This is a genomic window from Paractinoplanes toevensis (assembly GCF_018332695.1).
GTDB lineage: Bacteria > Actinomycetota > Actinomycetes > Mycobacteriales > Micromonosporaceae > Actinoplanes > Actinoplanes toevensis.
The window spans coordinates 1-113,593 of record NZ_BOQN01000088.1 but is presented as its reverse complement, the minus strand read 5'-3'; the positions used below and the strand labels follow the sequence as shown (position 1 = coordinate 113,593).

Annotated in this window: 103 protein-coding genes, 3 tRNA genes and 1 other RNA gene (1 of these 107 cut by a window edge); 57 read left to right on the top strand and 50 right to left on the bottom strand. The window is 69.3% G+C overall.

All coding sequences use genetic code 11. The features are described from left to right. The 3 genes in view from Ato02nite_RS34510 to Ato02nite_RS34500 are tightly spaced (each overlapping or abutting the next) and all read right to left on the bottom strand, a layout consistent with a single transcriptional unit that may run on beyond the window. Window positions 1-2,877, bottom strand: the 5' portion of a protein-coding gene (locus Ato02nite_RS34510) for a DNA repair ATPase (protein WP_213010864.1). Its footprint begins 1,932 nt before the window's first position; 2,877 of the gene's 4,809 nt are visible here — the first part of the coding sequence; it begins with the start codon at window positions 2,875-2,877; its stop codon lies off the left edge, out of view. After that, window positions 2,874-4,802 carry a flotillin family protein gene (locus tag Ato02nite_RS34505; RefSeq protein WP_213010863.1) on the bottom strand — a complete coding sequence of 643 codons (1,929 nt, stop codon included), beginning with the start codon at window positions 4,800-4,802 and terminating at the stop codon, window positions 2,874-2,876. Before Ato02nite_RS34505 ends, Ato02nite_RS34510 begins: the two co-directional genes overlap by 4 nt. Beyond that, a complete protein-coding gene (locus Ato02nite_RS34500) occupies window positions 4,802-5,368 on the bottom strand; it encodes a hypothetical protein (protein WP_213010862.1) in 567 nt (188 codons plus the stop codon). The genes Ato02nite_RS34505 and Ato02nite_RS34500 overlap by 1 nt, the downstream gene beginning before the upstream one ends. Before the next feature lie 172 nt (window positions 5,369-5,540). On the opposite strand from Ato02nite_RS34500, the gene Ato02nite_RS34495 reads away from it, so the two are divergent. After that, the gene (locus tag Ato02nite_RS34495; RefSeq protein WP_213010861.1) at window positions 5,541-6,734 is read left to right on the top strand and encodes an acyltransferase family protein; all 1,194 of its coding nucleotides are present in this window, start codon (window positions 5,541-5,543) and stop codon (window positions 6,732-6,734) included. After that, window positions 6,721-7,671 carry an SGNH hydrolase domain-containing protein gene (locus Ato02nite_RS34490; RefSeq protein WP_213010860.1) on the top strand — a complete coding sequence of 317 codons (951 nt, stop codon included), beginning with the start codon at window positions 6,721-6,723 and terminating at the stop codon, window positions 7,669-7,671. Before Ato02nite_RS34495 ends, Ato02nite_RS34490 begins: the two co-directional genes overlap by 14 nt. A 27-nt stretch (window positions 7,672-7,698) precedes the next feature. Here the strand turns inward: Ato02nite_RS34490 and Ato02nite_RS34485 are convergent, their stop codons facing one another. From Ato02nite_RS34485 to Ato02nite_RS34475, 3 genes are all read right to left on the bottom strand, one after another. Then, entirely contained in the window at window positions 7,699-8,181 is a 483-nt protein-coding gene (locus Ato02nite_RS34485; RefSeq protein ID WP_213010859.1) for a DUF3618 domain-containing protein, read from the bottom strand. Between the two features lie 76 nt (window positions 8,182-8,257). Continuing rightward, window positions 8,258-8,668: a phage holin family protein gene (locus Ato02nite_RS34480; protein ID WP_213010858.1), complete on the bottom strand. Its 411-nt coding sequence runs from the start codon at window positions 8,666-8,668 to the stop codon at window positions 8,258-8,260. A gap of 61 nt (window positions 8,669-8,729) precedes the next feature. Then, window positions 8,730-9,317: a DNA mismatch repair protein MutL gene (locus Ato02nite_RS34475; RefSeq protein ID WP_213010857.1), complete on the bottom strand. Its 588-nt coding sequence runs from the start codon at window positions 9,315-9,317 to the stop codon at window positions 8,730-8,732. A 36-nt stretch (window positions 9,318-9,353) separates the two neighbouring features. Here Ato02nite_RS34475 and Ato02nite_RS34470 point away from each other — a divergent pair, with 36 nt between their 5' ends. The 6 genes from Ato02nite_RS34470 (at window position 9,354) to Ato02nite_RS34445 (ending at window position 14,511) form a co-directional block, all read left to right on the top strand. Beyond that, entirely contained in the window at window positions 9,354-10,040 is a 687-nt protein-coding gene (locus Ato02nite_RS34470) for a response regulator transcription factor (RefSeq protein ID WP_203812968.1), read from the top strand. Continuing rightward, the gene (locus tag Ato02nite_RS34465) at window positions 10,037-11,305 is read left to right on the top strand and encodes a sensor histidine kinase (protein WP_213010856.1); all 1,269 of its coding nucleotides are present in this window, start codon (window positions 10,037-10,039) and stop codon (window positions 11,303-11,305) included. The genes Ato02nite_RS34470 and Ato02nite_RS34465 overlap by 4 nt, the downstream gene beginning before the upstream one ends. A gap of 44 nt (window positions 11,306-11,349) precedes the next feature. Continuing rightward, window positions 11,350-12,126 carry a lytic polysaccharide monooxygenase gene (locus Ato02nite_RS34460; protein ID WP_213010855.1) on the top strand — a complete coding sequence of 259 codons (777 nt, stop codon included), beginning with the start codon at window positions 11,350-11,352 and terminating at the stop codon, window positions 12,124-12,126. Beyond that, a complete protein-coding gene (locus tag Ato02nite_RS34455) occupies window positions 12,111-12,710 on the top strand; it encodes a DUF305 domain-containing protein (RefSeq protein WP_246607804.1) in 600 nt (199 codons plus the stop codon). Before Ato02nite_RS34460 ends, Ato02nite_RS34455 begins: the two co-directional genes overlap by 16 nt. A gap of 120 nt (window positions 12,711-12,830) precedes the next feature. After that, window positions 12,831-13,958, top strand: a complete 1,128-nt coding sequence (locus Ato02nite_RS34450) for an outer membrane protein assembly factor BamB family protein (protein WP_213010854.1) — start codon at window positions 12,831-12,833, stop codon at window positions 13,956-13,958. A 100-nt stretch (window positions 13,959-14,058) separates the two neighbouring features. Beyond that, a complete protein-coding gene (locus tag Ato02nite_RS34445) occupies window positions 14,059-14,511 on the top strand; it encodes a helix-turn-helix domain-containing protein (protein WP_213010853.1) in 453 nt (150 codons plus the stop codon). 76 nt (window positions 14,512-14,587) lie between these two features. On the opposite strand, the gene Ato02nite_RS34440 is transcribed toward Ato02nite_RS34445, so the two are convergent. Both Ato02nite_RS34440 and Ato02nite_RS34435 read right to left on the bottom strand, forming a co-directional pair. After that, window positions 14,588-15,415, bottom strand: coding sequence for a NaeI family type II restriction endonuclease (locus Ato02nite_RS34440; protein ID WP_213010852.1), 828 nt, complete (start codon window positions 15,413-15,415; stop codon window positions 14,588-14,590). 62 nt (window positions 15,416-15,477) lie between these two features. Then, on the bottom strand, window positions 15,478-16,227 hold the full coding sequence (locus tag Ato02nite_RS34435) for a helix-turn-helix domain-containing protein (RefSeq protein WP_213010851.1): 750 nt from the start codon (window positions 16,225-16,227) through the stop codon (window positions 15,478-15,480). Between the two features lie 335 nt (window positions 16,228-16,562). On the opposite strand from Ato02nite_RS34435, the gene Ato02nite_RS34430 reads away from it, so the two are divergent. The 3 genes from Ato02nite_RS34430 (at window position 16,563) to Ato02nite_RS34420 (ending at window position 20,497) form a co-directional block, all read left to right on the top strand. Next, the gene (locus Ato02nite_RS34430) at window positions 16,563-17,201 is read left to right on the top strand and encodes a KpnI family restriction enzyme N-terminal domain-containing protein (protein WP_213010850.1); all 639 of its coding nucleotides are present in this window, start codon (window positions 16,563-16,565) and stop codon (window positions 17,199-17,201) included. A 66-nt stretch (window positions 17,202-17,267) separates the two neighbouring features. Next, window positions 17,268-18,668 carry a ParB N-terminal domain-containing protein gene (locus Ato02nite_RS34425; RefSeq protein ID WP_246607802.1) on the top strand — a complete coding sequence of 467 codons (1,401 nt, stop codon included), beginning with the start codon at window positions 17,268-17,270 and terminating at the stop codon, window positions 18,666-18,668. Further along, the gene (locus Ato02nite_RS34420) at window positions 18,668-20,497 is read left to right on the top strand and encodes a DEAD/DEAH box helicase (RefSeq protein ID WP_213010849.1); all 1,830 of its coding nucleotides are present in this window, start codon (window positions 18,668-18,670) and stop codon (window positions 20,495-20,497) included. Before Ato02nite_RS34425 ends, Ato02nite_RS34420 begins: the two co-directional genes overlap by 1 nt. A 463-nt stretch (window positions 20,498-20,960) precedes the next feature. Here the strand turns inward: Ato02nite_RS34420 and Ato02nite_RS34415 are convergent, their stop codons facing one another. Then, window positions 20,961-22,199, bottom strand: coding sequence for a DNA cytosine methyltransferase (locus Ato02nite_RS34415; protein ID WP_213010848.1), 1,239 nt, complete (start codon window positions 22,197-22,199; stop codon window positions 20,961-20,963). Between the two features lie 97 nt (window positions 22,200-22,296). Here Ato02nite_RS34415 and Ato02nite_RS34410 point away from each other — a divergent pair, with 97 nt between their 5' ends. Further along, complete coding sequence (locus Ato02nite_RS34410) at window positions 22,297-22,785, top strand: very short patch repair endonuclease (RefSeq protein WP_213010847.1); 489 nt, start codon at window positions 22,297-22,299, stop codon at window positions 22,783-22,785. A gap of 123 nt (window positions 22,786-22,908) precedes the next feature. Continuing rightward, on the top strand, window positions 22,909-23,748 hold the full coding sequence (locus tag Ato02nite_RS34405) for a phosphoribosylaminoimidazolesuccinocarboxamide synthase (RefSeq protein ID WP_213010846.1): 840 nt from the start codon (window positions 22,909-22,911) through the stop codon (window positions 23,746-23,748). Window positions 23,749-23,754: 6 nt separating this feature from the next. Here Ato02nite_RS34405 and Ato02nite_RS34400 read toward each other — a convergent pair whose 3' ends face one another. Continuing rightward, window positions 23,755-24,054, bottom strand: coding sequence for a DUF3040 domain-containing protein (locus Ato02nite_RS34400; RefSeq protein ID WP_213010845.1), 300 nt, complete (start codon window positions 24,052-24,054; stop codon window positions 23,755-23,757). A 35-nt stretch (window positions 24,055-24,089) separates the two neighbouring features. On the opposite strand from Ato02nite_RS34400, the gene Ato02nite_RS34395 reads away from it, so the two are divergent. Together Ato02nite_RS34395 and Ato02nite_RS34390 are read left to right on the top strand one after the other, a co-directional pair. After that, window positions 24,090-24,869, top strand: a complete 780-nt coding sequence (locus Ato02nite_RS34395; RefSeq protein ID WP_246607799.1) for a potassium channel family protein — start codon at window positions 24,090-24,092, stop codon at window positions 24,867-24,869. A 75-nt stretch (window positions 24,870-24,944) separates the two neighbouring features. Beyond that, window positions 24,945-27,173, top strand: coding sequence for an LLM class flavin-dependent oxidoreductase (locus Ato02nite_RS34390; RefSeq protein WP_246607796.1), 2,229 nt, complete (start codon window positions 24,945-24,947; stop codon window positions 27,171-27,173). Window positions 27,174-27,350: 177 nt separating this feature from the next. On the opposite strand, the gene Ato02nite_RS34385 is transcribed toward Ato02nite_RS34390, so the two are convergent. Further along, window positions 27,351-27,539 (bottom strand): hypothetical protein, encoded by a 189-nt coding sequence (locus tag Ato02nite_RS34385; protein ID WP_213010844.1) that lies wholly within the window; start codon window positions 27,537-27,539, stop codon window positions 27,351-27,353. After that, window positions 27,536-27,700: a hypothetical protein gene (locus Ato02nite_RS51995; RefSeq protein WP_246607794.1), complete on the bottom strand. Its 165-nt coding sequence runs from the start codon at window positions 27,698-27,700 to the stop codon at window positions 27,536-27,538. The genes Ato02nite_RS34385 and Ato02nite_RS51995 overlap by 4 nt, the downstream gene beginning before the upstream one ends. Before the next feature lie 421 nt (window positions 27,701-28,121). On the opposite strand from Ato02nite_RS51995, the gene Ato02nite_RS34375 reads away from it, so the two are divergent. Further along, on the top strand, window positions 28,122-29,012 hold the full coding sequence (locus tag Ato02nite_RS34375) for a Sco1979 family transcriptional regulator (RefSeq protein ID WP_246607792.1): 891 nt from the start codon (window positions 28,122-28,124) through the stop codon (window positions 29,010-29,012). A 68-nt stretch (window positions 29,013-29,080) separates the two neighbouring features. Here Ato02nite_RS34375 and Ato02nite_RS34370 read toward each other — a convergent pair whose 3' ends face one another. Further along, complete coding sequence (locus Ato02nite_RS34370) at window positions 29,081-29,314, bottom strand: DUF397 domain-containing protein (RefSeq protein ID WP_213010842.1); 234 nt, start codon at window positions 29,312-29,314, stop codon at window positions 29,081-29,083. Between the two features lie 263 nt (window positions 29,315-29,577). On the opposite strand from Ato02nite_RS34370, the gene Ato02nite_RS34365 reads away from it, so the two are divergent. Both Ato02nite_RS34365 and Ato02nite_RS34360 read left to right on the top strand, forming a co-directional pair. Then, complete coding sequence (locus Ato02nite_RS34365; RefSeq protein WP_213010841.1) at window positions 29,578-29,832, top strand: hypothetical protein; 255 nt, start codon at window positions 29,578-29,580, stop codon at window positions 29,830-29,832. 58 nt (window positions 29,833-29,890) lie between these two features. Beyond that, a complete protein-coding gene (locus Ato02nite_RS34360) occupies window positions 29,891-30,181 on the top strand; it encodes a hypothetical protein (RefSeq protein WP_213010840.1) in 291 nt (96 codons plus the stop codon). Between the two features lie 216 nt (window positions 30,182-30,397). Here Ato02nite_RS34360 and Ato02nite_RS34355 read toward each other — a convergent pair whose 3' ends face one another. The 3 genes from Ato02nite_RS34355 to Ato02nite_RS34345 form a co-directional block, all read right to left on the bottom strand. After that, entirely contained in the window at window positions 30,398-31,207 is an 810-nt protein-coding gene (locus Ato02nite_RS34355; protein WP_213010839.1) for an SAM-dependent methyltransferase, read from the bottom strand. A 146-nt stretch (window positions 31,208-31,353) separates the two neighbouring features. Next, entirely contained in the window at window positions 31,354-32,928 is a 1,575-nt protein-coding gene (locus Ato02nite_RS34350) for a GGDEF domain-containing protein (RefSeq protein WP_213010838.1), read from the bottom strand. Between the two features lie 131 nt (window positions 32,929-33,059). Then, window positions 33,060-34,622 carry an MDR family MFS transporter gene (locus Ato02nite_RS34345; protein ID WP_213010837.1) on the bottom strand — a complete coding sequence of 521 codons (1,563 nt, stop codon included), beginning with the start codon at window positions 34,620-34,622 and terminating at the stop codon, window positions 33,060-33,062. Window positions 34,623-34,732: 110 nt separating this feature from the next. On the opposite strand from Ato02nite_RS34345, the gene Ato02nite_RS34340 reads away from it, so the two are divergent. Further along, the gene (locus Ato02nite_RS34340; protein ID WP_213010836.1) at window positions 34,733-35,332 is read left to right on the top strand and encodes a TetR/AcrR family transcriptional regulator; all 600 of its coding nucleotides are present in this window, start codon (window positions 34,733-34,735) and stop codon (window positions 35,330-35,332) included. A gap of 76 nt (window positions 35,333-35,408) precedes the next feature. Here the strand turns inward: Ato02nite_RS34340 and Ato02nite_RS34335 are convergent, their stop codons facing one another. Beyond that, window positions 35,409-36,842, bottom strand: a complete 1,434-nt coding sequence (locus Ato02nite_RS34335; protein ID WP_213010835.1) for a cellulose binding domain-containing protein — start codon at window positions 36,840-36,842, stop codon at window positions 35,409-35,411. Between the two features lie 95 nt (window positions 36,843-36,937). Then, window positions 36,938-37,495, bottom strand: a complete 558-nt coding sequence (locus Ato02nite_RS34330; protein ID WP_213010834.1) for a TetR/AcrR family transcriptional regulator — start codon at window positions 37,493-37,495, stop codon at window positions 36,938-36,940. Window positions 37,496-37,573: 78 nt separating this feature from the next. On the opposite strand from Ato02nite_RS34330, the gene Ato02nite_RS34325 reads away from it, so the two are divergent. Then, a complete protein-coding gene (locus tag Ato02nite_RS34325; RefSeq protein WP_213010833.1) occupies window positions 37,574-38,317 on the top strand; it encodes a dienelactone hydrolase family protein in 744 nt (247 codons plus the stop codon). Here the strand turns inward: Ato02nite_RS34325 and Ato02nite_RS34320 are convergent. The 10 genes from Ato02nite_RS34320 to Ato02nite_RS34275 all read right to left on the bottom strand — a co-directional run bounded on the left by Ato02nite_RS34320 (window position 38,314) and on the right by Ato02nite_RS34275 (window position 49,463). After that, a complete protein-coding gene (locus Ato02nite_RS34320) occupies window positions 38,314-38,664 on the bottom strand; it encodes a hypothetical protein (protein WP_213010832.1) in 351 nt (116 codons plus the stop codon). The genes Ato02nite_RS34325 and Ato02nite_RS34320 overlap by 4 nt on opposite strands. Then, complete coding sequence (locus Ato02nite_RS34315; RefSeq protein WP_213010831.1) at window positions 38,652-39,680, bottom strand: UDP-N-acetylglucosamine 2-epimerase; 1,029 nt, start codon at window positions 39,678-39,680, stop codon at window positions 38,652-38,654. The genes Ato02nite_RS34320 and Ato02nite_RS34315 overlap by 13 nt, the downstream gene beginning before the upstream one ends. A 202-nt stretch (window positions 39,681-39,882) precedes the next feature. Further along, entirely contained in the window at window positions 39,883-40,683 is an 801-nt protein-coding gene (locus Ato02nite_RS34310) for a hypothetical protein (protein ID WP_213010830.1), read from the bottom strand. Between the two features lie 92 nt (window positions 40,684-40,775). Beyond that, complete coding sequence (locus tag Ato02nite_RS34305; RefSeq protein WP_213010829.1) at window positions 40,776-41,402, bottom strand: GTP-binding protein; 627 nt, start codon at window positions 41,400-41,402, stop codon at window positions 40,776-40,778. After that, on the bottom strand, window positions 41,380-41,838 hold the full coding sequence (locus tag Ato02nite_RS34300; protein WP_213010828.1) for a DUF742 domain-containing protein: 459 nt from the start codon (window positions 41,836-41,838) through the stop codon (window positions 41,380-41,382). The genes Ato02nite_RS34305 and Ato02nite_RS34300 overlap by 23 nt, the downstream gene beginning before the upstream one ends. After that, window positions 41,835-42,302: a roadblock/LC7 domain-containing protein gene (locus Ato02nite_RS34295; RefSeq protein ID WP_213010827.1), complete on the bottom strand. Its 468-nt coding sequence runs from the start codon at window positions 42,300-42,302 to the stop codon at window positions 41,835-41,837. The genes Ato02nite_RS34300 and Ato02nite_RS34295 overlap by 4 nt, the downstream gene beginning before the upstream one ends. Continuing rightward, a complete protein-coding gene (locus Ato02nite_RS34290; RefSeq protein ID WP_246607790.1) occupies window positions 42,299-45,076 on the bottom strand; it encodes a sensor histidine kinase in 2,778 nt (925 codons plus the stop codon). Before Ato02nite_RS34290 ends, Ato02nite_RS34295 begins: the two co-directional genes overlap by 4 nt. A gap of 37 nt (window positions 45,077-45,113) precedes the next feature. Continuing rightward, a complete protein-coding gene (locus Ato02nite_RS34285) occupies window positions 45,114-46,214 on the bottom strand; it encodes a hypothetical protein (protein ID WP_246607788.1) in 1,101 nt (366 codons plus the stop codon). A gap of 493 nt (window positions 46,215-46,707) precedes the next feature. Next, window positions 46,708-48,378 (bottom strand): DUF885 domain-containing protein, encoded by a 1,671-nt coding sequence (locus Ato02nite_RS34280; protein ID WP_213010825.1) that lies wholly within the window; start codon window positions 48,376-48,378, stop codon window positions 46,708-46,710. 26 nt (window positions 48,379-48,404) lie between these two features. Beyond that, window positions 48,405-49,463, bottom strand: a complete 1,059-nt coding sequence (locus Ato02nite_RS34275; protein WP_213010824.1) for a PHP domain-containing protein — start codon at window positions 49,461-49,463, stop codon at window positions 48,405-48,407. Between the two features lie 30 nt (window positions 49,464-49,493). Here Ato02nite_RS34275 and mtnA point away from each other — a divergent pair, with 30 nt between their 5' ends. After that, complete coding sequence (mtnA, locus tag Ato02nite_RS34270) at window positions 49,494-50,456, top strand: S-methyl-5-thioribose-1-phosphate isomerase (protein WP_213010823.1); 963 nt, start codon at window positions 49,494-49,496, stop codon at window positions 50,454-50,456. Here mtnA and Ato02nite_RS34265 read toward each other — a convergent pair. Next, window positions 50,453-51,022 (bottom strand): DinB family protein, encoded by a 570-nt coding sequence (locus Ato02nite_RS34265; RefSeq protein WP_213010822.1) that lies wholly within the window; start codon window positions 51,020-51,022, stop codon window positions 50,453-50,455. The genes mtnA and Ato02nite_RS34265 overlap by 4 nt on opposite strands. 35 nt (window positions 51,023-51,057) lie before the next feature. Continuing rightward, a complete protein-coding gene (locus tag Ato02nite_RS34260; protein ID WP_213010821.1) occupies window positions 51,058-52,005 on the bottom strand; it encodes a prephenate dehydrogenase in 948 nt (315 codons plus the stop codon). A gap of 123 nt (window positions 52,006-52,128) precedes the next feature. Here Ato02nite_RS34260 and Ato02nite_RS34255 point away from each other — a divergent pair, with 123 nt between their 5' ends. Continuing rightward, window positions 52,129-53,265 carry an outer membrane protein assembly factor BamB family protein gene (locus Ato02nite_RS34255; protein WP_246607786.1) on the top strand — a complete coding sequence of 379 codons (1,137 nt, stop codon included), beginning with the start codon at window positions 52,129-52,131 and terminating at the stop codon, window positions 53,263-53,265. Window positions 53,266-53,334: 69 nt separating this feature from the next. On the opposite strand, the gene Ato02nite_RS34250 is transcribed toward Ato02nite_RS34255, so the two are convergent. After that, entirely contained in the window at window positions 53,335-54,081 is a 747-nt protein-coding gene (locus Ato02nite_RS34250) for a M23 family metallopeptidase (protein WP_213010820.1), read from the bottom strand. Window positions 54,082-54,245: 164 nt separating this feature from the next. Here Ato02nite_RS34250 and Ato02nite_RS34245 point away from each other — a divergent pair, with 164 nt between their 5' ends. The 3 genes from Ato02nite_RS34245 to Ato02nite_RS34235 all read left to right on the top strand — a co-directional run bounded on the left by Ato02nite_RS34245 (window position 54,246) and on the right by Ato02nite_RS34235 (window position 55,923). Continuing rightward, window positions 54,246-54,581 (top strand): hypothetical protein, encoded by a 336-nt coding sequence (locus tag Ato02nite_RS34245; protein WP_213010877.1) that lies wholly within the window; start codon window positions 54,246-54,248, stop codon window positions 54,579-54,581. A gap of 350 nt (window positions 54,582-54,931) precedes the next feature. Beyond that, window positions 54,932-55,468, top strand: a complete 537-nt coding sequence (locus Ato02nite_RS34240) for a tRNA adenosine deaminase-associated protein (RefSeq protein WP_213010819.1) — start codon at window positions 54,932-54,934, stop codon at window positions 55,466-55,468. Further along, window positions 55,465-55,923: a nucleoside deaminase gene (locus Ato02nite_RS34235; protein ID WP_369076930.1), complete on the top strand. Its 459-nt coding sequence runs from the start codon at window positions 55,465-55,467 to the stop codon at window positions 55,921-55,923. The genes Ato02nite_RS34240 and Ato02nite_RS34235 overlap by 4 nt, the downstream gene beginning before the upstream one ends. A 105-nt stretch (window positions 55,924-56,028) precedes the next feature. Here Ato02nite_RS34235 and deoD read toward each other — a convergent pair whose 3' ends face one another. Continuing rightward, window positions 56,029-56,745 (bottom strand): purine-nucleoside phosphorylase, encoded by a 717-nt coding sequence (gene deoD, locus Ato02nite_RS34230; RefSeq protein ID WP_213010818.1) that lies wholly within the window; start codon window positions 56,743-56,745, stop codon window positions 56,029-56,031. 119 nt (window positions 56,746-56,864) lie between these two features. Here deoD and Ato02nite_RS34225 point away from each other — a divergent pair. From Ato02nite_RS34225 to Ato02nite_RS34215, 3 genes are all read left to right on the top strand, one after another. Continuing rightward, window positions 56,865-56,954: transfer RNA gene (locus tag Ato02nite_RS34225), tRNA-Ser, on the top strand. Window positions 56,955-57,310: 356 nt separating this feature from the next. Next, window positions 57,311-57,520: a hypothetical protein gene (locus Ato02nite_RS34220; protein ID WP_203813008.1), complete on the top strand. Its 210-nt coding sequence runs from the start codon at window positions 57,311-57,313 to the stop codon at window positions 57,518-57,520. Window positions 57,521-57,688: 168 nt separating this feature from the next. After that, window positions 57,689-58,030: an STAS domain-containing protein gene (locus Ato02nite_RS34215; protein WP_213010817.1), complete on the top strand. Its 342-nt coding sequence runs from the start codon at window positions 57,689-57,691 to the stop codon at window positions 58,028-58,030. Window positions 58,031-58,233: 203 nt separating this feature from the next. On the opposite strand, the gene Ato02nite_RS34210 is transcribed toward Ato02nite_RS34215, so the two are convergent. Continuing rightward, window positions 58,234-58,318 (bottom strand) — tRNA-Ser (locus tag Ato02nite_RS34210). 81 nt (window positions 58,319-58,399) lie between these two features. Between Ato02nite_RS34210 and ffs the strand changes: the two genes are divergently transcribed. From ffs to Ato02nite_RS34165, 9 genes are all read left to right on the top strand, one after another. Beyond that, window positions 58,400-58,496: signal recognition particle sRNA small type (ffs, locus tag Ato02nite_RS34205), an RNA gene on the top strand. Between the two features lie 67 nt (window positions 58,497-58,563). Then, a complete protein-coding gene (locus Ato02nite_RS34200; RefSeq protein WP_213010816.1) occupies window positions 58,564-62,196 on the top strand; it encodes a DNA polymerase III subunit gamma and tau in 3,633 nt (1,210 codons plus the stop codon). 170 nt (window positions 62,197-62,366) lie between these two features. After that, window positions 62,367-62,678 (top strand): YbaB/EbfC family nucleoid-associated protein, encoded by a 312-nt coding sequence (locus Ato02nite_RS34195; protein ID WP_246607813.1) that lies wholly within the window; start codon window positions 62,367-62,369, stop codon window positions 62,676-62,678. Window positions 62,679-62,682: 4 nt separating this feature from the next. After that, window positions 62,683-63,276: a recombination mediator RecR gene (recR, locus tag Ato02nite_RS34190; RefSeq protein ID WP_213010814.1), complete on the top strand. Its 594-nt coding sequence runs from the start codon at window positions 62,683-62,685 to the stop codon at window positions 63,274-63,276. A 400-nt stretch (window positions 63,277-63,676) separates the two neighbouring features. Continuing rightward, window positions 63,677-64,681: an ABC transporter permease gene (locus Ato02nite_RS34185; protein WP_213010813.1), complete on the top strand. Its 1,005-nt coding sequence runs from the start codon at window positions 63,677-63,679 to the stop codon at window positions 64,679-64,681. A gap of 71 nt (window positions 64,682-64,752) precedes the next feature. Next, complete coding sequence (locus Ato02nite_RS34180; RefSeq protein WP_246607784.1) at window positions 64,753-66,528, top strand: ABC transporter substrate-binding protein; 1,776 nt, start codon at window positions 64,753-64,755, stop codon at window positions 66,526-66,528. A 117-nt stretch (window positions 66,529-66,645) separates the two neighbouring features. After that, window positions 66,646-67,647, top strand: a complete 1,002-nt coding sequence (locus tag Ato02nite_RS34175; protein WP_213010812.1) for an ABC transporter permease — start codon at window positions 66,646-66,648, stop codon at window positions 67,645-67,647. Window positions 67,648-67,660: 13 nt separating this feature from the next. Next, window positions 67,661-68,728, top strand: a complete 1,068-nt coding sequence (locus Ato02nite_RS34170) for an ABC transporter ATP-binding protein (RefSeq protein ID WP_213010811.1) — start codon at window positions 67,661-67,663, stop codon at window positions 68,726-68,728. 10 nt (window positions 68,729-68,738) lie between these two features. Continuing rightward, window positions 68,739-69,776, top strand: coding sequence for an ABC transporter ATP-binding protein (locus tag Ato02nite_RS34165; RefSeq protein WP_213010810.1), 1,038 nt, complete (start codon window positions 68,739-68,741; stop codon window positions 69,774-69,776). A gap of 197 nt (window positions 69,777-69,973) precedes the next feature. On the opposite strand, the gene Ato02nite_RS51990 is transcribed toward Ato02nite_RS34165, so the two are convergent. The 4 genes from Ato02nite_RS51990 to Ato02nite_RS34145 all read right to left on the bottom strand — a co-directional run bounded on the left by Ato02nite_RS51990 (window position 69,974) and on the right by Ato02nite_RS34145 (window position 74,012). Continuing rightward, entirely contained in the window at window positions 69,974-70,546 is a 573-nt protein-coding gene (locus tag Ato02nite_RS51990) for a hypothetical protein (RefSeq protein WP_438873092.1), read from the bottom strand. Then, the gene (locus Ato02nite_RS34155) at window positions 70,546-71,223 is read right to left on the bottom strand and encodes an HNH endonuclease family protein (protein ID WP_246607782.1); all 678 of its coding nucleotides are present in this window, start codon (window positions 71,221-71,223) and stop codon (window positions 70,546-70,548) included. The genes Ato02nite_RS51990 and Ato02nite_RS34155 overlap by 1 nt, the downstream gene beginning before the upstream one ends. Before the next feature lie 100 nt (window positions 71,224-71,323). Beyond that, on the bottom strand, window positions 71,324-73,048 hold the full coding sequence (gene leuA / locus Ato02nite_RS34150; protein WP_213010809.1) for a 2-isopropylmalate synthase: 1,725 nt from the start codon (window positions 73,046-73,048) through the stop codon (window positions 71,324-71,326). Between the two features lie 184 nt (window positions 73,049-73,232). Then, window positions 73,233-74,012 carry a hypothetical protein gene (locus tag Ato02nite_RS34145; RefSeq protein WP_213010808.1) on the bottom strand — a complete coding sequence of 260 codons (780 nt, stop codon included), beginning with the start codon at window positions 74,010-74,012 and terminating at the stop codon, window positions 73,233-73,235. A gap of 194 nt (window positions 74,013-74,206) precedes the next feature. On the opposite strand from Ato02nite_RS34145, the gene Ato02nite_RS34140 reads away from it, so the two are divergent. Beyond that, entirely contained in the window at window positions 74,207-75,472 is a 1,266-nt protein-coding gene (locus tag Ato02nite_RS34140; protein WP_203813018.1) for an aspartate kinase, read from the top strand. Between the two features lie 8 nt (window positions 75,473-75,480). After that, entirely contained in the window at window positions 75,481-76,533 is a 1,053-nt protein-coding gene (locus Ato02nite_RS34135) for an aspartate-semialdehyde dehydrogenase (protein WP_213010807.1), read from the top strand. Window positions 76,534-76,537: 4 nt separating this feature from the next. On the opposite strand, the gene pyrE is transcribed toward Ato02nite_RS34135, so the two are convergent. Beyond that, a complete protein-coding gene (gene pyrE, locus Ato02nite_RS34130; RefSeq protein ID WP_213010806.1) occupies window positions 76,538-77,056 on the bottom strand; it encodes an orotate phosphoribosyltransferase in 519 nt (172 codons plus the stop codon). A 92-nt stretch (window positions 77,057-77,148) separates the two neighbouring features. Here pyrE and Ato02nite_RS34125 point away from each other — a divergent pair, with 92 nt between their 5' ends. The 3 genes from Ato02nite_RS34125 to Ato02nite_RS34115 all read left to right on the top strand — a co-directional run bounded on the left by Ato02nite_RS34125 (window position 77,149) and on the right by Ato02nite_RS34115 (window position 80,896). Then, entirely contained in the window at window positions 77,149-78,309 is a 1,161-nt protein-coding gene (locus Ato02nite_RS34125; RefSeq protein ID WP_213010805.1) for an FIST signal transduction protein, read from the top strand. Between the two features lie 4 nt (window positions 78,310-78,313). Beyond that, window positions 78,314-80,497: a putative bifunctional diguanylate cyclase/phosphodiesterase gene (locus Ato02nite_RS34120; RefSeq protein ID WP_213010804.1), complete on the top strand. Its 2,184-nt coding sequence runs from the start codon at window positions 78,314-78,316 to the stop codon at window positions 80,495-80,497. A gap of 99 nt (window positions 80,498-80,596) precedes the next feature. Further along, the gene (locus Ato02nite_RS34115; RefSeq protein WP_203813024.1) at window positions 80,597-80,896 is read left to right on the top strand and encodes a hypothetical protein; all 300 of its coding nucleotides are present in this window, start codon (window positions 80,597-80,599) and stop codon (window positions 80,894-80,896) included. 68 nt (window positions 80,897-80,964) lie between these two features. Here the strand turns inward: Ato02nite_RS34115 and Ato02nite_RS34110 are convergent, their stop codons facing one another. Continuing rightward, on the bottom strand, window positions 80,965-81,687 hold the full coding sequence (locus tag Ato02nite_RS34110; RefSeq protein ID WP_213010803.1) for a DUF4190 domain-containing protein: 723 nt from the start codon (window positions 81,685-81,687) through the stop codon (window positions 80,965-80,967). A 108-nt stretch (window positions 81,688-81,795) separates the two neighbouring features. Continuing rightward, on the bottom strand, window positions 81,796-82,251 hold the full coding sequence (locus Ato02nite_RS34105; RefSeq protein ID WP_213010802.1) for a GatB/YqeY domain-containing protein: 456 nt from the start codon (window positions 82,249-82,251) through the stop codon (window positions 81,796-81,798). A 25-nt stretch (window positions 82,252-82,276) separates the two neighbouring features. Between Ato02nite_RS34105 and Ato02nite_RS34100 the strand changes: the two genes are divergently transcribed. The 3 genes from Ato02nite_RS34100 (at window position 82,277) to Ato02nite_RS34090 (ending at window position 84,760) form a co-directional block, all read left to right on the top strand. After that, the gene (locus Ato02nite_RS34100; RefSeq protein ID WP_213010801.1) at window positions 82,277-83,173 is read left to right on the top strand and encodes a metallophosphoesterase; all 897 of its coding nucleotides are present in this window, start codon (window positions 82,277-82,279) and stop codon (window positions 83,171-83,173) included. A 73-nt stretch (window positions 83,174-83,246) separates the two neighbouring features. Further along, window positions 83,247-83,323 (top strand) — tRNA-Pro (locus Ato02nite_RS34095). Window positions 83,324-83,440: 117 nt separating this feature from the next. Then, window positions 83,441-84,760, top strand: a complete 1,320-nt coding sequence (locus tag Ato02nite_RS34090; RefSeq protein ID WP_213010800.1) for a delta-60 repeat domain-containing protein — start codon at window positions 83,441-83,443, stop codon at window positions 84,758-84,760. Here Ato02nite_RS34090 and Ato02nite_RS34085 read toward each other — a convergent pair. Then, complete coding sequence (locus Ato02nite_RS34085; protein ID WP_213010799.1) at window positions 84,724-85,215, bottom strand: hypothetical protein; 492 nt, start codon at window positions 85,213-85,215, stop codon at window positions 84,724-84,726. The two genes, Ato02nite_RS34090 and Ato02nite_RS34085, sit on opposite strands and share 37 nt — an antisense overlap. A gap of 110 nt (window positions 85,216-85,325) precedes the next feature. Beyond that, window positions 85,326-87,743, bottom strand: coding sequence for a transglycosylase domain-containing protein (locus Ato02nite_RS34080; protein WP_213010872.1), 2,418 nt, complete (start codon window positions 87,741-87,743; stop codon window positions 85,326-85,328). 306 nt (window positions 87,744-88,049) lie between these two features. Between Ato02nite_RS34080 and Ato02nite_RS34075 the strand changes: the two genes are divergently transcribed. Continuing rightward, window positions 88,050-88,352, top strand: coding sequence for a WhiB family transcriptional regulator (locus Ato02nite_RS34075; RefSeq protein ID WP_203733764.1), 303 nt, complete (start codon window positions 88,050-88,052; stop codon window positions 88,350-88,352). Window positions 88,353-88,354: 2 nt separating this feature from the next. Here the strand turns inward: Ato02nite_RS34075 and bagB are convergent, their stop codons facing one another. From bagB to Ato02nite_RS34060, 3 genes are read right to left on the bottom strand one after another with little or no spacing between them, the layout of a single operon-like run. Then, window positions 88,355-89,506 carry an ArsA family ATPase gene (bagB, locus tag Ato02nite_RS34070; RefSeq protein ID WP_213010798.1) on the bottom strand — a complete coding sequence of 384 codons (1,152 nt, stop codon included), beginning with the start codon at window positions 89,504-89,506 and terminating at the stop codon, window positions 88,355-88,357. A gap of 24 nt (window positions 89,507-89,530) precedes the next feature. Beyond that, on the bottom strand, window positions 89,531-90,487 hold the full coding sequence (gene bagA / locus Ato02nite_RS34065) for an ATPase BagA (protein WP_213010797.1): 957 nt from the start codon (window positions 90,485-90,487) through the stop codon (window positions 89,531-89,533). A gap of 23 nt (window positions 90,488-90,510) precedes the next feature. Beyond that, entirely contained in the window at window positions 90,511-91,404 is an 894-nt protein-coding gene (locus Ato02nite_RS34060; RefSeq protein ID WP_213010796.1) for an Rv0361 family membrane protein, read from the bottom strand. A 93-nt stretch (window positions 91,405-91,497) separates the two neighbouring features. Here Ato02nite_RS34060 and sp36 point away from each other — a divergent pair, with 93 nt between their 5' ends. The 5 genes from sp36 to Ato02nite_RS34035 all read left to right on the top strand — a co-directional run bounded on the left by sp36 (window position 91,498) and on the right by Ato02nite_RS34035 (window position 97,631). Continuing rightward, window positions 91,498-91,653: a Sp36 family protein gene (gene sp36 / locus Ato02nite_RS34055; RefSeq protein WP_157437327.1), complete on the top strand. Its 156-nt coding sequence runs from the start codon at window positions 91,498-91,500 to the stop codon at window positions 91,651-91,653. Next, window positions 91,650-92,135, top strand: a complete 486-nt coding sequence (locus Ato02nite_RS34050; protein ID WP_213010795.1) for a RidA family protein — start codon at window positions 91,650-91,652, stop codon at window positions 92,133-92,135. Before sp36 ends, Ato02nite_RS34050 begins: the two co-directional genes overlap by 4 nt. A gap of 88 nt (window positions 92,136-92,223) precedes the next feature. After that, window positions 92,224-93,024 (top strand): MBL fold metallo-hydrolase, encoded by an 801-nt coding sequence (locus Ato02nite_RS34045; protein WP_246607780.1) that lies wholly within the window; start codon window positions 92,224-92,226, stop codon window positions 93,022-93,024. Next, window positions 93,021-96,653 (top strand): adenylate/guanylate cyclase domain-containing protein, encoded by a 3,633-nt coding sequence (locus Ato02nite_RS34040; RefSeq protein ID WP_213010794.1) that lies wholly within the window; start codon window positions 93,021-93,023, stop codon window positions 96,651-96,653. Before Ato02nite_RS34045 ends, Ato02nite_RS34040 begins: the two co-directional genes overlap by 4 nt. A gap of 21 nt (window positions 96,654-96,674) precedes the next feature. Continuing rightward, entirely contained in the window at window positions 96,675-97,631 is a 957-nt protein-coding gene (locus Ato02nite_RS34035) for a serine/threonine-protein kinase (protein ID WP_213010793.1), read from the top strand. On the opposite strand, the gene Ato02nite_RS34030 is transcribed toward Ato02nite_RS34035, so the two are convergent. From Ato02nite_RS34030 to Ato02nite_RS34020, 3 genes are all read right to left on the bottom strand, one after another. Beyond that, complete coding sequence (locus Ato02nite_RS34030) at window positions 97,608-99,614, bottom strand: ATP-binding protein (RefSeq protein WP_213010792.1); 2,007 nt, start codon at window positions 99,612-99,614, stop codon at window positions 97,608-97,610. The two genes, Ato02nite_RS34035 and Ato02nite_RS34030, sit on opposite strands and share 24 nt — an antisense overlap. Beyond that, a complete protein-coding gene (locus Ato02nite_RS34025; protein ID WP_213010791.1) occupies window positions 99,611-100,930 on the bottom strand; it encodes a carboxyl transferase domain-containing protein in 1,320 nt (439 codons plus the stop codon). The genes Ato02nite_RS34030 and Ato02nite_RS34025 overlap by 4 nt, the downstream gene beginning before the upstream one ends. Window positions 100,931-101,122: 192 nt before the next feature. Further along, a complete protein-coding gene (locus Ato02nite_RS34020; protein WP_020515203.1) occupies window positions 101,123-101,800 on the bottom strand; it encodes a Crp/Fnr family transcriptional regulator in 678 nt (225 codons plus the stop codon). A gap of 206 nt (window positions 101,801-102,006) precedes the next feature. Between Ato02nite_RS34020 and Ato02nite_RS34015 the strand changes: the two genes are divergently transcribed. Genes Ato02nite_RS34015 through Ato02nite_RS33995 form a run of 5 tightly spaced genes read left to right on the top strand, consistent with a single transcriptional unit; the run spans window position 102,007 to window position 106,543 of the window. After that, the gene (locus Ato02nite_RS34015; RefSeq protein ID WP_213010790.1) at window positions 102,007-103,191 is read left to right on the top strand and encodes a CapA family protein; all 1,185 of its coding nucleotides are present in this window, start codon (window positions 102,007-102,009) and stop codon (window positions 103,189-103,191) included. Window positions 103,192-103,233: 42 nt separating this feature from the next. Beyond that, a complete protein-coding gene (gene nth, locus Ato02nite_RS34010) occupies window positions 103,234-104,031 on the top strand; it encodes an endonuclease III (protein ID WP_213010870.1) in 798 nt (265 codons plus the stop codon). Between the two features lie 55 nt (window positions 104,032-104,086). Then, window positions 104,087-104,626, top strand: a complete 540-nt coding sequence (locus Ato02nite_RS34005) for a TlpA family protein disulfide reductase (RefSeq protein ID WP_213010789.1) — start codon at window positions 104,087-104,089, stop codon at window positions 104,624-104,626. After that, the gene (locus Ato02nite_RS34000) at window positions 104,623-105,330 is read left to right on the top strand and encodes an NUDIX hydrolase (RefSeq protein ID WP_213010788.1); all 708 of its coding nucleotides are present in this window, start codon (window positions 104,623-104,625) and stop codon (window positions 105,328-105,330) included. The genes Ato02nite_RS34005 and Ato02nite_RS34000 overlap by 4 nt, the downstream gene beginning before the upstream one ends. Window positions 105,331-105,364: 34 nt before the next feature. Further along, a complete protein-coding gene (locus tag Ato02nite_RS33995) occupies window positions 105,365-106,543 on the top strand; it encodes a MarP family serine protease (RefSeq protein ID WP_213010787.1) in 1,179 nt (392 codons plus the stop codon). 7 nt (window positions 106,544-106,550) lie between these two features. On the opposite strand, the gene mycP is transcribed toward Ato02nite_RS33995, so the two are convergent. Both mycP and eccCa read right to left on the bottom strand, forming a co-directional pair. After that, entirely contained in the window at window positions 106,551-107,804 is a 1,254-nt protein-coding gene (gene mycP / locus Ato02nite_RS33990; protein WP_213010786.1) for a type VII secretion-associated serine protease mycosin, read from the bottom strand. Between the two features lie 157 nt (window positions 107,805-107,961). Then, the gene (gene eccCa, locus Ato02nite_RS33985; protein WP_213010785.1) at window positions 107,962-111,939 is read right to left on the bottom strand and encodes a type VII secretion protein EccCa; all 3,978 of its coding nucleotides are present in this window, start codon (window positions 111,937-111,939) and stop codon (window positions 107,962-107,964) included. 127 nt (window positions 111,940-112,066) lie between these two features. Between eccCa and eccD the strand changes: the two genes are divergently transcribed. Then, window positions 112,067-113,494 carry a type VII secretion integral membrane protein EccD gene (eccD, locus tag Ato02nite_RS33980; protein WP_213010784.1) on the top strand — a complete coding sequence of 476 codons (1,428 nt, stop codon included), beginning with the start codon at window positions 112,067-112,069 and terminating at the stop codon, window positions 113,492-113,494. Window positions 113,495-113,593 lie beyond the last annotated feature (99 nt).

Sequence of the window (113,593 nt, the reverse complement as noted above, 5' to 3'; positions counted from 1 at the left end):
CGCATCGGCGTCGTGCACGCCACGCTCGTACCCCTCGTCGATGCGGGACTCGGCTTCCCGCCGTACGAAATCGGGCAGGGACCCGTCGGCGAGCGCGGTCGCCGCACCGGCCGGATCGGCCGCGAAGATCGCGGCCGCCAGGTGTTCGGCCCGATAGACCGACGAGTTTTCCGAGGGCAGCGACTGCGGCCAGAACGGCCGGGTGTCGGCGACGAAGGAGGCGTCGCGGATCGGCGCGCGATAGTCGGTGCCGGTGATCGTGAAGGCCAGGTCGGGGCCGTCCGGCACCAGCGTCAGGTCGATGGCCTGGGTGTTCACCGCGAAGGTGTGCCGGCCGAGGCGGATCGTGGTGCCGCCCTCGCCGTACAGGTCGAGGCGGTCGCGCAGGGCGCGCCCGGCCTCCTGCCGGGCCGCCTTGACGCGTCCGTCCAGCTCTTCGGCGCGTACGGCGTCGCCGAGCTCGCGCAGGTCGGCCGCGACCGAGCGCAGCTTGGCGACCATCGGATCGGTGGCGAAATAGGTGTTGACCTCGTCCAGCGTGGACAGCCCGGCGACCCGCCGTTGCACGCTGGCCAGGGTGCGCTGGGCTGACGCCGCGAGCCGGTCGGCCCGCCGCTGCCGTTCGTCGATCAGTCCCTGCCGGCGCCCCGCGAAGGCCTCGTAGACCTCGGTGCGCTTGGCGGCCAGCTGGTCGACGAAGTCGTCGAACTCGCCGAACCGGGTTTCCAGCGCCTCGACCTGCAGCATCAGCTTCGCCGACTGCTCGTCGCAGCGTTCCGGTGTGTCGGCCGCCGCCAGCCCGGCCGTGACGGCCTGACCGAGCAGCGCGAACTCGGCGGCGAAGGCGGCCCGGCCCTCGACCGCGGCCAGGTCGCGGCGGCGCCCGTCGAGGGTGGCCCGAGCCCGGTTGATCCCGCCGAGCACCTCGCCGATGCGTTCCAGGATGGCGACCCGCACGGTGGCGTCGGCGATCTCCAGCCCGCCCACCACGTCGATCACCACCTGCAGGCCGTCGGCCTGCTCGGCGAGCCTGTCGGCGACCGGCTGGGCGGCCGCCACGGTGGCGATCGCGGACGCCTCGGTGACCAGCGCTTCGACCGCCTGTTGGTAGCCGGCGAACGCCTGCTCCTGACGGAGGAACTCGACGGCCCGGCGGGCCGTCTCGTCGATCTCGGTGGCCAGGGTCGCCTCGAGGGCGTCGAGCCGGCCGAGGTCGGCGTAGCGCATCTCGCGCAGCGTGACGGTGTGGCCCTGCTGCTGGCGCAGCGAGGCGAGCAGCCCGATCCAGCCGTCGGTGCCGGCCGGCACCTCCCCGCGGGCCCGCCGGATCAGGGCGGTCGCGGCCGCCTCGGCCTGGTCGACCGCGGTGGTGGCCTGGGCGGTGAGCTGCTGGACCGCCTCGAACTCGTCCAGCACCTGCTCGGCGGTGGCCCGCACCTCGCGCAGCGGCGTGGCCAGGTCGTCCAGCTCGGTCTCGGCCAGCCAGAAGTAGTTGTCGAACAGGCGCGAGCAGGCCGCGATGATCGCCTCGAAGACCGGTCCGGACGGCGACATCTCGTCGACCATCCGGGCCACCGACAGCGCGTCGGCGATGCCCCGCACCAGGTCGGCGTTGCCGATCCGGTCGAGCGGGCCGCTGCCGATCGGCTGGGCCGCCGCGAACGTGTCGGAGACGAACGGCGTCTGCCAGATCTGCATCGGGTGCACCCGGGTGGGCTCGTCCGAGTCGTGCCGGAACGCGATCAGCGTGCCGTCGTCGAACAGCGACCAGCCGTGGCAGGTGATCGGGGTGGCCACCTCTTTGCGGATGACGTTGTAGGGCAGCAGCAGGTAGCGGCCGGTGCCCCGGGCGTGGAAGACGTAGAGCACGTCCTCGCCGTTGACCGACCGCAGCACCCGCTCGAACTCCAGGTCGGCGGTGTCCGCGTCGAACGTCCGGGCCAGGCCGGTGGCCAGGTAATACCCGCCCGGGAAGATGATCCCCTGGTCCTCCGGCAGTCGCTGGCAGGCCTGCCCGATCCCGTCGAGCCGCTGCACATCCTTGGTCCGGGTGTTGAAGACCAGGTAGCGGTGCTGGGTCTCCTTGTAGGGAAGGACCCGGATCAAGATCAACGGACCGATTCGGGCGTACGCGATGGAAGCGTCGGCCAGGCTCTGCAGCGGCTCGTCCACCGGCTCGGAGAAGATGCCCTCGCCGTCCTCGGTGTTGTTCTCCACCTTCACCGTGAGCGTGCCGCCGACCGTCTCGACGAAGACCGCGTCCTCGATCGAGATGTGCGGGTGCCGCCCGAGAACGTGCTGGTCACGGGTGGTCGGCGTCCACTCGAAGTCCCAGGCCGGCGGGAAGACGTGGTCGCGTTCGCCCCGGTTGTCGAGATAGGACACCGTGCCGTCGGTGGCCACCCGCCAGCGCAGCACCTTGAGGTCGTCGCCGCGCGCCCCGGTTTGGAACACCGCGAGCAGCAGCCCTTCGAGCCGCCGCAACTGGAGCAGCCGGGTGTCCTTGTAGTAGCGGTACAGCTCGGCGAAGTCCCGCTGGAAGCCCGGGTCGTCGAGGATGTTGCCCTGCTCGGCCGGCGTCAGCTTGCCGTCGGACAACCGGTGCACAGCGAAGACGTCGGCCACCGCGGTCTCGGCCCGCAGCCCGATGAAGACGTTGTAGCCGAACAGCATCGAGCCGCCGACGTGCGCGATGTCCCGGGGCACGCAGTTGTTCTCGGTGCGCACCCGCTCGGTGCCGAGCAGCGTCATCTGCCGGCCGCCGAACGTCTCGACCCGCTTGTCGTTCAGCGTCTCGGCGCGGGCGGCCAGCTCCTTGGCCTGCGCGCCCAGCCGGGCGCGCAGGACCTCGTATGTTCCGGCGTCGAGCTGGGTCACTTGGCCGCCGCGTCGTCGGCCTTGATCTGCTTGGCCAGGTACGCGGCCAGCGTGACGTTGGCGGCGTCACCGGTGGACAGCCCGTTGAGGGCCTTGCTCAGCTCGCCCACGAGGTCGCCCTCGCCGTCGAGGTAGCGGGAGCCGAGCGCCTGCGCGACCGTCGAGTTCTCCACGAAACCGTCCACGCTCTTGCCCAGCGTGATCGAGCCCAGCAGCTTGTCGAAGAAGATCGAGTCGCCGCCGACGATGTCGATGTCGGCCTTGGCCAGGCCGACCGAGAGCACCTCGGCCTGCGCCTCGGCGATCTGCTGGTGCACGTTGATGCCGGCCAGCCGGATCTCCTTCTCCATCTCCAGGCGCAGGCGGTACTCCTCGTGGCCGCGGGTGGCGTTGTCCATCGCCGCCATCGAGCCCGCCTTCTCCTGCAGGCCCTCGGCCTCGGCCAGCAGCTTCGCCTTGATCGACTCGGCCGCGATGAGTGCCTTCTCCCGGGAGACGACGTTCTCCGCCCGGCCGGTCTTCTCCACCACCTCGGCGTTGCGCTCGCGCACCTGCACGTCGGCCAGGCCGGCCGCGGCCGCCTCGGCCTGCGCGCCCTCGGCCAGCCGGATCTTGGCGCGGGTGTCCAACTCAGCGGTCTGCTGCCGGGCCTCGGCCAGCAGCAGTTCCTCGCGAGCCTTGAACTTGGCCGCGGTCTCGGCCGCCTCGGCCGCCTTGATGTCCTTGACCAGGGCTTCCTGCGCCTCGGCCTCGGCATTGATGATCACGGCCTGGCGGGTGCGCTCGGCCTCCTCGACCACCCGGAGGCGCTTGATGTTCTCCTCCTGCTCGGCGACCGTCTTCTCCACCGCGATCCGCTCCCGGATGACCTCGGCGATCGAGCGGCGCTCGCCCTCGACCTCCTTGTCCTTGGCGATGGTGCTCAGCTCGGTCTCCCGCTGGCGCGAGATGACCTCGAGCATCCGGTCCTTCTCGATGCGCTCGGTCTCGATCGCGATGACCCGCTCCCGGTTCTTCTCGGCCACCGCGATCTCCCGGGCCTTGTTCTCCTCCTGCACGCCGAGCTGCTGCTGGGTCTTGAGCTTCGCGCCCTCGGACCGCAGCATCTCCTCGGCCTGGGCGAGGGCGATCTCGGCCTCCTCGCGGGCCCGGATCGTCTCGATCTCGCGGCGCTGCCGGATCTCGGCGTCGGCCTGCCGGCGTTGCAGTTCGAGGATGGTCTCCTTGGCCTCGACGTTCTGCCGGGTGATCTCCTTCTCCTCGGTGCGCCGGAAGTCGTTGGTGCGCACCGCCTCGATCGCGGTCAACTCGGTGATCTTCCGGATGCCCTGCGCGTCGAGGATGTTCTTGGAGTCGAGCGACATCAGCGGCGTCTGCTCGAGGAAGTCGATGGCCGCGTCCTCGAGGCTGTAACCGTTGAGGTCGGTGCCGATCACCTCGATGATCTGATCGCGGAACTCGTGCCGCTTCGTGTAGAGGTCGACGAAATCGAGCTGCTTACCGACGGTCTTGAGCGCTTCCGAGAACTTCGCGCTGAACAGTTCCTGCAGCGTGGTCTCGTTGCTGGCCCGCGCGGTGCCGATCGCCTGCGCCACCTTGATGACGTCCTCGGTGGTCTTGTTGACCCGCACGAAGAACGTGATGCGAATGTCGGCCCGGATGTTGTCCCGGCAGATCAGGCCCTCTCGGCCGGTCCGGACGATCTCGATGGTCTTCACCGAGATGTCCATGATCTCGGATTTGTGCAGCACCGGCAGCACCACCGCACCGGTGAACGTGACGTCGACCCGGCGCACCTTCGAGATGATCAGCGCCTTGCCCTGCTCGACTTTCCGGAACATTCGGCTCAGGAAGAACAGCACGCCGACAGCGATGAGAACGATGACCGCGATGAGAATGCCCAGACCTGTCGAGATTACGTCCATCAAACATCCTTTGTGGCTATATCGGCGGGAACGACCCAGAAGAATTCGCCTTCCGGGTCGAAGTCGTAGAGGACGGCCACCGTGCCCGCGTGCAGGTCGTCGTCGCCGGCCTGGCGGACCTGGACGATCGCGGAGGAGCCGTCGCCGGCGTGCACCTCGGCCTGGCCGAACGTGCTGGTAACCCGGCCGGTGCGGATGACGCACGTGCGGCCGACGAAGTCGTTGCGGGAGGGATCGGTCCCCAGTGGAGCGAACCGTCGGATCAGCACGACCGCGACCCGGGTGAGCAGCCAGGCGGCCACCAGGGCACCGAGCAGGGCAATCCAGGCCGGGAGGAACTCAGCCCCGGAGAGGCTGCCGAACCAGGCGAACACGACGAGCAGCGAGACCGGTACGGAAACCGGCAAACCGCCCAGTCCCGCAAAACTCAGCAGATCGCCGCTGTCCCCCGCATCCGGGTCGGCGCCGCCGGCGATCACCACGACCCAGAACCCGATCACGAGGATCAGCAGGGGGGTGAACAGAACGGTCGGGAAGCTCAGCACGGCCCCGACGAATCCGTCCATCGCCTTGTCACGCCCCCGTTCATGTTTTTGTCAGGGCCATGGTGACAGGCCAGGTCAACGCGCTAACACAAATGTCAGACACCCGTCTCGGCTTCGGGGGAACTCCCGCCGTACGCGTGGTCTGTAATTGTTTGGGCTTTTTGTCCGTCCGACGTGGCTAACGTCGCTTTCGATGACGGAGACAACAACAGAGGTCCGCCCGGCCGAGACTCGCTCGGCCGGGCCGTCCCTGAGGTTCCGGCCCGACATCGAAGGACTGCGGGCCGTCGCGGTGACCGCGGTCGTCCTCTGCCACGCCGGGGTGCCCGGTCTGGGCGGCGGCTACATCGGCGTGGACGTCTTCTTCGTCATCTCCGGGTTTCTGATCACCTCGCTGATGATGCGCGAGGTGGCCGAGACCGGCGACCTGTCGCTGCTGCGCTTCTGGGGCCGGCGCGCCCGCCGGATCCTGCCCGCCTCCACCGTCGTGCTGGTCACCGTCGTGCTGGCCGGCTATCACTGGCTCGGGTTCCTGCGCGGCGACGAGATCGCCGACGACGGGCGGTGGGCGGCGCTGTTCGCCTCCAACTTCAACTTCGCGGCCCAGGGCGTCGACTACCTCCAGTCGCAGTCCGCGCCGTCGCCGCTGCAACATTTCTGGTCGCTCGCCGTCGAGGAGCAGTTCTACCTGGTCTGGCCGGCCCTGGTCGTGCTGCTCATCTGGCTCGGCCTGCGGCACGCCACCGCGCTGCTGCTCGGCCTGGCCGTCGCCGCGTCGCTGGCCTGCTCGATCGGTCAGACCGGCACGACGTGGTCCTACTTCTCGCCGGCCACCCGGGCCTGGGAACTCGGCGCCGGGTGCCTGCTCGCCCTGGTCGCCGACCGGCTCGACCGGATCCCGGCCGCGGTGTCCACCGCTCTGGCCGGGGCCGGACTCGGCGGCGTCGTGGTGGCCGCCCTCAGCTTCGACGACAGCACCCCGATGCCCGGGTACGCGGCGGCGCTTCCGGTGGTGGCCACCGTGCTGCTGCTGGCCGGGCGGGGCGACGCGCTGCTCGGCATCGCGCCGCTGCGCTGGCTCGGCCGGATCTCGTACTCGCTCTACCTCTGGCACTGGCCGGTGCTGATCATCGCCGAGCAGGCCTACGGCCCGCTGTCGGCCCGCACGCGACTGGCGTTGGTGCTGCTCAGCGTCGCGCTGTCGATCCTGACGTACGCCTTCGTGGAGACCCCGATCCGGCACAGTCGGCGCCTGCAGCGACCGGTGCTGACCGTGGCGATGGCCGTCCTGCTGATCGCGGCACCCCTGCTGGTCGCGGAGTGGCGGACGAGCACCTCACCCAGCGGCGTCGAGTATCAACCGCGGTTGTCGTATGCGCCGTTCTAGCCGGTTCATCCTGTTGGCGCTGCTTGCCGGCTGCACGCACGCCCCTTCCACCGCGCCGCAACCGGCCGCGCCACCGGGTTCGCGGGCCGCCGTGCTCTCCGCGGTTCGTGCCGCGGCGGACCTGCGCGAGGTGCCGGCCGACCTGACCCCGTCGGTGGCGGCGGCCGGCGACGACCTGGGCCTCGACTACCAGAAGTGCGAGGCCGCGCCGGCCGCCGACCGGATCGGGGACCCGTGCGTCTTCGGCGACCGGACCGGTACGACGCGGGTCGTGCTCTACGGCGACTCGCACGCCGGGATGTGGCTGCCGGCGATGACCACGATCGCGGCGCGACGGCACTGGCGGCTTGAGTTCTACGGCAAACCGGCCTGCCCGGCGCCCCGGCTGACCTTCTGGAACCAGCAGGAGAACCGGCCGTTCACCGCGTGCGACCGGTTCCGCGACTTCGTGCTGTCCCGCATCGGGCAGAGCCACCCGGACCTGGTGGTGGTCACCAACGAGAGCTACGCCCAGAAGGTCGGCCGGGGTGAGCTGGTCACGCCCGCGCAGTGGGAGACCGGCCTGGTCGACACGCTGACCACGATCGGCCGGTCGGCGTCCCGGGTGATCGTGCTGGGTGATACGCCGGTGCTCGACCGCAGCGCGCCGGACTGCCTGGCCGCGCACGCGTCGGACATCGCATCGTGCTTCACCACCAGCACGAAGGCGACGGCGCGGGTGTGGAACGCCGCCGACGAGGCCGCGGCGAAGGAGACCGGAGCCGGATATGTCTCGGTGCTGCCGTGGCTGTGCAGGGAGATCTGCACGCCGGTGATCGGGAACATCCTGGTCTACCGGAACCAGTTCCACCTCACCGGCACGTACGCCCGAATGCTGACCGGCGTCCTGGAGGATGCCCTGGTCAGGGCCCGGACAGCCGGAGACGGCACGCCGTAGGGCGTGCCGTCTTTCCGTCGTCCTCGATCAGCGTCGGCGGCGCAGCACCGTCGCCACGACGGCGGCCACACCGAGAGCCACGGCGGCCACCGCGGCCAGCGGAACCGGTCGGCGGGCCACGTCGGCCGGCCGGCCGTCGGTGAACTGATGACGGACCCGGTCGCCGACCTCGCCGGCCTGGCTCGCCACCCGGCCCGCCGCCTGCGCGGTGGCTTGCTGCACCTCGCCCGCCTGAGCCGTCTTCGCCGCAGCCGCTTCCTTGACCTGAGCGGTCTTCTCCGCAGCGGTCTCCCGGAGCTCGGCGGCCTTGTCCGTGGTGATGTGCTTGAGCTCCTGCGTCTTCTCCACGGTGGCCTGCTTGATCGCGGCCTTCTTCTCGGCCGCGGCCTGCTTGACCCGGCCCTTGACGTCAGCCTTGGCCGCCAGCGCGGCGGCCGTCTCGCCGAGGTCGGCGCGCGTCTCCTCGATCGATTCCCGCACCTCATCCGCGGTCCTGTTGTCGCCGCTCATGCCAGCTCCTCGCTTCGCTCCGAGCTGCCAAGAGCAAATTCCGCACTGAGCCTGCCGATTCGCTCGCTACGCTCGCTCATGCGTGCCGCCCCTCCTGGATCGCGTCCTTGACCGTCTCGACATCACGCTTGCCACTGGCCATCGCGGCCTCCGGCTCGGGCGGCAGGGCCTGGCTCACCTGGCTCTTCCCGACCAGTGCGGCCACGCCCGCCGCGGCGAACAGCGCCACGGTGACGATGAGGGCGGCCGCCCAGGCCGGCATGACCAGGGCCAGCAGGGCACCCACGGTGACGAAGAGTGCGCCGAGCCCGTAGAGCGCCAGCGCTCCGGCCGCGCCGAACAGGCCGGCGCCGACCCCGGCGCGCTTGCCCTTCTCCACCATCTCGATCCGGGCGAGCGTGAGCTCTTCCCGTACGAGGGTGGAGACCTGCTCACTCATCTGCCGGACCAGATCACCGGTCGACTGTTGCTCGGTTTGCGTCGTCATGTGTGCTTCCCTCCTCGCCACCGTCTTACCCGGCGAGAACGGAGTTATACCTGGTGAAACCCTATTGACCGATCTCGCTGACCTCGGCGAACGGGCGGTCGTCCCACCACGTCGCGTGAATGATGAAACTGTGGTTCGTCTCGTTGAAGTAGACCGCCATGTTGTCCGGCGAATCCTGGACCTTCTGCACCGCGTACCCCTCGGCCGGGGTTGCCGTGACCAGCGTGACCACGCTGTCGGAGGTCATCTTGATGACCGCCTGGCCGCCCTCCACCTGGAATGAGCGCACGTAGGTGCGCAGCCCGTCGTCGGCCGTGGTGACCGTCCAGCCGTCCTCGGTCTTCGTCTGCGGGGTCGTCGCCTTCGTGGTCGGGGCGGTCGTGGCCGGCCTGGTCGTGGTGGTCTTCGTCGGGGCCGTCGTGCGCGGGCGCTGCGTGGTCGGCGCCGTTTCCGCCGGAGCCTTCGACTCGGTCACGGCGGGCAGCGGCGCCGGGAAGCTGTCGGTCTTGCCGGCCGGGAGCTGGGCGAGGGCGCCGTCCTGCGGCGCGGTGGTGCGCAGGACCGGCAGGATGGCCACGCTCGCCAACACGATGCTGGTCGCCGTAGCGGCAGCCCAGCCCGCTATCGGAGTCCACCGGGAAGATCGCACGCGGCCATAATCTCATCTACACCTATGCTGCACCGCATGGCGTTGATCCTGCTGGTCGAGGACGACCGCATCATCACGGCCGCACTGTCCCGGGCGCTCACCGACGCCGGGCACGTGGTGCGGCCGGTGGGCCGGGCCGCCGACGCCCTGAAGATCGTCACCGAGGAGCGGCCCGACCTGGTCATCCTCGACCTCGGCCTGCCCGACATCGACGGCACCGACGCGCTGCGGATGATGCGGTCGGTCTCCGACGTGCCGGTCATCGTGGCCACCGCGCGCCGCTCCGAGGCCGACATCATCAGCCTGCTCAGCGCGGGCGCCGACGACTACGTGACCAAGCCGTTCTCCGGCGGCCACATCCTGGCCCGGATCAACGCGGTGCTGCGCCGTGCCCGCTCCGCGGTCGACCAGGCCCCGCCCGAGATCGTCGTCGGCGAGCTGGTCATCAACCCGCGGCAGCGCCGGGCCGAACTGCGCGGCCAGCCGCTGCAACTCACCCGCCGCGAGTTCGACGTGCTCGCCTACCTGGCCGAACGCGTCGGCCAGGTGATCAGCCGGCGCGAGCTGATGAACGAGGTCTGGAACCAGGCCCGGATCGGCGAGGAACAGACCATCGACGTCCACATCTCCTGGCTGCGGCGCAAGCTCGGCGAGACGGCCGCGCAACCCCGATTCCTGCACACCGTACGGGGTGTCGGCGTGATGATGGTCGATCCCCGGTGAGGTGGGCGCTCAACCGGCTGGCCCTCGCGATCACGTCGATGGTCGCGCTGGCCTTCCTCGTACCCCTGGCCGTCGCCACCCGGCAGATCGCCCACGACCGGGCCGTCAGCGACGCCCGCCAGCAGGCGACGTCCCTGGTCACGGTGCTCGGCGTGGACGCCGATCCGACCCTGCTGACCAACGCGGTGGCCAGCACCGCGGCCGGCAGCGCGGGCCGGCTCGCCGTACACCTGCCGGAGGTCGACCCGATCGGCGTCTCGCACACCGACGCCGCCCAGATCAACATCGCCGCACAGGACCGCAGGTCCGTGCTGGCGCCGGCCCCCGACGGCGTCGCCTACCTGCAGCCGACGGTCCTGACCGACGGCCGCACGGTGGTCGTCGAGGTTTATGTGCCCGATTCCGAGATGCAGCGCGGTGTCTGGACGGCCTGGCTCGTCCTGGGCGGACTGGCGGTGCTGCTGGTGGCCGGGTCGGTCGCGCTGGCCGACCGCCTCGGCGGCCAGCTGGTCAAGGCCACCCGGCAGCTGGCCGGCTCGACCCGCCGCCTGGGCGGCGGCGACCTGGCCACCCGGGTCGAGCCGATCGGCCCGCGCGAGCTGCAGGACGCCGCGAACGCTTTCAACACCATGGCCGACGACCTGCACGGCCTGCTGGAACGGGAACGCGAGCTGGCCGCGGATCTCTCACACCGATTGCGTACGCCGTTGACCGCGCTCCGCCTGGACGCCGAAGCCATGCCCCCCGGTCCCGTGGCCGACCGCATGCGGCAGGCCTGTGACCTGCTGGACTCCGAACTGGAAGAGATCATCACCGGCACCCGGCGGGGTTCGCAGGCCCGCGGCCCGGAGCGAACCGACCTGGTCGAGGTGCTGGCCGACCGGCTGGCGTTCTGGTCGGTGCTGGCCGAGGACCAGGAACGGCCGTGGGAGGTAGTCGGCGGAGACGTGCCGGTGATGCTGCCGCAGTCACACAGCGAGCTGATCCTGGTCGTGGACGCGATGCTCGGCAACGTCTTCTCACACACCCCCGAGAAGACGGCGTTCCGAGTGACCATCTCCCCGAACGGCCTGCTCGTCGACGACGCCGGCCCCGGCATCGCCGACCCGGCCCGGTCGGTGCAGCGCGGGGTCAGCGGCGCCGGCTCGACCGGCCTGGGCCTGGACATCGTCCGCCGGGCCGCCGACGAGTCCGGCGGGCAGTTGGTGATCGCGCGCTCTCCGCTGGGCGGCGCCCGGGTGGGCATTCTTTTCGCGGTTTCATGATCCGTTAAGGAGCCTTTATGGTCGGGCTCCCTACCGTGCTCCGCATGCGCAGGAAAATTGCTTACCCCCTGGTTGCCCTCGGCGTGACGGTCGGCTCGAGCCTCGCGGTGGTTTCGCCCGCGTTCGCGCACGGCTACGTCTCGACGCCGCCGTCCCGGCAGGCGCTGTGTGCCTCGGGCGCGGTCACCGATTGCGGGCAGATCCAGTTCGAGCCGCAGAGCGTCGAGGCTCCGAAGGGTCGGCAGTCCTGCGATGGTGGGGTCTCCACCTGGTCGGTCCTCTCCGACGAGTCCCGGAACTGGCCGGCCAAGTCGGTCGGCACCTCGGTGACCTTCACCTGGGTGATGACGGCCCGGCACCGGACGGCCGACTGGCAGTACTTCATCGGCGGCACCAAGGTCGCGACGGTGGACGGCGGAAACGCCCAGCCGGACGCGGTGGTGTCCCACACGATCGACCTGAGCAAGTTCCCGGGAAAGCACACCGTGCTGGCCGTCTGGAACATCGGCGATACGGCGAACGCCTTCTACAGCTGCGTAGACCTGAACGTGGGCGGGGGAGCGTCTGCTCCTACGGCCTCCCCGACCACGTCTGCACCCTCCACGGCGCCCGCCACCACCGCGCCTACCGCCACCGCCACTACTACCGCGGCCACCGCGCCACCCGCCGCCTCCGGCTCTGCCTGGGCCGCCGGTGTTTCGTATAAAACGGGCGATGTGGTGACTTACAAGGGTGTGCGCTACCAGTGCCGGCAGTCGCACACCTCGATCAACACCTGGGAGCCGACGATCTACACGCTCGCGCTGTGGCTGCCGCTGTGAAGCGCCGCTTCCTCCTGGCCTTGATCGTTCCGCTCGCCCTCGGCGCCTGCGGAACGGCCACTCCGTCGCCGGCCCCGACGGTGACCGCGAAGAGCGTCGCCGAGATCCAGGCCGGCGACGACTACAACGACACCGACGTGATGTTCCTGCAGATGCTGGCCTACCACCAGAAGCAGGGCCTGGAGATGACCACCACCGCGGCGTCGCGCTCGGCCGATCCGCAGCTGAAGACGCTCGCCCAGGCGGTGCAGGCCACCGAGAAGGACGAGCTGTCGATGATGCAGGCGTGGCTGACCCAGTGGGGCAAGGCCACCGACGTGGACACGGCGGCTTCGCTGCACGCCGACCACGGCGGCCTGCCGGCGACCGGCCCGGCGGAGATCAAGGCACTGAAGACGGTCTCGGCGGCCGGTTTCGACACCGCGTTTCTGAACCTCTTCCTGGCCCACCAGCACAACGCCATCGAGATGGCCCACCTGGAGACAACCCAGGGCCAGAACAAAGAGGCAAAGGCCTTCGCCGTACGGGTAAGAGAGTCCCGCCAGGCCGAGGTCCAACAGATGCTCAAGCTGATGAACAGCTAGTTCCTTCGTTGGAGGGGTGGCCCCGTCCGCTGGGCCACCTCTTTCGGCGTTTCGCCACCGTCCGCCCGGTCGGCGTGCATAAGTTACGTGCGCAAATCACCACATTCCGGGGGCTGCGCTGTGACCGCTTTACGCCGTACCTTGCCTTTCGCCGTTGCCGTTGCCGTTGTCTTCGGCCTTTCGGGCGGTCCGACCTCAGCCGCCCCCGCAGGCTGGGACCACCCCGGCTACGACGCCGAGGACAGCTACTACAACCCCGGCGAGTCGGTCATCAACGCAAGCACGATCGCCAAGCTGACCAAGAAGTGGTCGGTAGCCCTGCGCAAGCACGACGGCTCGTGCGGCGGCTTCGGCGCCCCGATGGTCGCCGGCGGGCGCGTGGTAGCCACCGACCAGCTGGGGATTTCGGCGTTCCAGGCACTGACGGGCGCTCCGGCGTGGCGTTTCAGCTGGGAAGACCCGGGCGACTCGGACACGGCGGTGCTGGCAGCCTCGGGCAACACGGTGATCGCCACCAACGGCGACTGCAACTCGAACAGTGACCCGGACGGCCGCCTGGTGGCCCTGGACCTGGCAACGGGCAAGGTCCGCTGGCGGGTGGAATCCGACATGCCCATCTACACGGTGGTGGTCGATAAGGGCATGATCGTCGTCTCCGGCGAGTCTCCGTCGGATGAGAAGGCCGTGGTCGCCTACCGGGTGTCAGACGGCAAGCAGGCCTGGAAGAAGGTCGACTACGAGGGCTCGAGCGTCTCGGCCAATGGCTACGTGCTGGTCAACAAGGGCAACACCACGTCGGCCCTGTCGGTCACGACGGGCGCTGCGCTCTGGACAAAGCCGGCGCTGTGGCAGGCAAAGGCAGCAACCCCGGCCGCCGACCGCTTCCTGGTCACCAACGGAGCCGCGATGTCCGCGATCAAGGCCGCCACCGGTGCCGTGATGTGGACCGCCCCGAACAAGGCTTCCGAGCTGCTGGCCACCGACGGCCGCCGCATTTACCGGATGGACGACCACACGGCAGAGGCCCTGGACATCAACAGCGGCCGTTCTCTGTGGTCCCGCGGCCTGCCCGCCGAAGGCGCCCAGCCCATCCGCGCAGGCGGTCTCCTCTACACGGGCGGCCCTGCCCTGTCGCCCACCTCGGGCGCCGTGATCACCCAGTCCAAGTTCCTGGCGGGCCACCAGATCCCTACCGGCGGCCGCCTTTACACCGTGAACCAGGGAGTCTTGTCTGGCTTCGCGCCCTAGGCGAGGGACTAGCACTGCGGCGCCTACGCGGGGTAACTTCAGGGGTAGCGAGCTCGAGTTTTCGGACCGGCTCGCTACCCCTGACCGCAAGCAGGGAGCCATGAACGAGCCGGCCTTCTTCGGCGACGCACTCCGCCGACCTCGCACCAAGCGCGGACTCTCGGTGCGCGAGCTCGCCCGGCTGTCCCACCACTCGAAGTCGGTGATCTCCGAGTGGGAGAACGGTAGGAAGATCCCCGACCAAGCCACTGCGCTGCAGCTGGATGATCTGCTCGGAGCCGCCGGCGCGCTGGCGGCGGCCGCCCGATTGTCGGGCACGAAGGGCACCGCCGACCGACTGGCGCACGTCGCTGCTGCACCGCGCAAGGTGGACGCCGCTTCGGTTGACGCGCGGGAGTTGCGCAGAGAGTCCTTCAGCAGCCGCGCGCCGCGAGTCATCGGTGACCCGCTATCCGCGAACGGTCCACTTGCTGGCTCGTTTCCACTCCGCGGCGGTCATGGAAGGTACCGTAGCTTCCAAAGCAGTGGCCGACTAACGGCCGCACGCCGCTGAGATACCAGCCCGTCACGGCTTGCTTGCCGAGGCCGATTGGCTGCGGCCTCAGCGACAAGTCATGCGATCTGCCGACCTAATCGGCTAGAGGCGCCTGATCGAATGGCACAGCGACCCAACCGCCTTTAGGGAGTTGGAAACCGAGGCGGGTTGCCCTGTCGCGGTCCTCGACCCAGGTTTCGACGAGCAGATCAAGGCCGCATGCTCGAACTCGCTCCTTCGCCTGTCGTGCACGGCGAAGCGGATCGTCACGCTGAAAGCCCACCGTCTCGATCACATGCCGAGGAAAGACGACGTTAGGCAATCGAGTAAATAATTCAGTCAAACGCGTGACGAGTCCGGCATTGGGATCGAAAACTGCTGCGAGTCCCTCGTCGTCCAACAATCGAAGTGGATTCCTCATTAGGGGCGCTTCAGGGTAGAGCGACACAGCGTACAGCCTCAGGGCCTCCGCGATGACGCCTCGCTTCTGGTCACGGTTTCCCTGGCCGCCGTGCAGCCAGGCGCGGTGCGTTCTCATAAGCCATGCACTGTGCGTGTCGCGGCGAACATCGATCTTTACAAGGATGCACAGCTCGCACTGTCCCTCGCGGGGAATGCTCCAGTTCTCGCCGACCGTGCCCTTGATGTCGACGGGGACGCCGGCGATCACAGTGTCCGGTCCTCTGAGCTTGGGAAGCCCGAGCGCATCGAGTAGGTGATACTGCAGCTTCGTTCCGACCGTCCGGCGTTCGTCAGAATCTACCCGCGGGGATGCAAGATCGAAGCGTCCCGTTCGCGCACCATCAAGCACATAGTCTACGGAGGATTGCACCGCTGCGCCGAAGAGGGCAGGCAACGTGTTCTGCCGCCGAATCACTGCAAGCACCCTTCGCAGTTCATCATCTCCGGCCGGATGCTCCAAGACATGCGTTTCTCCCTGGACGTTGGTGCACAGATCGCCAGGACCGGGAGCCGAACCCCTCACTATCTCTCCAGCCTAAGCGTGACAAGTTCTTCTGCCGCCGTGGCGTCGCCGCCGACCAGCAGAGCACGTACCATCACTATGATTTCTTCATCGACTCGTTGTGCCGCGTAAGTCATGATCGTCTTTGCTGCGTCGCCGAGCCCCTCCCGCACACATGTGGCGATGGCGATAGCAGTCTCAGTAGGCTCACAATCTTGCCCGACGTGCCGCAGGATGCCGGCGGCGTCGCCGAGTTCGTCGGCCGACAGGCGCCACTGCAGGTCTGCCAGATCCTCCCATGCGCCTTGCCGGTCCCCGTCTATCTGGTCGACCGGCAAGGCGAGATTCTCTGATGGAGCACGGCCGGGGTTGGACTCCTCAACGGTGGAGACGGACGGCCGGGTGGGTAAAGCTTTGGAATCCCAAGGTCTGCCACAGGCTTTACACGGCTGGGACTGCTGAAGTTCGTACAATACCCGGTCAAGCAGGAGCAACAGGTCGGCGAGAGTGGGCAACGGCAGTGCGCTGTTGGGTGCCCGCAGACTCACCAACTGGTGCAGGGACTCCAGGATTTTCCGGGTAGGCCGCTTGCGCTTGCCAGTGATGAGATAGGAGAGCGCTGAGCTCGACATGTGGAGGCTCTTGGCGACAGCATTTTGGGACATCCCGGCATGGGTTAACGCGCTGATGCAGATACGTAACGCATCGGTGAGTTCGCGCTGCGCATTGGTTGGATGGTCGATGTTCCCCTTGTGTCCTGTTGTGGCCAAGTTGCAGCTCCTTTGAGGTGACCGGGTTCGCCGGTGCGGCCTGTCGGCCTCCCTGTCGCGACAGTGCATTCTGCCCCGCCCTTGTTCATGTTGCCGGTCCCCCCCTGTCCCATTTTTGGAGACATCTATTCGGGACGCAGAAGGCTTCCCTTGAGAACTCAGATGGACGAGATTGGTGGCAACTGAGCCGGGCGGTTCCTGATGCGACCCGCCGGTGGCATTCGGCCGGACCTGACCGGATCTCCGTCTCGGTAGTGGCATGTTCTCCGTAAACGACTAAGGGTGAGGCTGTTCCCATGAGTATCCCTACTTGGACCGATGAAGGCCTAGGCACGATGAAGCGTGCTGCGCTCTGGCTGGTGCAGGAGGTTGGCGAAGGTAACACCTTCACCAAGGGCCAGCTGCGGGATGCTTTCCCGGATGTGGCGCAGATCGACCGGCGCATGCGTGACCTGCGCGACTTCGGCTGGAAGATCGATACCAATCGCGAGGACATCGGCTTGGATCCGAACGAACAGCGGTTCGCTCAGCGAGGTATCCCGGTCTGGGAGCCGGGCAAAGCCACCCGCAGCGGTGCAGCCACAATCACCTCCAACCAGCGCCGGGAAATTCTCGCCCGTGACGGTTATCTCTGTCGTAGTTGCGGCATCGGACCGGGTGACAAGTACCCGGGGACGGAGATGACTTCGCAGCTCGACGTTGCTCGGCGGAAGGTCCGCATGGAGGATGGCCGGCATGAGGTGAGGTTGGTCGTTGAGTGCAACCGTTGCAGGGTGGGTGGTGGTCGTAATCAGGCCGCAAATCTAGGGGACCTGCTCTCGAGGATCGGAAAACTGCCGATGATAGAGAAGCGGATGCTCGCCGGGTGGGTCGACCGGGACTCGCGGACGTTCAGCGCTGTTGAGCAGATCTGGGCTGACTACCGTACGTTGCCTCAGGAGGCGCGCGAGTCGGTCCGTGAGGCGCTGGCCTGATTATCCCCGCAGTGCTCGCTCCGCCGATGGGTTTCGTTGCCCAGGACTTGAAGACTGAGGTATGCAATGACGACTGACTTTGGTGTTCCGCCCGGCTCCGTTGCAATCCGTGAGCTGGTTGAGCAGCGGCTCGCAGAGGCAAATGGCTCAGCAGGGGTACCCGAGACAATCAAGGTTGAGTTCCGCGGTCAGCCGGTCAACGTTCAAGTGATCGACATGCCGGTCGTGCAGCTCTTCTACAATCCGGGAACCCACCGCATCCGCGCGCAGCGCAGCCACGACCTCAGCAAGGATGAGGCGCTGAGCGCCAACCCCTGGAGTGATGAGAGTCAGGAGTATCTGCACTACCTCCTGTCTACACAGCCGGCCGATCCGTCCCGGCGCGATCCGCGGTTTGATGAGCTTAAGGACAGTCTCCGCGACTACAAGCAGCTCGAGCCGGGTCTGATCACTCGCGATGGAATTCTGGTTAACGGGAACACTCGCCGAGCAGCCCTGAAAGAGCTGGGTTCGCTCACTATCCGGGTTGGCGTGCTGCCGACTTCGTGTACGTGGGACGACATTCACGCGGTCGAGCTGACTCTTCAGCTCCGCCAAGATCACCGACGTGATTATTCGTACATCAACCACCTCCTCGCCCTCGAGGAGCAGATGACGCTGGGTCGTGGGCTCCCCGACATCGCCCGTGCCTTCCACACGACCACGCCGGCTCTTGAGCGTGACGTCTGGATCCTCAATAATCTTCAGGATTTGGTACGCCGCAGCAAGAACGGTGCGTTCGCTCTGCGTTTGATGGACTTTGAGAACGCGCAGGAGAAGCTTTTCGAGCTCTACCGAACCGTCAAAGGAGAGCGGAGCAAGGAAAAAGCAGACCTGCTCAAAGAGGCTCGCCTTGCGGCCATCACGCTTGACTTTGCCAAGACGGACGTCCGCTACATCGGTTCAGACTTCCAGGCCCGCTTCCTTGACCAGCGCCTTCCCGAAGACTTTAAGTCGGCGCCGCAGGCGCCGACTACGAAGGTCATCCCTGGGCTCAACCGGCCGGCGCCGGCGGCCGCGCCGCAGGTCGCCACCGCTCGGGCGCTGACCGATGCAGTACTGAGGTTGAAAGCAGTGGAGGTCGCCGGCGAGAAAGCGGAGCCAAGTCAGCTCGCTGACGCCTCAAAAGCGAAGCAGAACCTGCTGAACGCCTTTGACGAGGCCATCGAGTTCGCCGGCAAGGACTTCCGGATGCGCAAGAAGCGGCAGGCCGCACCCGAGCGTGTAGTCGATGCCTGTAAGGATCTTGAGCAATGCGTCACAGATCTAGTTATGGCGCGCGGCAATTCCAGCCTGGACCAGGAAGCATTCGACGATGCGTTGGTCAAGCTTCGAGGCCTCCTCGGGCGAGTGGCTATTGAAGCCAGCAAATCGATCGAGCTTCCAGGTGAAGGACTCACGTGGCTTAACGCGGCGGTGGCGGAATAATGACTTCAACGCCAAATGCTCCTGAGTCGTCGCTGCAGCTCTCGTTTGATGTCACGCGTACTAGGGTCGTATTGCGCACGAAGAGTGTCTTTCGCGAGGAGTTTGCGGCGCTGATTGGACGGATCGCTCCCGGTGGTCAGACCGGGCCGCTGACCGCAGAGGTCGACCTGGACGACTTTCTTGCTGGCGTTGGCGAGCTTGTGTCCTGGACCGACGATCGGGTGGAGTGGGAGGAATCGCTCGCGGGTCTCGTGTCCGGTGTTCTCGACGACGCTGAGACGGCCCAGCAGCAACTCGCAGGCGCAGGGCAGTTGGCTGGACCGGCGCCGGTCACCGACGGCGAGGTATCTGTTCTCCTGGGACCGGGCTGGACTGGCGAGCTGACCGCCTTCCAACGCCGCGACATCGCACGGCTGCTCGCATTGCGCCACGGCGCAAACTTCAGCGTTCCCGGTGCCGGCAAAACGCGCGTTGCCCTCGCGCTGTTCAGTGCAATGCGGGAGCGTAGTGAGGCCCAGCGGCTGCTTGTGATCTGCCCGAAGTCCGCCTACGAGGCATGGAACTTTGAGAGTGCAGTCTGTTTCGCAGATCCCCTTAGAACCTTGGTCATGGGCACGACTGCTGATCCAGGGGCCGAGGTACTCATTGTTAACTACGAGCGGCTGGCACGCTCAGTAGCATCGTTGTCTGCCTGGCTTCGCGCGGCTCCCGCCATGATTGTGCTCGACGAAGCCCACCGCATGAAGCTCGGATCGAGCGGCGCCTACGGCGCCGCCTGCCTTGCCCTCGGCCCATTGGCCGACAGAAGACTCATCCTTACCGGAACGCCGGCCCCCAACGGCGCACGGGATCTTGAGAGCCTCTTGTCGTTTGTTTGGCCTGGCCATGGCAAGCGTGTTGTGGCCGATGCGGTTGGCGGAGGCAACCTTGCATACGCGAGCTCGGTGCTGCGGCCGCTGTTCACGCGGACGACCAAGGCCGAACTTGGGCTCCCACCTGTCACGACACGGATCCGCTACGTGGACTTGCCTCCGCTGCACCGTGAGATCTATGAAGCCCTCAAGGGCAACCCGACCGCGAGATCTGGAGATCTTGAGGCATTGGGTAAAGCAATGCTGAGAATGCTCATGGCAGCGACCAGTCCCGCACTGCTCGTCGAGGGAACCACGCGCTACGAGCCGCTTGCATACCAGGTGCCGCCTTTGGAAGCATCATCTAGCGACTCGCTGGGCACACTCCTAAGAAAGCTTCCCCAGTATGAGCTCTCGCCGAAGTACGAGGAAACCGTCAAGATCGTAGCCGATAATGCGGCGCAGAAGCGAAAGACTTTGGTCTGGACGACCTTCGTGCGCAGCATCACAACACTGGATCGGCTGCTTGAGCCGTTTCAGCCGGCGACCGTCCACGGCGGCACGCCGGACCGAGACGAGCAGATCAGGCGCTTTCGGGAGGATCCGAACTGTCTGGTGCTCATTTCAAACCCGGCGACCCTCGGGGAAGGGATCAGCCTGCACCATGAATGCCACGACGCGCTTTATGTCGATCGAGACTTCATGGCCGGCCGGTTCCTGCAGAGCCTCGATCGCATCCATAGGCTCGGCCTCGCCCCGGAGACGGAGACCCGCGTGACCGTCTTAGCCGCTCGCGGGACAGTGGACGAGGTCGTTGCCTACCGCTTGGAGGAAAAGTTGGAATTTATGGGCAGCATCCTCGATGACCCAGCCGTCCGCCAGCTTGGCGACCTACAGGAGGAAGACATGATCTCATCCGGCGGCATGGATGCCGCTGATGTTCGTGCGCTCCTCGCCCATCTGAAAATTGCCTCGTAAACCATCGCGGGTCGCGTGTGCGGTACTGCTATAGGCAGTGTGACCTGGAGGTGCGCCCGTGCGGAGAAGACAAAGATATGCAGAACCTTTGCCTAAGCCCCCGGCACTGATCCGGAACTGGACGAGGCTTGCACCTTCTTCGCTCCCGAGGCTGCACAGCGGATAGGAAAGTTATTCGGAAAGAAACGACGAGGTTATCGTCACCGCCAGGACGCGGCAATGGACATTCGACTCGGCGGGCAGAAGCGGAAAGACGCTAGATTTATTGAGTCGCGTATCCACCGCAGGAAGTTTTGTCCGCAGACTCCCGCCGAGCGATTGGCGAGAAGGCATGCGAGCGCGCTTGCGTGTGCCTAAGTGCAGAATGCGAGCCAAGCGGTGGCGGAGGTCGAAGGGTCAGCTGAGCCAGTCGGACACGACCGGGCCGAGGTTTGATTCGGCAATGGTGGGCGCCGGGCTGGGATCAGCTAATGCGGCTCTTGTTCTTCTGGAATAGATGATGCCTGACGTGTCCTTCTTGGCCGACGAACGCTTTGAAGCCTGAGAGCTTGTACTGATTGCCGGACGTTGTTTCCAAGGTGTCAATGTCGAAATCGCGCTTGAGCAGACTGATGCGACGCTCGAGCTCCGCAGGGTCCATTTCTCTCCCGCCCGCCCTTAGCAGCCTCGCAGTCGAGACGAAGTCGCCGGTGTCACGCAGTGTCAGGTAGATAGCGTCGTGGTCGGCTGGCACTCGCTCAGAACGGATACCCTCGCGTTTGAGTGCCTTCATAATTGATTTGCCTACGGCAGCCGCCACGGGAGGCGGAAAGGCGTTTCCAATCTGGCGATACTTGGTAGTTTTGCGGCCAGTGAATGTCCAGGGATACTCGGCTGACCAGCCTTGGATTCGCGCAACCATGTCGCACGTGAGTTTTGGGCCAACCTCGAACTTCTGCCCAGGCAAGGGTGCGTCATTGGCGACGCCTAAGGCGTCCACCCCCATGGCAGCCCAGGCACGCTTTGCTCTGGTGGGGCCAAGGTCGGCGCCACCGTGCTTTTTGGAACCGCCAACAATAGTGGGTGCGATCTTGTAAGCATTACGGGCCCACTCCCGCGCATCCCATCCGTTAGCTGACATGAGATCATATAGCGCCTCACCGACGGTGAGGGGTGTGTCCTTCGGTTCAGGCCAGGCGAAGTAGGGGGCGAACTCTTCTTTCAAAGCTACTAGGACGAACCGCGGCCGAAGCTGTGGTACTCCGAAGTCCGAGGCTTGAAGAAGCCTCCATTCTGCAATGTATCCGAAAGACGCCAACGTGTCGAGGACGTGCTGTCGGTATCCAGAGAAACGAGGCATGCTTAGCCCTCGTACGTTCTCTAGGAGAAGAGCATCTGGCCGGACTCTATCCGTCAGCCCCACAGCCCATGCGAAGAGGTCGCGCTCGTCAGTGGCGCCCAATTGCTTTCCTGCAATGGTGAATGGTGGGCACGGAACGCCACCAGCGAGCAAAGAGACACCATGATATTCGTCGGGATTCCAGGTCTCTGGATTGGCGACGTCACCGCGCTTGACTATCCATGACGGACGATTTTCTTCGAGGGTGTTAGCCGCATTGTTGTCAAGTTCCACGGCAAGGGCGTGGTCAAAGCCTGCCTTCTCTAGGCCAAGGGATTGTCCGCCGGCGCCAGCGCAGATCTCGACTACCTTGTAGCTGGTCACTGACTTCCTCCTCGCTGTGCAGAGGTGGCGCACCACCGATGCGAGTATCTTGCCTTAGGTTGATGTGTTCGCGTCTGTTAGACCGTCGGGGTGTCGGATGGCTGTGCGTGACAGTGCGAAAGCAAGGCGTGATGCTCACGCTGCAGGGCTCTATCCTGCTCCTCTTAATGAGGGTCGTTCACGGAACATGCAGGCGAACCGCCGCACGAATACTAAGCCTGAGGTGCGGCTGCGCTCCGCCCTGCACGCTCTGGGCTATCGATTTCGTAAAGACTTCGTGATGCGGCTTGACGGTAGGCGAATTCGCCCCGACATCGTGTTTACACGCCGCAAGGTGGCGGTCTTCGTGGATGGCTGCTTCTGGCATGTTTGTCCTGAGCACGGGCGCCAGCCGACCACGAATGAGTGGTATTGGGCGCCTAAGTTGCGTCGCAACATGGAGCGGGATCGGCTTGCAAACGAGGTGCTCACAGGTTCTGGATGGATCGTTGTGCGGGTCTGGGAGCACGAGTCGCTCGAGTCTGCGGTAGACCTTGTGGCGCATGGAATCACAGAATCGAACATGCGTTCTAGCCTAGTCGCCTGACACCTGGAAGTAAATACACCCCGTCATTTATACGTTCCTACAGGGTGTCTGACAGGTGGCGCAAAGTCCTTCTACGAGGTCGGATAGCTTGAACCCGGTACGCAGGCTAGCGGAGGGGATCACGTGGAGCTGTTGCACTCGGGGAAGGTTCGGGACGTCTACGCGGACGGGCAGGACCTGCTGCTTGTCACCTCGGACCGGATCTCGATCTACGACGTCATCCTTCCCACCCCGATCCCGGACAAGGGCAAGATCCTCACGCAGCTCTCCCTCTGGTGGTTCGAGCAGCTCAAAGACGTCGTCCCCAACCACGTCATCTCCAGCACCGACGTGCCGGCGGAATGGCAGGGCCGCGCCATCCGCTGCGAGCGCCTCGACATGGTCATGGTTGAGTGCATCGCTCGCGGCTACCTGGCCGGCTCCGGTCTCAAGGAGTACGAGCGCGACGGCGCGGTCTCCGGCGTCGCGCTTCCGCCGGGGCTGATCGAGGGTTCCAAGCTCCCAGAACCCATCTACACCCCGACCACCAAGGCCCCGGTCGGCGAGGGCCACGACGAGTTCATGACCTTCGCCGACGTGCAGCAGAAGGTGGGCGACGACGTCGCCGAGGAGCTGCGGAAGGTCACCCTGGAGGTCTACCGCCGCGGGCAGGAGGTGGCGGCTGAGAAGGGGATCATCATCGCCGACACCAAGATTGAGCTGGGCTTTGCCGCAGACGGCACGCTCAAGCTGGGCGACGAGCTGCTCACCCCGGACTCGTCACGGTTCTGGGCGGCCGATGAGTGGAAGCCGGGCAGCACTCAGCGGTACCTGGACAAGCAGTTCCTGAGGGACTGGTCGAGCACGCTCACCGGCTGGGACCGCACCGCGCCGGGGCCGGAAATCCCGGATGAGGTCGTCGAAGCTACCCGTAACCGCTACGTCGAGGTCTACGAGCGGCTCACCGGCGAGACCTGGAAGTAACCCCAGCTAGTTGGAAACTCCGGGGCGGCGGCGCGGTGACGGCCAGAGGGTCTCGCTGGTGATGCCGCCCCGCTTCGACATCAAATGCACGCCGTAGCTCACCCCGATGGCGGCCAGCAGCAGGCCGGTCCAACCGCCGAAGACGATGCACAGCGGCGCCGCGGTCCACAGCAGAATCGCCAGCGTTGCGTACAGCCGGCGCTTCGGGCGGGACAGGCGGTCGATTCGCCGGGTGAAGACCGGGTCGTCCGCGCGCAGGCGGGTCACCAAGGTGTCGAATATTGCCTTCTCGGTTGGCTCCAGCACGGGGACCACCTCCAGGACCCTTGGATTCCCGGCACGTGACCCGGAAAAACGCCGACGTGCGCCATCTGCCGATCCAGAATCAGGTGATGAGCTCCGAGGAACGTCTGCGGTCTTGGGAACGTGCCACCGCGTACCCGTTGACCGCTCTGTCCTTGCTGTTTATCGGGGTTTACGCATGGCCGGTGCTGGACCCGGGGCTGGACTCGGGCCGGCGGCAGGCTTGTGAAGTGGCCGACGTCGTGATCTGGGCGCTGTTCTGCGTCGAATATCTGGTTCGGCTGAGGCTGGCTCGCGGCAAGAGACGGTTCGTGCGCACCCACTGGTTCGATCTGGCGGTTCTGATTCTGCCGGTGTTGCGGCCGCTGCGGGCATTGCGCCTGCTCAACGCGTTGCGGGTGCTGAACCGGCATGCCGTGGCGTGGACTCGGGGGCGCCTGGCGATCTATGTCATCTCGGCCACGTCTCTGATTGTTCTGATGGCCGCCCTCGCGGTTCTGGACGCTGAGCAGGGCCTCCCGGACAGCCGCATCCACTCCTATCCGGAGGCGCTGTGGTGGGCGGTCTGCACGATCACCACGGTCGGCTACGGCGATCTCTATCCGATGACTGTCGAGGGCCGGCTGGTCGCGGGAACCCTGATGATCGGCGGCCTGGGCCTGATCGGGTTCACCACCGGGTCGCTGGCGAGCTGGATCGTCGACCGCATCTCCGACACCGAGCGTCCCTCCGGCACCGCGACCCGCGCCGACGTCGCGATGTTGCTGCAGGAGATCCGCGCGTTGAAGGCCGAGGTGGAAGCGTTGAAGAAGGAGTGAGCGGCGTCACCTTCCGGTGAGCATGTGGTGCGGGACGCAGGCTGCCGGCAATCAAGAACACCTAGGCTCGAAAACGTGGATTATGGCCACCCGATCGAGTTCGGGACGTTCATCACGCCCGCCAACGACCCGCCGCAGGCGGCCGTCGACCGGGCGCAGCTCAGTGAGCAGCTCGGCTTCGACCTGGTCACCTTTCAGGACCACCCTTATCAGCCTGGTTTCCTGGACACCTGGACGCTGCTGACCTGGGTGGCGGCGCAGACGTCGACCATCACGATCTCCGGCAACGTGCTCAACGTGCCGATGCGGCCGGCGCCGGTGCTCGCCCGGGCGGCCGCCTCGCTCGACCTGCTGTCCGACGGGCGGCTCGCGCTGGGGCTCGGCGCGGGGGCGTTCTGGGATGCGATGGTGGCGATGGGCTTTCCACGGCGTACACCGGCTGAGTCGGTTGAGCAGTTGGCTGAGGCCATCGATGTCATCCGGGAGATCTGGCGGGCCGACACCCGGTCGCAGCTGCGGGTCGACGGGAAGTATTACCAGCTCAAGGGGGCCAAGCGGGGGCCCGCGCCGGCGCACGAGGTGCCGATCTGGCTGGGGGCCTACAAGCCGCGGATGCTGCGCCTGGTGGGTGCGAAGGCCGACGGGTGGCTGCCGTCGCTCGGCTATCTGAAGCCGGGTGACCTGGAGCGCGGCAATGCGATCATCGATGAGGCAGCCGAAAAAGCCGGGCGGGACCCGCGGGAGATTCGGCGGCTGCTGAACATTTCCGGCGAACCGGGGAAAGAGCCGGCGCAGTGGGTGGACGAGCTGCTGCCGCTGATCCTCGATGACGGGGTCGGCACCCTCATCCTCGGCAGTGACGACCCGCTCGAGCTGCAGCGATTCGCCACCGAGGTGATCCCGGCGGTGCGCGAGGAGGTTGCCCGCGCGCGGGTTTCCCAAGGGACAAAGGCCGGGCCGGTGCGCAGCGCTGCCGCGCTGGCCGCACGCCGCGAGGGCATCGACTATGACGCGCTTCCCGGTTCGCTGACGGCTGTCGAGCCTGGCGATTTCGGGTACGCCAAGGTCCGCTCCACCTATATGCGGGGTGGATCACCCGGTCTCGTGATCAAGGCGCGGACCGTGGACGAGGTGGTGGACGCGCTGGCGTTCGCCCGGGAGCAGAAGGTGCCGCTGGCGGTGCGCAGCGGCGGCCACGGGATCAGCGGTCGGTCCACGAACGACGGCGGCATCATCATCGACCTTTCCGCAATGCGTGAGATTTCCGTCCTTTCCGAAGAGGATCGGATGGTACGGGTCGAGGCCGGCGCCCGCTGGAAGGACGTTGCCGCGGCGCTCGCACCCCACGGCTGGGCGCTGTCGAGCGGCGACTACGGCGGTGTCGGCGTGGGCGGGCTGGCCACGGCCGGCGGCATCGGCTGGCTGGCCCGCGAGCACGGGCTCACCATCGACCACCTGCGCGCCGCCGACCTGGTGCTGGCCGACGGCTCGCGGGTGCACGTCAGCGCAACCGAACACCCGGACCTGTTCTGGGCGGTGCGCGGGGCCGGCGCGAACTTCGGGATCGTCACCGCGTTCGAGTTCCAGGCGGACGCGGTGGAGAACGTCGGGTTCGGGCAGTTCGTCTACGACGCGTCGGACACCGCGGGCCTGCTGGAACGGTTCGGCGCCACGATGGAGGCGGCCCCGAGGGACCTGACGGCCAACCTCATCGTGGGAGCGCCCCGGCGGGGACAATCACTGGCCCAGGTGTACGGCGTGGTCAACTCGTCCATTCCGGACGCCATCATCGAGCGTCTCACCCCGGTCGCCGAGATCGCGCCGCTGCTCGACCAGCAGGTGCAGCTGATTCCGTACGCCGGCGTGATGAATGTGCCGGACGCGCCGCACGACGGGCAGGGTGACCCGGTGGCCCGGTCGGGGCTGGTCGATCACCTGACGCCGGAGTTCTGCGCGGCGGCAGCGGCCCTGGTCAACACGGGTACCGCCTACTTCTTCCAGATTCGGTCGGTGGGTGGCGCGGTCGCGGACGTGGCGGAGGACGCCACCGCGTATTCGCATCGAGCGGCGAACTTCTCAGTGGTGGCATTCGGTGCATCCAGGTCGAGATTGGACGCAGCCTGGGGTGCACTCGCCGACCACTTCCGCGGTTTGTACCTTTCGTTCGAGACCGACCAGAGCCCCGAGCGGATCACCGAGGCGTGGCCACCTGCGACTTTGGCCAGGTTGAGGGCCTTGAAGAAGAAATACGACCCGGCGAACGTGTTCCGCGACAACTTCAATATCGACCCTTTGGGTGATTAGCCCCCGTCCTTGTGGGCCAGCGCACCCCTAAGAACTCACGCTCCGTAACCGCGAATGTGGTTGCCGGTCGTCAACATTCACCCGATCGATGGTCCGCGGCCGAGGGCGCCGACGGTTACTCCGCGCTGATACGACGAAGAGCCGACGCGAAGGCGTCGGCTCTCAGGGATCAGAGGGTCAGTGAGGGCTGGAGGAGCTCATCGGTCGCTTGGGCCAGGCCGCGCCCGAGCCGCAGCCCTCACAGGCCAGTTGATCGCCGCAGGAGGAACACCAGTCGTTGGTGCGACGCAAATACCACCCGAGGGCGACGCCACCGAGAAGGCTGAGCAGACCGACGATGGCCGCGACGGTCACCGCTCCGGTCATGCCGCCGACCCTCGGACCGGAAGGCCCGCCGGTGTCATCCGGCGGCCGACGGCGCTGCGGTCGCGGCGGTCGAGCGGGTCATCGGACACGCGCGCGGTCACGTAGGGAGCGGTGAAGGTGTCGACCCCGGTGCCGCGGTGGGCGCCCGGTCGGTAGGTCACGGTCACTGCCCTCGGCGAGGCCGCTTCGATCACGCCGGCCCGCCAGCCATCGCGGTAGACCCACACGCGGTCGGACGGGTGATAACTGTCAGCGGGTGCCACGTCAGCCGGGTCACGCTGCGGGGGAGCAACGGTCGGCGTGGATGACGACGCGTTTGACGGAGGTGGGGATGTCGGTGTCGTGGACATCGAGTTTGCCCTCCCAGCACGCTGTGTCAGCAGATGGTGCGGTTGTGTCAGCTATCATCCTCGCGAACAAAGGCATTCGCAAGGCCGTCTGCACGTGCATTTGCATCCAGCGGATGCTCCGGGCGTCACCCTCCGGAGATAAGATGGTGCTGTTTCGTTGTGGACGATCTCCCCTTTAGGATGCGTAGGGACTGCGGCCGGCAGCCCGAAAACAGCGATGACGAGGAGTCAGGTGAGCGCGGGTTCGCAGGAGGAGGCACCGGGCAGCGGCCCCACAGTGCTGCGCATCCTGCTCGGCGCCCAGCTCCGCCGCTTGCGGGAAGCCAAGGCGATCACCCGAGAGGATGCCGGGTGGGAAATCCGCGCCTCGGGTTCGAAGATCAGCCGCATGGAGCTCGGGCGGGTCAGCTTCAAGGAGCGCGACGTCGCCGACCTGTTGACCCTTTACGGGGTCAACGACCACGACGAGCGTGAGGCACTGCTCGTGCTGGCCCGGCAGGCGAACAACCCGGGTTGGTGGCAGCAGTTCAGCGACATCCTGCCCGGCTGGTTCCAGTCCTACCTCGGCCTGGAGGCCGCGGCCTCGCTGCTGCGCACCTACGAGGTTCAGTTCGTCCCCGGTCTGCTGCAGACTCCGGACTACGCGCGGGCCGTCATCATGCTCGGCCACGCCGGCGTCACCCCGGAGGAGATGAACCGCCGGGTCGAGCTGCGCCGCCAGCGCCAGCAGATCCTCGACCGGCCCGATGCGCCCCAGCTGTGGGCGGTCATCGACGAGGCCGTGCTGCGCCGCCCGATCGGCGGCATCGACGTGATGCGGGCGCAGATCGAGTTCCTGATCGAGGCGGCCAAGAAGCCGAACGTGCGGCTCCAGATCATTCCGTTCCACGCGGGTGGCCACGCGGCCGCCGGCGGGCCGTTCGCGATCCTGCGCTTCCCCGAGCCGGAGCTCCCCGACGTGGTCTACGTCGAGCAGCTCACCAGCGCGATCTATCTGGACAAGCGCGAGGACGTCGACCAGTACGCGATGGCGATGGAGCGGGTCTGCATCGACGCCGAGCCGCCGAACCACACGCCGGAGATCCTCGGCAAGCTCTTGCACGAGGTCGGCCGCCCGGCTTAGAACCCTCCAGACAGCGCTCAGGCCCGCCGGACGGCGGGCCTGAGTCGTTTTGTGGAGCACTGCCTGGCTCAGGCGAGCAGGTTGTCGAAGTCTCCGTCGCGCACCCCGCCGAGGAAGGCCTCGATCTCGGCCGGCGTGTAGATCAGGGCCGGGCCCTCGGGGTCCCGCGAGTTGCGCATGGCGACCTCGCCGGAGGGCAGCACCGCGCACTCGACGCAGTTGCCGCTGGGGTTGCTCCGCCGGCTCTTCTGCCAGGTGACACCGTCCAACTGGCCGGCCGGGATGCCGTTAACCGCGTTCATTCGAAACTCCCTTGGTTTGCTCCGGTCGGGGATCGTCCGGAGGCGGTGGTCTCTCGTGGCGACGGCCGCATCACACGTTGTGCAAATGCACGTGCATTTGGCCTTGCGTACTCACGGGATTGTGAGCATGATAACGCACGTACACACTCGAAGGGGTGTCACTTAGGGTGACATCTTTGAGTGACGGGTCGGTCGCGGAAACGGCGTCTGCGGCCTCAGCGCGAGGCTCCTTGGCGGGGGCGTCCGAGCGAGAGGTGTCGAGCATGTCGATTCCCAATATCGGTCCTGAGCATGCTGACCACGGTGACCCCGAAGGAGTGGAAGCACCCCGGAAGGGAAACCCGCCGCTCGTCTTTCGCGACGAGCCGGTGACCGACGACATGGCGGCGGCGACAACGCGTGCCGTCGCCGTGACGCACCGTTTTGGTGGTGTCAGGTATGCCCTGACCCGCCCAGATGCCACGGTGGCCGAGCATCGGCCGCCCGCCGAGGAAGGTGATTCCGACGCGCGCGAGTGACCTCGTCCGCTGCGCGCGGGGCCGACGTGCCGGGCACCTTCCCGGTCCACCGGTTCCCGTGCCGACGGCCCTGATCTTCCGCGGCGGCCGGCTCCTGCCACGGCAGCCGCGCTGGCCCGCGCAGGAGTTCGCCGAGTCGGACTATCGTCATGGTTCCGGCAGCCTTCGGTTACGCATCGTGCACGTCGAGTGGGGAAGCTCGGTCGTGCGCGACGGCAGCACCTGGCTCGAGGCCGAGGCCGAAGAGCTCGATGCGGCCGGTCACAGTGCCGGCCGGCGCCAGATTCTCATCCGTGCGGAGCGACTACCGGCCCCGCTGGCACGCAAGCGACCGCGATTGCGGGTGTAACGCCGTGACACCCGCGAGGCGCTCCTGAAGGACGCCACCCCCGACGCCGGTCGGGCGGTCCGGTTCCCCCGTGCCAGGCCGCTCGACCGGTCCACCCCCGCATCCACACCACGCCGACGAGGGGTTGGCCGGCGAGATGTGGCGACGGGACAGCTCCACCCCACATAACAGGGGGTCAGGGGCCCGCTCGCCCCTGGCCCCCGCTTAAACGAGGGCCTAAGGCTTGCGGGCGACGCCGGCCCAGTAATAGGCCGCCTCGGGGTTCTCCACCGGCGCGTCCGGTCGCCAGCTCGACACCGGCACCAGGCCCGGCTCGAGCAGCTCCCAGTCGCCGAAGAAGCGCCGCACCGCCTCCTGTGAGCGGGCCACCAGCGTCATCCCGGCGCCGGTCGCCGCGTCGACGGCCCGGTTGACCTCGTCCGGCGCGAAATCGGCGGTCGGGTGGGTGATCGCCAGGCAGCTGCCGGACGGCATGGCGTCGCGCAGCGCGGCGACCAGCGACCACGGGTCGTCGTTGTCGGCCAGCAGCATCAGGATGGCGATCAGCGTGAGGCCGACGGGCTCGTCGAAGTTCAGCGTGCCGCGGAGGACCTTGTCCTCGAGGATCGAGGCGGCGTCGCGGAGGTCGGCCGAGATGTATTCGCTGCGGCCCTCCGGCTTGCTGACCATCAGGGCGCGGGCGTGCACCAGCACGATCGGGTCGTTGTCCACATAGACCACCCGGGCCGACGGCTCGAGCTGCTGGGCGATCTCGTGCAGGTTGGGCCGGGTGGGGATGCCGGTGCCGATGTCGAGGAACTGGCGGATGCCCTCCTTGGCGACCAGATCGCGGGCCACCCGGTGGACGAACTTACGGTTTTCCCCCGCCATGTAGCGCATGCCGGGGATCGCCTTGATCATCGCCTCGCCGACCGCCCGGTCGACCGCGAAGTTGTCCTTACCGCCCAGCCAGTAGTCGTAGATGCGGGCCGAGTGGGGCACGTTGATGTTGACCCCTGGCGGCGCAACCTCATTGCCCTGGTGCACGACCCGGCCCTCCTTGCCTTCCGACGGCGACCCTCGCCCGACCCCCGCTCCGGGTCGACGTCCGTCAGTGTCGTAAAGGGTAACGGCTCCGGGTATGTAAGGTCACCCGCGTTGCGCATCCGATAACTACGGAGAGGAATCGCAGGTCACGCTGCAGGGGCTCGGTGCTGCCGACCAGAATCGGTCACCGAGGAGACGACCCGATCGCGTCCGCCGTGCTTAGCGGCGTACAGGTGACCGTCCGCAATGGACAGCAGCGCCGCCTGCGTGGGGTCGGCCGTGTCACCCACGCCGGCGACGCCAATGCTCACCGTAACCGGAAGACCGGCGGTGAGTGGGGCCCAGGCGTGACCCCGCACCGCCTTCCGGAGGCCGTCGAGCACCCCGCTCGCCCGGTCCACCGGCGTGGCCGGCAGCGCCAGCAGGAACTCCTCGCCGCCCATCCGCACCACGAAGCCGTCGGGTGCGGTCTCGGCCAGCCACTGCTCCAGCAACCGCGCCACCCGCACCAGCACCTGGTCACCGACCTCGTGCGAGAGGCGATCGTTGATGCGCTTGTAGTGGTCGAGATCGACCATCGCCACGGTGAGCTCCGGATCGGACTCGATCAGGCCGGGCAGCTGCTCGTTGAGGAAGCGCCGATTGCGCAGACCGGTCAGCGGATCGCGGCGGGCCTGCTCACGGAACCGCTCGGCCTCCTGGCGGGCCTCGGCCGTCTCGAACATCGCCTGCCGGGTGCGGGCCTGCGCCTCCCGTTGCATGGAGTACTGCCGGGTGTGCGCGGCGAAGAACTCCTTGTGCTCCGCGAATGCCTCGGCGAACTCGCCCCGCGCCGCGTACAGCTCGGCCTGCTCCTGATGCAGTCGGACCAGGACATGGCCGAGCTCGCGCTCGGCGCAGAGGCGCCGGGAGGCGTTGAGGCTGCGCTGGGCTCGGGCGTACGCCATCAGCCCGCGCTGGGCCCGGGCCAGGGTGAGCAGATATTCGGGCAGGGCGTCGGCGTCGTCCTGATTGCCGTCGTGGTGCTGGTCGAGGCAGGTCAGCAGGGTGCGCTCGGCCTCGGCGAACTGGCCGTTCTCGATCTGGATCGCGCCGATCGTGTCGAGCAGGGCGGCGTCCAGATCGAAGCCGTGCTCGGCGGCGTGCCGCTGCAGTCGGGCCGCGACCTGCTGGGCCCGTTCGTGCTGCCCGGCGGCGAGCTCGGCGTACGCGAAGTTGTTGAGGACCGCCAGTTGCAGGTCGGGACGTTTCAGGCGGCGGGCGAGATCGGCCGCCTGCCGGTAGCGCAGGCGGGCCGCGTCCATCGAACCGGCCAGGCTGAGTGCGTCGGCGAGCTTGGCCCGGTGCCAGATGCGCATGTGATCGGTGGCGGTGTCGTCGAGCAGCTCGACGCTGAGCACCGAATGCTCCAGACACTGGGCGGCGTCACCGAGGTGCCGGTGGATGTTGGCCCAGACCAGGTGGGTGCGGGCGGTGAGCTGCCGGGCCTCGTGCTCGACGGCCCACTGGTGCACCTTCCAGATGCGGGCGGCCGCACCGGCCAGGTCGCCGGCCCGCATGTGCAGGTTGGCCTGGCTGAGCCGGGCCCGGGCGACGAGCAGCTCGTCACCGAGCTCGCGGGCCTGCCGCTCGATCTCGACGGCCCGTTCCAGCATGGCAGCGGCATCCCAGTTGATCTCGTCTTCGAGTTCGAGCAGGGCCGCAGACAACTGGCCGTCCAAGATCCCACCCTTCGATATGCGCTCCGTCCCGAAAGGCTAGCTCTCGGTAAGCGCAAGATCCCAGGAGTGGCCACGTGATCCGGAAAACAGCGGCGTCCCCCGGGGTGGGGGGACGCCGCGTAGAAACTGGGTCAGCGGGCGAGGGCCGGCTCCGGAGAGGTCTCGGGAGCGGGAGCGGCGCCGAGGTCGACGGTCGAGCGCAGGGCGGTGGGCTTCATGAAGGCGGCGGCCACGACGCCGACCACCGCGATCGCCGCCGAGATCAGGAAGATGTGGCCGGTCGCGTCGCCGTAGGCGGCCCGGACCAGGTGCTGGATCGCCTCCGGCAGGGCGGAGAGGTTCAGGCTGCTGGACGAGGCCGCGCTGCCGCTCGACGACATGCCCGCGGCGGCCAGCTCGTGGGTCAGGTTGTCGGTGACCCGGTGGGCCAGGACCGCGCCCAGCACCGACACGCCGATCGTGCCGCCCAGCGAGCGGAAGAATGCGATCGTGGAGCTGGCCGCGCCGATGTCCTTGAGCGCCACCGTGTTCTGGACCGAGAGGACCAGGTTCTGCATCGACATGCCCACGCCGATGCCGACCAGGGCCATCGAGATGCCGACGTACCAGAGCGGGGTCTCGTGGTCGAGCATCGACAGCCCGGCGAACCCGGCGACCAGCAGGATCGTGCCGGCCACGATGTAGGGCTTGATCCTGCCGGTCTTGCTGATCAGGCGGCCGGAGATGGTCGAGGAGACCAGGACGCCGGCCATCATCGGGATGGTGAGCAGGCCCGCCTGGGTGGGGCTGTAACCGCGGCCGATCTGGAAGTACTGACCGAGGAAGACCGCGCCGCCGAACATGGCCATGCCGACCGAGAGGCTCGCGATGATCGCCAGGGCGGTGCCGCGCTTGCGGACGATGTCCAGCGGGACGACCGGCTCGGCGACCCGGGACTCCACCCAGACGGCGGCGGCCAGAAGAACCAGACCAAGACCGACCATGGCGTACGTCTGCCAGGAGAGCCAAGCGAACGAGCTGTCCACGAACGACACCCAGATCAGCAGGGTGCTCACGCCGGCCGCGATGAGCGTGGCGCCGAAGTAGTCGACCTTGACGTTCTCCCGCCGGATGACCGCGAGGTTCAGTGTCTTCTGCAGGACGACCAGGGCGATGACGGCGATCGGCACGCCGATGTAGAAGCACCAGCGCCAGCCGAGCCAGGCGGTGTCGACGATGACGCCGCCGAGCAGCGGGCCACCGACCGTGGCCACGGCCATCACGCCACCCAGGTAGCCGTTGTAGCGGCCGCGCTCCCGGGGCGGGATCATTGCGGCGATCGCGACCTGGACCAGCGCCTGCACGCCACCCATGCCGAGGCCCTGGAACGCGCGGGCGGCGATGAGCTGCGGGGCGGTCTGGGCGAGGCCGGCGATCATCGAGCCGACCACGAACACGACGATGGAGATCTGGACGAGCAGCTTCTTGCTGAAAAGGTCGGCGAGCTTGCCCCAGATCGGGGTGGACGCGGTCGCGGTGAGCAGGCTGGCGGTGACCACCCAGGTGTACTGGGTCTGGCTGCCGTCGAGCGCCCCGATGATCGTGGGCAGGGCGGTGGAGACGATGGTCGAGCTGGCCATCGCGACGAAGAGCACCAGCAGGAGGCCGGAGAGTGCCTCCATGATCTGGCGGTGAGTCATGGGCTTGGCGCTCATCAAGCAGCCTCCAGCGAGCGAGTAGTTGTCAGATACAACTATCGAAGGAAGCTTCTCATTGCGCAATCTTTCTCATTGAGAAGCAAGTCACACGCCGGTACGCTCAAGACATGAGCACGACGGCGGAGCCCGGGCTCCGCGAGCGCAAAAAGGCCGCCACCCGGCAGGCCCTGCACGAGTCGGCGGTCCGGCTCGCCATGGAGCACGGCCTGGACCGGATCACCGTCGAGGCGATCGCCGACGACGCCGGGGTGTCCCGGCGCACGTTCTCGAACTACTTCGGGAGCAAAGAGGAAGCGCTGATGTACGGCGACTTCCAGCGGGTGCAGCGGCTGGTCGACGCCGTGCGCTCCCGGCCGGCCGACGAGACGCCGTGGCAGGCGCTCACCTCGGCCGCCGCCATCTTCAACCACGAGGTCGGTGACCTCGACCCGCGGATGGTGGCGCAGGGACGGCTGCTGCGCACCCATCCGACGGTGCTGGCCGCCCAGATGCAGACCTTCGCCGCGGCGGAGCGAGATCTTGCCGCGGAGGTCACGGCCCGGCTGAAAGAGGCAGACCCCCGGGGCGTACGGGCACGGATGACCGCCGCCACGTTCCTGCTGGCCCTGCGGGTCTCGTTGAACCTGTGGCTGGACGCCCCGGCCGGCACCCCGCTGTGGGACATCGCCGACGAGGCGCTCGCCACCGCGGGCCGCGGCCTGGCCTAGGACGAAATGAGCGCGGCTCCGGGTTTGGGGGACCCAGAGCCGCGCTTTCTTACCTTTTGGGGATGAGAGGAAAGCCCTAGCCGGTGAAGCCGGCGAAGATCTTGCTGAACTCGAACGGCGTCTGCGTCACGTTCGTGCACTGGAACAGCGCGCCCTGGCAGGCGTTCTTGTCGCGGTTCGCCTCCCAGTAGGAGACGAAGCCGATGTGGTTGGCGTTCGCGAAGGCGATCAGGTCCCGCGCGTCGCTCTGCAGGAACTTGCCGTTGTCGTCGTTCACGCCCAGCATCGGCGTCACGCCCACCATCCTGAAGGCGGCCGCGTCGCTGTTGCCGTACAGCTGCTTGATCTGGTCCTTGGTGGACTTGACGGCCTGGATGGCGAGGTCGCCGTAGTCCTGGCCGGAGCGGCCGTAGTCCATCGCCATGATGTTGACCAGGTCCAGGTTGACGCCGGCGTCCTTGGCCGACTTGACCACGTTGACGCCGTCGGCGGTGAGACCCTCGGGCAGCACCGGCAGGGTCAGCGAGATCTTGAGGCCCGGGTTGGCCTTCTGCAGGGCGGCCAGCGCGGTCGAGCGCCGGGCGATCGTGGTCGGGTCGGCCACCGCCGCGCCCTCGATGTCCAGGTCGATGTACTTGAGGTTGTAGGCCGTCACGACCGCCTGGTACTCGGCCTGGAGGGTGGCCACGCTGGTGCAGGCCTGGGCCAGCTCGATGCCGGTGGCACCGCCGAACGACACCTTCACGTCACCGCCGGCCGCCCGGACCGCGGCGATCTGGTCGGCGAACTGCTTCTGCCGCGGGTCGAACGCGTTGAACCAGCTCGCCTTGCAGCCGGCGCTGGTCACGAAGGCCAGGCTGAAGGACTTGACGTTGCCGCTGGTGCCCAGCTGGGCGAGGGTGGTCGAGCCGTTGGAGAGAAGACCCATGTCGACGTACGGGGCGACGAGCACGCCTCCGTCGCTGGAGGGCGGCGTGGTCGTCGGCGGAACAGTGGTGGGCGCGGTGGTCGGCGGCTTGGTCGTCGGAGCGGTCGTGGGCGCCGCGGTGGTGGGCCGCGTCGTCGGGACGGTGGTCGGAGCCGTGGTCGCACCGCCGCCGCAGGACGCTCCGTTGAGCGTGCAGGTGGTCGGGTTGCCGCTGCCGGCCACGATGAAACCGAACTCGGCGCTGCCGCCGGCCGGGATGGTGGCGGCCCAACTCGGGTTCTTGGCGGTGGCGGTGCTGCCCGAGACGGTGACCGTGGCGTCCCAGAAGCTGCCGAGCTTCGCGGTCGACGGCAGTCCGAAGGCGAGCTGCCAGCCGTTCACGGCCGTACCCGTGCCGTTCTTGATCGTGTATTTCGCCTGGTAGCCCGAACCCCAGTCGCTGTCCTTGGTGAAGGTGGCGGTGAGGACGCCCGCGGCCGTGGTGGACGGGTTGGTGGCCGCGACGGCCGCGCCGACGCCACCGCCGACGGCGAGGACGGCCGCCGAGGCATAGATGGCGAGACGCAGACGGCTGCGTTGCATGGGTGACTCCGATCGCAGGTGGTGACGACGGAGTCGATTCTTGGCCGGTGGGTCGTTAAAGGACCTTGTTCAGACCTTAAACATCCTTAAATGACTCACCGTGCGGCCAGGCCGTCGAGGAGTAGTGCCAGCTGGCGCCGCCAGGCGTCCGGCTCGGGGGAGCGCTGGACCACGCCGGCGTTGGCGCGCATCAGGATGCTGAGGTCGCGGCGGCTGAAGTCGGCGCGCAGCACCCCGGCGCCGACCGCCCGCGCGATCACCTCGGACGCGCCGCGCTGAGCCGCCGTGCGCAGGTCGGAGAGCCGCGCGTCGTCGTCGAAGCTGGTGCTGACCAGCAGCTCGGACAGGCCCCGGTCGGTGGCCTGCAGCTCGAAGAGCCGGGTGAGGTAACCGACGAACGCGGACCACGGGTCGGGTTCCTGCAAGGCCCGGTCGGACAGCTCGACGTACTCGTTCATCTGGCCGGCGAAGACCGCGGCGATCAGGTCGCGCCGGGTCGGAAAACGGCGGTAGAGGGTGGCGTTGCCGACGCCGGCCCGGCGGGCGATCTCGTCGAGCGACGCGTCCAGGCCCTGCTCGCCGAAGATCTCCCGGGCCGCGGTGAGCAGCGCCGCGCGGTTGCGTTCCGCGTCCGCGCGCAAACGATGGGGCATGTCGGACAGGGTACCGACGGGACCGGGGATCGATCCCCGGTTGGGTGTTACGTTTCCTTGATCAACCAGGAGGTGCAGATGCAGACCACTACCGTGCGGATCCCTACCGCGGACGGCACCACCGAGGCGTACTTCGTCAAGCCGGACGGCGACGGACCGTTTCCCGGCGTCCTGTTCTTCATGGACGCGTTCGGCCTGCGGCCGCGGCTGGCCGAGATGGCCGAGCGGATCGCCGAGCGCGGTTACGCCGTGCTGGTGCCGAACCTCTTCTACCGCAACGCCGAAGGCCCGCTGATCACCCCGGAGGAGCTGGCCGACCCGGAGAAGCGGGGCGCCGCGTTCGGCCGGCTCGGCCCGATGATGCAGGCGCTCACCGCCGAGCGGATCGCCGCCGACACCGGCTCGTACCTCGACTTCCTCGCCGCTCAGCCGGGCGTCTCCGCCGAACCGGTGGTGCTGGTCGGCTACTGCATGGGCGGGCGCAACGGGCTGCGGGCCATCGAGGCCCACCCGGACCGGATCAAGGCGCTGGGCAGCTTCCACGCCGGCGGCGTGGTCACCGACGGCCCGGACAGCCCGCACCTGGCGGTCGGCACCATCACCGGCGAGTTGTACTTCGGGCACGCCGACAACGACAGCTCGATGACCCCCGACCAGATCAAGGTGCTCGAGGCGGCCCTCGACGAGGCCGGCGTGACCTACCGCTCGGAGCTGTACGAGGGTGCCCCGCACGGCTACACGATGAGCGACACCGCGATGTACCACGAGCCGTCCGAGCAGCGGCACTGGACCGAGCTGTTCGCCCTCCTGGACCGGGTCTAGTTGGCGTACAGCCCGGGGAAGTAACGGTCGGTCGAGGTCACGTCGTACACCTGGCGCACCTCGGTGATCCGCCCTTCCGAGACGGCCAGGAACTCGATCATCCGGGCCGTGCCGAACGGCGCCGTCAGGTCGTAGAAGACCGCGGCGCCGTCCTCGGCGAGGGTCTGCCCGGTCACCGTGACCGAGTCGGCGAAGGCCGCGATGCGGTGCTGCACCTGGATCAGCTCCTCGTCGTCGACCGGGGCGTCCAGGTTCCACTCCACCTCGGCGTCCGGCGCGAGCAGCCGGCGCACCGCGGCGCCGTCGTCACTGATCCAGGACTTGGTCCAGAAACCTACGACATCCATGTGGGCTCCTCGGTGGGCTTCCGGGCGGGCATCGGGTCCGGGAACTGCCCCTGGCCGAGCAGGGCGGCGGTGGCCTGCGCGATGCGGCCGGCGGCGAGCCCGTCACCGTACGGGCTGCCGAGCGCCCGCATCGAGTCCCGTCGCAGCCGGCTGTCCAGCAGCGTCGCGAGCTCGCGCTCCAGGGCCTCCGCGGTCGGCTCGACCAGCCGCGCGCTGCCGGTGTGCAGGGCTTCGGACAGCTCGCGGCCCTCGCCCGGCACCAGCACCGGCACCCCGGCGGCGAGTGCCTCCTCGGCCAGGTCGAAGTCGTCGGCCAGCACCAGGTCGGCCGCCGCGACCAGCCGCGCTCGTTCGTGGGTGGACACCCGGGCGCCGATCACGTCCAGGTCGGGATAGCGGGCGGCCAGGTCGAGCATCGCCTCCCGGACCGGCCGGTCGTACGCGTCGTCCACGCCGACCAGCAGCACCCGGTTGGGTCGCGGGGTCCCGGCCGCCCGCAGCCGGGCGGTCAGCATCCGTGCCGCGTCCACCGCGGTGCCGCCGGTGAGCAGGATGTCGCCGGCCACCACCGACTCGTCGAGCAGATTCATCGCGGCCAGCGGCGCCGCGGCCAGGTGCAGGGTCGCGACCTGGGCGAGCAGCCGCCGGTCGGCGTCGACCGCGTCGGCCCCGGGTGTGCCGGATCGCCGCCCGGCGTCCAGGTGCAGCACCGGGATGCGCCGCCAGTACGCGGCGAGCGCGGCCGCGAGGTTGTCGCCCCGCACCAGCACGGCGGCCGGGGTGCGCTCGGCCCACAGCTGGTCGTAGTGGCGGATCGCGGTCGCCTGATCGGCCGGGGTGGGCAGGGTGACGTCCGAGGCCAGGCCCATCGAGATGTGCGCGCGGGACACGTCGGTGCCGGCCGCGACCAGGACCGGTTCGAGCAGGCCCTGAGCCCGGATGGCGGCAGCGACCGGGGCCAGACGGGTGGCTTCGGCACACGTGCCACTGACGAGGTGGACTTCGGGCAGCGGCATGAATTCTCTCTCCGGACCGGCGCAGCAGGGGCGGCTGGAACGCTATGCAGTCACGGAGTGTGAATCAAGGTCACATTACTTTATGTGGCCGAACGGCCCAACCCAGACATCTCAGGCCGGTCATAAGCGGCCAAAATCTGGCATCCGAGGTCTACTCAGAGTGGTGTCGACCGGCAATGGCGACACCACGGAGCGTGAGAGATCAGGCGGGTGGAGGCTGATTGAGCAGCGACGGGTCGTCGCGCAGCAGAGCGGCCAGCCGGCGGGCGGCCATCTCGGTTTCCTCCGGGCGCTCCACCTTCAGCGGGATCGGCTTGGGCAGCGGCGTCGGCATGCCGGTGGCGCGCTGCGGCTGCGGCTGGTGCGGGATGTCGGCGGCGTGGATCCGCCGGGTGGACTCCTGCGCCGCCGTCGGCACCGGTGGCGGCGGGGTGGCCGCGAACGGGTGCGGAGGGTAATCCGGCTGGGCCGGCGGCCCGCCGCGGGAAGCCATGCCCAGGTCGCGCATGCGGGCGCCCAGGTCACGCGAATCCTCGCCGACGTTGTGGGCGGCGGCATAGTAAGGCTCGGCCGGCGGCTGGTCGAACGACCCGTAACGCCGCTCGGCAGTGTCCGACTCCGGGGAGTAGCCGTAGCGATCCTGGTCGTCGTAGCTGGGCGGCGGAGCGTAGTAGGACTGCTCCTCGGCCACCGGCTCGTCCGGGTCGATCTCGAAATCGGCGTGCCGGGCGGCGGGCGGGGCCGACTCGGGCGGAGCGACCGCCGTGTCGGCGGACACCTGCACCTGGCCCTCGGCGAAGAAGAAATGCAGCAGGACGGGCTCGCCGGCACCCTCGGCGCCGACCGTTACCCCCAGCTGCGGATGACGGGCCACGACCGCGGCGATGGCCTCGACCAGCTCGGCAACCGCCGGCGACGGACCGGAAGTGTCTCCGGCCGCGCGTCGGCGCAGCTCATCACGGCGCGCGAGCTTGTCGAGCGCATCGTCCAATCCGCCTCGCACGTCACCGTCCTTCCTCTGCGGGTGGTTCACCACCACTCTGCCCGCTGGAAGGCCGATTTGAAAACCTCGATCTGTGCGACCCGGTCGATACCCTACGTGGACTTCGCTCGGATGGCCTTGTCAAGCGCCTGGTCGAGGACTACAAGCAGGGCATCCCGCACGGATGCGCGGAACCGGGCATCGAAGGAGAGCACTGGAACGTCGTCCCGGACGGCCAGCGCCCAGCGGACCTCTTCGAGGTTGTAGTTCATCTGGCCATTGAAGGTGTTCACTCCGACGACGAACGGCAGACCGGCCCGCTCGAAGTAGTCGACCGCCGGGTAGCAGTCGTCGATCCGGTTGGTGTCCACCACGACCAGCGCACCGAGCGCACCCTTGATGAGGTCGTCCCACATGAACGCGAACCGTGGCTGGCCGGGCGTGCCGAAGATGTAGAGCTTCAGCGTCTGGTCGATGGTGAGGACACCGAAGTCCATGGCGATGGTCGTCGTGGTCTTCGTGACGGCCTGGCCGGGATCGTCGATGCCGACCGAGGCAGAGGTCATCTCCGCCTCGGTGGTCAGCGGAGCGATCTCCGAGATGGCGCCGACGGTTGTCGTCTTTCCGACACCGAAACCACCGGCCACGATGATCTTGACCGGAACCGGGGCCTTTTTCGGCCGCTCGTCACCGACCCGGGCGGTGCCGCGGATGCGGTCAGGTGATTGCTCGAAGTCCACGGATCACTCGCATGATGGTCTCAGGGTCAGGGGTGTCGTTGTCCAGTACGTGGACGTCCAGTTGGCCGGCGGCGCGCAGGTCGCCGACGAGGATGCGGGTCACGCCCAGGTGCAGGCGCAGCCGGGCGGAGATCTCCGCCACGGACAGTGGTTCGCCGCAGAGCGCAACGATGGCGCGCATCTCCGGCGAAAGCCGCATAGGTACAGCGGCGTGGACGACGGTCACCTGGGTTTCCATCCCGATCTCGGGATCGGCGCCGTCGGTGCGCCCGGACGTGATGACGAACGGGCGCAGTGTCGTGGTCTGCTCGTCGGCCGGCGACTCGACCCCGGGTGAGGGGCGGTAGCCGCCGGCCGCGTGCGGGCCAGACTGCAGGAAGGGTCGGACGCTCGGTCGAGCCGGTCGCGCCGGGTCGTCGGGGTCCGGATAGGTCATTGCTGAACGGCGTTTTTCAACTCGGCGATCAGGCGCGGGCTCAGCGCGCCACCGGCGCGCGTCGCGAACAGCGTCATCTCGTACGCCAGGGTGCCGAGGTTGGCCGTGCGGTCCGCGATGACACCGAGCACCGAGCCGGCGCTGATCGCGGTGACCAGCAGGTATCCGTCCTGCATGTCGATGATGACCCGGTTCAGCGCGCCCAGCCTGTACCAGCTCGCGGCGCCGCCGGACAGGCTCGTCAAACCGGAGACGACCGCGGCCAGGCGCTCGGCGTTCGGCCGGTCCTTGATCGCCGACATCGCCATGAGCAGGCCATCGGAGGAGACGGCGATGGCTTCGATCACACCCGCAGTGCCGGAAGTGAACGAGTCCAGCAGCCAGTTGAAGGTCTTCGCCTCGGCGCTCAGCTGGGGCTGGCCGTAGTTCTGACCGTTGCCGGTTTCCGTGTAGGGGGATGTCATCGCGGTTGTCCCTCGTGTTGTGGCTGAGTTTCATTCAGTGCGAGTGCGACTCCGTACTCGAACTGCTCCATGAGTGCTCGTGCGGCATCCGGATCGAGCGGAGGTGCCGGAGCAGGCGGGGGCGGCGTGTCTCGCGCTTCCCGCGGCAAAGTGGCACCCGGGACCCGGCGGGCCAGGGGTGCATGACCGGCTGACGGCGGGGCCGTCATCTCGGTCTCGGCGACGTCCCACTGAGCCTGGTTCACACCGGCCTCGAAGGCGTCGAAAGCGGCCCGCGCGGCGACCGCGTCATCCTGGGACGGCGGTGCGGCCGGAAGCGGCGTGCCCGACTCGGTCGGCAGCTGGCTGCCGGGAACCCGGCGGCGGAGCGGCCTTTCCTCCACCGGCGGGGCCGGCGGCTGATAGGGCGGCTCGGGCTGGGCGTACGGGTGCGGCTCCGTGTACTGCGGAGCCGCGTATGCCTGCTGCTCGTACGGGAACTGCTCGCCGGTCCGCTGCTGCGGGATCAGCGGGGTGGCCTCGGCCGGTGCGCTGTTCCAGGTCGGCTGGGGCGCCTCGACCGGCGCCTGGTTCCACGCCGACGGACCGGCCGCGGGCAGCTCCGGCAGCGAGGCCGGAACCCGGCCGGCCACCGGCGCGCCCAGGTCGTACGGCGGCTGAGTGGCCACCGGCTGCTGGTAGACCTGGGTCGGCGAGTAGACCGGTTCGGCGTCGTAGACCGGCTCGGCTTCGTACACCGGAGCGGTCAGCGCCGGGCCGGCCTCCCGGGCGGGCGCCGCGAAGGCGTTCCACGAGTGGCCACTCTCGAGCGTGCGGGTGGCCCGCTCGAGCACGTTCGGGTCGAACGGCAGCTGGCTGCCGGGCACCGAGGCCCGTGCCGCCGATCCGGCGATGACCTGGGCGAACTCGGCCGTGTGGTAAGTCGGCGGCGGAGCTGTCTCGAACGGCGAGGGCATCGCGGTGCTGCTCGGGACCCGGGAGATCAGGTGACCCGGGGTCAGGTCGACCCAGACCGTGACGCCACCGTCGGGGGTGTCGGTCAGGGTGACCTCGATGCCGTGCCGGCGGGCGAGCCGGCCGACCACGAACAGGCCGAGCACCTCGGTGGGTACCAGGTCGAGGCGCTCACGGCGGGTGAGCCGGGCATTTTCCTCGGCCAGTCGCTCGGGTGTCATGCCGAGGCCGTTGTCGATGATCGCCAGGCGCGCGCCGCCGCGCATCTCGGTGGCCGAGATCAGCACCCGGGTGTGCGGCGGGGAGAACGCGGTGGCGTTCTCCATCAGCTCGGCGAGGAGCAGGGTCAGATCGGCCAGGACGGCCGGCACGACCACGATCTCCTCGGGGACCTCCACGTCGACGCGGGTGTAGTCCTCGATCTCACCGAGGGCGAGCCGGACGACGTCGGAGAGCGGCAGCGGCGCCATGTGCTCGTTCGCACCGGCCGCACCGGAGAGCACGACCAGCGAGGACGCGTTCCGGCCGAGACGGCTGGACATGTGGTCGAGACGGTAGAGCTCGCGGAGCCGGTCGCTGTCGGTCTCCTTGCGCTCCAGGTTGTCGATCAGGGCGAGCTGGCGGCCGACCAGGTTCTGCGTACGGCGGCCGACGTGGCCGAACATCTGGGCGACGTTGCGGCGGCCGAGCACCTGGCGTTCCACCAGCCGGGCGGCGGTGGTCTGCACCCGGTCGAACGCGCGGGCCAGGTCGCCGATCTCGTCCTGGGCCTCGACGTCGACCGGGTCGAGTCGGATCGGGCGGACCGATTCCGCGTCGTCGTCGGCGACCCGTTCGAGCTCGGCCTCGGCGGCGCGGGCGATCCGGTCGGCCGAGCCGGTGAGGCGGCGCAGCGGCCGGGCCACCGCGCGGGCCATGAAGATGCTCAGCGCGATCACCAGGAGCAGCAGGAACAGCGAGCCACCACCGATGAGGAGGGCGTCGCGGAGTGCCGAGTTGCGGTTGTTGGTCGCGATGTCGTTCACGTCCGCGGCGACCCGCTTCTCCACGAAGCCACCGAGGACGAGCACCGAGCGCAGCGACGGGAACAGGGTCCGGATCTGCAGCTGGTTGACCGCCGTGGCCGGGTTGGTCGCGGCCTCGGTGAGGAAGTCGGTGCCGACCCGGGCGGAGAACGCGTCCTGGGCGCCGAGGTACAGCTTGTACTGCGCGTCGGTGAAGAACGACTCGGCGCTCGCGATCACCTGCTGCAGCTGCACGAGCTTGCCGTAGAAGAGCGTGACGAAGCCGGTGTTCTTGGTGATCGTCGCGGTGGTCAGGAGGCCGGACGCCTGGCTGATCATGTCGTCGGTGCGCAGGGCCTGGTCGAGCGCGAGCAGCTGCCGGCCGACGCTGGTGGTCAGGTCGGCGCCCTGGGTCAGGGCCAGCCCGTCGATCAGCGGCGTGATCACGTTGGTGAACTCGTCGATCAGGGTGTCCGGGCGGATCGCCCGGTTGATCACGTTCAGCCGGGTGTTGTCGAGCTTGGACATGCCGCGCAGGGCACGCCGCAGTTCCTTGCTGATCGGCTGGTCGCCGCCGTCGGCGATCCGGGCCACCGCGTCGGTGGCCTTGGACTGCTGCACCGCCAGTTCGGGCTCCTGGATCAGGCCGAACAGGAAGCCGATCGAGAGCAGTCGCTCCTCCTGGAGCTCCTGCACGGCCGTACTGACCCGGGTGCCGAGCTGGACGGTGTCGGTGATGTTCTGCGCGTTCTGCGCGTCACTGATACGCGTGACGATGATCGGCACGCTCAGCGCCACGACGCCGAGCAATGGCACGAGTACGAGTAGGGCAAGCTTGCCCAGAATTCGGAACTTACCGAATAGCACCGGAACGCTCCCGCCGTGTCGGGTCGTTGTCGCCGTATGCGGGGGTCAGGTCGTACTGGCCGCCGTAGGGCGGGGCCGGCCGATTCGCCGCGATGTCGCGGGTCGACTCACCGGGGCCGGTGAAACCGGTCGATTCCGGCTCGCTCTCGCGGCGCCGGGCGATCACCGGCAGCACCAGCGCGCCGAGCACCAGCAGAATCGCCACCGCGCCGGCCAGCAACGCCTCGATCCGCCGGTAGCTCAGCGAGTCGGCCCGGTTGGCGAGGAGCTTGTCCATCTCCTTGAGCGTCACCCCGGCCAGCGCGTTGAGCGCGGTCTGCAGGGCGGTCTGCGCGGTCGACATGGTCGCGACGTTCGGGGTGCCGCCCGGGTTGGCGCCACGGGTCATCGACTCGACACCCCGGCGGAAGGAGTCGAGCGTGGTGACCAGGCCGCCGCTGAGGGTCGAGCTCTTGGTGTTGTCGACCGCGGCCTGCAGGCTCTCGGTCAGGGAGTTCACCGAGTCCTGCACGGCGAGCACCTCCTGGCCGAACTGAATCCCGAGGGTGGCCTGGGTGGCGCCGGTCGCGGTCTGCAGGGCCTGCGCGTAGTCGGCCATCCGGCTCACCAGCACCACCGTGGTCGGCATGTCGACGGCGACGGCCTGCTGCAGGTTGGAGACGTCACTGTCCGGGTCGCGGGCCAGCTCCGAGTTGCGGCGTACGGCGCTGTAGAGCGCGAGGGTGAGGTCGGTCGCCTCGATGTGCGCCTGGAGGATGGCCAGCTGACCGCCGGTGGTCTTGGGCAGCTTGGTGATCTTGTCCTGCAGATCGGCCCAGCGCTCCTTGGTCTTGAGGTCGTCGCCGAGGCTGGCGTCGAGCGCCGAGACCCGGGAGATGGCGGTGGCCAGCGAGTCGGGCGGGGCGGTAACCCCCTGCAGCGCCGAGGACTGCGACTCGGCGAGCGCGCTGACCAGCGGCGCGAGGGCGGTGATGTACTGCACGCCCTCTCGCTCGAGATCGGTTTGCGCCCGCTGGTCCGAATTCTGCTGCCAGACTCGTCCGAAGAGGACGGCGGTCGGCACGAGTACCAGAACCGTCAAGATCACCGCGAGAGCGGAGCGTAAACGGGTTCGCCGGCTAGTCATTGCTTTCGTTCCTCCGCCATGCAACACGCGATGAGCCGTTGTGACGGCTACTGTCCGTAGCCGGATAAGCGCACGGATCCGGGCCAATCTATCCGAGAAATCCTCAACAAACCCCTTGCCAAGGGTCAGTATTGGCTCGGCTGATCGGTGGATACGGCGGTGGCTACCAGTGGAGGCGACGCGTGTTCCAGTTCGGTTGCGCCGAGGCTGTAATCCCAGCACAGGGCGCTTCCGGAACACGGTCGACCACCGCCAGGATGGTAACGGCCCTAGGGGCGCGCGAAAAGATACGAGATTCGCAATACATAACGATTATGCTTCGGTCAAACCATTCACTGCTTGTAGTCAACCGGTTGCACTGCGCTTAAGAATGGCATTTGGTAATACCGGCCGAAAGACAAATCGGGCTTTTCCCCGCGGTCATCCGAGGAAAAGCCCGATTTGATCATTTTGGTCAGAGGCGACCGAGTGCCTTGCGCAGCGGGTCCAAGCCGAGCGAGCCCAGGTTGAGAGCGTCCCGGTGGAAGGTCTTGAGGTCGAAATCAGCGCCCTTGCGCTGCTTCGTCTCCTCACGCGCCTGCAACCAGATCCGCTCGCCGACCTTGTACGACGGCGCCTGCCCGGGCCAGCCCAGGTAACGCTTCCACTCGAAGCGCAGCACCTCGTCGGACATCCGGGTGTGTGCCCGCAGGAACTCCCAGCCCAGCTCAGGGGTCCAGCGCTCACCCGGGTGGAAGCCGAACGGGTTGTCCCGCGGGATCTCCAGCTCCAAGTGCATGCCGATGTCGACGATCACCCGGGCCGCCCGCAGCGCCTGGCCGTCGAGCATGCCGAGCCGGTCGCCCGGGTCTTCCAGGTAGCCGAGATCGTCCATCAGGCGCTCGGCGTACAGCGCCCAGCCCTCGCCGTGGCCCGAGCACCAGCAGAGCAGCCGCTGCCAGCGGTTGAGCAGGTCGGCGCGCAGCAGGGTCTGGCTGACCTGGAGGTGATGGCCGGGCACGCCCTCGTGGTAGACCGTGGTCACCTCGCGCCAGGTGGAGAACTCGGTGATCCCCTCGGGAACCGCCCACCACATCCGGCCGGGACGGGAGAAGTCCTCGCTCGGGCCGGTGTAGTAGATGCCGCCGTCGCTGGTCGGGGTCAGGCAGCACTCGATCTTGCGAGCCGGCGGCTCGATGTCGAAGTGGGTGCCGTTCAGCTCGGAGATCGCCTTGTCGGCGAGCGCCTGCATCCAGTCGCGGAACGCTTCCTTGCCCGGGATGTTGCGGGCCGGGTCGGCGTCGAGGGTCGCGACGGCCTCGGCCACCGAGGTGCCCGAGCCGCCGATGGCGACCGCGCAGACGTCCATCTCCCGCTCCAGGCGGGCCAGCTCGTCGAAACCCCAGAGGTACGTCTCCTGCAGGTCGACCTTGGCGCCCAGGAAGTACTGCGACGCCAATTCGTACCGCTCGAGGCCGGCCGCCTCTTTCTCCCGCCCGCGGGGCGCCAGCTCCTCGCGCAGGAACGTGCCGAAACCGACGGTGGCCGCGGTGGCCGCGTTGGCCCCCCGCTCCAGCTCCGCGGCGAGCGCGCCCCGCGCGTCGAGCCGGCGGACCAGGCCGTGGAAGAAGTCGTCGCGGGTCGGGTCGGTCCAGGCGTCGCACTGCTCGGCGACCGCCAGCAGCTGCGCCCGAGCGCTGACCCGGCCGGCCTCCAGCTCTTCGCGCAGCGTCGTCTTGTACTGCTCGACGGCGCCGGCGAACGCGTTGAGCCGGGCCGCGATGTTGCCGACCGCCTCGTCGCCCTCGGTGGCCATCACGTCGAAGACGCCGCGCAGCCCGTGCAGGCCGCTGGTGATCACGCTGATCGCGCTCTTCGAATGCCCGGCGTCGTAGGTGGCCAGCTCGAGACCGAGCCGCTCCATCATGGCGTCCTTGGCCACCTGCTCGGACTCGTGCTCGGGCTCGATCACATCGAGCTCGTTGAGGGTGCGCCGGGTCAGCTCGGCCTGGGCCTCGAAGCCCTCCGGAGATAGGTCGTCGGTCTTGTCGTCGTGACCGGCGATGCCGATATAGGTCGCCCCGGTCGGGTTGAGCTCGGCCCAGTCCTCGACGTAACGGTCGGCGAGGTCGTCAATTCGTCCCACGTTGCGACCCTACGGGACGGGACGCCTCACTTGTGGCCCGCTGTCCATTCGAGCAGGCGATCGAGCGGCCACGTGTTGACCACCCGCTCGGCCGGCACTCCGCACAGCGCGGCCCGCTCGCAGCCGTTGCCCAGCCAGTCCAGCTGGCCCGGGGCGTGCGCATCGGTGTCGATGCTGAACAGGCAACCGGCCTCGACCGCCACGGTGAGCATCCGTTTCGGCGGGTCGAGCCGGTCCGGCCGGGAATTGATCTCGATGGCCTTGCCGTGCTCGACCACCGCGGCGAGCACCTTCGGCAGGTCGAACGTGCTCGGCGGGCGGGTGCGACCGGCTCGGTGGCCCTTGTCGCCCTCGCCGCTCGCCGGCACCTTGCGGCCGGTCATGTGGCCGAGGATGTCCAGGTGCGGGTTCGCGATCGCGGCCAGCATCCGCCTGGTCATCCGGGGCGACTCGTCGCGCAGCTTGCTGTGCACCGAACCGACCACCACGTCGAGCCGGGCCAGCAGCTCGTCCTCCTGGTCGAGCGAGCCGTCCTCGAGGATGTCCACCTCGATGCCGGTGAGGATGCGGAACCCGTCGGGCAGGGCGTCGTTGAGCCGGGCCACCTGATCGAGCTGGCGGCGCAGCCGGGCCGGGCTCAGCCCGTTGGCCACCTTCAGCGTCGGCGAGTGGTCGGTGATAACCAGATATTCGTGACCCAGCTCGACCGCGGCGAGGGCCATCTCCTCGATCGGTGAGCCGCCGTCGGAGGCGTCCGTGTGGGAGTGGCAGTCACCGCGCAGCGCGTCCCGCAACTCCGCCGCGGCGGCGGTCAGATCGGTGCCCGCGGTCGACGCCACCCGGCGCAGGTAGACCGGTTCCTCACCGGCCAGCGACTCGGCGATGCAGCGGGCGGTGACGTCGCCGACCCCGGACAGCTCGGACAGCGTGCCGGCTGCGACCCGCGCCGCCAGCTCGTCGGCCGGCAGCGCGGCGACCGTGGCCGCGGCCGACCGGAACGCCCGCACCCGATAGGTCGCCTCGTTCGCCCGTTCCAGATGGAAGGCGATGCGGCGGAGGTCCGCGACCGGATCACGAGAAGCCATGCGGCCAGGGTAGGCGGTTACGCTCGGGCCGTGCAGACGATCGATTGGGTGGACGGGGCCGTCGAGATCATCGATCAGACGGTGCTCCCCAAGGAGGTCCGGATCCTGCGCCTGCACACCGTGCCGGCGCTGGTGACGGCGATCCAGTCGCTGGCGGTCCGGGGCGCGCCCGCGCTCGGCGTGGCCGGTGCGTTCGGGGTGGCGCTGGCCGCCCAGGTGCATGCCGACGACCCGGCGGCGCTGGCCGCGGCGGTCGAACGGCTCGAGCACGCCCGCCCGACGGCGGTCAACCTGGCCCGCGGAGTCCGCCGCGTTGCCGCTCTGCTGCCGCAGGGGCCTGCGGCGGTGCTGGCCGAGGCTTGCCGGGTGCGGGACGAGGAGATCGCCGCCTCCGAGGCGATGGCGCGACGCGGCGCCGACCTGATGATCGAGCTCTGCGGCAAGCGGTCGAGGCTGCTGACCCACTGCAACACCGGTGCGCTGGCCGCCGTGGTTCTCGGCACCGCCCTGGGCGTGGTGCGCGAGCTGCACCACCGGGGCGTGCTGGCCGGCGTGATCGCCAGCGAGACGCGGCCGCTGCTGCAGGGCGCCCGGCTCACCGCGTGGGAGCTGGGCCGCTGGGGCATCGAGCACCGGGTGGCGGTCGACTCGGCCGGGCCGTTCCTGATGGCCCGCGGCGAGGTCGACGGGGTGATCCTCGGCGCCGACCGGATCTGCGCGAACGGGGACGTGATCAACAAGATCGGGACGTACTCGCATGCACTCGGCGCCCGCCGGGCCGGCCTGCCGTTCGTCGTGGTCGCACCCGAGTCGACGGTGGACCTGAACACCCCGAGCGGGGATGTGGTGCCGATCGAGGACCGCGGCTCGGCCGAGGTGACGCCGTGGTCCGAGGCGGTCAACCCGGCGTTCGACGTCACGCCGCGCGACCTGGTCACCGCGATCGTCACCGACCGCCGGGTGATCCGCCTGGACCAGGGCGAACGCCCCTAGCTCCCCTTTTCCCAGGGCTTGAGCCACGGGGTCGCCGGCCAGCCTTCGGCGGCCGCCATCAACGGGTACGCCGTGGCGCCGTCGATGGATTCGCGGATGATGTCGGCGTGACCGGCGTGCCGGGCGGTCTCCTGGATCAGGTGCAGCAGGATCCACCGCACGTTCCAGTGGGTGACGTCCTTGCGGTTCCACGGCGCGCCGTCGGTCGGCATCTCGAAGTTCAGATCGCCGAGCTCGGTGACCGTCTTCTCGGTCTGCTCGGCGACCCGGTCGTAACGCGCGAACACGTCCTCGATCGTCTCGCCGTCGGCGAGCTTGAAGTTCTCCGCGTACCGGGCGTAATCCGGCTCCTGCGGCTCGCGCCGGATGACCGACAGCCAGCCCTCCTCGGTGGAGGCGGCGTGCTTGATGAGGCCGCCGACGCTGAGCGTGCTCGCGGTGGGCGTGGCGCGCAGCTGTTCCGCACTGAGGCCGTACGCCGTCAGCCGGATCACGAAGCGCATCTGAGCGAGGTAACCGAGCAGGCCCTCCTGCTCGGTGTTGACCGGACCGACCTGTGCGGGCATGTCATCTCCTAGGGGTATTCGCTGTTACGTCGACCCTAGGGAGCAATGCGGTCAGTTTCCGGCCGCATTGTCAGGACGGTGACACGACTTTCCGAGACTCCGGTGATCCAGCCGCCGGCCCGTCCGAGCGCGAGCAGCTCGGCGACCCCGGCCGGCTCCTCGGCGGCCGCGCCCGGCCGCGGCGGCCAGGCGCGCCGGGCGTCCCCGGCCTCGCGCAGGGCCGGGATCAGGGCCTCGACCGGGTCGGGGGCGGACAGCTCGTCGAGCCGCTGCCGCAAGTCGTCGAGCACCGCGGTCAGCACCTCGCCGGTGGCGGTCGCGTTGCCGCCGCACATCGCGGCGATCAGTTCGGCCCGGGTCGCGGCCACCCGCGTGCCGTCCCGGAACGAACCGGCGCCCAGCGTCGCGGCGAGCGGGTTGTCCACCAGCAGGCGGGCGAGGGCGGCCGCGAGCAGGTGCGGCACGTGGCTGATCTGGGCGACGGCCCGGTCGTGCTCGTCCGCGGTGACCGGCACGACCCGCGCGCCCATCGCCGTGAACAGGGCCGCCGCGGTCAGCCAGTCCTCGAGCGCGGTCTCGCCGGGCTCGAGGCACAGCACCCAGGCGCACCCGTCGAACAGCCGCGGATCGGCGGCGGAGTAGCCGGACGTCTCCTTGCCGGCCATCGGATGCCCGCCGACGAACCGCCGGATCCCGAGGGCTCGCACCGGCCCTTTTACCGAGGTCACATCGGTGATCAGGCCGTCGTGACCGGCCAGCTCGGCGACTACCCCGGGCAGGACCGGCAGGGGTACGGCGAGGGCGACGAGTTCGGCCCCGGCCACCGCCTCGGCGACCGACCCGGCCACTTTCCGGCCGTCTTTCCCGGCCAGATCACGGGTCGCCGGGTCGGCGTCGTATCCGGTCACCTCGTGCCCGGCCGCTTCCAGCGCCTGCAGCAGCGACCCGCCGATGAGCCCAAGTCCGATGACCGCCACGTTCACCTGGGCACTCTCGCACACCGCTCAAGATCAGCCGTTCGGACAGGGCGTGATCATCCGTCCTAGCTGCGACGTCTGTCCGTTTCGCAGGCTTTTGCCGAGCTCTGCGGGCAATACGGTTATCACGTGACTTACCGGGGGAAAACACTCACCAGCGGACTTGCCGCCGCGGCGCTCGCCCTCGCCGCCGCGCCCGCGCCGGCCCAGGCGCAGTCGTCCGACACGATGCCCAGCTTCAACGGTGCCGTCCTCACCGTCGCCTACGGCGGCAACGTCGTCTACCTGGGCGGGGACTTCACCGCCGCGATCGTCCGGGGTAAGCCGGTGACCCGCGGCCACGTCGCCGCCGTCGACGCCCGCACCGGCGAGCTGCTGCCCTGGGCGCCGGCCGCCGACGGCCGGGTCAAGGCCCTCGTGGTCAACGGCCCATCGATCTACCTGGCCGGCGACTTCGGCAGCGTCGCCGGTCAGCAACGGGACAGCCTGGCCAAGGTGGACGCGATCACCGGCGCGCTGCACGCCACCTTCAAACACGCGATCACCGGCCGGCCCTACGCGATCGCGGCCGCCGGGAACCGCCTGTATCTGGGCGGCGCGATCACCGCGGTGGACGGCCAGGCGCGCGGCAAGCTCGCCGCCTTCAACCTGACCACCGGCGCGCTCGACCCGAGATGGCGACCCACCGCCGACGACCAGGTGGAAACCGTCGCGGCGGGCGGCGGCCGGATCTACGCCGGCGGCAAATTCCACAAGGTCAACGGCCTTTCCGGGTACGACCGGCTGGTCGCGTTCGATCCCACCACCGCCGCCGTGGTCACCGGATTCAAACCCAAACCCCCGGTCATCACGTACGCCCTCGCGGTCACCTCGACCGGCGTCTACTCGGCGCACGGCGGGCAGGGCGGACGGGTCAGCGCGTACACGCCGGGTGGCCAATTGCGGTGGTCGTCGACGTTCGACGGCAACGCGCAGGCGATCACCGTGCTCGACGACGTGGTCTACGCCGGCGGGCACTTCGACCGGGCCTGCACCAGCGCCCGCACCGGCACCCAGGGCAGTTGCGTCGACGGCGCCGACAACCGGGTCAAGCTCGCCGCCCTCGCGGTGGCGGACGGCCACCTGCTCGACTGGACCGCCGACGCGAACGGCGTCGAGGGCGTCCTGGCCCTGGCCAGCAACGCCGAGTTGGACAGCGTCGCCATGGGCGGCGCCTTCACCACCGTGGACGGCCGAACCCAGAAGAGGTTCGCCCAGTTCAGCTGAGACCTTTCTCCCGGCAGCGCGGGGCCGCATCTCTTGGGCGAGGGTGCGGCCCCGCGCCCCTCTATCGGCTCACGCCTTGCAGTTGTGCGCGCTCTTCCACGTCTTCACGGTGGCGACCGGGCTCTTCTGGCCGCCCTTGCGCCACGAGGTGAGGAAGGTGGCCGGCCAGACCACGCCGCGCCGCACCTTCCAGTCGCCGACCTTGGCGCACGGCGGCGAGACGCCGTAGTGCAGGTGGCAGACGCCGCTCGAGTTGCCGGTCTTGCCGACCTTGCCGAGCTGCTGCCCGGCCGTGACGCGTACGCCGGCCTTGATGTTGGTGTTGACCTTGCTCAGGTGTGAGCCGTAATAGCGGACGCCGTCGTCGCCGAGCAGCGACACCGACATGCCGCCGTTGTTGGGCCCGTCCGGCGAACCCTCCACGTACAGGTCCTTGAGGCTCACCTCGAGCACGACGCCGCTGGTCGTGGCCACCACCGTCTCGCCGCAGTCGGCGAAGATGTCGGTCGCCGGGTACTTCGAGTGGGTCGGGTGGAACGCCACATTTGACGCCTTCACCGGGAAGACGTACTTGACCTTGGCGGCCGTGGGGGTCGCGCTTCGGCTCGGGCTCGGGCTGGGTTTCGCCGACGGGGACACGCTCGGTGCCGTGGCCGACGGCGGCGGGGTGGCCGCGAGACTCTCCGGCGACGACTCGGCGGCCGGGGTCACGAACTGTGGCGTGGCGTCCGCCGACGTGCCGCCGGGAGAGCCGCCGCACGCGGTCAGGCACAGCACCGCAGCGGTCAGTCCGGCGAGGGTACGGGGCAGACGCATCCGGCCATGGTGGCAGAAGCCGTCCCGAACCGCCGTCCCGTGCGATCGGTCGGAGACGATTAGGCTGGGTGGTGACCAGCCCGAACGGAGGTAACACGGTGACCGAGCGGCACGCACCCTGGCCGGCGCCCGCCTATCCGCCGCCGCCCGCGTTCCCGCCGCCGATGCCGGGCCGCCCGCCGTCCGGGCTCTTCCCCGGGCCGTCGCGCCCGGTGTTCCGGGAACCGCACCCGATCGGCGCGGCCGGGGTGATGGCCGGGCTCGGCGCGACCCTGCTCTGGCTGGGGCTCTTCGGTGGTCTCGCCCACGACCTGATGACGTACGCGTGGTGGACGATCGTGGCGGCGATCACCGCGTGGATCGTGGCGTTCGTCCTCACCCTTCGCGGCGACCGGGGTGTCGCCGTCGGGATCGCGCTGGCCGGCGGGCTCGGACTATCGGTGGCCATGGCTTTCGTCGCCAGCCGGTGGATCTCCACCTACGACTGGCCGCTTTGGTGACTTGCCCCAATTGTCGGCGACCGGACGTGCCGTGATCGTCGCGGTCCGCACTTGGCCTTGACGGACGTCGCGACGGTCGGCAGTCTCGGCTTCATGGCCCCCTCACCGCCACGGCTCGACCCCGATCGTCGCCGTCGCCGTCTGGAGTTGCTCGCCGCTCTCGCCGACGCGAAAGCCCGGGAGTCCGTCCAGCCACAGCGGCTTCGCGGAGCTCGTCTCCGTGAGCTCATCGCTACCCGCCGTCGCCTGGCCAACTGACTTCATACCCGTTTGGGGGCGTGGCGCGACGCGCCCGCCGTTCTTCCCGCTACCGTCACTCGCTGAAGACAAAAGTCGCGTGGGGGGAAATCTTGTCGACTTTCGCTGCCGCCGTCAGCCGTGGCAAGAACGGGTGGACGGCGTCCGAGCTGGACCTGACCGGCCTCGCCGACATCGATGAGGTGGTGGACGCGCTTCGCGACGTCGAGCCGGACGCCGACATGGCGCTGCTCTTCGTCGAGAGCGACGACCAGTACCTCGCGATTCTTCGCCTCGATGACGGCGAGGACCTGCGGGTGTTCGGCTCCGATTCGGCGTTCGCCGAGGAGTCGCGGATCGGGTCGGTGTTGCTCGGCGAGATCGAGGCACCGGCCCTGGAGATCGACGAGCTGACCTCGTCGCCGACCGAGGACGAGGAGGAGGACGAGGAGGAGGAGGACGACCGCCCGTCGGCCGACCCCGATGCCGACCCGGTCGGTGACGCCGAACTGCTCGGCGACCTCGGGATAAGCGCGAACCGGTTGCTCGGCCTGTGCGGCAAGGAGGGCATGCTCCCCTCCGACGTCACGGCCGAGATCTGCCAGAAGATCGGGTGCGGTGACGAGATGGAAGAGCTGCGCGAGGCGTGAGCCTGGCCCCGCACCCCCGGCACGAAACCTGGATGCGGCGGGCGATCGAGGTCGCGTCGTCGTTTCCGGAGGACGTGCCGGTGGGTGCGGTCGTCTACGACGCCGAGGGGCAGGAGCTGGCCGCCGCCGGCAACGAGCGGGAAGCGACCGGGGACCCGACCGGGCACGCCGAGATCGTGGCGCTGCGCCGGGCGGCCACGCTGGCCGGTAGCTGGCGGCTCGACGGCTGCACTCTCGTCGTGACGCTGGAGCCCTGCACGATGTGTGCCGGGGCGCTGGTGCTGGCGCGGGTGTCGACGCTGGTGTTCGGGGCGTGGGAGCCCAAGACCGGTGCGGTCGGGTCGCTGTGGGACGTGGTGCGGGACCGCCGGCTCAATCACCGGCCGGAGGTGTACTCCGGGGTGCTCGAGCGGGAGTGTGCCGCTCTCGTGCGCGCCTATTTCCGGGAGGCCTAGTTTTCGCTGAGCTTCCCGGTTCGGCACGCTGCGGTTGTGGCAGGTGTCACGCGTACGGAAAGAAGTTGCCGCGGCGTCGCGAAGAGTGACGCCGCGGCAGCAAGCTCAGGCCGCGCCGGCGATCGCGGTTTCCAGCCCGATCCGGACCATGTCGCCGAAGCCCTGCTCACGCTGGGCCGAGTCCATCTTCTCGCCGGTTTTGATGTGGTCGCTCACGGTGAGGATGGTCAGCGCCTTGGCGCCGTAGCGTGCGGCGATCGTGTAGATCGCGGCGGACTCCATCTCGACCGCGAGGACGCCGTAGTCGGCCAGCGAGTCGTAGAGATCCGGGCGGTCGGTGTAGAACGCGTCGGCGGCCAGGATCGGGCCCACCCGCAGGCTGGTGCCCTGCCGTTCGGCCACCTCGACCGCGGTGCGCAGCAGCTCGAAGTTGGCGACCGGCGCATAGTCGATCAGGCCGTCGAAGCGGGACCGGTTCATGTTCGAGTCGGTGGCCGAGCCGATCGCCGCGATCACGTCGCCCAGCTGCAGGTCCATCGCCAGGGCACCGCACGAGCCGATCCGGATGAGCGACTTCACGCCGTACTCGTTGATCAGCTCGTGGGTGTAGATCGAGGCCGACGGCATGCCCATGCCGGAACCCTGTACGGACACCCGAATGCCCTGGTAGGTGCCGGTGAAGCCGAGCATCCCGCGGACCTGCGTGTAGCACTTGGCGTCCTGCAGGAAGTTTTCCGCGATCCACTTCGCCCGCATCGGGTCGCCGGGGAGCAGCACCCGCTCGGCGATGTCGCCCGGCTGCCCGCCGATGTGCACGCTCATGCTTCGTGCTCCTCTGCTCGGTTGGTCATGGGCCCGATCCTGCCAGGCCAGAGCGGCCACCCCCGGTAATGGGGTAACCCGGCGGCGGACCGGCGCGAGGCTCCTGTAACCTACTTCGCGGTGGTGTGTCCGAGCGGCCTAAGGAGCACGCCTCGAAAGCGTGTGAGGGTGCAAGCCCTCCAAGGGTTCAAATCCCTTCACCACCGCCACTCAGCCCGGCGACTCCTAAGCGGAGTCGCCGGGCTTTTTGGTGGCCGATTCGGGATCACGCTCGGTGATTCAAGATCATTCCGCCGTACGTCCCGGATCGGGCTCCACCGTTCGGCTGTTCGCCATGATCAGATGTCCTGCACGTAACGCAATCGTTTCGGCGTCCAGAGGCCTTGGTCCTTAGCTGGAACGATTACCTAGGGTGACGAATAGGGGACGGCCCTAATACCTTCGGTGTTGCGCAAGTCACCGGGCCAAAAACCACCGGATCAGACAATGCGCTCCAACCGGCTGGCGAGAAGTTTTCACAAGATTGCCCTACGCCGATGCGTGAAATCTGTCCTAGATTTGACATGTGAGAGTTGAGCATCACTGGTGGAATGGTGACGTCCGGATCGCACGCCGTGACGTCTACGTCCGCACCGACGGCGATCTGTGGGAAGTCGAAGCTCAGATGGGCGGGCCGCAGGGCAAGTCGAAGGTGCAACAGTGTCCGGGCAAGGCCTCTGCCTTGATCCTGGCAGACGCGTGGCGGGGTCCACGCTGGCAGTGGCGCGAGATCTAGAGCGCCTTGGGCCGGCTGCGCCGCTCGCTTGACACCATCGGCCAGCCGAACTTTTTCTGAACGGGTCGGACTCTTCGGGTCCGACCCGTTCGTGTATCGGCTTCTCGCCGCGCAAATCGGACTGATTGTCCGGTGGCAATCACCGTGGTGGATCTAGCGTTTTGTCCCATGAAGGCCACTGTCACCGACCACCGTTGCGACGTCGCGGTGCTGCATCTCAAAGGTGAACTGGACGCCGAAACCTCTGCAAAGCTCCGCTCGACACTCGCCGATCTGCTGGAGCGCCCCGTCCCCCGAATAGTGGTCGACCTGACCGACCTGAAATTCTGCGATTCGGTCGGGCTGAGCGCCTTCATCACCAGTAAGCAGGTGATCACAGCGCGTGGTGGCTGGCTGAGTTTTGCAGGAGCCAACCCGTTCCTGGTGAGACTCCTGGAAACCGTCGGACTCAGCCGGTACTTCGCGATCTTCCCCGAGGTGGACGACGCGATCGCCGCCTCACAGCTCTGACCCCATGACTTTCCGCCGGAATGACGAAGGCCGGACCCGCCGGGTCCGGCCTTCCATCGTTCCGCCGATCTAGGAAGATCGGTGGCCGAGCGGTTTGGTCCCTGCTCGTCGAGGAACCTCACGTCCTCCTCGGGCAGCCTGATCGGGCGAGTTGATAAGCAAAAGGTCGGACGCGGTTGCGTCCGACCTTGGCTGTGTCGCGGCGGAGGATACGAGATTCGAACTCGTGAGGGGTTTCCCCCAACACGCTTTCCAAGCGTGCGCCCTAGGCCACTAGGCGAATCCTCCGTCGGCCAGAATACAGACTTCCCGGGCCGGGGTTGCGTGCGGGTCGGCGCACGGAGCGAAACCGGGTTCGGTAGGCTTCCGGGCAGCCCCTCGTGCGGCGTGTATCTCGTGAACCTCCCCAGGGCCGGAAGGCAGCAAGGATAAGCGGGCTCTGACGGGTGCACGGGGGGTCCTTCGTTTCCACCCTCTTTGGTTCTTGTCGTACCCCCGACGGACAATGGCGCGGTCGTTGAGGAGGGGTAGGAGTGGCACTCGCTCTGTACCGCAAGTACCGTCCACGGACTTTCGCCGAGGTCATCGGGCAGGAGCACGTCACCGAGCCGTTGTCGCAGGCACTGCGCAGTGGCCGGCTGCACCACGCCTACCTGTTCTCCGGGCCACGTGGCTGTGGCAAGACGTCCAGCGCGCGCATCCTGGCCCGCTCGCTCAACTGCGAGCAGGGCCCCACGCCGGAGCCGTGCGGGGTGTGCCTGTCCTGCCGCTCGCTGATGAACGACGGCGCCGGCTCGATCGACGTCATCGAGATCGACGCGGCCTCGCACGGTGGCGTCGACGATGCCCGTGAGCTGCGCGAAAAGGCGTTCTTCGCGCCTGCCAACAGCCGCTACAAGATCTACGTCATCGACGAGGCGCACATGGTCTCGTCGGCCGGCTTCAACGCGCTGCTCAAGCTCGTCGAGGAGCCGCCGGAATATGTGAAGTTCATCTTCGCCACGACGGAACCGGAAAAGGTGCTCGGGACCATCCGCTCCCGCACGCACCACTACCCGTTCCGGCTGATTCCGCCCGCGGTGCTCCGGCCCTACCTCCAGCAACTCACCGAGGCCGAGGGCGTCCACGTCGAGCCGGCCGTGCTCCCCCTGGTGGTGCGGGCCGGCGGCGGCTCGGCACGTGACAGCCTCTCGGTCCTCGACCAGCTGATCGCCGGCGCCGGCCCCGACGGCGTCTCATATTCGCGGGCGGTCGCCCTGCTCGGCGTCACCGACGTCACCCTGATCGACGAGATGTGTGACGCCCTGGCCGCCGGCGACGGTGCCGCCGCCTACCAGACGATCGACCGGGTCGCCGAGGCCGGCCACGACCCGCGCCGCTTCGCATCCGACCTGCTTGAGCGCTTCCGCGACCTGATCATCCTGCAGCAGGTCCCCGACGCGGTGAGCAAAGGCCTGATCGACGGCCCGGCCGACCAGCTCGAGACGATGACCGCGCAGGCCGGCCGGCTCGGCCCGGCGACGCTGTCGCGCTGCGCCGACATCGTGCACAACGGCCTGGTGGAGATGCGCGGCACGACCGCGCCGAGGCTCCTGCTCGAGCTGGTCACGGCGCGCATGCTGCTGCCCGGCGCCGAGGACTCGACGGGCTCGCTGCTGCAGCGCCTGGAACGCATGGAGCGGCGACTCACGCTGGGCGGCGAGCTTTTGGCCGTACGGGATGAGGCTGCGCCCGTCGCACCGGCCGTTTCTGCCGCACCGAGTGTGGCCGATGCCGGGCCGGTGGAGTCGGCTCCGCCCGGTGCCGCCGGGGGCGGCGGTGGTGGTGGTGGCGGCGGGGCGAAGGCGGCTGCGTTGGCCGCGGCTGCGGCCGCCAGCCGGAAGTCGGCATCGAATACCGGCAATCGGCGTTCCGCTATGCCTGCGGCTTCGTCGGCTCCGGAAGCGGCCGGTCCGGCGCCGGTGTCGCCCGCTGCGCCTGCTTCTGCGACTGCCGCGACCGCGTCCGCTGCATCCGCTGCGCCCGCGTCCGCTGCGGCGGAGCCCGCGTCTTCGCGTGCTGCGACCAACGGTGCCCATGTCACGGCTGAGGACGCCGGTTCGGTGCCGGATCCGGAGCCTTACGACGACGAGCCGCCGTGGGATGACGAGCCGGACTACGAGCCCATGCCTGAGCAGGCCCGGCCGGTTGCGGCGGTTCGCCCCACTGCGCCTGAGCTCGCGCCGACCGACGGCCTATCGGCTCAGCTCGCCGAGCCGGCGGTGGCCCCGGCACCGGGCCAAGCAGCGGCTCAGGCACCGTCCCCGGCGTCGGTCGAGGGGCAGACGTCGGCCGAGGGCCAGGAAGCAGCCCAGGCACCGGCAGCGGCCCAGAGGTCAGCAGCGGCGCAGACCTCCGCATCGACGCCGACGTCGGCTCGTTCTGGTCAGCCGGCCGGTCTTCTGCCGGATGCGCCGGAGGAACCGGGAGCCGCGGCTGTCGCCGACATCCCCGGTCAGTTGACGGTGGAAGCCGTGCGCGAGGTGTGGCCGGAGATCATCACGGCCATCAAGCGGCAGCCGAACGGCAAGATCGCCGGGCCGATGGCCGCTAGTGCCGTGGTTCGCGCTCTCGACGGCGACACCGTGGTGCTCGTGTTCCAGCACCAGAACTTCGTCGACCGGATCAGCCGGTTCTTCTCGCTGATCACGGATGCGCTCTACGAGACCCTGGGTGGTCGTTGGCAGATCCGCTGCGAGGTCGGCACCGGAGGCGGCGGCGTGCCCGCGGCTCGGGTCGCCGAGCGCCGGGAGGTGCCGCCGAACGCCGGCCGCGCGCCGGCCCGCAACGACGCCGCCGCACGGGAGCCGGCCGCGCATTCCCAGGTTTCGGCGCCGCCCCGGGCGGCCTCCGGGGCACAGCAGTCGCAGGCTGCGGCGGCCCGGCCGCCGCAGACCCGCCGCCAGGAGACCGCATCGCCCTCGGCCGCCGACGACGAGTGGCCGGAACCGGCCAAACCGGGCGGACTGACGGCACCTGCCACCCAGGAAGAGGTGGACGACGAGGAAGACTGGCCGGAGGTCCGGCAGGTCGGCGGCCCTCCGCCGGCTGCCGCATCGCGGCCGTCTCCGGCGAGTGAAGCTCTCAGCGGCGCACCCAGCGGCATCGAGGCGGACGGCGGGGCCAGTTGGCCCAGCGCCGCTCCCGTCGGTGGCCGCCCGGCTGAGCCCGCCGCGCCGGGGGACATCGTGCCCGGCGACCACGCGGACCGGCCGGATCGGGGCGACTCGGGCGCTACCGGCCAGCCGGCCGCCGTCGGCTCGACCAGCGGTCAGGCACCTCACGCCGCGTCGTCGGCCGCGGATACCGCCGCAGCGCCTCAGGCAGCTCCTACGGCCCCCGCAACGGCCGCGAGCGCCGGGCCCCACGCCGCCGGAACCCCAGGGTCACCGAGGACTGGGATCGCCGGATACTCGGAGGCCGAGACCGCCGGGCCGCAGACCGGATCCCATGCTGCCGGAGCAGCGCCGCACCCCGCTGCCGGACCCGCGCCGGGCCTCGCTGCCGGAACCGCCGCGCCGGGCCTCGCTGCCGGAACCGCCGCGCCGGGCCTCGCTGCCGGAACCGCCGCGCCGCGCCCCCCAGCTGAGGCTGCCACGTCGCGCGTCGCATCCCAGGCTGCCGGAGCTGCCGGAGCCGTCGGGTTGCCCGCCGCGTCCTCAACCGCTGAGACCGCCGCGTCGCGCGCTGCGGCTCAGGCTGGCGGCGCCGCTGGGCCGCGGGCCGCGACCCAGGCCGGTGGAACTGCTGCACCTCCGGCTGCCGACACCGCTGCGCCGGCGGGTCGGGCCGGGCGTAACGCCGGCGCCGCCAGCGGGGCGGGGGCCGCTCGGGCCGCTCTCGCCGCGGCAAGGCAGGCTGCCGCGACGCGGCCCGCCGGTGCCGCGTCGGGGCCGCCCGCGAACCGTGCCTGGGCCGACGGCTCGCCCACCGAGGAAGCGCCCTACGACCCGGACTACGACGGCGCGCCGCCGGCGGGTGGGTCGGCGGGCTTCGAGGGCTTCGATCCGGGTGATGAGCCGCTGGACGAAGTGATCGACGAGAAGACCGCTCGGGAGAGCAGTGAACAACAGGCCATGCGACTCCTGCGGGAGCTGCTCGGCGCGGAGAAGATCGGCGAGAGCTGAGCGGTCGCGCCCGCCGTTGCCGGTGAGTGGCGTGTGGTTGGTGCGGCGGGTGGGGCGGCTACGCTGGGCGGCGATTGGCGGTGGCCGCCGGGTGGGTATCGGCATGGCCGGAAACCCGGTGACTTCTATTTCGAGGAGCGGTGGCAATGCGGCCCGGTGGACAGCCGAACATGCAGCAGATCATGAAGCAGGCCCAGAAGATGCAGCAGCAGGTGGCCCAGGCTCAGGCCGAGCTGGCTGCCGCGGAGCTGACCGGCAGCGCCGGCGGCGGGCTGGTCAGCGTGGTCATGACCGGGCTGGGCGAGGTCAAGTCCGTGCGCATCGACCCCAAGGCCGTCGATCCGGACGACATCGAGTCGCTCGAAGACCTGGTGCTCGCCGCGATCCGTAACGCCGCCGAGGCGCAGCGGGAGCTGACCGAGGCCAAGATGGGCCCGGCCACCGGCGGTCTCGGTGGCGGCCTGGGCATTCCGGGGTTCTGACCCGGTGTACGAAGGCGCTATCCAGGACCTGATCGACGAGCTGGGGCGGCTTCCGGGCGTGGGCCCGAAGTCGGCCCAGCGGATCGCCTTCCACGTCCTCTCGGCCGACCCGGCCGACGTCAATCGGCTCGCCACTGCCCTGCGCAAGGTGAAGGAGCTGGTCCGCTTCTGCACGACCTGCTTCAACGTGGCCGAGTCGGAGCAGTGCCGGGTCTGCCGGGACACCCGCCGCACCAACGAGGTGCTCTGCGTGGTGGAGGAGCCCAAGGACGTGGTGGCCATCGAACGGACCGGTGAGTTCCGGGGGCGCTATCACGTGCTGGGTGGGGCGATCAATCCGCTCGAGGGCATCGGGCCGGACAATCTGCGCATCCGTGAGCTGCTCCTGAGGCTGGGCACGGGCGAGGTCAAGGAGTTGATTCTCGCCACAGACCCGAACACCGAGGGTGAGGCCACGGCCACTTACCTGGCCATCATGATCAAACCGATGGGGATCTCGGTCACCCGGTTGGCGAGTGGTCTTCCGGTGGGCGGCGACCTCGAGTACGCCGATGAGATCACTCTGGGTCGTGCATTCGAGGGACGTAGAGCTATTTAGATCAACGCCGCGTAACCTGCCTGTAACGCCACGCATGAGATTTAGTCCGAATTAGCTAGATCCGAGCCATCTGACGCGGTAGTTTCCGTTTGGTCGGTGCCATAGGTCACAGCCACATCACGAGGGAGACACGGAACTGACCGTGTGCGGTCCGTGAACTTGACCGAGGCGCCACATTAGGTGAATGTTCCTTCCGATGGCGGCACCCCCGCCGTCGAGTGCCTTCGTGGTGCGGGCTCATCTGACCGCTGCGACGAGGGTCGGCACTCGAGGCACGAGACAACCGATCGGTTGCCGGACGCTGCGGGAGCCATCGCCTACGGTCGCGCCGCTCGGTGGCGCGCTGCTGGGCTGTGAGCTGCCCGCTTTGCGCCGGTCACCGGGAGAGGACCGGCGCTAGATGTCGCTTGGCCCGGAGACGTCGCTCCACGACGAGACGACGCCCACTGCCGACGCGGCTCAGGTGCGAGATCCAAGCGAAAAGGCGATCGCCGGTCGGTCGCTGAAACAGATCGCTTGGCGCCGCCTCAAGAAGGATCGCGTTGCGGTCGGCGGCGGCGTCATCATCCTCGTCCTGATCCTGATCGCGATCGTCGCTCCGCTGCTGATCAAGCTGTTCGGGCACCCGTTCGACGAGTACCACAACGACACGATCGACCCGACGCTCGGCCTGCCGCTCGGCAAGCTCGGTGGCATCTCGGGCGATTACCTGCTCGGTGTGGAGCCGGTCAACGGCCGGGACATCTTCAGCCGCATCGTCTACGGCGCACAGACCACGCTGACTGTCGCGTTCCTGTCCGCCTTCCTGTCGACGGTCCTCGGCGTGCTGTTCGGCATGACGGCCGGCTTCGTGGGCGGCTGGGTCGACTCGATCATCAGCCGCGTCATGGACTTCCTGCTGGCGTTCCCGCAGCTGCTGTTCTCGATCGCGCTGGTGTCGGTGCTGCCGCAGACGATGTTCGGGCTGAACGCCAGGTGGGCGCGCACGATCGTGCTGATCTGCGTGATCGGCTTCTTCGGCTGGCCGTACATCGGTCGTATCGTTCGCGGTCAGACGTTGTCGCTGCGCGAGCGCGAGTTCGTGGAGGCGTCGCGGAGTCTCGGCGCACGATCGCCGCGGATCCTGTTCCGCGAGATGCTGCCCAACCTCGCGGCCCCGATCCTCGTCTACACGACGCTGATCATCCCGACCAACATCCTCACCGAGGCCGCGTTGAGCTTCCTCGGTGTCGGCATCCCGCCGCCCTACCCGTCCTGGGGTGGCATGCTCTCGGACGCGCTCCAGTTCTATCGGTACGACCCGATGTTCATGATCATCCCAGGCGCGATGATCTTCATCACCGTGCTGTCGTTCAACCTGTTCGGCGACGGTCTGCGCGATGCGCTCGATCCCAAGGCCCGCTGAGTAGAGCCGTTCCATCGCATGAAATTTCGGCGACACCCGCAGGTCGCCGTTTCTAGGAGGTAGGAGTACTGGTGGCAGGCAAGACGAAGGTGATGGTGGCCGCTACGGCCGCTCTCACATTGGGGCTGACCGCCGCATGCGGTGGCGGCTCCGATGACAACAGCAGCAACGGCAGCTCTTCGGACACCGGCGCGGCCTTCAACGCGTCGGCGACGAAGGTTGTCAACGCCAGCGACAAGAAGGGCGGCACCCTCAACCTGTGGAGCCCCCAGGACGCTGACTCGTTCGACCCGGCGATCTCGTACTACGCCTGGACGATCAACATGAACCGGCTCTACAGCCGGACCCTGATGACCTACACGCCGAAGCCCGGCGCTGACGGCCTTATCCTGACCCCGGACCTGGCCTCGGCCGCGCCGGAGGTCAGCGCGGACGGCAAGACCTACACCTTCAAGCTGAAGAGCGGTCTGAAGTTCGACGACGGTGCCGCGATCACGTCGAAGGACATCAAGTACGGCATCGAGCGCATCTTCGCGCAGGACGTCGTGCCCGGTGGCCCGCTGTACCTGACCGACGAACTGGATCAGGGTCAGAAGTACCCCGGCCCGTACAAGGACACCGACCCGAACAAGCTGGGTCTGAAGACCGTCGAAACGCCGGACGACTCGACGATCGTCTTCCACCTGTCGGCCGCGAACGCGAACTTCCCGTACGAGCTGGCCCTGCCGGGTGGCGCGCCGGTTCCGCAGAAGCGGGACACCGGTGCCAAGTACGGCCTGGCCCCCGCCTCCTCGGGCCCGTACAAGTTCGAGAGCATCGAGCCGGGCAAGGGCGCGACCCTGGTGCGCAACACCAACTGGGACGCCTCGACCGACCCGAACCGCAAGGCCCTCCCGGACAAGATCACCCTCACGATCACCACGAACGCTGAGGACATGGACTCCCGTCTGCTCGCCGGCACCGCGGACATGGACGCGAGCCAGAGCGGTGTGGCCACCCAGGCCCGGACCCAGATCCTGACCGACGAGAAGCTCAAGGCGAACGCCGCGAACCCGAACAACGGCTTCATCCGGTACGCCGCCATCTCGCAGAACGTCGCGCCGTTCGACAACATCGAGTGCCGCAAGGCGGTCATCTACGCGTCCGACCCGACCACGCTGCAGACCGCCCGTGGCGGCCCGGTGGCCGGTGGCGACATCGCGACCAACATGCTGCCCCCGAACATCCTCGGTGCCGACAAGAGCTACGACCCGTACGGTCGCGCTCAGGGCAAGCCGCAGGTGGACAAGGCCAAGGCGGCGCTGACCGCGTGTGGCAAGCCGACCGGCTTCGACACCAAGATCGCGGTCCGGAACAACAAGCCGGCCGAGATCGCGACCGCGACCGCCCTCCAGGCGGCGCTGAAGACCGTGGGCATCAACGCGGCGATCGAGCAGTACGACGGCTCGCAGATCGCCACCGTTGCCGGCTCGCCGAACAACGTGCACAAGAAGGGCTACGGCATCCTGATCGCCGGCTGGGGTGCTGACTTCCCGACCGGTTACGGATACCTGGCTCCGCTGGCGTCGAGCAAGTTCCTCGTCGCGAACGGCAACTACAACCTTCCGGAGATCAAGGACCAGGCGATCGACGATCTGTTCGCCAAGGGTCTGGCCGAGAAGGACGCCACCGCGGCGGGTGCCGACTACCAGGCGGCGAACGTCAAGGTCATGGAGGGCTACTACTACCTGCCCTTCGTGTTCGACAAGGCGCTCAACTACTACAACCCGCGGCTGACGAACGTGTACTTCCACTCCGGCCTCGCCATGGTGGACTTCGCGTCGCTCGGCGTCAGCGACGGTAAGTAACCGTTCCGTTCGCTGTAGCACCGACGGGTAAATCGAAGGGCAGGTGAAGGCCGCCCCCGCCGGGCGGGTGCCGAGTTCGCAAGGACTCGGTGCCCGCCCGGAGTTCGGCCGAAAGTCGTGCTGGCATACCTCATTCGGCGGCTTATCAACGCCGTCGTAACGCTGCTGGTGGTCACCCTCGTGACTTTCGGCGTCTTCTTCCTCGTGCCGAAGGCGACCGGCAGCGATCCGGCGCTGCTGTACATCGGCAAGCAGGCCGACCCGATCGCGGTCGAGGGCATCCGGACGAAGCTCGGGCTCAACGACCCGATCATCGTGCAGTACTGGAAGTTCCTGAAGGGCATCGTGGCCGGCCGGGACTACTCCAACGGGCCGGACATCACCCACTGCTCGGCGCCCTGTCTCGGCTACACCTTCAAGACCAATCAAGAAGTGTGGCCGATCCTGATCAAGGCGCTGCCGATCACCATCTCGCTCGCCATCGGCGCCGCGGTGCTCTGGGTGCTGATGGGCGTACTCTTCGGGGTGATCTCCGCGTTGCGGCGTGGATCGATCTGGGACCGAGGGGTGATGACGGTGGCGCTGGCCGGCGTGTCACTGCCGATCTACTTCACCGGCCTGCTGGCGCTGAGCATCTTCGTGTACGGCCTGGAGTGGTTGCCGAACGCGGAATACACCCCGTTCTTCGACAATCCGATCAAGTGGGCCACCGGTCTGATCCTGCCGTGGGTGACGCTGGCGTTCCTGTTCGCCGCCACCTACGCCCGATTAACGCGAGCCAACATGCTCGAGACCCTCGGCGAGGACTACATCCGTACCGCTCGGGCCAAGGGCCTGAAGGAACGTACGGTCATCGGCAAGCACGGCCTCCGCTCCGGTCTCACCCCGCTCGTCACCGTCTTCGGTCTCGATGTGGGCGCGCTGCTCGGTGGCGCGATCCTCACCGAGGCGGTCTTCAACCTGCGCGGTCTCGGTTACTGGGCACTGCAGGGCATCCGGCAGAACGATCTGCCGACCATCCTGGGCGTGACCCTGTTCGCCGCGTTCTTCATCGTCATCATGAACCTCATCGTCGACCTGCTGTACGGCGTCATCGACCCGCGCGTCCGGCTGGGCTGAGGGAGTGCCCAAAATGTCTACCAGCTCGGCGTCCATCGGCGCTTCAATCCAGCGGCCATATCTCGAGGTCAAAGACCTCACCATCCGCTTCGAGACCGACGACGGCATCGTCCAGGCGGTCTCCAGCTCGACGTTCAGCGTGGAGAAGGGCCAGACCCTCGGCATCGTGGGCGAGTCCGGCTCCGGCAAGAGCGTCACCTCGCTGGGCATCCTCGGCCTGCACCGCACCCGCAGCAACGCCAAGGTCACCGGCGAGATCTGGCTCGACGACGAAGAGCTGATCACCGCGTCCGACGAGAAGGTTCGCCTGCTGCGCGGCGGCAAGATGGCGATGATCTTCCAGGACCCGCTGAGCGCCATGCACCCGTACTTCACGGTCGGATCGCAGATCGTCGAGGCTTACCGGGTGCACCACCCCGGGCTGAGCAAGAAGGTGGCCCGGGAGAAGGCGATCGACATGCTCGCCCGGGTCGGCATCCCGCAGCCGGAGCGGCGCTTCAACGACTACGCCCACCAGTTCTCGGGTGGTATGCGGCAGCGCGCCATGATCGCGATGGCCCTGGTCAACGACCCGCAGCTGCTGATCGCGGACGAGCCCACCACGGCGCTCGACGTGACCGTGCAGGCGCAGATCCTCGACCTCATCCGCGACCTGCAGGAGGAGTTCGGCTCGGCGGTCATCATGATCACCCACGACCTGGGTGTGGTGGCCGAGCTCGCCGACGACGTGCTGGTCATGTACGGCGGAAAGATCATCGAGAAGGGCCCGGCCCTCGACGTGTTCCAGAACCCGCAGCACCCGTACACCTGGGGTCTGCTCGGTTCGATGCCCCGTCTGGACCGTGCGGTCCGGGACCGTCTGACCCCGGTCAAGGGCACCCCGCCCAGCCTGATCAACCTGCCGGACGGCTGCGCCTTCCACCCGCGCTGCCCCTACGCCGGGCGCAACGGCAACCGGTCCTTCACCGACGTGCCGGTGCTGCGTGACGCCGGACTCGGCGGCGAGCACCAGGTCGCCTGTCACCTGCCTGCGGAAGAGCGCACCAAGATCTTCCAGCAGGAAGTGCTGCCGAACCTCTGAGGAGAGAACGATGAGCGAGAACCTGCTCGAGGTGTCGGGGCTGGAGAAACACTTCCCGATCACGAAGGGCCTGCTGAAGCGGCAGGTCGGCGCCGTGCGTGCGGTCGACGGCATCGATCTGCAGGTGAAGGCCGGCGAGACGCTCGGCCTGGTGGGCGAGTCGGGCTGCGGCAAGTCGACGGCCGGGCGGCTGTTCACCCGCATCCTGGAGCCGACCGCCGGCAAGATCATCTTCGAGGGCCAGGACATCAGCCACAAGTCCGTCTCGCAGATGCGGCCGCTGCGCCGCGACGTCCAGATGATCTTCCAGGACCCGTACTCGTCGCTGAACCCGCGGCACACGGTCGGCTCGATCATCTCGGCGCCGCTGCAGATCCAGGACATGCCCACCCCGCAGGGCACCAAGAAGGCCGTGCAGGAACTGCTCGAGCTGGTCGGCCTCAACCCCGAGCACTACAACCGCTACCCGCACGAGTTCTCCGGCGGCCAGCGCCAGCGCATCGGCATCGCCCGCGCGCTCGCCCTGCGCCCCAAGATGATCGTCGCGGACGAGCCGGTGTCGGCGCTGGACGTGTCGATCCAGGCGCAGGTCGTCAACCTGCTCGACGACCTGCAGCGCGAGTTCGACCTGACCTTCGTCTTCATCGCGCACGACCTGTCGGTGGTCCGGCACATCTCGAACCGGGTAGCGGTCATGTACCTGGGCAAGGTCGTGGAGATCGCCGAACGCGACGAGCTCTACAAGAACCCGCGTCACCCGTACACGGTCGCCCTGATGTCGGCGGTCCCGGTGCCGGACCCGGCCCGGCGTGATCGCGCGCAGCGCGAGCGCGTCCTGCTCACCGGCGACGTGCCCAGCCCGATCAACCCGCCCTCGGGTTGCCGCTTCCGCACCCGTTGCTGGAAGGCGCAGGACATCTGCGCGACCGAGGAACCGCCGCTGGTCACCCGCCTCGACGACCCGGCGTCCCACCTGACCGCGTGCCACTTCCCGGTGGTCGAGGAAGAGGTCGTGGCCGGCCGCCGCCCGGCGTCGACGCCGGCCTGAAAAACAAGCGATGAGCCGGCGCCGTCCATCGGCGCCGGCTCATTCTTTTGTACGGCCGGAGCACCGTTCCCGCCGAATTACCGCCGTCCCGGCCGCGCGGTCAGACCCGCCGCCGACGTTTCTCGGCCCGGCAGCCTTCGAACCTGTCGAGTTCCCGTTCGCTGCGAACAGGAACTCTTCAAGGTCTGCGCCTGCTATCAGCCCTCGTCCGGGCGGTTCAGGATGCCGACCGCGACCTGGTGGATCGCGGCGGCGTCGGCCGGGTCCTGCACCGAGGCCTTGGCGCCGGTCACCGCATACCACTCGTCGGCCTCTTTGTACTGCACCCGCACGGTCACCTCGCTGCCGCTGACCTCGGTCCGCAGGGTCAGATCGCCGGTGACGACGCCGACCTCGTCGGTCATCACACCGCCCTGGCCCGCGGTGATGTCGGTCGTGAGGTCCGGCGCGCCGGCGATCTTGGTCGCGGCCGAGTCCACGGCGGCGGCCGCGGGCGCGGCAGCCGCTGCGGCCGGCCCGCCTGCGGGTTCAGCACTCGGTGCGGTGGCGGCGGGCGTGGCCGGGGCGGGCGTGGTCGCGGCGGCCGACGGTCCGCCGCTCGCGGTTCCCGGGGCGGCCGGCCTGATAGATGCCGCCTCGGCGGCCGGCCCGGTTGCGGCCGAGGACGCGGAGGGCGACGGCGCAGTGGACGACGCCTCGGCGGACGACGGCGCGGCGGACGACGGCGCGGTGGGCGCCGTCTCGGTCGGGGGTGTGGCTGGGTCGCTCATCAGCACTTCTCCAGCATGTCGGCGAGGGCGGACTTCTCTTTGGTGGTGACCGTGAGCTTGAACTTGGTCTTCACCGCGATCCAGTCTTGCGCATACTCGCACCACGCGCTGGTGTCGGTCGGCTTCCAGGTGGACGGGTCCTGGTCGCCCTTGGACCGGTTGGACGACGCCGACACCGCCACGAGCTGCGGATCGTCCAGGTCGTTCGCGAAGGCCTTGCGCTGATCGGTGGTCCACGCGGCCGCTCCGGAGCGCCAGGCGTTGGCCAGCGGCACCACATGGTCGATGTCCACCTGGGTCGGCGAGGTGATCGTCTTGCCGTCGTAGACGCTCTTCCAGGTGCCGGCCACCACGTTGCAGCCGGAGAACTTCACCTTGGTGCCGTCCCGCTTGAGCACCGCGTCGCGGGTGTCGCAGTTGCTGCCGGTGCTGGTCCAGTGCGGGAACTTCTCCCGGCTGTAGCCCGTCATCTTGCCGGCCGTGGCGACCTTCAGCTTGTCGAGCTCGGCTTCGGCGTTGCCACCACCGCCGCTCGATCCGGATCCGGGGGTGGAGGTGGTCGCGGTTTCGGTCGGGAAGGGGCCGACGTCGATCTTGACCTGGTCGCACGCGGTGGTGGCGAGGGTCAGGGCGGCGGCGGCAACGAACAGGGTCCATCGAGGACTGTGAGGGGGCACGGCCTCAGGATAGGAGTGGCGTGCCCGTTCTGTCCGGGTCGATCACCCGTGAGTGGATCATCCCGCGCGCCGTCCGGGTGGGCGGCGCGCGGGCGTGTCGTCAGCGGGCGCGGTTGATCGCGCTGGTTACGGCCTTGATCGAGGCGCTCACGATGTTCGCGTCGATGCCTACGCCCCACACTGTCCGGTCGCCGACCTCAACCTCGACGTACGCCGCGGCCTGGGCGTTCTCACCCGCGGTCATCGCGTGCTCCTGGTAGTCCAGCACCCGGGCCTGAACGCCCAGCGGCTGCACCGCCTGCACGAACGCGTCGATCGGGCCGTTACCGACGCCGACCAGCGGTCGCCGGACGCCGCGGTGGAAGACCTCGAGGTCGATCTCGACCTTGCCGTCGACCGTGGCCGTGCTGTAGCCCTCGATCTTGAAGGCGCTGGCGATCTGGTTCTCGACCAGGTATTCAGCCGCGAAGATGTCCCACATCTGCTGCGGGGAGACCTCGCCGCCCTCCTCGTCGGTGTGATGCTGCACCACGCCGGAGAACTCGATCTGCAGCCGCCGCGGCAGCTCCAGCTTGTGCTCTTCCTTCATGATGTACGCCACGCCGCCCTTGCCGGACTGCGAGTTGACCCGGATGACCGCCTCGTAGCTGCGGCCCACGTCCTTCGGGTCGATCGGCAGGTAGGGCACGCCCCAGGTGAACTCGTCGACCTCTACGCCGGCCGCGTCGGCATCCGACTTCAGCCAGGCGAAGCCCTTGTTGATCGCGTCCTGGTGCGAGCCAGAGAACGACGTGTAGACCAGGTCACCCACGTACGGGTGCCGCTCGTGCACCGGCAGCTGGTTGCAGTACTCGACCGTACGTTTGATCTCGTCGATGTTCGAGAAGTTGATCTGTGGGTCGATGCCCTGGGAGAACATGTTCAGACCCAGGGTGACCAGGTCGACGTTGCCGGTGCGCTCGCCGTTGCCGAACAGGCACCCCTCGATGCGGTCGGCGCCGGCCAGCAGGCCCAGTTCGGCGGCGGCCACGCCGGTGCCGCGGTCGTTGTGCGGGTGAAGCGACAGCACCACCGACTCGCGGCGGGGCAGGTGCCGGTGCATCCACTCGATCGAGTCGGCGTAGACGTTGGGCGTGGCCATCTCGACGGTGGCCGGCAGGTTGATGATGAGCGGGCGATCGGGCGTCGGGTTGATCACGTCGATGACCGCCGAGCAGACCTCCAGTGCGTACTCCAGCTCGGTGCCCGTGTAGGACTCGGGGGAGTACTCGTAGAAGATCTCGGTGTCCGGGGTGTAGATCTCCGCGTACTTCTGGCAGAACCGGGCGCCGCTGGTGGCGATGTCGGTGATGCCGTCCTTGTCCAGGCCGAAGACGACCCGCCGCTGCAGCACCGACGTCGAGTTGTAGAAGTGCACGATGGCCCGCTTGGCGCCGCGCAGCGACTCGAAGGTGCGCTCGATCAGGTGTTCCCGGCACTGGGTCAGCACCTGGACGGTGACGTCGTCCGGGATCAGGTCCTGCTCGATCAGCTGGCGGATGAAGTCGTAGTCGGTCTGCGACGCCGCCGGGAAGCCGACCTCGATCTCCTTGTAGCCCATCTGCACCAGCAGCATGAACATGCGCTTCTTGCGCTCGGGGGACATCGGGTCGATCAGGGCCTGGTTGCCGTCCCGCAGGTCGACCGCGCACCAGCGAGGGGCGGTCTCGGTGACCTTCGTCGGCCACTGCCGGTCGGGCAGATCAACGGCGAACTGCTTCTGGTACGGCAGGTAGCGCTCGAACGGCATGGCACTGGGGCGCTGAGTGTCAAAGGGGTTGGACATGTGGATGCTCCTGAAAGGCGAGACCTGGGAGGCGGGCGCGCGTCAACTCCGCGACGAGGTGCCGGCCTGGAATGGGGCCTCGTCGCGGCAGCGAAGGAGGAGCGTCTGCCACATGTCGAAAATCACCCTACGTGATCAACTCGGACGTAGCTAACTCTACGCCCGGATCGTGGGAACGCCAGATTCACGCCGACGGGGTGAGGGCCGAGGGGGTCAGGCCGGACGGGGTCGGGTCGACCGCCGGCGGTGGCAGCGCGTCCTGACCCATCGCCGGGCCGGGCACCTCGGAGCCGGGCAGGGCCACGGTCTTCGGGCCGGCCACCTGGCTGACCAGCTTGAGCACACCGAAGCCGACCCGCGCCGCGGTCAGCACACCGTCGGCGGCGTAGCAGTAGATGCCGATGTCGACCGGCGCCTTGATCGAGGCGGCGATCGAGTCGATCGAGTAACAGATGCCCTGGGCGCCGGACAGCGGCTGCACCTCGGTCACCGAGAGGGCCGACTGCCGGTCCCGGAAAACCGGGAGCCACTGCCGGAACAGCCGCTCGACCTGCGGCGAGTAGTTCTTCGCCACGCGCTTGCCGGCCGGCGCCACCTTGACGCAGGTGGGCGTGACCGGGTTGCTCGGCGAGGAGACCGTGCACTGGTAGACGCCGGCCGCGGTGGAGACGATCGACACGTCGGTGGTGTCGCCCAGCATGGCGTCGCTCACATCGACCCGCCAGGTGCCGTCGGCGGCGATGGTGGCCACCACGTTGTGCTGCCGGCCGCTGCCGTCGTCGTCCAGCGTGTAGAGCGCCGCGTACGCCTTGTCGGCGGCCAGCGCGGCGGTGGCGGCCAAGCCGGAGCGGGCGTCCGGGGCGGTGTTGCCGCCGGTCGTCGGGGAGGCGGACGGCGTGGGGGCCGCCTCCGGGCTGCCGCCGCAGGCCGCGATGCAGCCCACCAACAGGGCGGCGGCGGACATGGGCAGCAAGTGTGGGCGCACCGAGACATTCTCGCCTCCACCGGCCGAACCGGTCGTAGTCGAACACTGGCGTGTCGCGCGGGCGAGGGCCGAATCCTGGGATCGCCTGTCGGACTCGGACGGTGTCGCAGCTAGGGTGGTTGCGATTGTCCTGGCCGGCACCGCCGGTTTCGAGCGAAGGAATGGTTACCCCCGTGGCACTGGTGGTGCAGAAGTACGGTGGCTCGTCCGTCGCGACCGCCGAGCGCATCAAGCGGGTGGCGGAGCGCATCGTGGCCGCCCGCAAGGCCGGCGACGACGTGGTGGTCGTGGTGTCCGCGATGGGCGACACCACCGACGAGCTGCTCGACCTGGCCAACCAGGTGAGCCCGCTGCCGCCCGGCCGTGAGCTCGACATGCTGTTGACCGCCGGCGAGCGCATCTCGATGGCGCTGCTCGCGATGGCGATCCACAACCTGGGCTACGAGGCCCGGTCCTACACCGGATCGCAGGCCGGCGTGCTGACCACCTCGACGCACGGCAAGGCGCGGATCATCGACGTCACCCCGGGCCGGCTGCGGTCGGCGCTGGACGAGGGCGCGATCTGCATCGTGGCCGGCTTCCAGGGCGTCTCGCAGGACACCAAGGACATCACCACCCTGGGCCGCGGCGGTTCGGACACCACGGCGGTGGCGCTGGCGGCGGCCCTGCACGCCGACGTCTGCGAGATCTACACCGACGTCGACGGCGTCTTCACCGCCGACCCCCGGATCGTCCCGGACGCGCAGCACATCAAGCAGATCACCTACGAGGAGATGCTCGAGCTCGCCGCCGGTGGGGCGAAGGTGCTGATGTTGCGATGCGTGGAGTACGCCCGCCGCTTCAAGGTGCCGATCCACGTACGCTCTTCGTATTCCAACAAGCCCGGCACTCTGGTTACCGGATCGATGGAGGACCCTTCTGTGGAACAAGCGCTGATCACCGGGGTCGCCCACGAGCGGAGCGAGGCCAAGATCACGATCGTCGGCGTGCCCGACGAGCCGGGCGCGGCCGGCCACATCTTCAATACAGTGGCCCAGGCCGAGATCAACATCGACATGATCGTGCAGAACATCTCGACCGAGGGCACCGGCCGCACCGACATCTCCTTCACTCTGCCGAAGGCCGACGGCCCCACCGCGATGACGGCGCTCGACAAGATCAAGGAAAAGATCAAGTTCAAGGGCCTGCTCTTCGACGACCACGTCGGCAAGGTGTCGCTGATCGGCGCGGGCATGCGCTCGCACCCGGGCGTGGCCGCCTCCTTCTTCGCCTGCATCGGTGAGGCCGGCGTCAACATCGAGATGATCTCGACCTCCGAGATCCGGGTCTCCGTGGTCTGCCGCGACACCGACCTCGACACCGCCGTCCGCGCCGTGCACGACCAGTTCGAGCTGGGCGGCAGCGAGCAGGCCGTGGTGTACGGCGGGACCGGGCGGTAAGAGCTCAGATGGCGCAGCCGACGCTCGCCGTCGTCGGAGCCACCGGCTCCGTCGGGACAGTCATGCTCGAACTGCTCTCCTCCCGGCGCAACGTCTGGGGGGAGATCCGGTTGCTCGCCACGGCCCGGTCGGCCGGCAAGGAGTTGAGCTGCCGCGGCGAGCGGCTGACCGTGCGCGAGCTGACGCCGGAGGCGTTCGACGGCGTCGACGTCGCCATGTTCGACGTGCCCGACGACGTGTCGCGGGAGTGGGCGCCGATCGCGACCGCCCGCGGCGTGACCGTGGTGGACAACTCGGCCGCCTTCCGGATGGACCCGGACGTTCCGCTGGTGGTGCCCGAGGTCAACAAGGACGCGCTGCGCGACCGGCCCCGCAACATCGTCTCCAACGCCAACTGCACGGTGATGGCGATGATGATGGCGATCGCCCCGCTGCACCGGGAGTACGGCCTGCGCGAGCTGGTGCTCGCCTCCTACCAGGCCGCCTCGGGTGCCGGCCAGGTCGGTGTGGACACCCTGCACGACCAGCTCAGCAAGGTGGCCGGCGACCGCTCGCTGGGCTCCCGGCCGGGCAACGTGCGGCAGGCGGTCGGCGACGACCTGGGCCCGTTCTCGGCACCGCTCGCGCTCAACGTGGTGCCCTGGTCGGGTGCGCTCGAGCCGCTCGGCTGGTCGTCCGAGGAGCTCAAGCTGCGCAACGAGTCCCGCAAGATCCTCGAGTTGCAGGCGTTGAAGGTCTCCGCCACCTGCGTGCGCGTGCCGGTGGTGACCGGCCACTCGATCGCGGTGCACGCGGTCTTCGGCTCCGAGGTCACCGCGGACGGCGCCCGGCAAGCGCTGCGCGGGGCGCCCGGCGTGATCCTGGTCGACGACCCCGAGGCCGGCGAGTTCCCGATGCCGATCGACGCGGTCGGCACCGACCCCAGCTGGGTGGGCCGCATCCGCCGGGCGATGGACGACCCGCGGGCCCTTGACCTGTTCGTCACCGGCGACAACATGCGCAAGGGCGCCGCGCTCAACACTCTCCAGATCGCCGAGCTGATCGCTGCGGAGATGAAGTAACCGCCTAGCTGAGGTCTTCCCTGGTCAGCAGGGCTCGCAGGGTGATGCCGTCGGCCGCCAGGGCCTGGGCGCCGCCCTCCTGGCGGTCGATCACACACAGCGCGTGGTCCACGTGCGCGCCCAGCTTGCGCAGCTCGCCGGTGGAGATGACCACCTGGCCGCCCGACGTCACGACGTCCTCGACCACCAGCACCCGGCGGCCGGCTACCTCGGCGCCCTCGGACAGCCGGGCCGTGCCGTACTGCTTGGCCTGCTTGCGGACGAACGCGGTGGGCAGTTTCGCGTGCCGGGCCAGCGCGGTCACCACCGCGATGCCGCCCATCTCCAGCCCGGCCAGCACCTCGGTGCCCTCGGGGATCAGCACCGCCATCCGCTCGGCCAGCTGATCGAGCAGCTCCGGGTCGGCCTCGAACTGGTACTTGTCGAAATACTCGGTGGCGGTGCGGCCGGAACGGAGAACGAACTCGCCGGTCAGCCGGCTCACGTCGCGGACCCGCCGGGCCAGATCTTCAGAGGAGGTCACAAGGGTCTAGCCTCTCAGGCCGCTCCGGGACGGATGACAGCACCCCACACGCAACCACTCAGCAACCGACAAACCGTGCCGATCAGAAGATCATGCTGAGCAATCCGCATCGGTGGTTCGGCGCTGGGCAGAGCAGCGCTGCGGACTCCACCAAGGCCGGTGCCGAGGCCGCGGCGGAAGCGATCGGTGGCCGCGTGCCCAAGGCCGTCGTCGTCTTCGCCTCGGTGGCGCACGACCTGCCGGCCCTGATCAGCGGGGTGCGGGCGGAGGTCGGCCCGGACGCCGCGATCGTCGGCAGCACCACCATGGGCGAGCTCGGCAACGGCGGGCTGACCGTCGGCGGGGTCGCGGTGGCCGCGCTCGGCGGCGACGGCTTCACGGTGCACACCCGGGCGGCGCACATCCACGAGTCCGATCCGCGCGCGGCCGGTGCCGCGGCGGCCGAGTCGCTGCGCGGGCTGCACGACGACCACAAGGTGCTGGTGCTGTTCTGCGACGGGCTCACCGGGCATCCGCACGACATCGTCCGGGGTGCGTACTCCAGCATCGGCGCGACCGTTCCGCTGGTCGGCGGGTTCGGCGCGGACGACCGGCGCTTCGAGCGGACCTACCAGTTCTACGGCGACGAGGTGCTGACCAACTCGGTGGTCGGGCTCGCGCTCGGTTCGGACGGGCCGATCGGCATCGGCGTCGCGCACGGCTGGCGCCGGATCGAGCCGCCGATGATCGTCACGAAGAGCCAGGGCGCGCACATCTTCCTGCTCGACGACGAGCCGGCGCTGGACGTCCTGCTGCGCCGCAACAACTTCGAGGGCACCGCCGACGAGTTCTTCCACCAGGGCCGCCAGTTGCAGCCGCTCGGACTGTCCCGGCGCAACGGCGAGGACATCCGGGTGCTGCACGCCGGCGACGACGAGGAACGCTCGGTCTGGGGCACCGCGGACATCCCGCAGGGTGCGCTGGTCTGGCTGATGGAGGCGGACCGGCAGGCGCTGCTCGACGGCGCCACCTGGTCGTGCACCGAGGCGCTGGCCCGGCTCGACGGGCTCGCCCCGCTGGGGGTGCTCGCCTTCGACTGCGCGGGCCGCCGGGTCGGCCTGATGGAGGGCGGGGTGGACGAGGAGATCGCGGTCATGCGGGACGCCCTGCACGGTGCGCCGTTCGCCGGTTTCTACACCTCCGGCGAGATCGCGCGGGTGCGCGGCGCGAGCGGAGTGCACCACCTCACCCTGGTCACCCTCGCTCTGGCATGACGGCATGATGACCTGGTCAACACACCTGCTCACCGAGTTCTTCACCGCGGTCAACGCGGCCGAGGACGAGCAAACGGCGATCATCAGCGCGGTCGAGCGCGCCACCGAGATGGTCGAGGCCGAGGTCGGCGCGGTCGTGCGGGAGGGCAAGGTCCTCGGGGCGTACGGCTTCGGGCCGATCGTCCCGGAGGCCGGGCTGCTCGCGGTGGCGGCGGGCGAGAGCCTGCTCGACGTGACCGGCGTCGGCGAGCTGCACGCCGCACCCAACCCGCTGGGCGGGGAGCCGGCGGATGCACTGATCGTGGCCCGGCTGGATCAACCGTTCAGCCCCGAGGAACGGCAGATGCTGCAGGGCATGGCCCAGGTCCTCGGCCTGGCGCTGCGCAGCATCCGGGTGCTGGCGGCCGAGCGGCACCTGCGCGCCGAGAAGGAACGGCAGGCGACCTCCGCGCAGACCCGCCAGCGGCTGGTCGAGTCGCTGCTGACCATCCAGCGGGCGATCTCGGCGCGGCGACCGCTGCCGGAGATCCTGGACGCGGTGACCGGCGGGGCGTGCGAGCTGCTGGACGGGGCCACGGTGGCGCTGCTGCTGGCCGAGGGCGGCCCGGATCGGCGCCTGAGTGTGGCGTCGACCTGCGGCGGGACCGACGGCGAACCCCAGCCGGAAGGGGCGGCTCGGGCCGCGATGGCGGCCGGCACGGTGGTGATCCGGCCGGATGCGACCGGTACGGTGATCGCCGCCCCGGTGCGGGTGACCGGCGAGATGGCCGGCTGCCTGGTGGCCCACCTGCCCGGCGCCACCGATCAGTACACCGAGCAGCGCGACCAACTGGCCGCGTTCGCGCAGCAGGTGAGCCTGGCACTGACCGACGCGAAGACCGTCGAGGCGGTCCGCGAGGCGCACCACGACCCGGTCACCGGCCTGCCGAACCGGGCCCTCTTCCTCAAGATCCTCAACCGGGTGCTGTCCTCCCGCGGCACCTCGGCCGACCCGACCAGCGTTCTCTTCATCGACCTGGACCGGTTCAAGGCGGTCAACGACAGCCTCGGCCACGAGGCCGGTGACCAGCTGCTGGCGCTGGTCGCCCGGCGGCTGCGCGGTTGCGTGCGGGCCAGCGACACCACCGCCCGCCTGGGCGGTGACGAGTTCGCGGCGCTGCTGCACGATTCCCCGATGGAGGCCGCCACCATCGTCGGCGAGCGGGTCGTCGCCGCGATCAAGGAGCCGTTCCGGGTGGCCGGCCGGGAGATCTTCATCGGGGCCAGCGTCGGCGTCGCCATCTCCCGCGAGGACGCCGAGAAGTCCGAGACCCTGCTGCACAACGCCGACGTGGCGATGTACCGGGCCAAGAAGGACGGGCCGGGCCGGGTTCTGGTCTACGAGCCGTACATGCACGCCGAGGCGCTCGACCACCTGAGCCTGCGCGGTGATCTGCAGCGGGCGCTGCGTGAGGGCGAGTTCCGGCTGCAGTACCAGCCGCTGATCCGGCTGGCCGACGGCGCGCCGACCGGCGTCGAGGCGCTGATCCGCTGGCACAGCCCGACCCGCGGGTTCGTCTCGCCGGTCGACTTCATCCCGATCGCCGAGGAGTTCGGGCTGATCGTCGACATCGGCCAGTGGGTGCTGGAGAGCAGCGCCAAGCAGGTGGCCCAATGGCGACGAGAGTTCCCCGACCTGGGCCTCAACGTCAACGTGTCGGGGCATCAGCTGATGCATCCGCGGTTCGCCGACACCGTGATGCGGGCGCTGGCGATCGCCGGCCTGCCGTCCAGCGCGGTGACCCTGGAGCTGACCGAGTCGGTGCTGATGAGCGAGCCCGACCTGGGCAAGGCGGCGCTGAGCACGCTGCGCAGCCTGGGCGTGCAGTTGTCGATCGACGACTTCGGCACCGGTTATTCGTCGCTGGCCTACCTGCGGGAACTGCCGGTGGACGAGCTGAAGATAGACCGAGCGTTCATCGCGCGGGCCGAGCTGACCGGCGAGGATCTCGCGCTGGTACGCACGATCGTCGAACTCGCGCAGATCCTCGGGCTGCGCACGGTGGCCGAGGGAATCGAGAACGCGGCGCAGTGGGAGGCGTTACGCCGGCTGGGTTGCGGCTATGGCCAGGGCTATCACCTGTGCCGGCCGACGGACGCCGAGGAGCTGCCGTCGCGCCTGCTCACACAGCTTGTCGAACACCGATGATCACCCATCCGCGTACTTGATCCGCGGGCTACTACATGCGAGATCCTTTTGGGGTACTTTTCGCCTAATTGGTGCTAATTACTCGGAAGGAACATTTCCGTGACACCCTTCGCATTGTTCTTCCTCATCGCACTCGCCGGCTCATCCTGCTTCGCCCTCGGCCGGGCCCTCGGTCGCGGCGAACGCTACGAGAAGGGTTACCGCGAAGGCTTCCGCGACGGCGAGACCGGCTCCCTCGCCCGCGCCGCCCGCCTCATCCAGCTCAACGGCCGCCCGGCCATCGCACCCGCCGTCGAAACCATGCTCGGCCCCTACGCGGTGCCCCAGCAGCAGCTGCCCGGCCGGACCGTCGGCCCGTCGGTGGCATCGGTCCCGGTGCGACCGCAACTCGCGCTTTAAAGCCCGAAAACAACGACCCGGGGGTACGGCGTGAAGCCGGCCCCCGGGTCTTGTCTTTTCCGGTCGCGTCAGCCGATCAGCGAGAACACCAGGCCCGAGGCGAATCCCAGGCACATGCCGAGCACACCGGCCGCGATCGCCCACTGGCCGAGGCTCTCGCCGCGGCGGCGAGCGACGATGCCGCACACGATGGCGGCCGGGCCGAAGAGGATCGGCAGGACCAGGAACGCGACCACGGCCAGCACGAACGCGACGATGCTGAGCCGGTTGGGGGCCTGCGCCGGCGGCGGGCCGTACGGGTAGGGCGGCGGAGCCGGGTACGGCTGATACGGGGCGGCGCCGGGAACGGCCCCGAACTGCTGGGTCGGCGCGGCGTCGAACGGCAGGTTCGGCGGCGGTGCGTACGGCGCCGGGATTGCGCCGAAGGACTGGCCGGCCGGGCCGTACGGGGGCGCCGGTGGGGCGTTGTACTGCGGCGGGCCGCCGAACTGGGGCGGGGCCGGCGGGCCGCCGTACGGCGGCGTGGACGTCGGGGCGGCGCCGAACGGGAGCCCGCTGGGCGGGGCGCCGTACGCCGGCGGGTTGGGCGGCGGTGGGTACACCGGGGCCGGCGAGACCGGCGGAACCTGTGGCTCGGCGTGCGGGTGGATGGCCGAGAACTGGGTGGTCACGTCGGTGTCGGCCGAGGGCCAGGCGGGCGGGGCCGACGCCGGGGAGGACGTCGGCTGACCGCAGGTGCCGCAGTAGCCGGTCGGCGCGATCAGGGCCGAACCACAGTTGGTGCAGTTCATGGGCTGCACATCGGTTGACACTTCGCCGAGTTGAGGGACGGGGTGCTTTTCGCTCGCGAGCCATCCAGCCCCGCGGTTGCGGTGGTGGGAGGCCCTCGCGCGTACGATTCAGATACTCAGCTGTCGCCGCACCTCAGCCGCCACGCGCCCGCCTTCCGCACGCCCCGCGACGGCCGCCTGGGCGGCCTTCATGGCCGGGCCCATCTGGGCCTTCCCGCTGAAGCCGCCCGCCGTGAGCGCCCCCGCGACCACCTCGGCGATCTCGTCGTCGCTGAGCTGTTTCGGCAGGTACCGATCGATGATCTCGCCCTCGGACCGCTCCTTGGCCGCCTGCTCGCCGCGCCCCGCGTCGGCGAACGCGGTCGCCGCCTCGCGCCGCTTCTTGGACTCCTTGCTGAGCACCGCCAGCACCTCGTCGTCGGAGAGCGCGCGGGCCTGGCTGCCGGCCACCTCGGCGTTGCGCACCGCGGCCAGCGTCATCCGCAGCGTGGCGGTGGTGAGCTCGTCGCGGGACTTCATCGCGGTGTGCAGGTCATCGTTCAGGCGGTCTTTCAGCGTTCCCATGGACGGAGAAACTACTCTTGCCGTCATGCGTAAGCGCCCCTTTATCGGCCTGGCCGCCGGTGTGATAGCCGCCGGAGCCGCCACGTTCGCCTATTCCTCGCTGATCGAGCGGAACATGTTCACGCTGCGCCGCTTCGATGTGCCGGTCCTGGAGCCGGACGCCGAGCCGCTGCGCATTCTGCACATCTCCGACCTGCACATGATGCCCGGCCAGCGCCGCAAACAGGACTGGGTGGCGTCCCTCGGCGGCACCGATCCCGACCTGGTCGTGGTGACCGGCGACAACCTGTCCGACCCTGAAGCGGTGCCCGGCGTGCTGCGGGCGCTCGACCCGTTCCTGTCGGTGCCCGGCGCCTTCGTCTTCGGCTCGAACGACTACCGAGGCCCGGTCCTGAAGAACCCGCTGCGCTACGTCCTGCCCGGCGAGCGGGAGTACGTGCAGGGCGTCGACCTGCCCACCGAGGACCTGCGCGCCGGCTTCGTGGACGCCGGCTGGGCCGACCTGAACAACGCCCGCACGGTGATCAAGGCCGGCGGCCGCTCCATCGAGTTGGCCGGCGTGGACGACCCGCACGTGGAGCAGGACGACTACCCCTCGGTGGCGGGCCCCATCTCCGGCGGCGCCGACCTGCACATCGGGGTGACGCACACGCCGGCGTCCCGGGTGCTGAACGCCATGGCGGCGGACGGCTTCGCGCTGCTGCTGGCCGGCCACACCCACGGCGGTCAGGTTTGTGTGCCGTTCTACGGGGCGCTGACCACGAACTGCGACCTGCCGCAGTCGATGGCCAAGGGCCTGCACCGCTGGCCCGGCTCGGACGCCTGGCTGCACGTCTCGGCCGGCCTGGGCACCCACCCCACCGCCCCGATCCGCTTCGCCTGCCGCCCGGAAGCCTCGGTGCTGACGCTTATACCGCGCTGACCTGCGGTTTTGCTGCGAGGGGGTATACCGATTTCGGGATCGTGGAGGCGTCGGATAGTATTTCCTGGCAGCTCGGGGTATGGCGCAGCTTGGTAGCGCGCTTCGTTCGGGACGAAGAGGCCGTCGGTTCAAATCCGGCTACCCCGACCAAAGTAGTTGCACGTCAGGGCCGGTCTTCCGTTCAGGGAGACCGGCCCTGAATGCCTTCTGGGGCTGTTTCGGGCTTGTTTCATTGACACTCTTCGTGCTGGGGCGGAGCCTCGCCGCATGCGACCCATCCCGCACCACCCGGCACGTTTCACCATGAAATCCCCGCGACGGCCGTTCTCCGTCGCCGTCCTGGCCGTCGCGCCTCTCGTCGGCGCCTTGGTCGCGGCTGCTCCCGCCCAGGCCCGCACCTTCGGGCTGGACCTCTCGTTCGGCAGCGGCGGCATCGTCAGCACCGACTTCGCCGAGTTCATCGACGAGGGCCGGGCCCTGCTGGTGCAGAACGACAAGCCGGTCGTCGCCGGTACGGCCAGCCGGATCGTCGCGGGCATGGGTACTTCGGACTTCGGCGTGGCCCGGTACACCACCGACGGGCGCCCGGATTCGAGCTTCGGCTCCGGCGGGAAGGTGACGACGGACTTCTTCGGCTCAGCCGACGACGCGTACGCGGTGGCCGGGCAGCCCGATGGCGCCGTGGTCGCGGCCGGCCGCGCCGTCACGGCGGACAACCTCGACTCCGACTTCGCCCTGGCTCGTTACTGCCGGGACGGCACCCTGGATTCGGCCTTCGGCAGCGGCGGGAAGGTGCACACCGACTTCGGTGGCACGGTCGACGTCGGGAAAGCCATGGTGCGACAGCGGGACGGCAAGATCGTGGTGGCCGGGAGCACCGCGCTGTACCCGGTCAGCGTCGACTTCGCGCTGGCCCGCTATCACGTGGACGGCCGGCTGGACACCAGCTTCGGCGTCGGCGGCCGGGTGGTGACGAAGTTCGGTGGAGCCAGCTCGGCTACCGCTCTGGTGCTGCAGAAGGACGGCAAAATCGTCGTCACCGGCGAGACCGAGCGGGACGGCTTCGACTTCGGGCTGGCGCGCTACAACACGAACGGCACCCTGGACCGCGGCTTCGGTGACGGCGGCCTGGTGGTCACGGACTTCGGCGGAGCCGACCAGCCGTCCGCCCTTCTCGTCGACGCCGCCGGCCGGCTCGTCGCCGCCGGTCGCCACAGCACGAGCTCGGTGAGTTCCACTGTCGCGCTCGCCCGGTACCGACCGGACGGCCGGCTGGACCGGTCGTTCGGCACCGGCGGCCTGGTGACCACCGAGATGGACAACGCCACCGCCACCGCCGTGCTGGCCCAGGGCAGCAAGCTGCTGGTCGGTGCGGCCGGGGAAGCGCTCACGCTGGCGCGTTACCACTCGAACGGCACCCTCGACCGCAGCTTCGGCACCGACGGCGTGCTCGCCACCCGCTTCGGCTCCAGCGGCACCTATCTGGCGGCCCTGGCCGAGGACAGTCGCGGCCGGATCGTCGCGGCCGGAAGCATCAGCATCGAGCCGGATTACTGGGGCGAGTTCTTCGCGGCCCGCTTCCGCTGACCGTCGAGGCGCCTTATCAAACGCCGCACGATCAGCAGCGGGACGATGCCGAAGACGCCGAAAGATATGTCGATCGGTAGCCACCACCACGGCAGGTGGCGGATCGGGCCGGCTATCAGGGCCAGCGGGACGATCGCGATGCAGCAGAGCATCGCCCACTCGATGACCCAGATGTTGCGGACGGGATCGCGCCAGGGGCCGATGAATGCCATGGCTATCGCCAGGTGCGCGAACGCCAGCCAATCGGTTCCGTAGGCGATGAACGGGTAGCTCTCGCCGGTCACCACAAGGCCGTCTCGCACGTGGTCGATGAAGGTACGCAGCGCTTCGGGGGCCGGGATCTGATGCAGGACGTCGGCCAGCAGGCGGACCTCGGTCACCAGCGGGAACGCTGTCACGCCGGAGAGGACCAGGCCGACTACGAAGATGGCCAGCCAGATGCGGATCGCCTTCATGATCTTGAACTTAGGTGGGGCGGTCGGCCGGCGGCTACCCCGCACACAACACCTTCACAAACGGAAGAAGGGGCGGTGCCGAACGGCGCCGCCCCTTCCTCATTCGCTGGTCAGCGTCTTGGTCTGGTGGGGATCGCGGTGGGCAGGCCGGGGGTTTCCGGCTGCTCGGGCTTGTTGGTCTTGCCGTTGCTCTTCTCGATCACGACTACGCCGCCCTTGATGGTGCGGCCGCTCGGGTTGGTGCCGGCCGCGGTTCCGGCGGGGCAGGACGAATCTGTTTCGCCGCCCACCGTTACGTCGAAGCCGGCGCCCTCCAGGCGGTCTCGGGCGCTGTCGATCGAGTCGCAGGTTACGTCGGGGATCGAGCGCTGGTCGCCTACCGCGATCTTCTTGTTCTCGGGTGTCTTGAACTGGACCTTCGGCTTGCCGTCCATGAAGTCGCCCAGGGTGTTCCAGACCGCGGGGTTCACGATGCCGTGCGACATGCGGTCGGGGTGGTCCTGGTAGTCCGGGTTTACCAGGTAGCCCGCCACCACCAGGGACGTCGTGCCGGCGATCAGGGCCGCGGTCTTGTCGTGGTCGGTGGTGCCGGTCTTGCCGAAGACCGGGTGCTTGACCTCGCCGTGGGTCTGGCCGGCCGTGGTGCCGTGGCACTGGCCCAGCTGGGCCGAGTCGCCTACCGGGCAGCGGGCCGCGTCCAGGGCGGCGCGGGCCACGTCCTTGCTGGTGGCTCGGATGCAGTGGGACTTGCCGATGTCGAGTTTTTCGCCGTCCTGGCTGGAGATCTGCTCGATCGGGGTGGGCTCGCAGTACATGCCGTCGCCGGCCAGGGTCGCGTACGCGTTGGCCATGTCGAGCGGGGTCGAGGCCGAGACGCCCAGGGTGAAGGCGCCCCACTGGTTGGCCGCGACCGGGTCGTTCGCGAACTGGGCGTCGGGGTAGGAGACGCGGAACTGGACGCCGAAGCGCTTGGCGACGGCCACCACGTTCTCGGCGCCCACGCGTTCCTCGAGCGGGACGAAGAACGTGTTCACCGAGTTACCGAAGCCGGTCCACATGTTGTAGACGCCGGCCTCGCCCTCGCCCGCGTTGCCGGGGCACCAGAAGTGCGTGCCATCGCAGGCGGACGGGTTGTTCGAATCAATGATGTACCCGGATTTGTACTGCTTCGGGGCATTGATCGTGTAGCCGAGGGGGTAGCCCTTCTCCAGGGCCGCGACCATGGTGAACATCTTGAACACCGAGCCGGCCTGGTAACCGGTGATGTCCCCGCCGCCGCTCAGCAGCGGGTTCGTGGTGTTGGGGTAGGTGCCGCGTACGCCCTTCTTGGCCTTTTTCGGGTCTGAAGAGATCTTGTTCTGCGGGTTGGCCGGGTCGTCCAGCTTGTAGCGGCGGTTGGCGGCCAGGGCGCGCACCTTGCCGTCGCCGGGCTCGACCGCGGCGATCAGCAGGGCGTCCTTGTCCTTGTCGGAGATCTTGTCGGAGATGCTCTTGCGGGCCGCGTCCTGCGCCTTGATGTCCATCGTCGTGGTGATGCGGTAGCCGCCGCTCTTCAGGCGACGCTCCCGGTCGTACACCGTCTCACCGAACTCCTCGCGGCCCATCCACCAGCGGTAGAAGTAGTCGCAGAAGAAGCCCCAGGCGTTCTTGGCGACCGAGACGCAGCCGTTGCCGACCGGCTTGACCTGGCGCGGGATGGGCTCCTTCATCGCCTTGTCGGCCTCGGCCTGGGTGATGACGCCCATCTCGACCATGCCGGGGATGACGTAGTTGTTGCGGCGCTGGAGGATCTGGTCGTAACCCTCAGTGCTGGTCGGGTTGAAGCTGGTCGGCGCCTTGACCATGCCGGCGAGCATCGCGGCCTGGCCGATCGTGAGGTCCTTCGGCTTCTTGTTGAAGTAGATCTGGCTGGCCGCGAAGACGCCGTACGCCTGGTTGCCGAAGGGTGCGATGTTCAGGTAGCGCTCGACGATCTGGTCCTTCGAGAGCTCCTTCTCCACCTGAAGGGCGTACTTCATCTCGGTGATCTTGCGTTTCGGCGTGTCCTTGGTGGCGTCGACGACCTCTTGCGGGTTGGTCGCCGAGTAGGCCAGCGACATGCGCACCCACTGCATGGTGATGGTCGAGGCGCCCTGCTTGGACTTGCCGTTGTTGTTGCTGACCATGGCGCGGGCGACGCCCTTGAGGTCGACGCCGTTGTGGTGGTAGAACTCCCGGTCCTCGGCCGCGATGATCGCCGCCGGCATGTACTTCGACATGTCCTTCAGCGGTACGTCACTGCGGAACTCGTCGTAGAACTGCGCGACCTGGGTCTTGTTGTCGGATGCATAGATGCGCGTGATCTGCGGGGAACTGAAGTCCTTGAGCTCACTGGGCAGGTCCGCGAACGTCTGCCCGCCGGCCTTGGCGGCCAGGCCGGACATGGCGGCGGCCGGGAAGGCGGCGGCCGCGACGACGACGCCGGCGAGTAATCCGCAGATCAGCAACGACGTCGCATTGGCGAAGATGTTGTGATCGCGTCTGCGCATCCAGGAGGTCACCTGAGCAGGGTACGCGAAGGGAAGAGGCGGTCGCCCTTGGAGAAGGTCACGCTTCGCCCAGATTGATTGTGCCGGTTTACGGGGGGTTCGGCCGGTGTTTCAGGCAACTGACCTGCGGCCTTTGCCCAGGTAGGCCCGATAGTCCCGGCCTGTGAGTATTTGAGGGACAACGTTGCGTAATCACCCGACTACAGAGCATGATGGTGCGGCGAGCTATCGCGGGACGTCTGCAGTGCTTGGGGGGACATAAGCCAGCAGGCGTCAGGGGGTGAACGCAAGGGGGGACGTGTACAGATGGGGATGATCAGCGACTGGCCGAGCATGGCGGCATGTCAGAGTGGCGACCCTGACGCGCTGTTCGTGCAGGGCGCCGAGCAGAACGTGGCGAAGAGGATCTGCCGCAGCTGCCCGGTCCGCTACGAGTGCCTCGCCGATGCCCTGGACAACCGGATCGAGTTCGGCGTCTGGGGCGGTATGACGGAACGAGAGCGGCGAGCCCTGCTCCGCCGCCACCCGCATGTGGCGAGCTGGCGGAAGATGTTCGAGGCCGCGCTGCGGGAGAAGAACGCCGACAAGGTGCTCGTTCCCACCCGCTGAACTCAGCCGGGGAGACCGGCGAGTAGAGCGCCGATCGTCCGCAGCCCGTCGACGTCGTGCACGTCGGCGGGCTGCGCCGTGACCGCAACCGACGGGACCGCCGGGAAAGCGTCGGTGAAGTTGGCCGCCACCCGCACCTCCCGCTCGGTCTGCCGCATCAGCGCGGCGTGCACCCGGAGAGCGTCCGAGGTCATCTGCTGGTCGCCGATCGCCGCGAGAACGTCCGCGGCCTCCTCGCTGCGCTGGACCGACAGTGCCCCGACGGCCGAGTCGTGCATCCGGTTGAGCACCAGGCCGCCGAGCGGCATCTTCTCCGCCACCAGGCGCTCCGCGAAGTAGGCCACCTCTCGGACCGCGTCCCGCTCCGGGGCCGCGACCAGCAGGAACGAGGTCTGCGGGTCCTGCAGGATGCGGTAGGTCTCGTCGGCGCGATGCCGGAAACCGCCGAACATCGAATCGAGCGCCGCCACGAAACCGGACAGATCGGTCAGCAGCTGAGCGCCGAGGATTTTCTGCACGGCCCGGGAGAACAGCCCGAACGACGCCGTGACCAGGCTGAACATGCTCTTGCCGGAGCGCGCCGGGGCCAGCAGCATGCGCAGCATCCGGCCGTCCAGGAAGCGGGACAGGCGGGCCGGCGCGTCCAGGAAGTCGAGCGCCGACCGCGACGGCGGGGTGTCCACCACGATCAGGTCCCACTCGTCGGTGGCCCGCAGCTGACCCAGTTTCTCCATCGCCATGTATTCCTGCGTGCCGGCGAAGGTCGAGCTCATGGCCTGGTAGAACGGGTTCGCGAAGATCTCCGCGGCGCGCTGCGGCGTGGTGTGTTGCTGCACCACCTCGTCGAAGGTGCGCTTCATGTCGAGCATCATCGCGTGCAGCTCGCCGCCGTTCTCGGCGTCGATGCCCTTGACCTGGCGCGGAGTGTTGTCCAGCTCGCTGAGCCCCATCGACTGGGCCAGGCGGCGGGCCGGGTCGATGGTCAGCACCACCGTGCGACGACCGTGCACCTCGGCCGCCCGGACGCCGAGAGCGGCCGCGGTGGTCGTCTTGCCGACCCCACCGGCGCCGCAGCACACGATGATCCGGGTGGACGGGTCAGCGAGCAGACCGTCCACGTCGAGGCGAGGAGTGTCTTGCGGTAGGGGCACCATTCGAGCGTACTGAGGCGTAACCGGTCACGCCCGCATGAGTGACGAAGCCAGCTCGTCCAGTGCGTCCCGGTCGATGCCGCCCGGCAGCAGCGGCAACTCGACGACCGGCCGGCCGGCCTCGGCCAGCTCGGTGCGCAGCGACTCCTCCAGCTCGCGCCGGGTGAGATAGGCCTTGGCCTCGGCGGCCAGCCCGTTGACCGTGGTCGCGTCGGTCGGCAGCCCGGCCTCGGCCAGGCCCCGCTTGAGCTCGGCCTTGGTCACCTTGCCCGCGGTGAGCAGCGCCGGGCGGGCATTGTTCACGATGATCCGGCCGACCGAGATGTTCAGTGCCTGCAGCTCGGCGATGGCGTCCAGGGTCTCCTGCACCGGCATCTCCTCGAGCAGGGTGACCACGTGCACTGAGGTGATCGGCGAGCGCAGCAGGGAGGCCACGCCGTCGCTCTGCGTCTTGATCGGGCCCATCTTGGCGAGTTTCGCCGTCTCGGCCGTGACGTTGAGGAAGCGGCCGATCCGGCCGGTGGGCGGCGCGTCCAGCACCACGGCGTCGTAGATGCGCTTGCCGTCCTGCGAGCGGGTGGTCGCCTCCTTCACCTTGCCGGTGAGCAGCACGTCGCGCAGGCCCGGGGCGATGGTGGTGGCGAAGTCGATGGCGCCCACCTTGCGCAGCGCCCGGCCGGCCGCACCCAGGTGGTAGAACATGTCCAGGTATTCGAGGAGGGCTTCCTCCGGGTCGACGGCCAGCGCGCGCACGTCACCGCCGCCGGCCACCTGAGCGATCCGCAACTCCTTGTAGGGCAGCGGCTCCACCTCGAAGAGCTGGGCGATGCCCTGCCGGCCCTCGACCTCGACGAGCAGGGTGCGGCGGCCGCTCGCGGCCAGGCCGAGCGCCAGCGCCGCGGCCACCGTGGTCTTGCCGGTGCCGCCCTTGCCGGTGACGACGTGCAGCCGTGCCGGCCATCTGCTGTTGACGTGCTCGCCCATGACACCAACCGTACGGCGGGAGGTCAGCCGGCCACTTCACAGACCAGCCAGCCTGTTTTGCGGATCACCGTGAACTCGAGGTCCTGCTTGGCCGTCTTCTCGTCGGCCGTGGACAGGGTGAGCTGCACCGACACCAGGGCGCGGTCCTCGCCGGAGCTGGACACCGACGGCTCCTCCCACCGGTAGACCGGGTCGGTGTAGCCGTCCGAGTAGCTCTTGATCTCGGCCACCCGGTCGGCGAGCTTCGTCTTGTCGCGGGCCTCCCGGCAGACCAGTTCGTCGGCCGCGGCCGCGTCCTGCTGGGTGTAGACCGCGGTGAGGAAACGGTTGACCGCGGTGGCCGGGTCGGGCGAGCCCGGATTGTCGGCGTCGCGCAGCAGGAAATAGGCGGAGACGGCACCGCCGGAGCAGAGCAGCAGGGTGGCGGCGAGCGCCAGGGACACCCAGACCGCGCCGCGGCGCCCCTTCTTCTCCTCGGCCGGGACCGCGATGGGCGGGGCCGGCGTCTGCCAGATCGGGTCGGGCTGCGGGCTGTGCCAGCCCGCTTGCTCGGGCGGCTGGGTCTGCCACTGGCCCGGCGCCTCGTGCTGGGCGTGCCACGGCGCGGACGGCGCGATGACCTGGGTGTGGTCGGCCGGCGGGACGGCCGGCATGGTCGCGGTGGGTGCCTCGTCGGCGTACGCGCCGGGCGGCGGCCACGCTCCTGGGGACGCCTCCGGCGGGGCGTCGATGAAGTCGGCGGACGGGGGGGCGGAGAGGGCGGCGGAGGAGGAGACGGCGTGCGGCGGCCAGGCGTGCGGCGGCTCGGGCACCGGGATCGGATCGGCCGGCGGGATGGGCTGCGGCGGCTCCGGATCGGGCGACGGCACCGGCGCGGGCTCCGGGTGACCCGGGTCGCCGCCCTGCGGGTGCGTCATGTCGCCCTCCGTGATCTCACTTGGTGACGCTCAGCCTAACGAAGCGGGGCCCTAAGCTGGCCCGGTACCCGACGATTAGGGAGTATGCAGGCGATGCAGAAGTGGGAGTACGTGACCGTGCCCCTGCTGGTCCACGCGACCAAGCAGATCCTCGACAACTGGGGCGAGGACGGCTGGGAGCTGGTCCAGGTCGTTCCCGGACCGAACCCCGAGCAGCTGATCGCATATATGAAGCGGCCGAAGTCATGACGACGCCGATCGCGGGCGAGGGCGGCGTCGACGCGTACGCCCGGCTGGCCGAGCTCGGCCTGACCCTGCCACCGGTCGTGCCGCCGGTGGCGGCCTATCTGCCGGCCGTACAGACCGGCAATTACGTGTACGTGTCCGGGCAGCTCCCGATGGTCGAGGGCAAACTCGCCGCGACCGGCAAGGTGGGTGCCGAGGTGACCGCCGAGCAGGGCACCGAACTGGCCCGTATCTGTGCGCTGAACGCGCTCGCCGCGATCGAGTCGCTGGTCGGCCTCGGCCGGCTCGTGAAGATCGTCAAAGTGACCGGGTTCGTGGCGTCGGCTCCCGGTTTCACCGGTCAGCCGGCCGTGATCAACGGGGCTTCCAACCTCTTCGGCGACGTCCTCGGTGAGCAGGGCACGCACGCGCGCAGCGCGGTCGGCGTGGCTGAACTTCCGCTGGACGCACCGGTCGAGGTCGAGGTCATCGCCGAAGTTCAGTAGAAAGGTTGCTCAGCGTCACCTGAGCGGCCGCTGAGATCGCACATCCGGTCCTCGGCTCAACCCCCATGCGCGACGTACGATTTCGTGCATGGGGGGTGCTGCGGACGACGGCCTGCCGGCCTGGGTGACGCTGTTGCGCGCCCCGAACCCGGGACCGATGACGCTGGACGGCACCAATACGTGGGTGTTGCGCGCGCCCGGCGAGACTCTCGGCGTGGTGATCGACCCCGGTCCGCTGGACGAGTCGCACCTGGCCCGGATAGCCGAACACGGCCCGTTCCGCTCCATTTTGATTACGCACGGTCACTATGATCACGTCGAGGGCGCGGCGCGGCTGTCCCGGCTGCTCGGCGGCACCCCGGTGCTGGCGGCCGATGACGAGCACGGCGAGCCGTTCGACGGATACCTGGGCGACAGCGACGGTCTCGACCTCAAGAAAATCGACACTCCCGGACATACTGCCGATTCCGTGTGTTTTCTGGTCGAGCACGGGAATGTCCGTGCGATGTTCACCGGAGACACGATTCTCGGCCGAGGCTCGACCGTGGTGGCCGCCCCCGACGGCGACCTGGGCTCTTACCTCACGAGTCTCGAGACGCTCTCGGCGTACCCAAATGTTTTGATGTTGCCGGGCCACGGCCCGGCGCAGGACGACGTGGCCGCCCTCGCGCGGGGTTATCTCGATCATCGGCGCGAGCGTCTCGCCCAGGTCGTGGCGGCCGTCGAGGCCGGCGCCGAAACCCCGGAACAGGTTGTTGATCTCGTATATCCGGACATCGATTCGGCTATCCGGTTTGCCGCGATCTTCTCGGCCAAAGCGCAGCTGGATTACCTCCATCACAAAAATCGGGAATCAGGAACAAGGGCGAACGGGTTGGATCGGCTGTGACCTGCCAGGTGTGTGGAACCGTCGCCGTGCCCGGCGCCCGCTTCTGCCACAACTGCGGCGCCGCTCTTCCGGCCGCGGCCAGCCTGCCCGCCGCCGAGCGGCGCATCGTCACCGTGCTCTTCGGCGACCTGTCCGACTTCACCTCCTGGTCCGAAGACCTCGACCCGGAACGGGTCGGCGCGGTGACCGACCGCGTGCTGGCCGCCCTCGCCGGTGCCGTGAAGACCTTCGGCGGGCATGTCGACAAGCTGACCGGCGACGGGATCATGGCGGTCTTCGGCGCCCCGGTGGCCCATGAGGACGATGCCGAGCGGGCGGTGCGGGCCGCGCTGAGCATGCAGCGCGCGGTCCGCCGCGTGCTGGACGACGAGCGGGGCGGCGGCGCCCCGCTCGGTCTGCGGATCGGCGTGAACACCGGCGATGTGGTGGCCGGCATCCAGGCCGGCATCGAATACACCGTCATCGGCGACACCGTGAACACCGCGGCCCGGTTCGCCGACGCGGCCGCGGTCGGCGCCGTCTACGCGGGCTCGCGCACCAGCGCCGGCACCCGGCACGTCGCCTCCTGGCGGCAGCTGCGCCCGCTGCGGCTCAAGGGCAAGCGCGAACCGGTGCCGGCGTTCGAACTGCTCGGCCTGCACGACGCCCCCGGCACCCGGTCGGGTCTCGGCGACGAGGCGCCGTTCGTGGGCCGCGAGACCGAGCTGGGCCGGGTTTCCGGCCGGCTCGCCGAGGCGATCGACTCGAACACCTCGCGGGTCATGGTGATGACCGCCGAGGCCGGCATCGGCAAATCCCGGTTCGCCGGCGAGGTCAAGCGGCTCGCCGCCGGCTACGACGTGGCCGCCGGCGGACGGTACGCGGCGCACACCGGGGCCCGGGTGCTGCGGGTGCGCTGCCGCGCGTTCGGCGAGCGGCGCCGGTACGCGCCGCTGGCCGATCTGGTCCGCAAGTCCGTCGGCCTGCCGAAAGACGTGGTCTCCACGGTCGGCCGGATCGTGGTCGAGGAACGGCTGCGCAAGCTGGCCAACCGGCTGGGGCCGGTCACGCTCGACATCGACCGGTTGCTGGCGCTGCTCGGCTACGGCGAGGCACCGGCCAACCCGGTCGGCCCGGCCGCGCCCGCCGATTGGCAGCCGTCGGCCAAGCGGCTCGACGCCGACGCCGTCTCCGCCGCGGTGGCCGAGCTGCTCACCGCGCTGGCCGCGGAGACCCCGCTGGTGGTCATCGTGGACGACCTGCACGACGCCACCGCGTCGACGGTGGACGCGCTCGGCCGCACCCTCTCGCTGCTCGAGGGCCCGGTCGTGGTGCTGCTGCTGGGCCGGCCCGAGCTGGTGCGCACGGCCGGCGCGCTGACCCGGCTCGCCGACGCCGAGGTGCATTCGCTGCCCCCGCTGCGCGGCGCCGACGCGTCCCGGCTGCTCACCTCCTACCTTAACGGCGGCAAGCTGCCCCAGCCGGACAACGACCGGCTGCTGGCCACCGCCCAGGGCAACCCGTTCTACCTGGCCGAGATGGTCACGCTGCTGATGGAACGCGGCGCGCTCACCCCGGCGATCGGGGCCAACGCGGCCGGCAAGTGGCAGCTCGCGGCCGGTTCGCTGGGCAGCCAGCTGCTCTCCCGCGACCTCGCCGCGGTGCTGGCGGCCCGCATCGACGCGCTGCCGGCCGAGCCGCGCGCGGTGCTGCGGGACGCGGCCGTGGTCGGTGACACCGTGCCGACCGGGGTGATCGAGGCGCTGCGCGAGCGGCGGGCGGCCAGCGACGCGCGGCCCGGCGCGGTGGCCGCGGTCGAGCTGGAACGCTCGATCGACGAGCTGCTGCAGCGCCGCATGCTGCACCGGGCGCGCGGTGGCTACGCGTTCACCACCCCGCTGATGCGCGAGGCGGCATACGCCGGCATCGGCAAGGCCGACCTCGCCGACCGGCACGCCTACCTGGCCAACTGGGCGGCCCCCGAGACCATCGAGCGGCTCGGTTACGACGGCGCGAGCCGGCTCAGCCTCACCGAGAACGAGCGGGACGCGTTCGTCGCCACCCACGCCGAGTGCGCGGTCGAGCTGGCCGACCAGGTCCGGCTGCGGCCGGAGGCCGCGGTGCGCGACGTGGCCCCGCTCGGCGTCGCGGCGCTCGGCCGGCTGGCCCGGCGGGCGTTGGCCAACATCGAGCCGGCCGCTTCGATCGAGTACGCGGAACGCGCCGCGGTCCTGGCCAAGGAGGCCCTGCCGCTGGCCGACCAGCTGGTGCACGCCCGCGCGCTGCTGCGCCTGGGCCGGGCCGAGGAGGCCCTTGCGTACGGCGAGAAGATCGCCGAGAACTCCGGCGAGGAACCGGTCTGCCGGGCCGAGGCGCTGCTGGTGGTGGGCCGGGCGCAGGAGGCGCTGGGCGACACCGGCCGGGCCGTGACGGCCTGGCAGGAGGCGCTCGACGTGGCCACCGAGGCCGAGCTGCTGCCGGAGCGGGCCAACGCGATGCGCCGGCTCGGCATGGCCGACTTCCTGGCCGGCCGGCTCAGTCAGGCGAGCAGCCGGTTCGCGGCGGCCTATCAGGTGACCCTGGCCGCCGGCGACCGGCACGGCCAGGCCTGGGCGTTGCAAAACCTGGCGTGGGTGACCACCACCCGCGGGGACTTCGCCGGCACCGACGCGGTGCTCGGCCGGGCGGCCCGGCTCTTCGCCGAGCTCGGCGACCCGGTCGGCCGGTCCTGGCTGCGCGGCACCACGGCGTTCGCCCGGCTGCTGGCCGGGCGCCTGGAGGAATCGCGCCGGCTGGCCCGGATCTTCCTGCCCTTCGGCGATCGGGTCGGCGAGGCCTGGGCGGTGGGCACGCTGCGGGCCGTCGAGGCGTACGCGTCGAGCGAGCTGGGCGAGTTGGGCGAGGCGGACGGCGAGGCTCGGCGGGCCTATCGCGACTTCAACGCGGTCAGCGACGACTGGGGCCGGGGGCTCGCGCTGGTGGTGCGCGGTGCGATAGCTCGTGGGCTGGGTGAGTTCGACCACGCCTTCGACCTGCTCACCGACGCGGTGGGCTACGCCGACCGGACCGGGCATCCGCTGCTGCTGGGCATGGCCGGCACGCTGCGTGGTTTCGTCTCGCTGCACCGCGGCGACCTGGCCCTGGCCGAGGAGGACGCGCGCCGGGTGATCGCCGCGGTCGAACCGCACAACCCGCTCGCCCCGGCCCAGGTCGGGCCGCGGGTGCTGCTGGCCGAGGCGCGGGCCCGGGCCGGCGACGCGGCCACCGCGATCGGGCTGCTCGCGCCGATCGCCAGTGATACCGGTGCGCCGTCGCTGCTGTTCTCCCGGCGGCACGCGCTCACCGCGTACGCGTCGGCCCTGCTCGCCGACGGTCGCGTTCACGAGGCGCTGAGCTGGATCGAGCGGGCCCGCGAGGCGGAGTCCGAGGACGTCCGCAGCGGGGTGCTGGCCGCGATGGTGCGCGCCCGGGTGCTGGCCGCCGCCGATCGCTGCGAGGAGGCGGCCGAGGCGGCCGAGGAGGCGGTGCTGCTGGCCTACGCGACCGAGCAGGCCAGTGAGCGGGTCGCGGCCGAAGAGTTGCGGGCGACGCTGGCGTCCGCCGGGATCGAACCGGAAACTGTCGCCTACGCGTCCGACGTGCCCGGATGATGAGCGCGTAAGTTCTGTGGCATGACGGGAACCCCGCCAGGACCGGTGCCGACCCCTTACGTACCAGGGATGTCTGGTTTGTCGGTTATGGCGCGTGGTGGGCACGCGACGGTCTACCGCGCCACTCAGGACTCGGTCGGCCGCGAGGTCGCCATCAAGATGGAGAACCGGCGCCTGGAGAGCAATCGGGACCAGGCTCGCTTCCTGCGCGAGGCCCGGGCAGCCGGCAAGATGTCGTCGCATCCGCACGTGGTCGACCTGTTCGACGTCGGCGTGACCGTCGACCAGCACCCCTACCTGATCATGGAGCTGTGCGACGGGTCGTACCTCGACCGGATGCGCGTCTCCCCGCTGGGCGCGACCGAGGCCCGCGACCTCGGCATGAAGATCGCCGATGCGCTGGTGCACTCGCACGCCAACGGCGTGCTGCACCGCGACGTGAAACCGGCCAACATTCTCTACTCGCACTTCAACTCGGCCGTCCTCGCCGACTTCGGCCTGGCCGTGCTGGGCGAGATGCGCGACTCGTCGGTCAACCTCGAGGTGCTCACCCCGGCGTACGCTCCGCCCGAGTCGTTCCGGCACGACGCCCCGTCCGGCGCGGTCGACGTCTACGCCCTGTGCGCCACGCTCTACGCGGTGATGCGCGGCGCCCCGCCGCGCTGGGACACCGACCGCAGCCCCAGCCTGATCACCCTGATGGACCTCTTCCACCGGCCCATCCCCGACCTGCCGGGCGTGCCGCCGGAGCTGACCCAGGTGCTGCGCTACGGCATGGACAACGACCCGGCCTCCCGGCCCACCGCCGAGCAGCTGTGCGATCTGCTCACCAAGGTCGACCTGGACGGCGGCTCGGCCCGCCCGCAGGTGCCGCCGCCGCGCTACGGCGCGAGCGACGACACGCCCACCGTGCGCCACCAGCGCAAGCAGCCGAAGAAGCGGTGGTTGCTCGGCCTATTCGGGATCGAGAACCGCTAGCAGCTCCCCGGTGTCCACCTCGGCACCCGGATGCACCGGCAGCGAGGCCACCACGCCCGCACTCGGCGCATGCACCGGGTGTTCCAGCTTCATCGCCTCCAGGGTGAGCAGCAGCTCGCCGGCCCGCACCCGCTGACCGGGCACCACCAGCACCCGGCGGACCGCGCCCGGCAGCGGGGCGATCAGCGAACCCTCGGCCGCCTCCGGGGCCGGCAGCGGGAAGCGGGACAGCTCGCGCAGCGCGACCGAGCCCTCCGGGCTGTCCACGTACGACACCACGCCGACCCGGTGCACGTTGAAGGTCAGCCGGATGCCGTTGACGTCCAGCACCACCCGCTCGTTGTCCGCCTCCACCACCACGGTCCGCGGGTGATCGTCGACCACCGGCGCCTGACCGAGGCCGGCCAGGTCGAGCTCCTCGGGGTCGACGGCCCGCACCCACCAGCCGGCCAGCTCGCCGTGCCGGTTCATTCGATAGCCCACCTCGACCGGGCCGGCCGGGCCCTCGTACACCGAGGTCTGCGAGCCGGACGGCACGTTGCGCCAGCCGGACGGAAGAGACCCGAGCACGGCGGCCGCCGCGCGCCGTCCGGCCGCGCCGGCCAGGGCGGCGGCCAGACACGAGATGCGTACGGCGTCGACCGCCGACAACAGCGGCGCGAACACCTCGGGCCGCCGGTCCAGGAAGTTGGTGTCCAGATCGCCGGCGCGGAACGAGTGGTGCCGCAGCACCCGCACCAGCAGGTCCCGGTTGGTGGCCACGCCGTGCAGCTGGGTGCGGGTCAGCGCGGAGGCCAGCATCCGGGCCGCCTCCTGCCGGGTCGGCGCCCAGGCGATCAGCTTGGCCAGCGTCGGATCGGGGTGCACGCCGACCACCGAGCCGTCCTCGACCCCGGCGTCCAGGCGCAGACCGGGCTGGGGGAGCGGACGGAACGTGCCGGCCACGTCGGGCACGGCGAAGCGGTGCAGGGTGCCGGAGGCCGGCAGCCAGGCGTACGCCGGGTCCTCGGCGCAGATGCGCACCTCGATGGCGTGTCCGCGAATCGGCGGCGGCCCCGGCATCGGCAGCACCCCGCCCTCGGCGACCAGCAGTTGCAGCCGGACCAGGTCGTAGCCGGAGACGCACTCGGTGACCGCGTGCTCGGCCTGCAGCGTCGGGGTGAGCTCGAGGAACCAGAAGTCGCCCTCGGAGTCGAGCAGGAACTCGACGGCGCCGGCGCCCACGTACCCGATCGCCCGGACCGCGACGATCGCCGCCCGGCACAGCTCCTCGCGCAGCCCCGGATCGACCGCGGGGGACGGGGTCTCCTCGATGATCTGCTGGTAGCGGCGCTGCACCGAGCATTCCCGCTCGCCGAACGGCACCACCGAGCCGTGCTCGTCGGCCAGGATCGGGATCTCGATGTGCCGGACATCCTCGACGTACGGCTCGCAGTAGACGTCGCAGCCGGCCTCGCGTCGCGTCGAGGCGATCGCCTCGGCCAGCGTGGTGGCGTCCCGGACCACCCGCATCCCGGCCCCGCCGATGCCGGCGTCCGGCTTGATCAGCACCGGGAAGTCGGGCACCTTCGCCGGGTCGGTGAAGGTCGGCAGCACCGGAACCCGGGCATCGGCCACGATGATCTTGGTCTCGCTCTTGCTGCGCAGGGTGGCGAGCGTCTTGGCCGGCGCGCCCACCCAGATCATCCCGGCGTCGACGACCGCGGCCGCGAAGTCGGGATCCTCGGCCAGCAGGCCGTTACCCGGGTGGATGGCGTTCGCACCGGTCCGCTGGGCGGCCGTGATGATCAGGTCGCCGCGCAGGTACGCGGCGGCGGGGGTGCCGCCGTCCAGTCGGACCGCGTAGTCCGCCTCGCCGACGTGCGGCGCGTCGGAATCGGCGTCGGAGTAGACGGCGACCGTCTCGATGCCGACCAGGCGGCACGTGGCGAATACCCGGCGGGCGATCTCCCCACGGTCTGCCACCAAGAGACGTCGGATCACTGGTCAACCTTTCCGGATCGGAACACTCCGACGTGCCCGGCACCCTCGACGACCGCGCTGTGCACGGCGGACAGGCAAAGACCGAGGACGGTACGGGTGTCGCGGGGGTCGATGACACCGTCGTCATCACCCCCGGCCGGCTCGTCGGCCGGCCAGCTGAATACGAATCGGGGGTCGCCGGCCCGGCCGGTGTCGAGCGCGAGGTGCGGCACTGTGGAGTAGGCCAGCGCCTCGATCTCGGCCGGGCCGAACTGGGCGGTGAGGAACACCAGCGTGGTGTCGGTGGCGTTGGCGAGCTGGATGAAGTGCACGGCCTTCTGGGTCTCGGCCGGGGAGTGCGGTGCGCCGGTGCCGGCCAGCACGCCGACCGGGTAACCGTGCAGCTCGCCCCAGCCGGCCACCAGCGCGGTGCCCAGGGCCGGCTTGAACTCGTCGAAGTCGCTGCCGTCGAGCACCCGGGCGAGGATCTCGCGCGGGTCCAGGTCGGCCTTCTTCTCCGCACCGGCGACCGAGAGCAGGTCCTCGGGGTCGTACTTGGGTGGTGCGGGCGGAAAGGTGCGCGGCAGCGGGCCGCGCTTGCGCCAGTTGAGCCGGCGAACGCACTGGCGGGCCAGGCGCAGGCCGTCCCGCTCGTCGTCGGCCAACTGGTCGATCGGGGCCGGCGTGGGCCCGCTGCCGTTGACCGCCGGCTGGGGCTGGATGGTGAGCATCTTGGCGTGCCCGCGCACCATGATTGTGTAATCGGAGAGCTCGGGCAGGTAGGCGGCCTCGCCGTTGATCGGCCCGAACACCACGCAGAACGTGGGCACCCGGTCGGCGGAGAGCCGGCCCAGGTCGCGGGCCAGGCCACCGCCGGGCGGCGGCCCGCCCGGGGCGGCCTCGGCGGCCGACTCGACCAGGTTGATCAGGGGCAGGCGGTTGGCCGCGGCGATCCGGGCGGCCCGGCGGATCTTCTCGACCGGGTACGGGTCGACGGCGTTGCGCGCCAGGGTGGGGTCGGTCGCGATGATCAGGCACTCGACGCCCTCGACCACGCCGATCCCGGTGACCACGCCGGCGCCGACCGCGAACTCGGTGCCCCAGGCCGCTACCGGGGAGAGCTCGAGGAAGGGGCTGTCCCGGTCGAGCAGCATCTCGACGCGCTCCCGGGGCAGCAGCTTGCCGCGGGCGTGGTGCCGGGTTACGGCCTTCTCGCCGCCGCCGGCCCGCGCCTCGTCGAGCGCCGCCTCGAGCTTGCCGAGTCGTTCCAGGGCGACGCCGCGGCTCTCCAGGTAGGCGGGGGTGCGCGGGTCGATCGCCGTGTCGAGCACGGTCACGACGGGACCCCGCAGCGCTGTACGCCCCCTGTGTTCAAAGCCGCGCCCTCTCGTGTTCGCCGGTGCCTCTCGACCACCTCCGTAACGAGTGGCCAAGCGGGTGCGACACGGATGGGATTGCGGCGGCTTTGTACCCTTTTTAGGCGTAATAAAGGGGTTTGCCGGGAAGGCCCGGCAAACCCGCTTTAATGATCAGACTCGAGCGCGGCGAGCCAGGCGCTCGGGATCGAGGATGATCACGCTCTTGCCGTCCAGCCGCAGCCAGGCGCGGGACGCGAAGTCGGCGAGCGCCTTGTTGACCGTCTCACGCGAGGCGCCGACCAGCTGGGCCAGCTCTTCCTGGGTGAGGTCGTGAGTGACGCGCAACACACCGCCGTCGCGGGTGCCGAAGCGGCCTGCCATCTGCAGCAGGTTTTTCGCCACCCGGCCGGGCACGTCGGTGAAGATCAGGTCGGCCAGGGCGTCGTTGGTGCGACGCAGTCGGCGAGCGAGCACGCGCAGGAGCTGCTCGGCGATCTCCGGCCGGTTGTTCAGCCACGGACGCAGCGACGTCTTCTTCAGCCGGGCCAGCCGGGCATCGGTCACCGCGGTCGCGGTGGCCGTGCGCGGGCCCGGGTCGAACAGCGAGAGCTCGCCGACCATGTCGGACGGGCCCATGATCGAAACCAGGTTCTGCCGGCCGTCCGCGGCACGGCGGCCCAGCTTGATCTTGCCGGACAGCACGATGTACAGGCTGTCACCGGCCTCGCCCTCGTTGAACAGGACGTCGCCCTTGCGGACCTCGACCGTGTCCATCTCCTTGGCGAGCGCCTCGGCGGCTTCCGGGTCCACGCCCTGGAAGATCCCGCTCCGCGCCAGCACCTCATCCATCTGCCGCACCTCCGAACACGCGCAACGCCTGCGCTCGATCAGTCTAGGCGCACGCGGGCGGGAATCGGGCAGGCACCCCTTGATCCAGATACCGCAGGGTAACTAATCCGACCGTGACGGGCCGTATTTTTCGGCGCTCTCGGTGAGCGACGACGGGCCTTTTGTCGGGTCGTCCGCGTTGCCACCTGAAGGTATCGTCGCCGTCGATGAATTCCCAGCCCTCCCCGCCCCGCCCAGGTCTTTTTGGACGCCCTGTCCTTACTATCACCATTGTCCTGGCAGCGCTGGCCGGGATTGGTGCCGGAAGTGTCGCATTTGCGAATAGAGGGACGACGCCGAAAGCGCAATGGCTGCCGCCGTCGGCCGCTTCGACAAACCCCGCGACTTCCGCAAAACCGGCCAAAACGGAATCGGCTCCGGTCAAAACGATCACGCTGTCCGCCACCGGCGACATCATGATGAGTAACGCGCCGAGCAAGATGCCGCCCGACGACGGTGACGGCTTCTTCGACTCGGTGAAAGAGGGCCTGAAGTCCGACCTCGTGATGGGCAACCTCGAACAGCCGCTCACCGAGGACACCGGCTCGTCCAAGTGCGGCTCGCCGCCCACGCCCAACTGCTTCGCCTTCCGGTCGCCGCCGTCCTACTCCGCGCATCTGAAGGACGCCGGGTTCCAGCTGATGAACCTGGCGAACAACCACACCAAGGACTTCGGCCCGGCCGGCGCGCGCAACACCCGCGCCGCGCTCGACGACGCCGGCATCAAGTACACCGGCAACCAGGACGAGATCACCGTCGTGGAGGTCAACGGGATCAAGGTCGCGGTGGTCGGCTTCTCCGGGTACGCCGGGGCCAACAACCTCAACGATCTCGGCCACTCGCGGGCCGTGATCAAGCAGGCCAAGGAGCAGGCCGATCTGGTCGTCGTGCAGGTGCACATGGGTGCCGAGGGGGCCGGCATGCAGCACGTGAAACCGGGCAGCGAGATCTTCCACGGCGAGAACCGGGGCGACCCGATCAAGTTCAGCCACGCGGTCGTCGACGCCGGGGCCGACCTGGTCGTCGGGCACAGCCCGCACGTGCTCCGCGGCATGGAGTTCTACCAGGGCAAGCTGATCGCCTACAGCCTCGGCAACTTCGCCGGCGGCGGGAAGACGCTGTCCAGCTCGGGCGTGCTGAAGTACGGCGGCATCCTGCGGGTCGCGCTCACCGCCGACGGGACGTACGCCGGTGGGCAGTTCCTTTCGACGTACATGAGCTCTGTCGGCCTCCCGACCCGGGACACCTCCCAGGAGATGGGCCGCAAGCTGGTGTCGCAGCTCAGCGAGGAGGACTTCGGTGACACCGCGGCGGAGATCGGCAAGGACGGTTCGATCCGGCCGCCGGCGTAGCGAAAACCTGTCGTACCCACGACGTACTCTTTACCGGTGACTCTGGTGGGGCGGTCGGTCAAGCGATTCGCGGGCGAGACGCCGATCGGGCGCAAGCGACGCGCCCGCAAGATGGCCAAGGTCCTGGCCGAGACGCATCCCGATGCGCATTGCGAGCTCGACTTCACCAACCCGCTGGAGCTGGCGGTCGCCACGATCCTGTCGGCGCAGACCACCGACGTGCGGGTCAACCTGGTGACCCCGACGCTCTTCAAGCGCTATCTCACGGCGGCCGATTACGCCGCGGCCGACCGCGCCGAGATGGAGGAGTTGCTCCGTCCGACCGGCTTCTTCCGGGCCAAGACCGACTCGCTGATCAAGCTGGGTCAGGCCCTCGTGGAGAAATACGACGGGGTGCTGCCGGCCAAGCTCGACGATCTGGTCGCCCTGCCCGGCATCGGGCGCAAGACGGCCAACGTGATCCTCGGCAACGCGTTCGACGTTCCCGGCATCACCGTCGATACCCACTTCCGCCGGCTGACCAACCGCTTCGGCTGGGTGCAGGAGGAAGACCCGGTCAAGATCGAGTTCCAGGTCGCCGAGCTGATCGAGAAACGCGACTGGACCATGCTGTCGCACCGGGTGATCTTCCACGGCCGGCGGGTCTGCCACGCCCGCAAGCCGGCCTGCGGCGCCTGCACGCTCGCCGCGATGTGCCCGTCCTACGGCACCGGCCCGACCGAGGCGGCCGCCGCGGCCAAGCTCCTCAAGGGCCCGCGCGCCCGCGAGCTGGCGATCGCCGCCGGAGTCGACCCCGACCTCGTCCCGGCCGCCGCGGTGATCGCGCCGGACGTCCCGTGAGCGCGAGGAGTGAGCCGGTCTTGCGAGCCCCGCAGTCGCGAACGAAAGTGGCTCGGTGAGAGCGGTTACCGGCCTCCTGGCCGTCCTCACCCTCTTCCTGGGCGCCTGCGCCGCCGACGCCGAAGCCACCGGTTCACCGTTCGCCGCCTGCACCGCCCTGCCGGCCGCGCCCTCGCCCAACTCGCTGCCCGATCTCGAGCTGCCCTGCTTCACCGGCAAGAAGCAGGTCGACCTGCGCTCGCTGGCCGGCCCGGCCGTGATCAACCTCTGGGCGTCCTGGTGTGAGCCGTGCCGCCGCGAGCTGCCGGTCATGCAGCAGCTGGCCGCCACGGCCGGCGACCGGCTCACCGTGCTCGGCGTCGACACCGGCGACGGCCGCGAGGCGGGTGCGTCGTTCGCCGCCGACAAGGACGTCACCTTCCCCACGCTGTTCGACGAGGATCGCAAGCTGGTCAACGCGGTCGGCGGCATCAACCTGCCGGTCACCGTTTTCCTGGACGCGACCGGAAAGACCTATGTGAATCTCCTGCCGCTCGACGCCGCCAAACTCACCGCGATGGTCAAGGAACACACGGGTGTGGCGGTGACCCTTTGAGCACCGGGCGGGTGCTGGGCCGGCCCGACGATCTGCCGTCCTGGCTCGAACCGTTGCTCGACCGGGTCAGCACCTGCCGCACCGAAGACTTCACGCCGCTGCGCACACCGGTCGGCGGCGGCCGGCCCAGCGCGGTCCTGGTCCTGCTGGGTGAGAGCCCGGCCGGCCCCGACCTGCTGGTGCTCCAGCGCGCCGCCACCATGCGCAACCACGCCGGGCAACCGGCCTTCCCGGGCGGCGGCACCGACCCGGAGGACGCCGACGCGGTCGCCACGGCGATGCGCGAGGCGCAGGAGGAGGTCGGTCTCGACCCAGCCAGCGCCGAGGCCCTGGCCCTGCTGCCCGACCTCTACATCCCGGTCAGCTCGTTCGTGGTGACCCCGGTGCTGGCCTGGTGGCGCCGGCCGCACTCGGTGAGCCCGCGGCAGCCGGCCGAGGTGGCGCACGTCGCGCGGCTCCCGATCAGTGAACTCGTCGACCCGGAGAACCGTATCCGGGTGCGACATCCCAGCGGCTGGGTCGGACCGGCGTTCCAGGTTCGCGGTTTGCTGGTCTGGGGCTTCACGGCAGGGGTGATCTCGGCATTGCTCGACATGGGTGGCTGGTCGCGGCCGTGGCAGCCGGGTCGCATAGTGGAGTTGCCGGACGCGTCCGCTCCGGTGCCGGCCGCCAGGGGCGGCGCACCAGACGAGGTTCTGCCATGATCGTGCACTGGCCCGCCGCCTCTACGCTGAGTGAGTGTCCGTGGTCGATGGCATCCTGATCCTGCTCATGCTGGTCTTCGCGATCAGCGGCTACCGCCAAGGTTTTGTCATCGGCGCGCTGTCGTTCGGCGGCTTCTTCAGTGGCGTGCTCATCGGCTTGCAGCTCGGCCCCCTGATCGCCAACCAGTTCACCGACCCGACCGCCCGGCTCGTGGTGTCGCTCGGATGCATCTTCGCGCTGGCGGTGCTCGGCCAGACGCTGGCCGGCTGGCTCGGCACCCACCTGCGCCGGGCCATCTCCAGCAAGCCGCTGCAGCGCCTCGACGACGCCGGCGGCGCGGTCATCTCGCTGGTCGCCGTGCTGCTGGTGGCCTGGCTGATCGCGGTGCCGCTCGGCTCCACCCCGTTCCAGGGGCTCAACTCGGCGGTGCGCAACAGCTCGATCCTCTCCGGCATCAACGGGGTGATGCCGCAGGAGGCGCAGGCGCTGTCCAAGGCGCTGCGCAACACCCTCGACACCAGCGGCTTCCCGGACGTGTTCGGCGGCCTCGCGCCCACGAACGTCAAGGAGGTCGCGGCGCCCGACCCGAAGCTCAAGGGCTCGCAGATCGTGGCCCGGTCGAAAAGCTCGGTGATCAAGGTGCTGGGCACCGCGCCGAGCTGCTCGCGGCGCATCGAGGGGTCCGGCTTCGTCTACGCCACCGAACGGGTGATGACCAACGCGCACGTGGTCGCCGGCACCCGCGAGGTGAAGGTCGAGGCCAACGGCGACACCCTCGAGGGCAAGGTCGTGGTCTACGACCCGGAGCGCGACCTCGCGGTGATCTACGTGCCCGGACTGCGCGCCCCGGTCATGCCGTTCGTCGCCAAGGAGGCCGCGACCGGCGCCGGCGCGATCGTCCTCGGCTACCCCCAGGACGGGCCGTACGATGCGCAGTCCGCCCGGGTCCGCGACGTCGGCAACATCACCGGCCCGGACATCTACGACTCCGGCGACGTGACCCGGGAGATCTACACGATCTACGCGCTGGTGCGCAGCGGTAACTCGGGTGGCCCGCTGATCACCCCGACCGGCCAGGTGCTCGGCGTGATCTTCGCGGCGGCGGCCGACGACAAGTACACCGGCTTCGCCCTCACCGCGGACGAAGCGGCCCCGGTCGCCCAGGCCGGCATCAGCCGCACCCGCGGCGTCTCGACCGACGATTGCGCGTAAGCGCTGGTCAGGTCGTGTGGGCGAAGCGGCGGACGGTCAGCGCCGCCGCGATCGCCGAGATCAGGAACAGCACGCCCGCGAGCCACCAGGCCCGGTGCTGCGTCGGCGGCGCGGTCGCGGCCGGCGAGGCGGCCTGACCGGCGTCCGCGGCCCGCAGGGGCGGACCACCCGTCACGGTGCCGTCCGGCGCGGACTGGGCCTGGCCCGGGGCCGGGGCGCTGCCGAACCGGGCGATGCCCGGCGACGGCGAGGTGTCCAGCGGGTTCTCGAAGACGGCCGGCACCTCGGCGGTCAGCGCACCGGTCGGGTTGACCATGCCGAACCCGAACGTCGCGTCCCGCCCCGGCGTGCCGAGGTCGGTGGCGGTGCGGATGATCCGGTTGATCACCTCGCCGGCCGGCATGTCGGGCCAGCGGGACCGGATCAGGGCGGCGGTGCCGGCCACCATCGGCGAGGCGAAGCTGGTGCCCTGCACCTTCCAGTACTCACCGCCGGCGCGGGCGCCGACCAGCCCGGCGGCCGGTGCGGTCACCACGGTCTCCTTGCCGGTGATCGAACCGGACCAGAGAGCGTTGCTGTCCTTCTCCATGCCGGCCACCGCGAGCACGCCGGGCTCACGCGCCGGGTACCACACCTCCGAGTCCGAGGAGGCGCTCGTGTTGCCGGTGCAGGCGACCACCACGACGTCCTTGGCGAACGCGTAGTCGATCGCGGCGGCCAGGGTGGCGCTGCTGCCGTTGCCGCCGAGCGACAGGTTGATCACCTTGGCGCCGTGGTCGACCGCCCAGCGGACACCCTTGGCCACGATGATCGCGTCGCTGTAGCGGTTTTCCTCGTCCAGAACGCGTACCGGAAGGATCTTTGCCTTGGGGGCGATGCCGATGACGCCGGTGGTGTCGTCGCCGCGGCCCGCGATGATCGCCGAGACCGTGGTGCCGTGCCCGACCAGGTCGGTGTCGCCGTCGCCCTTGGTGTCCACCAGGTCGAGGCCGGGCAGCACCTGACCGACCAGGTCGGCGTGGGTGGAGTCGACCCCGGAGTCGATGACCGCGACGGTGACGCCGGTGCCGTTCGCGTAGGTCCAGGCGTCGGGCACGTCGAGCTTCTTCAAATACCACTGATCGTCGCGGACCTGGTCGCCGACCAGCGGGTTGGTCGGTTCGGCGATCGGTGCGGGCGTCGCGAAGGCCGGTGCGGCCGGTGCGGCCAAGCCGATGAACCCGGCCAGGGCGGCCGCGGCGAGGCGACGTGGACTCACCAACGGGCACCACCGCGGGGTACGCGGGGACTCACGCTCGCAGCATCAAGTCGCATCGTCATCCAATCCCGGACGGTCGATGCAGATTACTCCGAAACCGCGTCGTATTGGTGGGGTCGGTCGATGCATATCGCACCGGCTGTCTGTTAAATCGGTCGCTTTACGCGTACGGCGGTAGGTGCGCCAGCTGCACGAGCCGAACTCCCTCACGCCGGGTGAGCAGGCGGCCACGGCCGGGTGGCAGCAGCGTCGGCCGTACCGCGCCGATCAGAGCGCCCTCATCGGACGGACCGGACATCACCATGCCGGGGGCCGACAGCTCGCGCAGCCGCTGGATCACCGGCTCGTACAGGGCCCGGCTCGCCCCGCCGGCCCGCCGGGTGATCACCAGGTGCAGGCCGACGTCGCGGGCTTGGGGCAGGTATTCCAGGATGGGGGTCAGCGGGTTGGTCGGGCCGGCCACCACCAGGTCGTAGTCGTCGACCAGGACGAACAGCTCCGGGCCGGTCCACCACGAACGGTCGCGCAGTTGCTGGGCCGTGACGTCGGGGCCGGGCAGGCGGCGTTCCATGTAGCCGGCCACCGACTGCATCAGCTCGAGCGTCTTCTGGGCCTGGATGCCGTACCCGATGCGGTGTTCCGATTCGGGCAGGTCCATCAGGCTGCGGCGGTAGTCGACCAGGATGAGCCGGGCCTCCTCCGGCGAGAACCGCCGGATCACCGAGGTCGCCAGGGCTCGCAGGAACGAGCTCTTGCCGCACTCGGAGTCGCCGAAGAGCAGGAAATGGGGATCGGTCGCGAAGTCGATCTCGACCTGCTGGAGGTCGGCCTCGGAGATGCCGATCGGCAGGCGCAGGGCGGTGGAGCGGTCCAGGTCCATCTCGGCGTACGGGACCGAGGAGGGCAGCATCCGCACCCGCGGCGCGAGCGGGCCGTGCCAGTTGGTGGCGATCGACTTCACCAGCGCGTTCGTGTCGGCCATCGTGCTCAGCTCCGGCCGTACGGTCAGGATGTGCAGGAATTTGTTCTTGTCCGTCGGGTGTTCGAGGATGCCGCGGCCGGCCTTCTCCGGCACCGTCATCGCGGCCCGCCGGTTGACCGTCGAGTCGCTCGGATCGCCCAGGCGAAGCTCCAGTTTGGAGCCGAACAGGTCGCGAATCGCCGGGCGGAAGTCCATCCAGCGCGAGGTCGCGGCCACCACGTGGATGCCGTAGGACAGGCCGCGGGTGGCGATGTCGGTGATCACCGATTCCAGCTCTTCGTATTCCTTGCGCAGCGTCGACCAGCCGTCGATCACCAGGAACACGTCGCCGAACGGGTCGCCATCGGCCGCGTTGCCGCCCTTGTCGACCGCGTTCGCCCGGCGCCGCCGGTAGGACGCCATCGAGTCGATGCCCATCGCCCCGAAGCGCGTCTCCCGCTCGGTGAGCAGGGTGGAGATCTCGCCGACCGTACGCCGCACGCCCACCGTGTCGAGCCGGCCGGAGACGCCGCCGACGTGCGGGAGATCGCGCAGCGTGCCGAGCGAACCGCCACCGAAGTCGAGGCAGTAGACCTGCACCTCGGCCGGGGTGTGGGTGAGCGCCAGCCCGGCCACCATCGAGCGCAGGGCGGTCGACTTGCCGGACAGGGTGGACCCGACCACGGCCACGTGCCCGGCCGGACCGCCCAGTTGCAGCCACATCACGTCGCGCAGCTGCTCGCGGGGCTTGTCGACCATGGCGATCGGCACCTGCAGGGCGCCGTGCAGCTCCGGGTTGGCGAAGGCCAGGCCGCGGACCGGGTCGACGAGCACCGGACCGAGCAACTCGTCCAGGGCCGGCGACTGGTTCAGCGGCGGCAGCCACACCTGGTGCGCGGGCGGTCCCTGGCCGTTGAGCCGGTCGACCATCACGTCGAGCACGCTCTCGCCGGCCGCCAGTTCTTCCGGCTTGGGCTGCACCGGCTTGACCGGTTTCGGCGCCGGGACGTAACGGGTCGAGTATTCCCACACCTGGGGCACCGCGCCGGCCCCGCCCGCCGCGGCGCGTGCGCCGGCCTTGGGCATCGGGCCGGACACGTAGGCCGCCTTGAACCGCAGCAGCGGCTCGGTGCCGAACTTCAGGTAGCCATGGCCGGGCGAGCGCGGCAGTTCGTAGGCGTCCGGCACGCCGAGCACGGCCCGCGACTCCAGGGCGGAGAAGGTCCGCAGACCGACGCGGTACGACAGGTGGGTGTCGAGACCGCGCAGCCGGCCCTCCTCGAGCCGCTGGCTGGCCAGCAGCAGGTGCACGCCGAGCGAGCGGCCGAGCCGTCCGATCTGGACGAACAGGTCGATGAAGTCGGGCTTGGCGCTGAGCAGCTCGGAGAACTCGTCGCAGATCACCAGCAGCGACGGCAGCGGCGGCAGGGCCGCGCCGCCGGCCCGGGCCTTCTCGTAATCGCGCAGCGAGGCGTAGTTGCCGGCCTTGCGCAGCGCCTCCTGCCGGCGGATCAGCTCGCCGTCGATCGCGTCCACCATGCGATCGACCAGCACCAGCTCGTCGGCCAGGTTGGTGATCACGGCGGCGGTGTGCGGCAGCCGGTCGAGCGAGGAGAAGGTGGCGCCACCCTTGAAGTCGATCAGGACGAAGTTGAGAGTCTCCGACGAGTGCGTCGCGGCCAGCGCCATCACCAGCGTGCGCAGCAGTTCCGACTTGCCGGAACCGGTGGCGCCGATCAGCAGGCCGTGCGGGCCCATGCCGTCCTGCGCCGACTCCTTGAGGTCGAGCTCGATCGGGCTGCCGTCGGCACCGACCCCGATCGGCACCCGCAGCTTGTCGCGGTTGGGGCGGGGCATCCAGCTCTGGGTGACGCTGAACGTCTCCGGGTCACCGAGCCCGAGCAGGTCGGCCAGGCCGGTCGCGGTGGCCAGCGGGGTGTCCGACGATTTGGACATCGCGCCCAGCCGCAGCGGGGACAGCCGGCGGGCCACCGCCTCGGCCTGCTCGACGCTGAGCCGGTCGGGGACGCCCACCTCGGCCTCGTGGTCCATCGCGTACGTGTTCAGCACCCGGCGGCCGCCCGCGTGCTGCACCTCGAGCACCAGCAGCGACCGGTCCAGCAGGCGCGGCGGTTGTTCGTCGAGGTCGAGCACGGTCACGCCGTCGATGCCGTCGTCGAGCTGGGTGGCGCCCTTGAGGTTGATGCCGTCCAGCACGATCACCACGTGCGGTGAGCCGGAGCTGACCCCGGCCGGGTTGAACCGCGCCCGGTTGCCGATCACGTCTTCGAGGAGTTTTTCCAGGTCGGTGCCGGTGCTCGCGACCAGCCGCACGTGCCCCAGCGCATCGGTCCGGGACGGATGCAGGTTGTGCGGAAGCCACTTCACCCACTCCCACTCGGCCCGGCGGTCCGGTCCGGCGCAGATCGCGACGATCATGTCGTCCGGCGCGTGGAACGTGGCGAGCTGGCAGATCACCGCCCGGGTCAGTGCCCGCGCGTCCTGCTCACCGCCCGGCCCGGCGCCGCGCAGGAAAACCCGCGCGAAGCCGCGCAGCGAGGCCGCGACCGGCAGGTCGGGCACCACGGAGTACGCGTCCAGGAAACGACGCAGGGCACCCGCGGTCATCGGCTCGAGCTCGTCGAGCGGCCGGGTCACCGGCGGGATCAGCGGGGTGGCCAGGGTCTGCGGCCCGACCGCGAGCCGCACCACGCCGAAGTCGGGGTCGGCCGGACGCCGCTCCCAGACCCGGTGGCTGCTCGCCGTCGACCACAGCTGGGTCGGCTCGGGATGCCGGTAGAGCAGGCCGAACCGCTGCTTGTCGGCGGTCTCCCGCACTCGGCGGCGCAGGCCGGACAGGTGCCGGAGGTATTCCCGGCGGGCCGCCATCATCTCGGCCTTCTTCGGCGCGCCGGAGCCGAAACTGGTGGTGAGCATGGCGATCGAGGAGACGCCGAACAGGCCACCGATCACATAGGAGAACGGCCCGCTGCTGCCCCGGCCCATCATCATGGCCATCGCCACCGAGCCGCCCAGCATCGGCAGCGCCATCATCGCCTGCTGCCAGCGGCCGCCCGCGCTCTGCGGAATCTCCGGCGGGGGCTCGACGGCGATCTCGCCGGTCGGAATCTCCGGCGACGGACGGCGCGCTGACCGTTTGATCACCACCGTGCTCATGCCGGAAATGTCCCCCTTGTCCACAGTGGGGAGTTGTTCTCCCCGTACGCGGGCCATCGCGTAGCGCCCATGGTAGGTAAAGTTCGCCTCGTTCCGCAGCCTCGTCACCATCGATGGGAAAAGAGTCATGACAGTCGGCCTCGCGCGGGTCACGATCAGTGCGCCGCACCGCCGGGTCGACGTCGCGCTCCCCGAGCACGTCCCGCTGGCCGAGCTGCTGCCCGAAGTGCTTCGCCACGCCGGCGAAGGACTCGCCGACGACGGCGAGAAGCACGGCGGGTGGGTGCTGCGGCGGATGGACGGCGTCGCGCTGGCCACGTCCCAAGGTCTCTTCCCCCAGGGCGTACGGGATGGCGAAGTCCTTCATCTCGTCCCGGCCCACAACGAGTGGCCCGAACTGGAGTACGACGACGTCGTCGAGGCCATCGCCGAGGGTGCCCGTCGCCGTGGCAGCGTCTGGACCCCAGCGTCCACCCGCACCGCCACCCTGGCCGGCGCCGGCGTGCTGCTCCTGCTCGGCCTGATCGCGGTGCTGCTCGCCGGTCCGGCGTGGAACGCCGGGGCCTTCGCCGGGCTCGCCGTCGCGGTGATCCTCGCGCTGGCCGGCGTGACCGCCTCCCGGGCGTACGGGGACGCCCGGGCCGGTGCGGCCCTCGGGGCGTACGCGATGCCCTACGCATTCGCCGGTGCCGCCGTCCTGGTCGGCACGACCGACCGGGTCGGCGTGGTCGCCCTGCTGCCCTGGCTCGGCGACTCCGAAGTGCTGGCCGGCTCGGTGGCGCTGCTCGTCGTGGCCGCGCTCGGCGGGGTCGGCGTGGCGTCATCGCTGCGGCTGTTCACGGCCGGTGCCGTGGTCGGCCTGCTCGGCGCGGTGACCGCCCTGATCAGCATGCTCACCACGGCCGCCGGTGCCGCCGCGGTGCTGCTCGCCGCCCTGGTCTGCGGGATCGGTGCGCTGCCGCTGCTGGCCATCCGGTTCGGCAAGATGCCCACCCCGCCGGTCACCCTGCCCACCGGCACCGACGCCGAGGCCGGCTTCACCGCCGCCGGCAACCCGCTCGACGCCGCGCGCGAACGCCCCGACCGGGCCACCGTCTTCGCGGCCGTGACCCGCACCGAGGAGTTGCTGGCCGGCATGCTGCTCGGCCACACCGTGCTGGCCGCCGCCGCGTTCCTGGTGCTGGCCACGTCCGGGTCGCTGTCGGCGCGCCTGCTCGCCGCGGTCTCGGCGACCTCGCTGCTGCTGCGCTCCCGGCTCTTCGTGACACTGCGGCAGCGGGTGCCGCTCGTCGTCGGCGGCCTGATCGGTGTCCTCTGCCTCGGCGTCGACCTGCTGGTGCGCGCGGACGGCACGGTCCTGCTCGCGGTCGTCGGCGGCGCCCTGGTGCTGGCGATGGTCACCGTCGCGGCCGGCGCCACCTACTCCCGCAAGCCGCCGTCGCCCTACCTCGGGCGGGCCGCCGACCTGCTCGACACCATCGTCGTGGTGTCGGTGATCCCGGTGGCGTGCGCGGTCGTCGGCCTCTACGACGCGGTCAGCAACATCAGCGTCTGAGCGCGATCGTCCACATCGTCCATTCAGCCGGAAATTCCCGCCGAATCGTCGTCGAGATCCTTTTGGCGTTTCGATCTCGCGCGGTTGTGTGCGTTTCCG

Coding starts and splice junctions, on each gene's coding strand:
- Ato02nite_RS34340 (WP_213010836.1), top strand. CDS start 34,733: ATGAGCACGACGGCGGAGCCCGGGCTCCGCGAGCGCAAAAAGGCCGCC.
- Ato02nite_RS34505 (WP_213010863.1), bottom strand. CDS start 4,802: ATGGACGTAATCTCGACAGGTCTGGGCATTCTCATCGCGGTCATCGTT.
- Ato02nite_RS34015 (WP_213010790.1), top strand. CDS start 102,007: ATGAATTCCCAGCCCTCCCCGCCCCGCCCAGGTCTTTTTGGACGCCCT.
- bagB (WP_213010798.1), bottom strand. CDS start 89,506: ATGGTGCCCCTACCGCAAGACACTCCTCGCCTCGACGTGGACGGTCTG.
- Ato02nite_RS34185 (WP_213010813.1), top strand. CDS start 63,677: ATGTCGCTTGGCCCGGAGACGTCGCTCCACGACGAGACGACGCCCACT.
- Ato02nite_RS34315 (WP_213010831.1), bottom strand. CDS start 39,680: ATGCCGCTGCCCGAAGTCCACCTCGTCAGTGGCACGTGTGCCGAAGCC.
- Ato02nite_RS34365 (WP_213010841.1), top strand. CDS start 29,578: ATGTCGATTCCCAATATCGGTCCTGAGCATGCTGACCACGGTGACCCC.
- bagA (WP_213010797.1), bottom strand. CDS start 90,487: ATGGGCGAGCACGTCAACAGCAGATGGCCGGCACGGCTGCACGTCGTC.
- Ato02nite_RS34145 (WP_213010808.1), bottom strand. CDS start 74,012: ATGTCCGCCGCCGCCCTGTTGGTGGGCTGCATCGCGGCCTGCGGCGGC.
- Ato02nite_RS34085 (WP_213010799.1), bottom strand. CDS start 85,215: ATGAAGGCGATCCGCATCTGGCTGGCCATCTTCGTAGTCGGCCTGGTC.
- Ato02nite_RS34080 (WP_213010872.1), bottom strand. CDS start 87,743: ATGCGCAGACGCGATCACAACATCTTCGCCAATGCGACGTCGTTGCTG.
- Ato02nite_RS34295 (WP_213010827.1), bottom strand. CDS start 42,302: ATGACATCCCCCTACACGGAAACCGGCAACGGTCAGAACTACGGCCAG.
- Ato02nite_RS34195 (WP_246607813.1), top strand. CDS start 62,367: ATGCAGCAGATCATGAAGCAGGCCCAGAAGATGCAGCAGCAGGTGGCC.
- Ato02nite_RS34370 (WP_213010842.1), bottom strand. CDS start 29,314: ATGAACGCGGTTAACGGCATCCCGGCCGGCCAGTTGGACGGTGTCACC.
- leuA (WP_213010809.1), bottom strand. CDS start 73,048: ATGTCCAACCCCTTTGACACTCAGCGCCCCAGTGCCATGCCGTTCGAG.
- Ato02nite_RS34165 (WP_213010810.1), top strand. CDS start 68,739: ATGAGCGAGAACCTGCTCGAGGTGTCGGGGCTGGAGAAACACTTCCCG.
- Ato02nite_RS34445 (WP_213010853.1), top strand. CDS start 14,059: ATGAACGAGCCGGCCTTCTTCGGCGACGCACTCCGCCGACCTCGCACC.
- Ato02nite_RS34045 (WP_246607780.1), top strand. CDS start 92,224: ATGGGGGGTGCTGCGGACGACGGCCTGCCGGCCTGGGTGACGCTGTTG.
- Ato02nite_RS34135 (WP_213010807.1), top strand. CDS start 75,481: ATGGCGCAGCCGACGCTCGCCGTCGTCGGAGCCACCGGCTCCGTCGGG.
- Ato02nite_RS34100 (WP_213010801.1), top strand. CDS start 82,277: ATGCGTAAGCGCCCCTTTATCGGCCTGGCCGCCGGTGTGATAGCCGCC.
- Ato02nite_RS34300 (WP_213010828.1), bottom strand. CDS start 41,838: ATGACCTATCCGGACCCCGACGACCCGGCGCGACCGGCTCGACCGAGC.
- Ato02nite_RS34420 (WP_213010849.1), top strand. CDS start 18,668: ATGACTTCAACGCCAAATGCTCCTGAGTCGTCGCTGCAGCTCTCGTTT.
- Ato02nite_RS34480 (WP_213010858.1), bottom strand. CDS start 8,668: ATGACGACGCAAACCGAGCAACAGTCGACCGGTGATCTGGTCCGGCAG.
- Ato02nite_RS34265 (WP_213010822.1), bottom strand. CDS start 51,022: ATGCCCGCACAGGTCGGTCCGGTCAACACCGAGCAGGAGGGCCTGCTC.
- Ato02nite_RS51990 (WP_438873092.1), bottom strand. CDS start 70,546: ATGAGCGACCCAGCCACACCCCCGACCGAGACGGCGCCCACCGCGCCG.
- Ato02nite_RS34490 (WP_213010860.1), top strand. CDS start 6,721: ATGCGCCGTTCTAGCCGGTTCATCCTGTTGGCGCTGCTTGCCGGCTGC.
- Ato02nite_RS34110 (WP_213010803.1), bottom strand. CDS start 81,687: ATGAACTGCACCAACTGTGGTTCGGCCCTGATCGCGCCGACCGGCTAC.
- Ato02nite_RS34075 (WP_203733764.1), top strand. CDS start 88,050: ATGGGGATGATCAGCGACTGGCCGAGCATGGCGGCATGTCAGAGTGGC.
- eccD (WP_213010784.1), top strand. CDS start 112,067: ATGACAGTCGGCCTCGCGCGGGTCACGATCAGTGCGCCGCACCGCCGG.
- Ato02nite_RS34500 (WP_213010862.1), bottom strand. CDS start 5,368: ATGGACGGATTCGTCGGGGCCGTGCTGAGCTTCCCGACCGTTCTGTTC.
- Ato02nite_RS34470 (WP_203812968.1), top strand. CDS start 9,354: ATGGCGTTGATCCTGCTGGTCGAGGACGACCGCATCATCACGGCCGCA.
- Ato02nite_RS34105 (WP_213010802.1), bottom strand. CDS start 82,251: ATGGGAACGCTGAAAGACCGCCTGAACGATGACCTGCACACCGCGATG.
- Ato02nite_RS34090 (WP_213010800.1), top strand. CDS start 83,441: ATGCGACCCATCCCGCACCACCCGGCACGTTTCACCATGAAATCCCCG.
- Ato02nite_RS34250 (WP_213010820.1), bottom strand. CDS start 54,081: ATGCGTCTGCCCCGTACCCTCGCCGGACTGACCGCTGCGGTGCTGTGC.
- Ato02nite_RS34275 (WP_213010824.1), bottom strand. CDS start 49,463: ATGGCTTCTCGTGATCCGGTCGCGGACCTCCGCCGCATCGCCTTCCAT.
- Ato02nite_RS34345 (WP_213010837.1), bottom strand. CDS start 34,622: ATGAGCGCCAAGCCCATGACTCACCGCCAGATCATGGAGGCACTCTCC.
- Ato02nite_RS34245 (WP_213010877.1), top strand. CDS start 54,246: ATGCCGGGCCGCCCGCCGTCCGGGCTCTTCCCCGGGCCGTCGCGCCCG.
- Ato02nite_RS34125 (WP_213010805.1), top strand. CDS start 77,149: ATGCTGAGCAATCCGCATCGGTGGTTCGGCGCTGGGCAGAGCAGCGCT.
- Ato02nite_RS34120 (WP_213010804.1), top strand. CDS start 78,314: ATGATGACCTGGTCAACACACCTGCTCACCGAGTTCTTCACCGCGGTC.
- Ato02nite_RS34330 (WP_213010834.1), bottom strand. CDS start 37,495: ATGCCCCATCGTTTGCGCGCGGACGCGGAACGCAACCGCGCGGCGCTG.
- Ato02nite_RS34060 (WP_213010796.1), bottom strand. CDS start 91,404: ATGACGCACCCGCAGGGCGGCGACCCGGGTCACCCGGAGCCCGCGCCG.
- Ato02nite_RS34020 (WP_020515203.1), bottom strand. CDS start 101,800: ATGGATGAGGTGCTGGCGCGGAGCGGGATCTTCCAGGGCGTGGACCCG.
- Ato02nite_RS34410 (WP_213010847.1), top strand. CDS start 22,297: ATGGCTGTGCGTGACAGTGCGAAAGCAAGGCGTGATGCTCACGCTGCA.
- deoD (WP_213010818.1), bottom strand. CDS start 56,745: ATGAGCGTGCACATCGGCGGGCAGCCGGGCGACATCGCCGAGCGGGTG.
- sp36 (WP_157437327.1), top strand. CDS start 91,498: ATGCAGAAGTGGGAGTACGTGACCGTGCCCCTGCTGGTCCACGCGACC.
- eccCa (WP_213010785.1), bottom strand. CDS start 111,939: ATGAGCACGGTGGTGATCAAACGGTCAGCGCGCCGTCCGTCGCCGGAG.
- Ato02nite_RS34325 (WP_213010833.1), top strand. CDS start 37,574: ATGCAGACCACTACCGTGCGGATCCCTACCGCGGACGGCACCACCGAG.
- Ato02nite_RS34335 (WP_213010835.1), bottom strand. CDS start 36,842: ATGCAACGCAGCCGTCTGCGTCTCGCCATCTATGCCTCGGCGGCCGTC.
- Ato02nite_RS34495 (WP_213010861.1), top strand. CDS start 5,541: ATGACGGAGACAACAACAGAGGTCCGCCCGGCCGAGACTCGCTCGGCC.
- Ato02nite_RS34035 (WP_213010793.1), top strand. CDS start 96,675: ATGACGGGAACCCCGCCAGGACCGGTGCCGACCCCTTACGTACCAGGG.
- Ato02nite_RS34425 (WP_246607802.1), top strand. CDS start 17,268: ATGACGACTGACTTTGGTGTTCCGCCCGGCTCCGTTGCAATCCGTGAG.
- Ato02nite_RS34430 (WP_213010850.1), top strand. CDS start 16,563: ATGAAGCGTGCTGCGCTCTGGCTGGTGCAGGAGGTTGGCGAAGGTAAC.
- Ato02nite_RS34050 (WP_213010795.1), top strand. CDS start 91,650: ATGACGACGCCGATCGCGGGCGAGGGCGGCGTCGACGCGTACGCCCGG.
- Ato02nite_RS34170 (WP_213010811.1), top strand. CDS start 67,661: ATGTCTACCAGCTCGGCGTCCATCGGCGCTTCAATCCAGCGGCCATAT.
- Ato02nite_RS34320 (WP_213010832.1), bottom strand. CDS start 38,664: ATGGATGTCGTAGGTTTCTGGACCAAGTCCTGGATCAGTGACGACGGC.
- Ato02nite_RS34215 (WP_213010817.1), top strand. CDS start 57,689: ATGAAGGCCACTGTCACCGACCACCGTTGCGACGTCGCGGTGCTGCAT.
- Ato02nite_RS34385 (WP_213010844.1), bottom strand. CDS start 27,539: ATGACCGGAGCGGTGACCGTCGCGGCCATCGTCGGTCTGCTCAGCCTT.
- Ato02nite_RS34485 (WP_213010859.1), bottom strand. CDS start 8,181: ATGAGCGGCGACAACAGGACCGCGGATGAGGTGCGGGAATCGATCGAG.
- Ato02nite_RS34460 (WP_213010855.1), top strand. CDS start 11,350: ATGCGCAGGAAAATTGCTTACCCCCTGGTTGCCCTCGGCGTGACGGTC.